The 115,343-nt window shown below is 59.8% G+C and carries 95 protein-coding genes (2 of these 95 cut by a window edge); 27 read left to right on the top strand and 68 right to left on the bottom strand.

The features are described from left to right. Together ACL2XN_RS25915 and ACL2XN_RS25910 are read right to left on the bottom strand one after the other, a co-directional pair. Positions 1-6, bottom strand: the start of a protein-coding gene (locus tag ACL2XN_RS25915) for a DUF202 domain-containing protein (protein WP_413729751.1). The gene continues 318 nt to the left of window position 1, outside the view; the window shows 6 of its 324 coding nt (coding positions 1-6); the start codon lies at positions 4-6; its stop codon lies beyond the left edge, outside the window. Then, the gene (locus tag ACL2XN_RS25910) at positions 3-404 is read right to left on the bottom strand and encodes a YidH family protein (RefSeq protein ID WP_410014255.1); all 402 of its coding nucleotides are present in this window, start codon (positions 402-404) and stop codon (positions 3-5) included. The genes ACL2XN_RS25915 and ACL2XN_RS25910 overlap by 4 nt, the downstream gene beginning before the upstream one ends. A gap of 282 nt (positions 405-686) precedes the next feature. Between ACL2XN_RS25910 and ACL2XN_RS25905 the strand changes: the two genes are divergently transcribed. After that, complete coding sequence (locus tag ACL2XN_RS25905; protein ID WP_410014254.1) at positions 687-1,214, top strand: hypothetical protein; 528 nt, start codon at positions 687-689, stop codon at positions 1,212-1,214. An 88-nt stretch (positions 1,215-1,302) separates the two neighbouring features. Here ACL2XN_RS25905 and ACL2XN_RS25900 read toward each other — a convergent pair whose 3' ends face one another. Continuing rightward, positions 1,303-2,586 (bottom strand): MFS transporter, encoded by a 1,284-nt coding sequence (locus ACL2XN_RS25900; RefSeq protein ID WP_410014253.1) that lies wholly within the window; start codon positions 2,584-2,586, stop codon positions 1,303-1,305. 545 nt (positions 2,587-3,131) lie between these two features. Here ACL2XN_RS25900 and ACL2XN_RS25895 point away from each other — a divergent pair. Together ACL2XN_RS25895 and ACL2XN_RS25890 are read left to right on the top strand one after the other, a co-directional pair. Further along, positions 3,132-3,986 carry an oxidoreductase gene (locus tag ACL2XN_RS25895; RefSeq protein ID WP_413729750.1) on the top strand — a complete coding sequence of 285 codons (855 nt, stop codon included), beginning with the start codon at positions 3,132-3,134 and terminating at the stop codon, positions 3,984-3,986. A 165-nt stretch (positions 3,987-4,151) separates the two neighbouring features. Further along, on the top strand, positions 4,152-5,321 hold the full coding sequence (locus tag ACL2XN_RS25890) for an amidohydrolase (RefSeq protein ID WP_410014251.1): 1,170 nt from the start codon (positions 4,152-4,154) through the stop codon (positions 5,319-5,321). Between the two features lie 1,718 nt (positions 5,322-7,039). Here ACL2XN_RS25890 and cbl read toward each other — a convergent pair. The 4 genes from cbl to ACL2XN_RS25870 all read right to left on the bottom strand — a co-directional run bounded on the left by cbl (position 7,040) and on the right by ACL2XN_RS25870 (position 11,049). Continuing rightward, positions 7,040-7,996, bottom strand: coding sequence for an HTH-type transcriptional regulator Cbl (gene cbl, locus ACL2XN_RS25885; RefSeq protein WP_410014250.1), 957 nt, complete (start codon positions 7,994-7,996; stop codon positions 7,040-7,042). A gap of 268 nt (positions 7,997-8,264) precedes the next feature. Beyond that, entirely contained in the window at positions 8,265-8,975 is a 711-nt protein-coding gene (locus ACL2XN_RS25880) for an aspartate/glutamate racemase family protein (RefSeq protein WP_413729749.1), read from the bottom strand. Further along, positions 8,972-9,982 (bottom strand): D-cysteine desulfhydrase, encoded by a 1,011-nt coding sequence (locus ACL2XN_RS25875; protein WP_413723313.1) that lies wholly within the window; start codon positions 9,980-9,982, stop codon positions 8,972-8,974. The genes ACL2XN_RS25880 and ACL2XN_RS25875 overlap by 4 nt, the downstream gene beginning before the upstream one ends. Before the next feature lie 35 nt (positions 9,983-10,017). Continuing rightward, on the bottom strand, positions 10,018-11,049 hold the full coding sequence (locus ACL2XN_RS25870) for a malate/lactate/ureidoglycolate dehydrogenase (protein WP_413729748.1): 1,032 nt from the start codon (positions 11,047-11,049) through the stop codon (positions 10,018-10,020). 293 nt (positions 11,050-11,342) lie between these two features. On the opposite strand from ACL2XN_RS25870, the gene ACL2XN_RS25865 reads away from it, so the two are divergent. The 4 genes from ACL2XN_RS25865 to ACL2XN_RS25850 all read left to right on the top strand — a co-directional run bounded on the left by ACL2XN_RS25865 (position 11,343) and on the right by ACL2XN_RS25850 (position 15,345). Next, positions 11,343-12,347 (top strand): ABC transporter substrate-binding protein, encoded by a 1,005-nt coding sequence (locus ACL2XN_RS25865; protein ID WP_410014246.1) that lies wholly within the window; start codon positions 11,343-11,345, stop codon positions 12,345-12,347. 32 nt (positions 12,348-12,379) lie between these two features. Further along, complete coding sequence (locus tag ACL2XN_RS25860; protein WP_413723315.1) at positions 12,380-13,234, top strand: ABC transporter ATP-binding protein; 855 nt, start codon at positions 12,380-12,382, stop codon at positions 13,232-13,234. Between the two features lie 40 nt (positions 13,235-13,274). Further along, positions 13,275-14,141, top strand: coding sequence for an ABC transporter permease (locus ACL2XN_RS25855; RefSeq protein WP_410014244.1), 867 nt, complete (start codon positions 13,275-13,277; stop codon positions 14,139-14,141). Between the two features lie 61 nt (positions 14,142-14,202). After that, positions 14,203-15,345 carry an iron-containing alcohol dehydrogenase family protein gene (locus ACL2XN_RS25850; protein WP_410014243.1) on the top strand — a complete coding sequence of 381 codons (1,143 nt, stop codon included), beginning with the start codon at positions 14,203-14,205 and terminating at the stop codon, positions 15,343-15,345. Here the strand turns inward: ACL2XN_RS25850 and ACL2XN_RS25845 are convergent. The 3 genes from ACL2XN_RS25845 to ompC form a co-directional block, all read right to left on the bottom strand. Beyond that, entirely contained in the window at positions 15,327-16,328 is a 1,002-nt protein-coding gene (locus ACL2XN_RS25845) for an ABC transporter substrate-binding protein (RefSeq protein ID WP_410014242.1), read from the bottom strand. The genes ACL2XN_RS25850 and ACL2XN_RS25845 overlap by 19 nt on opposite strands. 451 nt (positions 16,329-16,779) lie before the next feature. Beyond that, complete coding sequence (locus tag ACL2XN_RS25840; RefSeq protein WP_413723317.1) at positions 16,780-17,883, bottom strand: porin; 1,104 nt, start codon at positions 17,881-17,883, stop codon at positions 16,780-16,782. A gap of 467 nt (positions 17,884-18,350) precedes the next feature. Beyond that, positions 18,351-19,487, bottom strand: coding sequence for a porin OmpC (gene ompC, locus ACL2XN_RS25835; protein WP_413729747.1), 1,137 nt, complete (start codon positions 19,485-19,487; stop codon positions 18,351-18,353). Between the two features lie 791 nt (positions 19,488-20,278). Between ompC and ACL2XN_RS25830 the strand changes: the two genes are divergently transcribed. Genes ACL2XN_RS25830 through rcsB form a run of 4 tightly spaced genes read left to right on the top strand, consistent with a single transcriptional unit; the run spans position 20,279 to position 25,255 of the window. Further along, entirely contained in the window at positions 20,279-20,662 is a 384-nt protein-coding gene (locus ACL2XN_RS25830; RefSeq protein WP_413723319.1) for a DUF4186 domain-containing protein, read from the top strand. Positions 20,663-20,710: 48 nt separating this feature from the next. After that, positions 20,711-21,862: an MFS transporter gene (locus ACL2XN_RS25825; RefSeq protein ID WP_413729746.1), complete on the top strand. Its 1,152-nt coding sequence runs from the start codon at positions 20,711-20,713 to the stop codon at positions 21,860-21,862. A gap of 22 nt (positions 21,863-21,884) precedes the next feature. Further along, entirely contained in the window at positions 21,885-24,596 is a 2,712-nt protein-coding gene (rcsD, locus tag ACL2XN_RS25820) for a phosphotransferase RcsD (protein ID WP_413723321.1), read from the top strand. 8 nt (positions 24,597-24,604) lie between these two features. Continuing rightward, positions 24,605-25,255 (top strand): response regulator transcription factor RcsB, encoded by a 651-nt coding sequence (gene rcsB, locus ACL2XN_RS25815; RefSeq protein WP_331121075.1) that lies wholly within the window; start codon positions 24,605-24,607, stop codon positions 25,253-25,255. A gap of 136 nt (positions 25,256-25,391) precedes the next feature. Here the strand turns inward: rcsB and rcsC are convergent, their stop codons facing one another. Both rcsC and gyrA read right to left on the bottom strand, forming a co-directional pair. Next, a complete protein-coding gene (gene rcsC / locus ACL2XN_RS25810; RefSeq protein WP_413729745.1) occupies positions 25,392-28,268 on the bottom strand; it encodes a two-component system sensor histidine kinase RcsC in 2,877 nt (958 codons plus the stop codon). A 147-nt stretch (positions 28,269-28,415) separates the two neighbouring features. Further along, the gene (gyrA, locus tag ACL2XN_RS25805) at positions 28,416-31,097 is read right to left on the bottom strand and encodes a DNA topoisomerase (ATP-hydrolyzing) subunit A (RefSeq protein WP_413727953.1); all 2,682 of its coding nucleotides are present in this window, start codon (positions 31,095-31,097) and stop codon (positions 28,416-28,418) included. A gap of 239 nt (positions 31,098-31,336) precedes the next feature. On the opposite strand from gyrA, the gene ubiG reads away from it, so the two are divergent. From ubiG to ACL2XN_RS25780, 5 genes are all read left to right on the top strand, one after another. Further along, positions 31,337-32,080 carry a bifunctional 2-polyprenyl-6-hydroxyphenol methylase/3-demethylubiquinol 3-O-methyltransferase UbiG gene (gene ubiG / locus ACL2XN_RS25800; protein WP_410016767.1) on the top strand — a complete coding sequence of 248 codons (744 nt, stop codon included), beginning with the start codon at positions 31,337-31,339 and terminating at the stop codon, positions 32,078-32,080. A gap of 315 nt (positions 32,081-32,395) precedes the next feature. After that, complete coding sequence (gene nrdA / locus ACL2XN_RS25795; protein WP_410014235.1) at positions 32,396-34,681, top strand: class 1a ribonucleoside-diphosphate reductase subunit alpha; 2,286 nt, start codon at positions 32,396-32,398, stop codon at positions 34,679-34,681. Between the two features lie 49 nt (positions 34,682-34,730). Next, on the top strand, positions 34,731-35,861 hold the full coding sequence (nrdB, locus tag ACL2XN_RS25790; protein ID WP_413723324.1) for a class Ia ribonucleoside-diphosphate reductase subunit beta: 1,131 nt from the start codon (positions 34,731-34,733) through the stop codon (positions 35,859-35,861). A 12-nt stretch (positions 35,862-35,873) separates the two neighbouring features. After that, positions 35,874-36,134, top strand: a complete 261-nt coding sequence (yfaE, locus tag ACL2XN_RS25785) for a class I ribonucleotide reductase maintenance protein YfaE (protein WP_410016766.1) — start codon at positions 35,874-35,876, stop codon at positions 36,132-36,134. Between the two features lie 131 nt (positions 36,135-36,265). Continuing rightward, the gene (locus ACL2XN_RS25780; RefSeq protein WP_413729744.1) at positions 36,266-37,777 is read left to right on the top strand and encodes an MFS transporter; all 1,512 of its coding nucleotides are present in this window, start codon (positions 36,266-36,268) and stop codon (positions 37,775-37,777) included. A gap of 84 nt (positions 37,778-37,861) precedes the next feature. Here the strand turns inward: ACL2XN_RS25780 and ACL2XN_RS25775 are convergent, their stop codons facing one another. Beyond that, complete coding sequence (locus ACL2XN_RS25775) at positions 37,862-38,998, bottom strand: epoxide hydrolase family protein (protein ID WP_410014232.1); 1,137 nt, start codon at positions 38,996-38,998, stop codon at positions 37,862-37,864. Between the two features lie 179 nt (positions 38,999-39,177). On the opposite strand from ACL2XN_RS25775, the gene ACL2XN_RS25770 reads away from it, so the two are divergent. Then, positions 39,178-40,077 (top strand): LysR family transcriptional regulator, encoded by a 900-nt coding sequence (locus ACL2XN_RS25770; protein WP_413729742.1) that lies wholly within the window; start codon positions 39,178-39,180, stop codon positions 40,075-40,077. 102 nt (positions 40,078-40,179) lie between these two features. Here ACL2XN_RS25770 and ACL2XN_RS25765 read toward each other — a convergent pair whose 3' ends face one another. The 30 genes from ACL2XN_RS25765 to lrhA form a co-directional block, all read right to left on the bottom strand. After that, positions 40,180-41,463 carry a nicotinamide mononucleotide deamidase-related protein YfaY gene (locus ACL2XN_RS25765; RefSeq protein ID WP_413723326.1) on the bottom strand — a complete coding sequence of 428 codons (1,284 nt, stop codon included), beginning with the start codon at positions 41,461-41,463 and terminating at the stop codon, positions 40,180-40,182. A 64-nt stretch (positions 41,464-41,527) separates the two neighbouring features. Further along, the gene (gene menE, locus ACL2XN_RS25760) at positions 41,528-42,925 is read right to left on the bottom strand and encodes an o-succinylbenzoate--CoA ligase (RefSeq protein WP_413729741.1); all 1,398 of its coding nucleotides are present in this window, start codon (positions 42,923-42,925) and stop codon (positions 41,528-41,530) included. A 37-nt stretch (positions 42,926-42,962) separates the two neighbouring features. Further along, positions 42,963-43,982 carry an o-succinylbenzoate synthase gene (gene menC, locus ACL2XN_RS25755; RefSeq protein ID WP_410014228.1) on the bottom strand — a complete coding sequence of 340 codons (1,020 nt, stop codon included), beginning with the start codon at positions 43,980-43,982 and terminating at the stop codon, positions 42,963-42,965. After that, positions 43,982-44,839 (bottom strand): 1,4-dihydroxy-2-naphthoyl-CoA synthase, encoded by an 858-nt coding sequence (gene menB, locus ACL2XN_RS25750; protein WP_413727951.1) that lies wholly within the window; start codon positions 44,837-44,839, stop codon positions 43,982-43,984. Before menB ends, menC begins: the two co-directional genes overlap by 1 nt. A gap of 11 nt (positions 44,840-44,850) precedes the next feature. Further along, positions 44,851-45,792 carry a 2-succinyl-6-hydroxy-2,4-cyclohexadiene-1-carboxylate synthase gene (gene menH, locus ACL2XN_RS25745; protein ID WP_413727949.1) on the bottom strand — a complete coding sequence of 314 codons (942 nt, stop codon included), beginning with the start codon at positions 45,790-45,792 and terminating at the stop codon, positions 44,851-44,853. After that, a complete protein-coding gene (gene menD / locus ACL2XN_RS25740; RefSeq protein ID WP_413727948.1) occupies positions 45,789-47,492 on the bottom strand; it encodes a 2-succinyl-5-enolpyruvyl-6-hydroxy-3-cyclohexene-1-carboxylic-acid synthase in 1,704 nt (567 codons plus the stop codon). Before menD ends, menH begins: the two co-directional genes overlap by 4 nt. Positions 47,493-47,627: 135 nt before the next feature. Beyond that, entirely contained in the window at positions 47,628-48,992 is a 1,365-nt protein-coding gene (menF, locus tag ACL2XN_RS25735) for an isochorismate synthase MenF (RefSeq protein ID WP_410014224.1), read from the bottom strand. A 189-nt stretch (positions 48,993-49,181) separates the two neighbouring features. Further along, positions 49,182-49,502 carry a stress response protein ElaB gene (gene elaB, locus ACL2XN_RS25730; protein ID WP_410014223.1) on the bottom strand — a complete coding sequence of 107 codons (321 nt, stop codon included), beginning with the start codon at positions 49,500-49,502 and terminating at the stop codon, positions 49,182-49,184. Between the two features lie 95 nt (positions 49,503-49,597). Further along, complete coding sequence (locus ACL2XN_RS25725) at positions 49,598-49,936, bottom strand: c-type cytochrome (RefSeq protein WP_410014222.1); 339 nt, start codon at positions 49,934-49,936, stop codon at positions 49,598-49,600. Continuing rightward, positions 49,933-50,436, bottom strand: a complete 504-nt coding sequence (locus tag ACL2XN_RS25720) for a TlpA family protein disulfide reductase (RefSeq protein ID WP_410014221.1) — start codon at positions 50,434-50,436, stop codon at positions 49,933-49,935. Before ACL2XN_RS25720 ends, ACL2XN_RS25725 begins: the two co-directional genes overlap by 4 nt. After that, a complete protein-coding gene (locus tag ACL2XN_RS25715) occupies positions 50,414-51,139 on the bottom strand; it encodes an ABC transporter ATP-binding protein (RefSeq protein WP_413723332.1) in 726 nt (241 codons plus the stop codon). The genes ACL2XN_RS25720 and ACL2XN_RS25715 overlap by 23 nt, the downstream gene beginning before the upstream one ends. Positions 51,140-51,141: 2 nt before the next feature. Further along, the gene (locus ACL2XN_RS25710; RefSeq protein WP_413723473.1) at positions 51,142-52,254 is read right to left on the bottom strand and encodes an ABC transporter permease; all 1,113 of its coding nucleotides are present in this window, start codon (positions 52,252-52,254) and stop codon (positions 51,142-51,144) included. 67 nt (positions 52,255-52,321) lie between these two features. Continuing rightward, positions 52,322-53,611 (bottom strand): ABC transporter permease, encoded by a 1,290-nt coding sequence (locus ACL2XN_RS25705; protein WP_410014219.1) that lies wholly within the window; start codon positions 53,609-53,611, stop codon positions 52,322-52,324. 3 nt (positions 53,612-53,614) lie between these two features. Next, positions 53,615-55,012 carry a Fe-S-containing protein gene (locus tag ACL2XN_RS25700; protein ID WP_413729739.1) on the bottom strand — a complete coding sequence of 466 codons (1,398 nt, stop codon included), beginning with the start codon at positions 55,010-55,012 and terminating at the stop codon, positions 53,615-53,617. Between the two features lie 106 nt (positions 55,013-55,118). Continuing rightward, entirely contained in the window at positions 55,119-55,643 is a 525-nt protein-coding gene (locus ACL2XN_RS25695) for an iron transporter (RefSeq protein ID WP_410014217.1), read from the bottom strand. Positions 55,644-55,685: 42 nt separating this feature from the next. Next, entirely contained in the window at positions 55,686-57,632 is a 1,947-nt protein-coding gene (locus ACL2XN_RS25690) for an FTR1 family iron permease (RefSeq protein ID WP_413729738.1), read from the bottom strand. Between the two features lie 207 nt (positions 57,633-57,839). Further along, on the bottom strand, positions 57,840-59,297 hold the full coding sequence (gene nuoN, locus ACL2XN_RS25685; RefSeq protein ID WP_410014215.1) for an NADH-quinone oxidoreductase subunit NuoN: 1,458 nt from the start codon (positions 59,295-59,297) through the stop codon (positions 57,840-57,842). Between the two features lie 6 nt (positions 59,298-59,303). After that, positions 59,304-60,845, bottom strand: a complete 1,542-nt coding sequence (nuoM, locus tag ACL2XN_RS25680) for an NADH-quinone oxidoreductase subunit M (RefSeq protein WP_410014214.1) — start codon at positions 60,843-60,845, stop codon at positions 59,304-59,306. A gap of 112 nt (positions 60,846-60,957) precedes the next feature. Continuing rightward, entirely contained in the window at positions 60,958-62,802 is a 1,845-nt protein-coding gene (gene nuoL / locus ACL2XN_RS25675) for an NADH-quinone oxidoreductase subunit L (protein ID WP_410014213.1), read from the bottom strand. Then, entirely contained in the window at positions 62,799-63,101 is a 303-nt protein-coding gene (gene nuoK / locus ACL2XN_RS25670) for an NADH-quinone oxidoreductase subunit NuoK (RefSeq protein WP_162367989.1), read from the bottom strand. The genes nuoL and nuoK overlap by 4 nt, the downstream gene beginning before the upstream one ends. Beyond that, positions 63,098-63,658 (bottom strand): NADH-quinone oxidoreductase subunit J, encoded by a 561-nt coding sequence (nuoJ, locus tag ACL2XN_RS25665; protein ID WP_413727944.1) that lies wholly within the window; start codon positions 63,656-63,658, stop codon positions 63,098-63,100. The genes nuoK and nuoJ overlap by 4 nt, the downstream gene beginning before the upstream one ends. Before the next feature lie 10 nt (positions 63,659-63,668). Beyond that, positions 63,669-64,211 (bottom strand): NADH-quinone oxidoreductase subunit NuoI, encoded by a 543-nt coding sequence (nuoI, locus tag ACL2XN_RS25660; protein WP_410014211.1) that lies wholly within the window; start codon positions 64,209-64,211, stop codon positions 63,669-63,671. A 14-nt stretch (positions 64,212-64,225) separates the two neighbouring features. Then, positions 64,226-65,203, bottom strand: coding sequence for an NADH-quinone oxidoreductase subunit NuoH (gene nuoH / locus ACL2XN_RS25655; RefSeq protein ID WP_410014210.1), 978 nt, complete (start codon positions 65,201-65,203; stop codon positions 64,226-64,228). After that, positions 65,200-67,929 carry an NADH-quinone oxidoreductase subunit NuoG gene (gene nuoG, locus ACL2XN_RS25650; protein ID WP_413729737.1) on the bottom strand — a complete coding sequence of 910 codons (2,730 nt, stop codon included), beginning with the start codon at positions 67,927-67,929 and terminating at the stop codon, positions 65,200-65,202. The genes nuoH and nuoG overlap by 4 nt, the downstream gene beginning before the upstream one ends. 109 nt (positions 67,930-68,038) lie before the next feature. Further along, positions 68,039-69,388, bottom strand: coding sequence for an NADH-quinone oxidoreductase subunit NuoF (nuoF, locus tag ACL2XN_RS25645; protein ID WP_410014208.1), 1,350 nt, complete (start codon positions 69,386-69,388; stop codon positions 68,039-68,041). Next, entirely contained in the window at positions 69,385-69,918 is a 534-nt protein-coding gene (nuoE, locus tag ACL2XN_RS25640; RefSeq protein WP_413729735.1) for an NADH-quinone oxidoreductase subunit NuoE, read from the bottom strand. Before nuoE ends, nuoF begins: the two co-directional genes overlap by 4 nt. A gap of 2 nt (positions 69,919-69,920) precedes the next feature. Beyond that, positions 69,921-71,720: an NADH-quinone oxidoreductase subunit C/D gene (gene nuoC, locus ACL2XN_RS25635; RefSeq protein WP_410014206.1), complete on the bottom strand. Its 1,800-nt coding sequence runs from the start codon at positions 71,718-71,720 to the stop codon at positions 69,921-69,923. Positions 71,721-71,811: 91 nt separating this feature from the next. Beyond that, positions 71,812-72,498, bottom strand: a complete 687-nt coding sequence (locus ACL2XN_RS25630; RefSeq protein WP_331121041.1) for an NADH-quinone oxidoreductase subunit B — start codon at positions 72,496-72,498, stop codon at positions 71,812-71,814. Positions 72,499-72,513: 15 nt separating this feature from the next. Beyond that, positions 72,514-72,951 (bottom strand): NADH-quinone oxidoreductase subunit A, encoded by a 438-nt coding sequence (locus ACL2XN_RS25625; protein WP_413729734.1) that lies wholly within the window; start codon positions 72,949-72,951, stop codon positions 72,514-72,516. A 671-nt stretch (positions 72,952-73,622) separates the two neighbouring features. Continuing rightward, the gene (gene lrhA / locus ACL2XN_RS25620) at positions 73,623-74,558 is read right to left on the bottom strand and encodes a transcriptional regulator LrhA (protein WP_413729733.1); all 936 of its coding nucleotides are present in this window, start codon (positions 74,556-74,558) and stop codon (positions 73,623-73,625) included. A 1,033-nt stretch (positions 74,559-75,591) separates the two neighbouring features. Between lrhA and ACL2XN_RS25615 the strand changes: the two genes are divergently transcribed. Further along, entirely contained in the window at positions 75,592-76,806 is a 1,215-nt protein-coding gene (locus ACL2XN_RS25615) for a pyridoxal phosphate-dependent aminotransferase (RefSeq protein WP_410016764.1), read from the top strand. 102 nt (positions 76,807-76,908) lie between these two features. Then, positions 76,909-77,508 carry a 5'-deoxynucleotidase gene (yfbR, locus tag ACL2XN_RS25610; RefSeq protein ID WP_410014204.1) on the top strand — a complete coding sequence of 200 codons (600 nt, stop codon included), beginning with the start codon at positions 76,909-76,911 and terminating at the stop codon, positions 77,506-77,508. Positions 77,509-77,556: 48 nt separating this feature from the next. Here the strand turns inward: yfbR and ACL2XN_RS25605 are convergent, their stop codons facing one another. The 4 genes from ACL2XN_RS25605 to yfbV all read right to left on the bottom strand — a co-directional run bounded on the left by ACL2XN_RS25605 (position 77,557) and on the right by yfbV (position 81,333). After that, complete coding sequence (locus ACL2XN_RS25605; protein ID WP_413727942.1) at positions 77,557-79,431, bottom strand: SLC13 family permease; 1,875 nt, start codon at positions 79,429-79,431, stop codon at positions 77,557-77,559. A 54-nt stretch (positions 79,432-79,485) separates the two neighbouring features. Further along, positions 79,486-80,145 carry a sugar phosphatase gene (locus ACL2XN_RS25600; RefSeq protein WP_413727941.1) on the bottom strand — a complete coding sequence of 220 codons (660 nt, stop codon included), beginning with the start codon at positions 80,143-80,145 and terminating at the stop codon, positions 79,486-79,488. Positions 80,146-80,168: 23 nt separating this feature from the next. Next, entirely contained in the window at positions 80,169-80,663 is a 495-nt protein-coding gene (locus tag ACL2XN_RS25595; protein ID WP_410016763.1) for a YfbU family protein, read from the bottom strand. Positions 80,664-80,877: 214 nt separating this feature from the next. Further along, positions 80,878-81,333 (bottom strand): terminus macrodomain insulation protein YfbV, encoded by a 456-nt coding sequence (gene yfbV / locus ACL2XN_RS25590; protein WP_410014201.1) that lies wholly within the window; start codon positions 81,331-81,333, stop codon positions 80,878-80,880. A gap of 363 nt (positions 81,334-81,696) precedes the next feature. On the opposite strand from yfbV, the gene ackA reads away from it, so the two are divergent. The 3 genes from ackA (at position 81,697) to ACL2XN_RS25575 (ending at position 86,818) form a co-directional block, all read left to right on the top strand. Continuing rightward, on the top strand, positions 81,697-82,899 hold the full coding sequence (gene ackA / locus ACL2XN_RS25585; RefSeq protein WP_410014200.1) for an acetate kinase: 1,203 nt from the start codon (positions 81,697-81,699) through the stop codon (positions 82,897-82,899). Between the two features lie 78 nt (positions 82,900-82,977). Continuing rightward, positions 82,978-85,128 (top strand): phosphate acetyltransferase, encoded by a 2,151-nt coding sequence (gene pta / locus ACL2XN_RS25580; RefSeq protein WP_410014199.1) that lies wholly within the window; start codon positions 82,978-82,980, stop codon positions 85,126-85,128. Between the two features lie 481 nt (positions 85,129-85,609). Continuing rightward, positions 85,610-86,818, top strand: a complete 1,209-nt coding sequence (locus ACL2XN_RS25575) for an IS256 family transposase (protein ID WP_413729587.1) — start codon at positions 85,610-85,612, stop codon at positions 86,816-86,818. A 1,264-nt stretch (positions 86,819-88,082) separates the two neighbouring features. Here the strand turns inward: ACL2XN_RS25575 and yfcD are convergent. Further along, complete coding sequence (gene yfcD / locus ACL2XN_RS25570; protein ID WP_410014198.1) at positions 88,083-88,655, bottom strand: NUDIX hydrolase YfcD; 573 nt, start codon at positions 88,653-88,655, stop codon at positions 88,083-88,085. Positions 88,656-88,746: 91 nt separating this feature from the next. After that, complete coding sequence (yfcE, locus tag ACL2XN_RS25565; RefSeq protein ID WP_410014197.1) at positions 88,747-89,301, bottom strand: phosphodiesterase; 555 nt, start codon at positions 89,299-89,301, stop codon at positions 88,747-88,749. A 155-nt stretch (positions 89,302-89,456) separates the two neighbouring features. Between yfcE and ACL2XN_RS25560 the strand changes: the two genes are divergently transcribed. Continuing rightward, a complete protein-coding gene (locus ACL2XN_RS25560) occupies positions 89,457-90,089 on the top strand; it encodes a glutathione binding-like protein (RefSeq protein ID WP_410014196.1) in 633 nt (210 codons plus the stop codon). A gap of 165 nt (positions 90,090-90,254) precedes the next feature. Continuing rightward, entirely contained in the window at positions 90,255-91,157 is a 903-nt protein-coding gene (locus tag ACL2XN_RS25555; protein ID WP_410014195.1) for a TIGR01777 family oxidoreductase, read from the top strand. Between the two features lie 604 nt (positions 91,158-91,761). Here the strand turns inward: ACL2XN_RS25555 and hisP are convergent. From hisP to pdxB, 14 genes are all read right to left on the bottom strand, one after another. Next, the gene (gene hisP, locus ACL2XN_RS25550) at positions 91,762-92,535 is read right to left on the bottom strand and encodes a histidine ABC transporter ATP-binding protein HisP (RefSeq protein WP_410014194.1); all 774 of its coding nucleotides are present in this window, start codon (positions 92,533-92,535) and stop codon (positions 91,762-91,764) included. Positions 92,536-92,559: 24 nt separating this feature from the next. Next, entirely contained in the window at positions 92,560-93,267 is a 708-nt protein-coding gene (locus tag ACL2XN_RS25545; RefSeq protein ID WP_410014193.1) for an ABC transporter permease, read from the bottom strand. Next, complete coding sequence (locus tag ACL2XN_RS25540; RefSeq protein WP_413723337.1) at positions 93,264-93,950, bottom strand: histidine ABC transporter permease HisQ; 687 nt, start codon at positions 93,948-93,950, stop codon at positions 93,264-93,266. Before ACL2XN_RS25540 ends, ACL2XN_RS25545 begins: the two co-directional genes overlap by 4 nt. A 75-nt stretch (positions 93,951-94,025) precedes the next feature. Then, positions 94,026-94,808, bottom strand: coding sequence for a lysine/arginine/ornithine ABC transporter substrate-binding protein ArgT (gene argT / locus ACL2XN_RS25535; RefSeq protein WP_410014191.1), 783 nt, complete (start codon positions 94,806-94,808; stop codon positions 94,026-94,028). A gap of 357 nt (positions 94,809-95,165) precedes the next feature. Continuing rightward, positions 95,166-95,738 carry a UbiX family flavin prenyltransferase gene (locus ACL2XN_RS25530; protein WP_413723338.1) on the bottom strand — a complete coding sequence of 191 codons (573 nt, stop codon included), beginning with the start codon at positions 95,736-95,738 and terminating at the stop codon, positions 95,166-95,168. Positions 95,739-95,870: 132 nt separating this feature from the next. Next, positions 95,871-97,388, bottom strand: coding sequence for an amidophosphoribosyltransferase (gene purF, locus ACL2XN_RS25525; protein WP_162368015.1), 1,518 nt, complete (start codon positions 97,386-97,388; stop codon positions 95,871-95,873). Positions 97,389-97,409: 21 nt separating this feature from the next. After that, positions 97,410-97,910: a colicin V production protein gene (cvpA, locus tag ACL2XN_RS25520; RefSeq protein ID WP_410014189.1), complete on the bottom strand. Its 501-nt coding sequence runs from the start codon at positions 97,908-97,910 to the stop codon at positions 97,410-97,412. Positions 97,911-98,766: 856 nt separating this feature from the next. Continuing rightward, a complete protein-coding gene (gene dedD / locus ACL2XN_RS25515) occupies positions 98,767-99,600 on the bottom strand; it encodes a cell division protein DedD (protein ID WP_413729732.1) in 834 nt (277 codons plus the stop codon). Next, positions 99,590-100,858, bottom strand: a complete 1,269-nt coding sequence (gene folC, locus ACL2XN_RS25510; RefSeq protein ID WP_410014187.1) for a bifunctional tetrahydrofolate synthase/dihydrofolate synthase — start codon at positions 100,856-100,858, stop codon at positions 99,590-99,592. The genes dedD and folC overlap by 11 nt, the downstream gene beginning before the upstream one ends. A gap of 11 nt (positions 100,859-100,869) precedes the next feature. Further along, entirely contained in the window at positions 100,870-101,790 is a 921-nt protein-coding gene (accD, locus tag ACL2XN_RS25505; protein WP_410014186.1) for an acetyl-CoA carboxylase, carboxyltransferase subunit beta, read from the bottom strand. A 232-nt stretch (positions 101,791-102,022) separates the two neighbouring features. Next, complete coding sequence (locus tag ACL2XN_RS25500; RefSeq protein WP_413729731.1) at positions 102,023-102,676, bottom strand: DedA family protein; 654 nt, start codon at positions 102,674-102,676, stop codon at positions 102,023-102,025. A gap of 40 nt (positions 102,677-102,716) precedes the next feature. Then, positions 102,717-103,538, bottom strand: coding sequence for a tRNA pseudouridine(38-40) synthase TruA (gene truA, locus ACL2XN_RS25495; protein ID WP_410014184.1), 822 nt, complete (start codon positions 103,536-103,538; stop codon positions 102,717-102,719). Further along, on the bottom strand, positions 103,538-104,548 hold the full coding sequence (locus tag ACL2XN_RS25490; RefSeq protein WP_410014183.1) for an aspartate-semialdehyde dehydrogenase: 1,011 nt from the start codon (positions 104,546-104,548) through the stop codon (positions 103,538-103,540). The genes truA and ACL2XN_RS25490 overlap by 1 nt, the downstream gene beginning before the upstream one ends. A 108-nt stretch (positions 104,549-104,656) precedes the next feature. Continuing rightward, positions 104,657-105,793, bottom strand: coding sequence for a 4-phosphoerythronate dehydrogenase PdxB (pdxB, locus tag ACL2XN_RS25485; protein ID WP_410014182.1), 1,137 nt, complete (start codon positions 105,791-105,793; stop codon positions 104,657-104,659). 222 nt (positions 105,794-106,015) lie between these two features. Here pdxB and ACL2XN_RS25480 point away from each other — a divergent pair, with 222 nt between their 5' ends. Together ACL2XN_RS25480 and flk are read left to right on the top strand one after the other, a co-directional pair. Then, positions 106,016-106,918, top strand: a complete 903-nt coding sequence (locus ACL2XN_RS25480; protein WP_410014181.1) for a DMT family transporter — start codon at positions 106,016-106,018, stop codon at positions 106,916-106,918. Positions 106,919-107,048: 130 nt separating this feature from the next. Beyond that, entirely contained in the window at positions 107,049-108,083 is a 1,035-nt protein-coding gene (gene flk, locus ACL2XN_RS25475) for a flagella biosynthesis regulator Flk (RefSeq protein WP_410014180.1), read from the top strand. Positions 108,084-108,217: 134 nt separating this feature from the next. On the opposite strand, the gene fabB is transcribed toward flk, so the two are convergent. Beyond that, on the bottom strand, positions 108,218-109,429 hold the full coding sequence (gene fabB / locus ACL2XN_RS25470) for a beta-ketoacyl-ACP synthase I (RefSeq protein ID WP_410014179.1): 1,212 nt from the start codon (positions 109,427-109,429) through the stop codon (positions 108,218-108,220). 155 nt (positions 109,430-109,584) lie between these two features. Here fabB and mnmC point away from each other — a divergent pair, with 155 nt between their 5' ends. Continuing rightward, positions 109,585-111,603, top strand: a complete 2,019-nt coding sequence (gene mnmC / locus ACL2XN_RS25465) for a bifunctional tRNA (5-methylaminomethyl-2-thiouridine)(34)-methyltransferase MnmD/FAD-dependent 5-carboxymethylaminomethyl-2-thiouridine(34) oxidoreductase MnmC (RefSeq protein WP_413729730.1) — start codon at positions 109,585-109,587, stop codon at positions 111,601-111,603. A gap of 7 nt (positions 111,604-111,610) precedes the next feature. On the opposite strand, the gene ACL2XN_RS25460 is transcribed toward mnmC, so the two are convergent. The 4 genes from ACL2XN_RS25460 to ACL2XN_RS25445 form a co-directional block, all read right to left on the bottom strand. Then, a complete protein-coding gene (locus tag ACL2XN_RS25460; protein ID WP_413731029.1) occupies positions 111,611-113,683 on the bottom strand; it encodes a TonB-dependent copper receptor in 2,073 nt (690 codons plus the stop codon). Positions 113,684-113,989: 306 nt separating this feature from the next. Continuing rightward, positions 113,990-114,286 (bottom strand): YfcL family protein, encoded by a 297-nt coding sequence (locus tag ACL2XN_RS25455; protein ID WP_410014177.1) that lies wholly within the window; start codon positions 114,284-114,286, stop codon positions 113,990-113,992. 9 nt (positions 114,287-114,295) lie between these two features. Further along, positions 114,296-114,871, bottom strand: a complete 576-nt coding sequence (locus tag ACL2XN_RS25450) for an elongation factor P hydroxylase (protein WP_410014176.1) — start codon at positions 114,869-114,871, stop codon at positions 114,296-114,298. A 16-nt stretch (positions 114,872-114,887) separates the two neighbouring features. Continuing rightward, positions 114,888-115,343 carry the 3' portion of a sulfite exporter TauE/SafE family protein gene (locus ACL2XN_RS25445; RefSeq protein WP_413729729.1) on the bottom strand. 342 nt of this gene lie beyond the right edge of the window, so the window shows 456 of its 798 coding nt (coding positions 343-798); the start codon falls outside the window, past its right edge — the gene reads right to left on this strand; it ends in the stop codon at positions 114,888-114,890.

Genomic DNA, 115,343 nt, shown 5'->3' with positions numbered 1-115,343 from the left:
GCTCATGGCATCAGGATTAGCACGGTCAACGCCAGGGCCACGGCCGCCACAAACAGCGCCATCATCAGCAGCAGAGGGGTCTGCGGCAGGGAAGCGCCGGTGCGCATGGCCAGCTCGCTGGCCGCCCAGCGGCGGTACGCCATGATGCCAAGGCTTGCCGCCATGACGGACAGCAGCACCGCCAGGGCCGCGCGCACCTCATGCGTTCCCAGGCCCAGCGCGAATTGATCGATGCCCACCGCGCCCGCCAGAAAAGCCAGCGCCGTGCGAATCCATGCCAGGAAGGTGCGCTCGTTGGCCAGCGAAAAACGGTAGTCCGGCGGTTTACCCTGCTGCCACCAGCGGCCGCCGCCCTGGGAAGGGAGGGTTTGCGAAGGCGCTTGCTTATCGGTTTGATTGTCCATAACGGCCTGTTAACGGCGCGCGGCGCCGACGGTAAAAAAGTGGTGGAATCGCCCGGGAACAAGATAGCCCAAACCGGCCGGAACCTGAAGCGACACTTTATCCGCGCATGGGTTTTTCCCCGGCGTTTTGCCGGTCAATAAGACATTCACCGCCGCCGTCCTTGCGCAAACGGCGTCATTAGGCCGTTATTTAAGTCATGTGTTCCATTATCATCATTTTCATCTTTCCCTTTTTCCGCGGGATTTCCACAGTGTTCCCCCATGACAGGAGTACCATCGGTAATGAATAATGCTTATTTAAACACACGCTATACCCGTTACGATCATTCGCCGGCGTTTTATCAGGGGAATATCGACCGCTCGTCAATCAACGCACGCTACAACTTCGCCCCCCCCTCCATTCCTTATGGTCCTTATGGACGCACGTCCATCAACTCCACCACGTTTCCCCTTCCTGAAACGGTGAGCAACACGCCGCTGGCCCTCTCTTCCCCCGCGCCCGTGAAGAACGGCATCGCCGGGGCCACGCAGACCGGCACCGGCGTGAGCGCGGGCAAAGCGTCCGCCGCCCGGATCGTGCCGGCCGGCAATCCGACGAAAACCTATCCGCGCTATAAAGCGCCGGTCAATACCAGAAATGCGTCCATGTCCGGCCCGGCGTCATTCACTGAGTATGGCCGCGGCCCCGTACGCGGGGCGGTTGCTCCCCTCTCCCCGCATGACGAACCGCCGCCGCCCTACGCAAAAAAACCGCCGCGGGATAATGCCCTGTCAGGCTGCCTGCCCTGGAGACGAAGTGATAAAAAATAGCAACGTCCCGGCCGGACTGCGGCGCGGGACGTCATCTTTCGCTACAGGGACGTAGGTCCGTCCCGGCATAGTGATTGTCGTTATACCGCTAGACCACAGGCGTTGGCTGCAGCGCCGTTTTATCGGGACGCCCTTTTACCACGGTCCAGACGATAATCATCGCCGTAATTTCGAATATCGACAGCATCAGGAACAGCGGCGAGAAGCCGATAATGCCCACCAGCGCGCCGACCACCAGGGTAAACAAGGTCGAACCGCCCCAGCCTATCATGCCGGTCAGGCCGTTGGCGGTGGCGACTTCATTGCGGCCGAAGAGATCCGAGGACAGCGTAATCAGCGCGCCGGAAAGCGTCTGATGGGCAAAACCGCCGAAGCACAGCATGGCGATGGCGAAATACGGGCTGTGATATAAACCGATAAGCCCGGGGCCAATCATGCACAGCGCGCCGACGGTCACCACCAGCTTGCGCGACACGATAAGCGTAACGCCGAAATGTTTCTGGAAAAAGCCCGGCATATAGCCACCGAGGATACAGCCCACATCGGCAAACAGCAGCGGCATCCAGGCAAACATGGCGATATGCTTTAAATCAAAGCCATAGACTTTCCATAAAAATAACGGTACCCAGGCATTAATCGTGCCCCAGGCCGGCTCGGCTAAAAAGCGCGGAATAGCGATACCCCAGAATTGGCTATCCTTGAGTAATTGGCTTACCGGTACTTTTTGTGTATTGCTGCTGTGATGGCGGGATTCCTGTCCAGCATAAATATATTCCCGTTCTTCAGAGGAGATATTTTTATGTTTATCCGGGGTATTATATAATTTGTACCAACCCACCGCCCAGATTAAACTCACCCCGCCGGTTAACAAAAACGCGAAGTTCCAGCTGTGCACCATAATCGCCCAGGCCACCAGCGGCGGCGCCAGTACGCCGCCGACGGCGGCGCCGGCGTTGAACCAGCCCACGGCGACAGGACGTTCCCTGGCCGGAAACCATTCGGACGAGGCTTTGAGGCCCGCCGGGATCACCGCGGCTTCCGCCATGCCCAGCGCGCCGCGCAGGATACCCAGCGCCACCCAGCTGCCGGCGAAGGCGTGGGCCATATTCAGCACCGCCCAGGCAATGGCGAACAGCAGATAGCCCAACTTGGTGCCCAGCAGGTCCAGGATGTAGCCCGCCACGGGTTGCGTCAGGGTGTAGCAACCTTTGAATATGGCGTCGATATAGGAATATTGCTGCACGGTAAAATGCATCTCTTGCATGATGGTCGGCGCCGCCACTGCCAGCGAATTGCGCGCCAGATAGTTAAGCACGGTGGCCAGCATCACCATTCCGATCATATACCAACGTAAGTTTTTTATTATCCTCATCTTTTACCATCCCAGAGAAATGAAGTGAATATTGAGAGCGCAACTTTGATGATCACAAAAAGAAACAAAAATTCATTTAAATTGAAATACCGTTTCTATTTGACGCGGAGTATATTATCGCCTTTTAGCATTTGGCGTGATTAACCTCACAGAAACCTGAGATTAGGTTTTTTTTCAGCACTTTTTTTTAGTTTTAAAAAAATATTTTACCGGGATATGGATAAATTTTATTGGCGGACCGCCGGCGGGAAAACAAGGCTCAATAATGAAACGGCCGATAAATGATAGCTGCATTACATTATTCCGCCATGATTTAGCGGATGTTGCTTTATTGATTAACAGCACCATTACAAACCCGTCATTATCCGATAATGATATGGACTGAATGGTTATTTATGGCGCCGACGCGGCATGGCGGGGCGCCGTTTCCCCCCGGTCAGCATCATCCGTCGGTTGCAACCCGGGCCGGGGTATTACACTATGCTAACCAGCTGCTTTGCCGCCTGTATGTAACGAGGCTCTTATCCTGAACAATCTGGAGAATAATGATGACGCAACACGAAAAACCAGTATGGTTTATTACCGGCTGCTCCACGGGTTTCGGCCGGGAACTGGCCGGCCATACCCTGTCTTTGGGGTATCCGACGGTCGTTACCGCCCGTAATCCGGACCAGGTCAACGATCTGATCGCCGGCCATGAGGATCATGCGCTGGTCTTAACCCTGGACGTCACGCGCCCGGAACAGGTGGACGCCGCCGTGAGCGCCGCGCTGGAAAAGTTCGGCCGTATCGATGTGCTGGTGAACAACGCCGGCATCGGTTATTTCGGTTCGTTCGAAGAGAGTGATATGGACGATGTGCGCCGCATGTTCGATATCAACGTCTGGGGCCTGACCGCCATGACCCGGGCCGTGCTGCCGGCCATGCGCAAGCAGCGCAGCGGCACCGTGGTCAATATCTCCTCCATCGGCGGCATTACCACCTTCCCCTCGCTGAGTTTTTACCACGCCACGAAATTCGCGGTGGAAGCCTTGTCCGAGTCGCTGGCGCAGGAAGTGGAACCCTTGGGCATTAAGGTGTTGATCGTCGAGCCGGGGCCGTTTCGCACCGACTGGGCCGGCCGTTCGGCCAATGAGGCGCCGCAGACCATCGCCGACTATGCCGAAACCGCGCATGCGCGCGCCCGCGTCAGTCGCGATAACAGCGGCAAGCAGCCGGGCGATCCGGTGCGCGCCGTCAAGGCCATTGTCAAGGCGGTGGAAGCCAAGCAGCCGCCGTTGCGTTTACTGCTGGGCAACCCCGCGCTCGAAAACGCCCATAAAAAAATCAAACTCCTGCAGCGGGATTTTGATGGCTGGGCAGACGTCACCCGCGGCGCGGATTTCCCTAAAGACGAGTAACGCCCGGCTCAGCATGCAGAATAAAGGGGGCGGCGGCGGCCCCCTTCCTGCCATCAGACCCGATGGCTATGTAATATAACCGAACAGTATTTACTGCAATTTAACATTAACCGCTAAGATAATTTTTTATCCGATATTCATTATCTCACAAAAGGGTCATACCCTATGTCTGGCAATATTGCTGAAAAATTGATTAGCTGTCGACGCGAACTGCACGCCTATCCCGAATTGTCCAACCAGGAATTCGCCACAACGGAAAGGATCACCCGTTGGCTGACGGAGGCCGGCATCCGGATTTTACCGTTAGCGCTGAAGACCGGCGTGGTGGCCGAAATCGGCAAACAACCCTTTCCCCTGATCGCCCTGCGCGCGGACATCGACGCGCTGCCTATCGATGAAGTTTCCGGCGTGCCGTTCAGTTCGCGCCACGAAGGCGTTATGCACGCCTGCGGCCATGACGTCCATACTTCGGTGATGCTGGGGGCGGCGTTGTTATTAAAAGCGCGCGAAGCCACCCTGCCGGGCACGGTGCGGATATTGTTCCAGCCCGCGGAAGAAAATTTCAACGGCGCCTGCCATTTGATTGACGCCGGCGCGCTGGAGAACGTGTCGGCGGTATTCGGCATGCATAACGCGCCCGAGCTGCCGGTGGGCACCTTTGCCACCCGGCGCGGCGCGTTTTATGCCCATATCGACCGTTTCCAGATTACGGTGACCGGCAAGGGCGCCCATGCGGCCAAACCCGAGCAGGGTATTGATACCATCGTGACCGCCAGCCAGATTGTGAACGCGCTGCAAACCCTGCCGAGCCGGAATTTCAGCTCGCTGGAATCGCTGGTGGTGAGCGTGACGCGTATTCAGGGCGGCAATACCTGGAACGTGCTGCCGCAAACGGTGGAGCTGGAAGGCACAGTGCGTACGCATAATGTGAAGGTGCGTGAGAAAGTGCCGGATATTCTGACCCGGGTGATTGACGGGGTGGCCAGCGCCATGGGCGCGGAGGCGTCGTTGTCGTGGTATCCGGGGCCGCCGGCGGTGGTGAATACGCCTTTCTGGGCGGATTTCAGCCAGCGGGTGGCTGCCGACGCCGGTTATCAGGTCCAGGAAGCGGAGCTGCAAATGGGCGGTGAGGATTTTTCCCTGTATCTGCAGCAGGTGCCGGGGACCTTTGTCAGCATCGGTTCGGCCAGCGAATTCGGTCTGCACCATCCGCGGTTTAATCCCGACGAGCAGGTGATTTATCCGGCGGCGGCCTATTTCGCGCGTTTGGCCGATGAGGCGCTGTCCGCGCTGCTAGTGACGCAAACCAGCGCGCAAGCGGCTTCGGTGGATTAACGCCGGGCTGGCGGCATGTTCCCTCTTTAACACGTCTGCTTTGAACCCGGCGAGGGAGGGCATGCCATGAGGCCCCGGCCGGGTGGGAAAGCCGCGACTGATTTAACCTTATAGATAGACGTGCATTCCCTATAACTTGTCGTGGGTAGATGCGGCGATCGCAGTTCTGGCGCGCTTATGCGGCCGTGGATGGGTTAGGTCGCGGCGGTGAGGTTTATGTTGCCGCGGCGGTGAGGTTTATGTTGCCGCGGCGGTGAGGTTTATGTTGCCGCGGCGGTGAGGTTTATGTTACCTCGGCGGTGAGGTTTATGTTACCTCGGCGGGGGTTTCGCTTGCCGTGCGTTCGGCGGTTATATGGAATGCCGGGCGCCGGCAAGCGACAAAGAGGCCGTACCGCGACGGCCTCCTTGACCTCCGCGCGCCCGGCAGGTCGCGCGTCGCTGCGCGATGCCTTCCGCCGCCTGTGCCCCCGTTATGCACCGGCCCGTTATGCGCTCCCGGCGCAACCGGGCCTTTCGCCGCTCCCGGCGGCTCATGCCGGGGGCATAGGCGCCGTCAGCGCGCTTTATGCCGGTCCACATGTCGCTTTCGCACTGCATATTATGAAGCAACAGCGGCGCTGTTGCTTGGGACAGGGTCTGGCATCGGCATATGAGTGACCGTTAGGGGATACAACGGGTATGGAGTGCGGCTGGCACAGCGAAAAGCAAGTCATACAGGCATACAGGTATGCAGTCACGCAGTAAGGCATACATCATTTAGCGTTAAGTTTTAACAGTAAGCATGACGCTTTTAGCTTTTAGCTTTTAGCTTTTAGCTTTTAGCTTTTAGCTTTTAGCTTTTAGCTTTTAGCTTTTGGCTTTTGGCTTTTGGCTTTTGGCTTTTGGCTTTTGGCTTTTAGCCATCAGACTGCAGACGTTAGCCCAAAATGGATGCTGATATTTTTCCCGGTAAGTACATGCCGCAAGAAACCCAAAAACGCTATTTTACTCACAGGCGATGGTGTTGACCTGGTGCCGGCATAGAGTGCGCCGGCGGCGCGCATCACGGCTGGATGAGCCGCCGGGAGCGGCGAAAGCCCGGATTGCGCCGGGAGCGCATATCGGGCGGTCCAAAAGCCGGGATGGGTGATGTCGGGCACCGCGCAGCGGCGCACGATCTGCCGGACGCGCGGAGGTCAAGGAGGCCGTCGCGGTACGGCCTCTTTGTCGCTTGCCGGCGCCCAGCATTCCATATAACCGCCGAACGCACGGCAAGCGAAACCCTCACCGCGGCAACATAAACCTCGCCACACGCCACAAACGAAGCCTTCGCCGCAGCAGCATAAACCTCGCCACACGCCACAAACGAAGCCTTCGCCGCGGCAACATAAACCTCGCCACACGCCACAAACGAAGCCTTCGCCGCGGCAACATAAACCTCGCCACACGCCCCTTCGCCGCAGTAGCATAAACACGCAAGCGCAACTCGCAAGCGCCCCCCGGCCAAGGCTGGCCGCTGCAGATTTACATTCAGAAAAAAGGTTTATCTCTCTATGTCATTGCGTGCTACACACAGCAGCCAGGTGACAAGATCACCAGATCATTACCGGCCGAAACACTGAACTTGCGCGACGGTGACTCGGGCGGGCGGGAAAACCATGCCCCATTCGCCCCATAGGCACGCACTTCCCTCAACACCTTTGCGCGACGTTGACGGGCCGGGCGGTGCGCCCGGGGTTAGATTTGATAATCCAGCGCGGTCTCGAGAGCGTGAGGCGAAAGCACCTGTTCCTCGATTTCGGTCAGGGACAGCTGGGGGTTGCAAAGCTGGATAAAGCGCCAGGCATATTTGCGCTGCAGTTGGCCGCGTTTTACCCCCAACCATACGGTGCTGGCTTCGAACAGATGCTCGGCGTTGAGGCTGACCAGGCCGGTATCGCGCTCGCGATTGTAGGACATGTCCGCCAGCAGGCCGACGCCGAGTCCCAGCTCGACATAAGTTTTGATAACATCGGAATCCTGGGCGCTGAGCACCACCTCCGGCTTCAGCCCCGCGGCCTGAAAAGCCACGTCCAGCCTGGAGCGGCCGGTGATGCCGCGCCGGTAGGTAACCAGCGGATATTCGCTGAGGGTTTCCAGCGTTATGTCACCCGCCTGCGTCAGCGGGTGGCCTTCCGGTACCAGTACCGTATGGTGCCAGCTGTAATAAGGAAACGCCGCCAGTTGATCTTCGCCCATCAGCTTTTCACTGGCAATGCCCACGTCCGCTTCGCCGGATTGCAGCATGGAAACAATCTCCTCCGGGCTGCCCTGGTTCAGCACCAGGCGCACGCGCGGATACAGCGCGCGAAACTCCTTGATCACCGCCGGCAGGCTGTAGCGCGCCTGGGTATGGGTGGTAACAATGGAAAGTTCGCCTGAATCATTATTGGCAAAAACATCGGCGATGCGCCGAATATTATTGGCGTCGCTTAATATACGTTCCGCCACTACCAGCAGGGCTTTACCCGGTTCCGTCATGCCGATTAAACGTTTACCGCGGCGGATAAAAATTTCCACGCCTAGCTCTTCTTCCAGTTCACGAATATGGCGGCTGACGCCGGACTGGGAGGTAAATAACATACTGGCCACGTCAGTCAGGTTATAATTGCACCGGGCGGATTCCCGAATAATACGTAGTTGCTGAAAGTTCACGCGACGCCCCTCCTTTATCTTTAATATGGCTATATTCATACCGAGTAATAGCTAAAGGGACAAATAAGAAAAAACGGTAACTTATAGTTTTTTATACTAAGGAAAAACGCAGTAACAGATTAACGCGGGAAAATAATAAAAAGACAGGATTAACAGTAGGTTAAATTTTATCTTTTTTGGCCGGACATTATCAGCCGGCGACGGCGCTGCGCATGCGGCGGCTAAAGCAAAAATTTTTCTAAGCTTTTGCCTTTAGCCGCTAAGTCAATCAGACGCCGTCGCGGTACGCCAGCCAATGCCGGACGGCGGCCCGGGCCAGCGCCCGGGTCGGGTCAACGCTTACCGACCGCCAGGGTGAGTCGATGGCCGCAAAGGCCGGCGGCACCTCGGTGCAGGCCAGGATCAGGCGTGCGGCGCCACGCGCCGCCAGCGCCTGCGCAAGACGAGACAATAGCTCGCCGCCGCCGCGCAGATCGCCGCGTTTTACCGCATAGCAGCCGGGCACAAACCATTCCCGCATCTCCTGCGGCAGCGGCGTCAGCGTTTCGCCGCCCAGCGCGGCGATGCGCTGCTGGAACCAGCCGGCGTCCAGCGTGCCCTGCGTGGCGATGAGCCCTATCCGTTCGCCCCGCTCCGGACGCAGGCTGTCCAGCGTGGCGTCGGCAATATGCAGCAGCGGCGCACGGCTGGCCGCCGCCAGCTCGCCATACCAGTGGTGGGCGGTATTGCAGGCGATAAGGATATGGCTGGCGCCGGCGCCGTTGAGCCGGCGCACGCCGTGCAGTAGCTGCGGCAGCGGCGACGGACCGGTGCCGGCCAGCGCCTGCTGCCGGTCGGCGACTTGCGGTACGTTCCAGGCCACCACCGGCGCATGCTGCTGATCGCTGTGCGCGGGGGTTTCCTCGATGATTTTCTGCATCAGGTCGACGGTGGCCAGCGGCCCCATCCCCCCCAGGATCCCCAGCAGGAAACGGCTCATTGCTGCGACTGCTCCAGCAATTGGCGATAGCCGAACAGTCCCGCCGAGCCGCCGGTATGGATAAAGACCACATTCTCACCCGGCTTGAACTGCCCCTGGCGAATCAGGTCGATCAACCCCGCCATACCCTTGCCGGTATAGACCGGGTCGAGCAAGATGCCCTCGAGCTGCGCCAGCAGGCGCAGGGCTTCCAGGGTACCGTCGGTGGGCAGGCCGTACCCTTCCCCCACATAATCGCTGTTGACCTTGATGCGATCGCGGGGCAGTTCGCCGCGCGCGCCAAGCAATTGCCAGGTGCGGGAGGCCAGCGCATAGACATTTTCTTCCTGTTTGGCCTTGGGGGCGCGCACGCTGATGCCCAGCACCGGAATGCCGCTGTTGCTGGCTTCCAGCCCGCTGACCAGGCCCGCCTGGGTGCCGGTGCTGCCGGTGGCGTGGACGATATGATCAATGCGCAGCCGCTGTTGGCTTGACTGGTAAAGCAGTTCCTCGGCGCAGGCCGCATAGCCCAGCGCGCCGATGGGATTGGAGCCGCCGCCCGGGATGACGTACGGCCGGTGGCCCTGGGCGCGCAGGGTGTCGGCTAGCCGTTCCATGGCCGCCTGCATATCGCTGCCGGCCGGCAGATGTTCTACGATGGCGCCGCCAAGCAGGTTATCCAGCAGGATATTGCCGGAGCGTTGGTAATCTTCGCCGAACCGGTCCACCCGCGTTTCCAGCAGAACCTGCGTTTTCAGGCCAAGTTTGGCGGCGCCGGCAATGGTCTGGCGGACATGATTGGATTGGGTCGCCCCCTGGGTTATCACCACGTCGGCCTCCTGGCGTACCGCGTCGGCCAGCAGGAATTCCAGTTTACGCGTTTTGTTGCCGCCGCTCGCCAGGCCGGTGTTATCGTCGCGCTTGATATACAGGGTCGGACCGCCGAGGTAGCGGCTTAAATTGGGCAAGGCTTCCAAGGGAGTGGGGAACTGTCCAAGGGTCAGACGGGGAAAACGGGCCAGATGCATAATGTTTTTCCTGGATTGAGAGCGAGAATGAACAATCAGAGTGTCGCGACGCCGGGGGTTGCCAGCGCCGCCAGTTGCCGCCAGCTGGTCTCATCGATAAATAGGCCCTGGCTGAGGCGTTGTTGATATTTTTCCTGCTCGGCGTCGCCGGGCAATAATAAGGCGTTGTCGTCGCGGGAGCTGCGCACCCAATCGAGCAAGCCGGCGATTTCCCGGCGATAGCTGTCGGCGCCGCCCAGTTTTTCCGGGTCGATAACGATCGACAGCATGCTGTTGAGGATGCGCTGCTTATCCCGGTTGTCATGGCGCTCGGTCATGCCGCCGGTCAGCGCCGCGCCGAGGAGCGAGCAAACCACCGACAGGCCCGACCCTTTATGCTGGCCGAACGGCAGCAGCGCGCCGAAGGGTTCGGTCATCAGCCAGCGCGGGTCGACGGCGGGCTGCCCTTTATCATCGACGATGCATCCCGGCGCCAATGGCTGGCCGGCGTTCCAGGCCAGCCGCGCCTTATTGCCGGCGATAATGCTGGTGGCGAAATCCAGGATCAGCGGATGCCCCCCCGCCACCGGAATGCCGACGCAAAACGGGTTGGTGCCCAGGCGCGGCTGCACCCCCTGCCAGGGCATCACCGGCGAACGGCTGTTGACATTGGCAAAGTGGATGGAGACCAGCCCGGCCTGCGCCGCCTGTTCCGCCCAGGCGCCGATGCGTCCCAGATGGTGGGCGTCGGCCAGGCCGATAACCGCGACACCGTATTCCCCGGCGCGCCGTATGCCGGCATCCATGGCCTGGCGCCCCACCACCTGGCCGAACCCCTGGCCGCCGTTGAAAGACAGCACGGCGCCCGCGTCAAGGGTGACGGTGGCGCGGGCATCGGGATGCAGTCCGCCTTCGGCGATGGCGGCGATATAGCGCGGCAACATGGTCACGCCGTGGGAGTCATGCCCTTTCAGGCAGGCGTCCACCAGATTATCCGCCACCATGGCGGCCACGTCAGGCGCGACCTTGATATCCGTCAGCCGGGCGGCGACATAGTCGCGTAAAAAGGAATGCTGGAAAAGCGGCACGTTATATTCTCCTGGCGTTGCACGGCGCCCTGTTTATTGCCATGAACATCATGCTTAATCGTTGCCGCCACTATATCGCCGAAGAACTTTCCACCCAAAGACAACAATTAACTATCGATAGACGTAAAATGACTTTAGGTTATTATCGTTTATTGCCATTAATGCACTAAGCAAAGTTAAATAACGCATAAACATCTGCTTCTAATTTATTCCAAAAAACGATTTAACAATTATCACCGCATCACTTTATGATGGCAGGAATCATTTTCTTCTCTTATTCTGGGATAACATTAATGAATGTTTTGTTCAAAGGTATCGGCATCATTGCCGCCTGCGGTATTTTCCTGGGCAGCGTCCCGGCGCGGGCGGAAGGCACCATCAGCATCGCGCAGCAGTTCGGCATCGGCTATCTGATCCTTGATGTGGTGCGCGACCAGCAGCTGATTGAAAAGCACGGCAAAGAGCAGGGCCTGGATATCAAAGTGGACTGGCACAGCATTTCCGGCGCCACGGCGATGAACGAAGCGTTGCTGACCGGCGCGCTGGACGTGGCCTCCGCCGGGGTGCCGCCGGCGCTGACCGTTTGGGACCGCACCCGCGGCAAACAGAATGTCAAGGCGGTGGCCGCTCTCGGCTCCATGCCCAATTACCTGCTGAGCAATAATCCGGCGGTGAAAAGCGTCAGCGACCTGAGCGATAAAGACCGGATCGCCGTCCCCGCCGCCGGGGTAGGGTTTCAATCCCGCACCCTGCAAATTGAAACCGCGCGCCTGTTCGGCAACGCGGAATATAAAAAATACGACAGCATTACCCTGAGCCTGCCGCATCCCGACGCGACCAGCGCGCTTATCTCGGGCGGCGCGGAAATTACCGCGCATTTTTCCAGCCCGCCGTTTCAGTACCAGGCGCTGGAACATGCCAATATCCACAAAATACTGAGCTCCTACGATGTGCTGGGCGGCAAAGGCACGTTTAACCTGCTGTACGCCACCGAAAAATTCCATGACGAAAACCCGAAAACCTATAAGGCGTTTTTTGACGCCCTGGCCGAGGCGGAGCAGATCATCAAAGCCGATAAAAACGCGGCGGCCAAGACCTATATTCGCGTAGAGCAATCCCATCTGCCGCTGGAGCTTATCGAGAAAATTGTCAACGATCCGGAAAATGACTTTACCATCGCGCCGCAGAAAACCTTTGTCTACGCGGAAAAACTGCATGAACTCGGCATCCTGAAAAACAGCGCCGGCTCGTGGAAGGATTACTTCTTCCCCGAAGCCTACGCCCTGCCCGGCAGTTGAATCCGGGCTTCCGGTTAAAAGGAAAACGCACCATGACATTACATATCCAGCAGGCTCCGGATAACGCGCCGCTGTTGCGGGTAGGCGCTTTGAACCTGGAATACCGCACGCGCCAGCGCGTGGTGCGGGCCACCCATGATGTCAGTTTTGATGTCTTCCCGGCCGATCGTTTTGTGTTGCTGGGGCCGTCGGGCTGCGGCAAATCGAGCCTGCTGAAAGCCGTGGGGGGTTTTTTGCCCGCGGTCGGCGGCAGCATTCTGCTGGACGGCGAACGCGTCACGCAGCCCGGGCCGGACCGGCTAATGGTGTTTCAGGAGTTCGATCAGCTGCCGCCCTGGAAAACCGTGCTGGAAAACGTCATGTTCCCGCTGCTGGCGAGCGGCAAGGCCCGGCGGCCCGAAGCCCGTGAACGCGCCGGGTATTTTCTCGACAAGGTGGGGCTGACGGCGTTTGCCGATGCTTATCCCCATACCCTGTCGGGCGGCATGAAACAACGGGTCGCCATCGCCCGGGCGCTGGCGATGGAGCCGAAGGTACTGCTGATGGACGAACCTTTCGCCGCCCTCGACGCCCTGACCAGGCGCAAAATGCAGGAGGAATTGCTGGCGCTATGGGAAGAGGTGCGCTTTACCCTGCTGTTCGTTACCCATTCCATTGAGGAAGCGCTGGTGGTCGGCAGCCGCATCCTGCTGCTGTCGCCCCATCCAGGACGGGTGCGCGCGGAGATGAACAGCCATCAGTTCGGCATCAACGACTTCGGCGGCAGCGATTTCCAGCAGGCCGCGCGCCGCATCCACGACCTGTTATTCAGCGATCCGGCGGCGTCCCAGACCGATCGCGCGGTCGCGGACAAACCACGGTTTAAAGTGGTCGGCGGCGCGCGATGATCATTTTTAGCCCTAAGCCATACCGTCAGGAAGCGTTGCCATGACCAAAAATCCTCCGATACGCCCCGAATATCAGCGGGATCTGCCGCCGATAGCCGAACTGAGCCTGGCTACGCCGCTGCCCTGGTCGACACGGCTGTGGAATCTTACCTGGCTGCGCAAAACGGCCATCCTGCTGGTGCTGATAGCGCTGTGGGAAATCGCCGCCCGGTGGCAAAACAACGATCTGCTGCTGCCCGGCTTTATCCAGACCTTTACCGCCTTTACCCAGGATATGGCCAGCGGCGAACTGCCGGCCAAGATCGGCCTGTCGCTGGGCACCCTGATCAAGGGCTACGCCATCGGCACCCTGCTTGCGCTGGCGTTAAGCTCCCTGGCGGTATCGACCCGTCTCGGCCGGGATATATTAAGCACCCTGACCTCGATGTTTAATCCTTTGCCCGCCATCGCGCTGCTGCCGCTGGCGCTGCTGTGGTTCGGCCTGGGGGAAAACAGCCTGATTTTCGTGCTGGTGCATTCAGTGATGTGGCCGATGGCGGTGAATACCTATACCGGTTTCCTCGGGGTCTCCGATACGCTGCGCATGACCGGCCGCAATTACGGACTGCGCGGCCTGCGCTACGTCTGGCATATCCTGATTCCCGCCGCCCTGCCCTCGATTCTGTCCGGCCTGAAAATCGGCTGGGCTTTTGCCTGGCGCACCCTGATTGCCGCCGAGCTGGTGTTCGGCGCGTCGAGCGGCAAGGGCGGGCTGGGCTGGTATATTTTCCAGAACCGCAACGAACTCTTTACCGATCGGGTTTTTGCCGGGCTGATTTCGGTGATCATTATCGGCTTACTGGTGGAAGGCCTGATTTTCACCACCCTCGAGCGCGTCACCGTCAAGCGCTGGGGCATGCAGAAATAGCGCGGGGCATCCGCCCTATAAACCCACGCCGGCCGGGCCGGCTGGCAAGGAGAGACATATCGTGATTGTGGTTAAAGCACCCCAGAATTACCTTAACGAAGCCGGACTGATTAACCGCATCGGCGACTACGTCGCGCCAATAACGCGCGAACGGGTGATGATCATTACCAGCCCGCGCGCCTGGCAGGCAACGCAGCCGGCGCTGGAAGCCAGCTTCAGCGCCCACGGCATCGGTTTCCAGCGCTATTTTTTACAGGGCGAATGTACCCGCGCCACTATCGCCGCCTTCAGCGCCCAGGCGCAGGCGCAGGACATCAGGCTGGTTATCGGCGTCGGCGGCGGTAAAGTGCTGGACACGGCCAAGGGTATCGCCGAATCCTGCGGACAACTGCCGCTTATCACCGTGCCCACCATTGCCGCCACATGCGCCGCCTGGTCGCCGATTTCGGTGCTATACACCGAGGCCGGCGGCCATCTGAACTCCATGCCGTTGCAGCGCACCCCGGAATGGGTGCTGGTGGACAGCGCGATTATCGCCGCCACGCCGGTGCGCTACCTGAAGGCCGGTATTGTGGACGCGCTGGCCAAATGGTATGAGTTCGAGCCTTACCTGCGCCGGGACGACAGCAGCCTGTCGCTGGTGCTCAAGGCGCAGGCGGCAAAACTGGCGCTGGATATATTTGAGCAGTCGGGCGCGCAGGCGCTGGCCGATAATGAGGCCGGCCTGGCCACGCCGGTGCTGGCCCGGGTATTGGACGGGGTGATTGCCCTGGCCGGCATGGCCAACAGCATGCGCGATGAAATTCCCCGTATCGGCGTCGCCCACGCCGTGCACAACAGCATGACCTACCATCCCGATCTGCACGGATTTTTGCATGGCGAACTGGTGGGATTCGGGCTGGTGGTACAGTCCTATCTGGACGACGACCGGCCGGACAGCCTGGCGGCGCAGGCCCATTTATTGCAGTTGCTGACGCTGTTTTCCACGCCGCTCACCCTGCGGCAGCTGGGCATCACCGACGCGATTGACCAGCGCATTAAACAGATTGCGCTGGGGGTGAAAATTTCGGCGGACAACGCCGCGCGGCTGCCCTTTGCGCTGGGGACGGAGCGCATCGAGCGGGCGCTGGCCAAAACCGCCGGCGGGGACGCGCCGCGCGACGGGGTTGCCTCGCCGAAGCCGGCTTATTCCTGCGGCAGGTAGTCGTTGGTATAGTACTGAGCGGCGGGCAGCGTCTGCTTGACAATGCCAAGGCTGGTAACGGCGCCCAGCAGCGCGCTCCAGGCGCTATCGTCCAGCCTGAGCTGGTCCTTGCCCGGTTTGCCCAGTATCGCCATGGTGTCCTGCCACTGCTGTTTCACGAAGGCGGGATCATAGGCTTTACTGTACTGGGCGGCAAAAGCCGCCGTGCCTTCGTCGGGGTGCTCGATGGCATAACGGATGCTTTTGGCGGTGGCACGCATAAAGGCCTTGGCCAGCTGCGGATTTTTATTAAGCCACTGCTGGTTGCCGGCAAACATAAAGATCGGCGTATCGGGCACGCCGTGCGCCGTGGCCGCCAGGTACTCCGGCTTTTTGCCGGTGGTGACGGCTATTTCCGTCCCTTCGGCGTTGGTGATGCCGGTGGTGGCGTCCACCCGGTTTTGCAGCAGCAGCGGCACGGTATCATCCGCGGCGGCAACCATCTGCACGTCGTCAAGCGTCATCCCGGCGCTTTTCAACATCAGCGACAGCTGCGCCTTGGTCCAGGCGTCATTATAGATGCCGATTTTTTTACCCTTCAGTTCAGCGACGGTTACCGGCTTACCCTGCGGCGTAAAAATCCCCCAGTTATTGCCGCTGCCGTAACGGCCGATGGCGATGACCGGGGCGCCTTGCTCCTTGGCGAAAATGATGTCCATCACCGTGGTAAACGCCACGTCGGCACGGCCGGTGCCGAGAAATTTCATGGTATCGGCCACCGTGGGCGGCGCGACGATATTCAGGTCAATCCCCTCTTCCAGATAAAAACCCTTGGCTTTACCCAGCGTCCAGGGGATCCAGAAGCCGTCCGCCACCGGCCATTCCTGGACAAAGGTCACTTTGGCCGGCGCCTGGGCGGCCTGGACGGAAAAAGCGGTGACCGACAGCGCCAGCACGGCGGCCGCGCCTAACGCCGCATGACGAAATAATGCAGATAATGTCATAAATCATTTCCCTTAAGCCATGATGGGCAAGTGATAACCGATCCCCGAGGGGGCAGGCAGGCACGGACAGGTAATGCGGAATCAGCCGCGCCATCTATGTAGAATAGTGGAAGCGAAACAGTATTGTTGTTGTTTTTTCAACTGTTATACAGAATGCTCCGATGGCGGCCCAGGGTAAATTCCCGCAAAATCACTTTTTGTAAGTGTAATAGAGGGCAAAGACAATGCAGAATTTGATTCTCATCGCCGTATTGCTCGGCATTGCGATATTTTCATTGGTTATGGCAGTTAAAGATACGCGGAAGAAATCGCTGATTCGCCAGCGGCACCGTTAGCGCCTGGCCATGGCGGGCCTCAGCGCCCCTGAGTCCGCCCACAGGCGGAACGCGGGCAGGACAGGCAGCCTGCCGTCCTGCCGCCGCTCCGGCGGGCGTTGCCAACCCAGCCTTGCTCAGAACTGATACGTCAGCCCCGCCGCAACGATATTCCCCCGATGAATTTCAGCTTCCTGAGTAAAGGTATTGCCGCCCAGCAGGTTGATTTTATAATCAATATGGGTCGCCAAATTCTTGTTGAAATTATAGGTGGCGCCGATATCGATAAACTTTTGCAGATCCTGGCGCCCGTATTTTTCAATATTGCGCCCCGTGGTCCAGAGATAGGCCAGCGACGGCGTAAGACCGAAATCAAACATATACTGCGCCACCATTTCCAGAGTTTGCGCCTTATGCGCAAAGCCGCTGACTTTTTTATCATCCTTGAATTCGCCGAACCGCACCAGATTATAGCTTTGGGTATACATCACCGCCAGGTAGAGGTTTTTGTCGTCATATTTGAGCGCACCCGAATAGGCGTTAACCCTGCCGTCGCCGCCGCCATAGGCCAGTTTCCTCTGGCCTTCGGTGCGGCTGGCGCTGCTGAACGCGCCGGCGGCGCTTAAACCCCGGCCCAAATCATAACCCAGGGACATGCCATAACCATTGCCGTTGGCCGCGCCGCGGCCGCGGCCCTCGCCTTTCTTTTTGCCGGCGGCGTTGGCGCCCTGGTATTGCAGCGCGACGTCAAGCCCGTCCACCAGGCCGAAGAAGCCCGTATTACGGTAGGTGGCCAGGTTGCTCGCCCGCTGGGCGAGATAACCGTCGGCCTGGAAAAAGCCGCCAAACTCCGGCAGCTTATCGGTGTAGGAAAGTACATCGTACAGGACGCCCCAGTTGCGACCGTAATCGAACGAGCCATAATCGCCGTACTTCAGCCCCACGAAACCCAAACGGGTGGTGCTGTCCCGTGATTCGTCCTTTTCACCCCGGGCCAGTTGCGCCTGGTATTGCCATTCGGCATAACCGGTAAGCAGATCGTTGACCTGGGTTTCACCGCGAAAACCGAAGCGCATATATGATTCATCACTATCGGAACTATTATTTTTAAAATAATGCACTCCAGCCAAAGTACCGTTTAAATGCAGCTTCTGACCGTCCCGATTGTAGATCTCGGCTGCGCCCGCCGCGCCGGTAAAAACTAATGCCGGCATCAGGGCATAATTAAGACGTAGTTTCATTATAATATCCTCGGTGTATAAAATTATTGCAGCACTGCCAGATAAATAATCCTGTTTTCGGCAGGGAAAAATGATCCGCTAAAAAAATGGATTTTGACATGAGCCGCGATAATACCTAATCGAATTTTGCTATTCAACCACAGGAAATGGATATTAAAGCAGCAATATAAATAGAGGATAAATGAGAGTGGGTTTTTATTTATTGGCCAATACGGGATAAATATTTTTAAAATTAATTTTTAATTCGTTAAATATCAAATAGTTAAAATAATATCATATTTTTTGTGTTCGAATCAAACAGCGCGCAAAAAGAAATTAAATTATTTTATTATCGAGCTAATATATTTCTATATCTCTGTTTTTCACATCGCGGCCAATGCGTGTTGTTTATGATTTATTTAACTCAACCGCCGGAATAATGCCCCATAACGGGAAAGGGCGCGCCCGCCCCCTTTCCCGCACGCTGCTTAGAATTGATACACCAGGCCTACCGCCACCACATCGTCGGTATTAATGCCGGCGGCATCGGTAAAGTTATTGTCGTCCATCAAATTGATCTTGTAATCAACATAGGTGGACATATTTTTATTAAAGTAATAACTGGCGCCCAGGTCGACAAACTTCACCAAATCTTCATTTTGATAGGTATTGTTGTCGCCGGCGCGGCCAAGATCCTTGCCCCGGGTCTGGTTATAGCCCACGAACGGCACCAGTCCGAAATCAAACTTATAATCCGCATAGGCTTCGAAGCTTTGCGCTTTGTTGGCGTAGCCGTACACGCTTGAGTCGCTGGAACCGAAAGGCGCCGCGTTATAGGACTGGGTAAACATGACCGCCACGTAAACCTGGTTGGCATCGTATTTTAACCCGCCCGAGTAGCCTTCCGCGCGGTCCCCGCGTCCCATAATGGTATTGTAATTGCGCGCGCCGTTCTGGTCGTCGGTACGTTTCGAGTTAAAAAAGGCCCCCGCCGCGCTGACGCCCATGCCGAGATCGTAGCTTAGGGACATGCCGTAGCCTTCGCCGTTTTGTCCCAATACATCGCGCCCGTTTGCCGATTCTTCCGGGTCGGCATTCTTGCCCTGATACTGCAGGGCGAATTTCAGGCCATCCACCAGGCCAAAGAAGTTGTTATTGCGATAGGTCGCCACGCCGCTGGTGCGCTGGAACATAAATTGATCGGCGCCATAGGTGGAACCGTCAAACTCAGGCTGCAAATCGGTAAAGGCGGCGACATCGTACAGCACGCCGTCATTACGGCCATAGTCAAACGAGCCGTAGTCGCCGAATTTCACCCCGGCGAAACCATAGCGGGTGTGGTCGCCGTCGGTAGAATCGCTGCCTTCGGTATTGTTGGCCTTGATTTCATATTCCCACTGGCCGTAGCCGGTGAGCTGGTCATTGATCTGCGTTTCGCCTTTGAAGCCGATACGGGTGTAGGTTTTGTCGCCGTCGTTGCCGTCATTATCGGAAAAGTAGTGTAAACCATGCAGTGAGCCGTACAGATCCAGTTTATTGCCGTCTTTATTGTAGATTTCTGCCGCGCCGGCCGAACCGGCGGCCAGCAATGCGGGTATGAGCAGGGAGAGAACGTGAAGTTTCATTCTTTTATCCTCAAATATTTATTATCTTTGGCCACCATTGTTTTGGGTGCTTACAGGATTTATTACGCCTCGATAAGCCATTTCATTTTGCGTTAAATGCATTTTTATACTAGCGATAAAATGATACCAAGTGGCTTACAATGTTTCAAAATGCAAGGGTTATATTTAGTCATGTTTCCCGAAGGGAACTTATCCCATTTTCACCCGTCATCCGGCGGCGTTCCCCAGATGAAAATGTCGACAAAACATTTATTTTATCGATTAATATCAATAGGATAAAACCATCAGTCATCAATAGCACTTTCTGGCAAAAAATGAATTTATTTTTAACTAATATTATCTACGCTATCATCATTAATTTTCATTGTTACTCTCATCACTGATGTTTTTTCCCTCGCCGGTTAGAAGACCGGCTTTTTTTTTGGCGTATCGTGAAAATATTAACATTTATTAATAAATGTTAGAAAATAAATCGTTATTGCCGCCCGACATCATTTTTACCTAAAGTTCTTTTTATAAACATCAATTTAATTATCGGGTAATTTATTATTCATCCGCTATAACATGAAAAGGAATATAAAAAAATACGATATTGATCACATTAAAAATCATTTATTTTTACCGCGCCCCCCACCGGCGTACCCTGCCCGGGCACGCGTCCCCGCCGCCTCAGCCGGCCCCGCCTTGCAAGGCGTACTTCGTTATCCGGCGCTGGGCATGCTACACTTTATGCCGTCATTTTCCCGGATACCGGGGATTTACGGCCACACCGCAGGACAGCAAGGGGCACCATGGGACAAGATCAGAATTTCGACATCCTTTGGGAGCGCTTACAGCGCTCCGCTTTCCGGTCAACATTCCGGCTTAATGAAAAAGACCTTACCTACCTGCATAATAAAGGTATGGCGGTGGTGCTTGCCCATGCGCGTGATTTTATCGCCGCCCGGCTGGCGCCGGCGCTCCCGACCAAAGACGGCAAGCAAACGCCCTGGCGTGGCCATCCGGTATTTGTCGCCCAGCACGCCACCGCCACCTGCTGCCGGGGATGCCTGGAAAAATGGCACGGCATCGCGAAAGGACAGGCGCTGAGCGCCGCGCAACAAGACTATATCGTACAGGTGATCGCGCTGTGGCTTGAGCGTCGGGGCGGCGACAGCGGCGGCGGCCGTGCATAACGGCGCCGCTTTACTCTTTGATTCCAGGCAGGATATGCGGAAAGCTTCATGACCACGACTTATAATACGCAGCAGCACATCGGCCTGCCGGTACGTATCGCCACGCGGATCGTTTTTTTTATCGCCGGCTTCGGCATGTCGGCCTGGGCGCCGCTGGTTCCCTTCGCCAAGCTGCGCCTGGATATTGATGACGCCGCCCTCGGCATGCTGCTGCTGTGCCTGGGCATCGGTTCGCTGCTGGCCATGCCGCTGGCGGCGCCGCTGGCCGCCAGGCTCGGCTGCCGGCGGATGATTACCGGCGCCGGCGTATTGCTTTGCCTGACGCTGCCGGCCCTGGCGCTGGCGGCCGCCCCGGTATCCCTTGGCGTCGCCCTGTTGCTGTTCGGCGCGGCGCTCGGCGCCATGGACATCAGCATGAATATCCAGGCGGTGACGGTGGAAAAAGCCAGCGGCCGGGCCATGATGTCGGGATTTCACGGTTTTTTCAGCATCGGCGGCATTGCCGGCGCCGGTCTGGTCAGTATTCTGCTGTGGCTTGGATGTACGCCGTTCTGGTCGATTGCCGTCGCCGACCTGGCGATTGTGGCCTTGCTGCTGTACGCCGCGGGAGACCTGCTGGCGCAACCGCAGGAAAACGATCCCGGCCCGCTGTTCGTACGCCCGCGCGGGAAAGTGCTGTTTATCGGACTGCTCTGTTTTATCCTGTTCCTGGCCGAAGGCGCGATGCTGGACTGGAGCGCCTTGTTCCTGACCGTCGAGCGTGGGCTTGACAGCGCCAGAGGCGGCCTGGGCTATGTCTTGTTCTCCATCGCCATGACCGTTGGGCGCCTGAACGGCGACCGGCTTATCAACGCCATCGGCCGGTTCCGCACCCTGGCGGCCGGCAGCTTGTGCGCCTCCGCCGGGCTGTGGCTGGCCATTTTCATCGATCAGCCGCTGGTGACGCTGTTGGGTTTTATGCTGGTGGGACTGGGCGCCGCCAACCTGGTGCCGCTGCTGTTCAGCGTCGTGGGCACCCAAACGGATATGCCGCCTAATCTTGCTCTGGCGGCCATTTCCGGCGTCGGTTACGCCGGTATCCTGGCCGGCCCGGCGCTGATCGGCTTTATTGCCCATTTGACCAGCCTGTTCACCGCGTTCGGCTGCGTCGCATTGTTACTTCTGGTGGTTACCCTGAGCGCGCGCCGGGTGACCCGATAAAGAAAGCCGGTGATAAAAAAATATGCAAATCAAGAACCTGACCCTGACACCGGCCGCGCTCACCCGCGGCCTGGTGGTGTTTATTTTATTATTGCTGCTGTCGTTATGGCTGTTTGGCCTGCATGCCGTTAATGCCTATATCATTGAAAAAAAGCACAGCATGACCACCATCACCGTGGCGCTGCAAAAACGCATCGATACCTACCGTTTCGTGGCGGATCGCCTCTATGAGCAATCCACCGGTACTGGCCCGGTCGACATGACGCTTGGGAATATTCACGAAACCCGCCTGCGTCCCGATGTGTTCTACATTGAAAAACCCCATCGAAAAACCGACGGACTGATCTTTGGCGCCCATGAAAGCGCCACCCTGGCCACGGCGGTGAAGATGTCGGATTACCTGGACGTGCTGTGGGGCGGCGAGAGCAATAACTACTCTTTATTTTATCTCAACGGCGTCGACAACAGCCTGACGCTGATTTCCACGCAGCCGCTGCGGGATATCGCGCCGCGTTTCGAAGACAGCTTTATCAGCGCCCTGGTAAAATCCCGTCGGGCCGAAATGCTGCAGCAGGCTAATATCCTTGATGAACGCGAAAGTTTTTCGCCGCTGCGCAAATACCGTTTCCAGAACGACTACTACTTTACTCACCGGATCATCATCAACCAGCCGGGGCATCTGGCCACCATCGTCGCCTTCGATCTGCCGGTCAGCGATGTGATCCCGCTGAACATGGCGCGGGCCAATTTCTCCCTGGTCGGCGCCGGCGCGGCCAATGACGACGAGGAAGACGAGCAGGACAACGCGCAGCCGGCAACCAGCGTGATAACCGGGTCGGCGCTCGCCATCACCGCCCGGTTTAGCAATGCGCCGCTGAATCTGGTGTACCGCGTGCCGCTGGGCGGCCTGATCCTTGATCTGCTGCGCAATAATATCTGGCCGGTTGCCATTGAGCTGCTGATGATCGCCCTCTCGTTGCTGGGCGTTTACCTGGTGCGCCAGCATTTCCTGCGCCCGCGCGCGAATATGGCGCACGATTTGAAATCCCACCGTATCCTAAGCGAGGAAGTGATAGCCAATCTGCCCCTGGGGCTGCTGGTGTACGATTTCAGCGATAACACCCTGGTCGCCAGCAATAAGATCGGCGATCATCTGCTGCCCCATCTCAGCCTGCAAAAAATCGCCAACCTGGCCGAAAGCCACCAGGGCATCATCCAGGCGACGGTCAATAACGAAGTGTATGAAATCCGCATGTTCAAAAGCCAGCTTTCCCCGGAGACCTATCTGTTCCAACTGCTGGATCACGATAAAGAAGTGCTGGTGAATAAAAGGCTGCAGCAGGCGCAGCAGGAGCTGGCGAAAAACCACCAGGCGCGGCGCGCCATTCTCACCAACTTCCAGAATGAGTTAAGCCGCCCGCTGATGGTGATAAATGAATTAACCGATGCCCTGGAGCACGCCGCGACCGACGAGGATCGCAAGCGTTGCCTGGCGGGCCTGAAATGCGAGTCCTCGCGCCTGGCCGCGCTGTTTGATAACCTGCGCCTGCTGACGGCGCTGGAAATTAAGGACTGGCAGCCGAATCCGGCGGACTTTTCGCTGGCGGAACTTATCGACGCCCTGTTGGTGGAGCGTTTGCCCGCCGTGGCGCAAAAAGGGCTGACCCTGTATCACCACTACCATTTGCCTTTAAACCAGCGGCACTGGGGCGACGCGCTGGCGGTGAAAAAAATCATTTCGCTGCTGCTGGATTACAGCATTATCAGCACCCAGTACGGCAAAATCGTCTTATCCGTGGATCAGGACCCGTCCCGCCCCGATATTTTGCTGTGCACCATCAGCGATACCGGCAGCGGCATCAGCGCCGAAGAGCTGGCTAACCTGCACCAGCCCTTTGTCAGCCGGGCGCGCGAAGATCATTACCAGCGCGGGTCGGCCCTGACCTGGTTCCTGTGCTCGAAGCTGTGTAAACAGCTGGGCGGCGGCCTGGATATCCATAGCAAGGCCGATATCGGCACCCGCTACCGGGTCAGGCTGCAGCTGCCGCCGGCGGCCGGCGGCGAGGATGCGGATGAACAGGAAAAGATCCTGGAGGATACGCAGGTACTGCTGGATATCGCCAATGAGGAAGTCCGCGCCATCGTCAACGCCATGGTGACCCAGTGGGGGGGGAAATGTCTGTATCCCGATGAGCACCATCTGGTCCAGGAGCATGACCTGCTGCTGACCGACGATAGCAATCGCCTGGAGGATTTCGCCATTTTGCTGCACGGCGGCGAACCGGCGATTACCTCGCTTTCGCCGTACCGTCTGCGGGTTAATTATAATCTGAGCAGTCCGCTGCTGGACGCAATGCTACAATTGATGGAGCTGAGGCTGGCCCAGGCGGATAGCGGCAGGGACATGGATACTACGCCTGGGAACCAGGAGAACGCGGCCCTGGAACAGCTCTTTTCGAGCGGCTATTTTCCGCTATTCGTCGATACAGTACCCGATGACGTCAAGAGGCTGTATACTGAAGCCGAGAGCGGCGACCTGAGCGCTCTGGCCCAGACCGCGCACCGCCTCAAAGGCGTCTTTGCCATGCTGAACCTGGTTCCGGGCAAGGTGTTATGTGAAACCCTGGAACAACATATAAAACAAGCTACTATGCAAAATGATAATACAAAAATCGGCAACGATATCCACCAAATTGATGCTTTTGTTATTAAACTGCTACAGCATGCAAGGTAGTCAACATTATGAATAATCTGAACGTCATCATTGCCGATGACCATCCCATCGTCCTGTTTGGCATTCGCAAATCCCTGGAATCCATCGAGTGGGTTAAAGTTGTCGGTGAATTCGAAGACTCCACCTCGTTAATCAACAGCCTGAGCAAGCTGGACGCCAACGTCCTGGTTACCGATCTCTCGATGCCCGGCGAGAAATACGGCGACGGCATCACCCTTATCAAATATATCAAACGCCACTACCCGCACCTGGCGATTATCGTGCTGACCATGAATAACAACCCGGCCATTTTAAGCGCGGTGCTGGAGCTGGATATCGACGGTATCGTCCTTAAGCAGGGGGCGCCCACCGACCTGCCCAAGGCGTTGGCCTCGCTGCAAAAGGGTAAAAAATATACTCCCGACAGCGTGGCGAAACTGCTTGAGCGCATCAGCGCCGGCGGCTATGGCGATAAGCGCCTTTCCCCAAAAGAGAGTGAAGTGCTGCGGCTGTTCGCCGAGGGATTCCTGGTCACGGAAATCGCCAAAAAGCTCAACCGCAGCATCAAGACCATCAGCAGCCAGAAAAAATCAGCCATGCTGAAGTTGGGCGTGGAAAATGATATCGCCCTGCTTAATTACCTGTCGTCAGTCAGTATGGCGCCGGTGGACAAAGAGTAACGCCCCTCTTGCCGCAACGGGCGGCGTCCTACGCCGCCCGTCCGATATGCCGACGTTCCCCGCGACCTTGTGCTTTTCTCTACCCTCACCGTCCCTCGTGCCATGGCGCCGCCATACGCAGCGCATTCCATTGCCTTTAACCGGCATCGGCGGGAGATTGCTGGCGTTGCCGCCGGGTCTGCTGGCTGAAATGCGCCAGCGCCGGCTGCAATACGCTCAGGGTGACCGGCTTGGACAGGCAGTTGTCCATGCCCGCATCCAGGCAGCGCTGTTTTTCCTCCGCCAGGGCGTTGGCGGTCACGCCAATCACCGGCAGCTGGACGCCCTGCCCGCGTAAGCGCCGGGTCAGCTGGTAGCCGTCCATATTCGGCATATTGACATCGGTAAGGATGATATCCACCGACTGTTTTTGCAGCGTCCCCAGCGCATCCACCCCATCGTTGGCGGTAATCACCTGATAGCCCAGCGATTCAAGCTGATCCGCCAGCAGCCGGCGATTAATGGGGTGATCGTCCACCACCAGGATGCGGATATCGTTATTAAGGTCGCAGGCGTTCTGCATCATGGCCGCCGGCGAGGGCAACGCCGGCACCGTCTTCTGGTCATCGCGGCAGATTTTCAGCAACAGCAGCGGCAGCGCGTCCGCGAAGGCCGAGCTTAGCCACCATTCCCCCGCGGACATTTCCTGCGCGGGGCCGATATGGTTGACCATAAAACGGATCCAGACGCGCGGGCGTTGCGCCGGCGCATCATCGTCATCGGTAATGAACACGGATTCGTTGTCAATGTCCTGCCAGGTATGGCGTTTAACCACCATGCCTTCGGCGCCCAGCAAACGGATCAGGTAAGCCTCCAGCGCCGCATTGCGCACATGCAGCCAGCAGACGCGCCCGTACAGGTCGCTGCTCAGCTCCGGCGGCGCGTAGCTTGCCTGGTAGAGCGGCAGCCGGATGGTAAACTGGCTTCCCAGCCCGGTCTCGGACTCAACGGCGATATCGCCGTCCATCAGATTGACCAGCTTTTCACAGATGGCCAGCCCCAGCCCGGTGCCATGGGACTGCTGCTGCCCGCCGCTGCCCAATTGCACAAAGGGGTCGAACAGCCGCAGCAGCTCGCGCTGCTGGATGCCCACGCCGGTGTCGCGTATCTGGAACAGCAGGTAATCCGCGTCACGATAAACGCGGATCACCAGGCAACCGCTGTGGGTAAATTTAATGGCGTTATTCAGCAGATTGGACAACACCTGCTGCAGGCGCACCGGATCGCCGCGCAGGTTCTGCGGCACGTCGGGATCGATAAAGCAGTACAACCCTAAGCGTTTTTTCACCACCAGCGACAGGTAATTGCCGGCGATATGGCTGACCACTTCCCGCGGGGAAAAACACCGCGGCTCGATTTTCAGCTGTTCGGATTCAATTTTCGAAAAATCGAGGATATCGCTGATGATATTGAGCAATAACGCGGAAGAGTTGTCCATCGCCATCACCAGGCGATCGACGCCGTCCGGCAGCGCCTTGGTCTTGATCAAATCGAGATTGCCGATGATGCCGTACAAGGGGGTGCGCAACTCATGGCTGACCGTGGCCAGGAACATCGACTTCGCCTGGCTGGTCTGTTCCGCCGCCGCCGCCATTTCCTGCAAGGATTCCTCCATTTTTACCCGGGCGCTGATATCCACCAGCACGCAGATGGCGACGTTTTCATTACGATAGCGCGAATGTACGAAGCTGATTTGCAGGTTGTTGTTATTGCTGGTCATGACATCGACAAAATTCACCTGCTGGCCGCAGATGATATGGATGATGCGCTGCCGATCCTCAAACGTCAGCAGGCTGAGATAATTATGCGCCAGCTCATTGCTGATAAGGTTAGCGCCGTCGCTGATGCGCAGGATGCAGATGCCCACCGGCGCGGAGGCGACGATTTTGCGATTAAACTGCTCGTTCTCCTCCAGCTGCAGGGCGTTTTTTTCCGCCGGGGAGAACATCCTGCGCTCAAACAGCCAGGCCAGCATAAACAGCAGGGTGGCCGACAGCACATTCAACAACAAAGCATTAAAAATCAGCGGCTTGAAATTTTCCACCATCGTGGTCAGCGCCAGTGAATACAGGATGCTCAACGACGACGGCGCCAGGTTTCTTTTCATCACCAGGTTTTTATAGCTATCCGTATAACCGTAATAGCTGGCCTGCGCCGGATACTCCGTCAGCGCCGACGCTTTGCGCTCCCCGTCGGCTAGCGACAGCACCGGCATATTGCCCTGATCCAGCAGGGTGATGCCGATAGGCAGGGTACTGGCGGTGGAAAAATCCTCCAGCCGGATGCTCAGTTCTATACCCAGCAACGCCTGCAGTTTGCTGGCGACATAGATGGGCGTCAATACGTACAGCGAGCCGCTGCCGGAGCGCGCGCCGGGCACCACCCAATACAAGTCGTCCTCGCGTCCGTTTTGGCGCGCGTTGCGGTATTTGATTATCTCCTGCTGCAGACTTTTCGGCAGGGAGGCCGCCGTGCCCGCGGTGCCGCGGAAGTTGAAATCCGCCATGCAGAGGCTTTCGCCGCTGATATAAAACACCCGGTTAAGGTCGTAGGCATCGGAAAAACTGTCTTTCCAGTAGCTGAGGAAATAACTCAGGGAATCGACGGCGTTATGGTATTCGGTACCGGTGCCGCTACAGTCGGCAGTGGGATAGAGCGGCGAAATATCGGGGCGGCTGGCCTTGCCGGCAAATACGCCGTTAAGCATATCCAGTCCCGGCAGGCCGGCGTTAAGCCGGTTTTCCGCCACATATTTAATTTCCCGCATAATGGTGGTGGAACGGGTGATATAGGCCTGGGCCTGGCCGTAGCTGGTGTAATACTCCTGGCGCAGATCGGACTCGCGCTGGTGTAATTGGCTGATAATGTAAAAAGCCGACAGCAGCGCGCCCAGCGCCCACAGCAATAGCGCCAGGGTGCGGAACAGATAGCGGGATATTTTTACCGTTGTGCGAAATGATGTGAAGTATTTCAAGAAAGTCACGTTCCGGTAATAGTCTTTAATCGGAGGCCAGCGTATGCGTTACACTACCGGCCCCCTATAAAAAAAGCCAGCGCGGCGGCTGGCTTTCGGGGCGGCCGTGCCGCCCGGCGCTATGCTGACACCGGGCGGCGGCGGCAATCAGGCGTTCGGCTCGTCGTCTCCGTCCGCCGAGTCATCGTCGTCCGCGCCGATATCGTCGCCGGCGTCCTCGCCATCGATATCCTCATCGGCGGCGTCTTCGATTTCGTCGCCATCGGCCAGGCCTTCGACGCTGTCAAGCTCTTCGTCGTCAACCGGCTCGGCCACGCGCTGCAGGCCGACCACATGCTCGTTTTCAGCGGTGCGGATCAGGGTCACGCCCTGGGTATTGCGCCCGACGATGCTGACCTCGGAAACCCGGGTACGCACCAGGGTGCCGGCGTCGGTGATCATCATGATCTGATCGGTATCGGCCACCTGCACCGCGCCGACCACCTCGCCGTTGCGTTCGCTCACCTTAATCGAGATCACGCCGAGGGTGGCGCGGGATTTGGTGGGGTATTCCTCCTGGGCGGTACGTTTACCGTAACCATGCTGGGTAACGGTCAGGATCGGCCCGTCTCCGCGCGGTATGATAAGCGACACCACGCGATCCTTCTCGGCCAGGTTGATGCCGCGCACGCCGGTGGCGGTACGGCCCATGGAGCGCACCTGCCCTTCCGGGAAGCGCACGACCTTACCGTAGGCCGAGAACAGCATGACTTCGTTCTTGCCGTCGGTCAGATCGACGCCGATCAGTTCGTCGCCCTCGTTGAGGTTGACGGCGATGATGCCGGCGCTGCGCGGCCGGCTGAACTCGGTCAGCGCGGTTTTCTTCACGGTGCCGCTGGCGGTCGCCATAAACACATGGCGGCCTTCCTCATATTCCCGCACCGGCAGGATGGCGGTGATGCGTTCATTCGGCTCAAGGGGCAGCAGATTGACGATCGGCCGGCCACGGGCGCCGCGACTGGCTTCCGGCAGTTGATATACTTTCATCCAGTACATACGGCCGCGGCTGGAAAACAGCAGGATGGTGTCATGGGTATTGGCCACCAGCAGCCTGTCGATAAAGTCTTCTTCCTTGATGCGCGCCGCCGATTTGCCCTTGCCGCCGCGCCGTTGGGCTTCGTAATCGGTCAGAGGCTGGTATTTGACATAGCCCTGGTGGGACAAGGTCACTACCACGTCTTCCTCGTTGATCAGATCTTCGATATTGATATCCGAGGTATTGGCGGTGATTTCAGTGCGGCGGGGGTCGTTGTACTGCTCTTTCATCGCGTTCAGTTCTTCGCGAATCACTTCCATCAGCCGATCGGGATTTTCCAGGATAATAATCAGTTCAGCGATTTGATCCAGCAGCTCTTTGTACTCGTCGAGCAGCTTTTCATGCTCCAGTCCGGTCAGTTTCTGCAGGCGCAAATCCAGGATGGCCTGGGCCTGCTGTTCGGTCAGGTAATATTTGCCGTCACGGATGCCGAACTCCGGCTCCAGCCATTCCGGGCGGGCGGCGTCGTCGCCGGCGCGCTCAAGCATGGCCGCCACGGTGCCCAGCTCCCAGGGACGGGCCACCAGCCCGGCCTTGGCTTCCGTCGGATTCTGCGCGTTGCGGATAAGCTCGATGATCGGATCGATATTCGCCAGCGCCACGGCCAGGGCTTCAAGGATATGGGCGCGGTCGCGCGCCTTGCGCAGTTCAAAAATGGTACGGCGGGTGACCACTTCGCGGCGGTGGCGGACAAAGGCGGACAAAATATCCTTCAGCGCCATGATCCTTGGCTGGCCCTGGTGCAGCGCCACCATATTGATGCCGAACGACACCTGCAGCTGCGTCTGGGAGTAGAGGTTGTTCAATACCACCTCGCCCACCGCGTCGCGCTTGATTTCGATCACGATGCGCATGCCGTCTTTATCGGATTCGTCGCGCAGGGCGCTGATGCCCTCGATACGCTTGTCCTTGACCAGTTCGGCAATCTTCTCGATCAGCCGGGCTTTGTTCACCTGGTACGGAATTTCATGCACGATAATGGTTTCGCGGCCGCTTTTGGCATCCGCTTCCACTTCCGCGCGGGCGCGAATGAGGATTTTGCCGCGTCCGGTGCGATAGGCTTCTTCAATGCCGCGCCGGCCGTTGATAATGGCGGCGGTGGGGAAGTCCGGCCCCGGGATATGTTCCATCAGCCCTTCGACGCTGATATTTTCATCATCGATATAGGCCAGGCAGCCGTTGATCACCTCGGTGAGGTTGTGCGGCGGAATATTGGTGGCCATGCCGACCGCGATACCGGAGGAACCGTTGATCAGCAGGTTGGGAACCTTGGTGGGCATGACCTCGGGGATCTGCTCGGTGCCGTCGTAGTTCGGCACGTAGTCCACGGTGTCTTTTTCGAGGTCCGCCAATAACTCATGGGCGATTTTCGACATGCGGATTTCGGTATAACGCATCGCCGCGGCGGAGTCGCCGTCGACGGAACCGAAGTTACCCTGGCCATCCACCAGCATATAACGCAGCGAGAACGGCTGGGCCATACGCACGATGGTGTCGTAGACCGCGGAATCACCATGGGGGTGATATTTACCGATAACGTCCCCGACCACACGGGCCGATTTTTTGTAAGGTTTATTCCAGTCGTTACCTAGCACACTCATCGCGAATAAAACGCGGCGGTGTACCGGCTTCAGTCCATCACGTACATCCGGCAGCGCACGTCCGATAATCACGGACATGGCATAATCCAGATAAGAGCGTTTCATCTCTTCTTCGATGTTGACCGGTGTTATTTCTCTGGCAAGGTCGCTCATGCAGCCGCTATCCCTCTACTAATTGATGCATCTACCCGGATTTGAAGGTGCCAAAGTATACCATACATCGGTGATTCAGGGAAAATAGTCGGCGCCCGGAAGCATCCGCGCCGGTGATTTCCGCCGTTATGCCGCTGGTCAGTTGCGCGGTTAACGGTATACTTGCCGCAGGCGGGAAGATTCTCCCCGGGAAACACCTGTATGAATGCAAACACCAACGCGATAAGGGAGCGTGCGTGATGAATCCGGAAGTCAGCAGCAATAAACAGGACGTCGTGCGCCACGACAATGTCGATCAGCAGGAAATTGCCAAATTTGACGCCGTCGCCTCGCGCTGGTGGGATCTGGAGGGCGAATTCAAGCCGCTGCACCGGATCAATCCGCTGCGCCTGGACTATATCCTGGGCCGCGCCGGGGGCTTGTTCGGTAAAGACGTGCTGGACGTGGGCTGCGGCGGCGGCATCCTGACGGAGAGCATGGCGCGCGAAGGGGCGCGGGCGACCGGCCTTGACATGGGCACCGAGCCGCTGGCGGTGGCGCGCCTTCACGCGCTGGAGACCGGGATAAACATCGACTATATCCAGCAAACGGTGGAAGACCATGCCGCGGCCAATCCCGGACGTTACGACGTGGTCACCTGTATGGAAATGCTGGAGCACGTGCCCGACCCGGCCTCGATCGTGCGCGCCTGCGCCCGGCTGGTGAAACCCGGCGGCGACGTGTTTTTCTCCACCCTGAACCGCAACCCCAAGTCGTGGCTGATGGCCATCGTCGGCGCCGAGTACCTGCTGCGCATCGTGCCGCGCGGCACCCATGACATCAGGAAATTCATCAAGCCGTCCGAGCTGCTGAACTGGCTGGAAAGCACCCCCCTGCGCGAGCGCCATATCATCGGGCTGCATTATAATCCGCTGCGCGATCGTTTTACCCTCGGCGGCAATGTCGACGTTAACTATATGCTGCATACGCGCCACGCGTCTTGACCGACAGGGGTAGCGAAAATCGTTACCCCTAGTTTAATAAAACACCAAATAATCCCTTTTCGAATTTTTTTCGCCGGCCATTGACATGCGCTAAGCGCCGGTGAAATAGCGCTTTAAAGAATCCGTTAACATTTCACCCCCAAGTTATCCACAAAATCGGGCGTTTTAGTCCCTTGCATTGGCTGCGGTTTGTCACTATCTTGTTATCAAATTAACGAAAAAACCCTATATATAGTGTTTTACCGCAACGGGAGACACTATTTTTCTTATGCGCGAGCATAAAGCCCGGGGTCACTCAGACAGGTATTGCGGCTTATGAACCAGAGTCTGCTTGTTACAAAACGCGACGGCAGTAAAGAAAAAATCAACCTCGACAAGATCCACCGCGTGATCGACTGGGCGGCGGAAGGCCTGGAAAACGTCTCGGTTTCCCAGGTCGAGCTCCGCTCCCATATCCAGTTTTACGACGGCATCAAAACCGCCGATATCCATGAAACCATTATCAAGGCGGCGGCGGATCTCATTTCCCGCGATGCCCCGGATTATCAGTACCTGGCCGCCCGTCTGGCGGTATTCCACCTGCGTAAAAAAGCCTACGGCCAGTTTGAGCCGCCGAAGCTGTACGATCACGTCACCCGGCTGGTGGAAATGGGCAAATACGACCGCCATCTGCTGGAAGACTACAGCGCCGAAGAGTTTGCCCTGATGGACGGCTTTATCGACCACTGGCGCGATATGAATTTTTCCTATGCGGCGGTGAAACAGCTGGAAGGCAAATACCTGGTACAAAACCGGGTCAGCGGCCAGATCTACGAAAGCGCGCAGTTCCTGTATATCCTGGTGGCGGCCTGCCTGTTCTCGGGTTATGACCGCGCCACCCGCCTGGACTATGTGAAACGTTTTTACGACGCCATTTCCACCTTTAAGATCTCGCTGCCGACGCCCATCATGTCCGGCGTGCGTACCCCGACCCGCCAGTTCAGCTCCTGCGTGCTGATTGAGTGCGGCGACAGCCTGGATTCCATCAACGCCACCTCCAGCGCCATCGTCAAATATGTCTCGCAGCGCGCCGGCATCGGCATCAACGCGGGCCGCATCCGGGCGCTGGGCAGCCCGATCCGCGGCGGCGAAGCCTTCCATACCGGCTGCGTGCCGTTTTATAAACACTTCCAGACCGCGGTGAAGTCCTGTTCCCAGGGCGGCGTGCGCGGCGGCGCGGCCACCTTGTTTTACCCGATGTGGCATCTTGAGGTGGAAAGCCTGCTGGTATTGAAAAACAACCGCGGGGTGGAAGGCAACCGCGTGCGCCATATGGACTACGGCGTACAGATTAACAAGCTGATGTACCAGCGCCTGGTCAAGGGCGAGGACATCACGTTGTTCAGCCCGTCCGACGTGCCGGGGCTGTATGACGCTTTTTTTGCCGACCAGGAAGAGTTTGAACGGCTGTATACCCGGTATGAGCAGGACGACAGTATCCGCAAGCAGCGCGTCAAGGCGGTGGATCTGTTCTCGTTGATGATGCAGGAACGCGCCTCCACCGGCCGCATCTATATCCAGCACGTGGACCATTGTAATACCCACAGCCCGTTCGACGCGTCCGTGGCGCCGATCCGCCAGTCCAACCTGTGCCTGGAAATCGCCCTGCCGACCAAACCGCTGGAAGACGTTAACGACGAAAGCGGGGAAATCGCGCTGTGCACCCTGTCGGCGTTTAACCTGGGCGCCCTGGACAGCCTGGATGACCTGAAAGAGCTGGCGACGCTTGCGGTGCGCGCGCTCGACGCCCTGCTCGATTACCAGGACTATCCGATCCCGGCCGCGCAGCGCGGCGCCATGGGCCGGCGCACGCTGGGCGTGGGCGTGATCAACTACGCCTATTACCTGGCGAAAAACGGCGTGCGCTATTCCGACGGCAGCGCCAATAACCTGACGCACCGTACGTTCGAAGCCATCCAGTATTACCTGCTGAAGGCATCCAACGAACTGGCGCAGGAGCGCGGCGCCTGTCCGTGGTTTAACGAAACCACCTACGCCCAGGGCATCCTGCCCATAGATACCTATAAAAAGGATCTCGACGCCATTTGCAGCGAGCCGCTGCATTATGACTGGGAAACCCTGCGCGCCGATATTCAGCGGCACGGCCTGCGCAACTCCACCCTCTCGGCGCTGATGCCCTCCGAGACGTCGTCGCAGATTTCCAACGCCACCAACGGCATTGAGCCGCCGCGCGGTTATGTCAGCATCAAGGCCTCCAAGGACGGCATCCTGCGCCAGGTGGTGCCGGAGTCCAACCGGCTGAAGGACGCCTATGAACTGTTATGGGAAATGCCCAACAACGACGGTTACCTGCATCTGGTGGGCGTCATGCAGAAGTTTGTCGACCAGGCGATTTCGGCCAATACCAACTACGATCCGTCCCGTTTCCCGGCGGGTAAAGTGCCGATGAAGCAGTTGCTGAAAGATTTGCTGACCGCGTATAAGTTCGGCGTCAAGACGCTGTATTATCAAAATACCCGCGATGGCGCCGAAGATGCGCAGGAAGATATGCAGGCCGCCGCCGAGACCGACGATTGCGAAAGCGGCGCCTGTAAGATTTAACACCGGCCGCGGGCGGCGCTGGCGCCGTCCGTGGGTAACAGGAGTGACCATGGCCTATACCACATTTTCACAGCATAAAAACAACCAGCTGCTCGAGCCGATGTTCTTCGGCCAGAACGTTAACGTGGCGCGTTACGACCAGCAAAAATACGATATTTTCGAAAAGCTGATTGAAAAACAGCTCTCCTTCTTCTGGCGGCCGGAAGAAGTGGACGTATCGCGCGATCGTATCGATTTCCAGGCGCTGCCGGAGCATGAAAAGCATATTTTCCTCAGCAACCTGAAATACCAGACCCTGCTCGACTCCATCCAGGGACGCAGCCCCAACGTGGCGCTGCTGCCGCTGATCTCCATTCCCGAGCTGGAGACCTGGGTGGAAACCTGGGCCTTTTCGGAAACCATCCATTCCCGGTCCTATACCCATATCATCCGCAATATCGTCAACGATCCGTCGCTGGTGTTCGACGATATCGTCACCAACGAGGAGATCCTCAAGCGGGCCAAGGATATTTCGGGGTACTACGACGATCTGATCGAGCTGACCGGCTATTACCATCTGTTGGGCGTCGGCACCCATCAGGTGAACGGCCGGGAAGTGACGGTGAACCTGCGCGAGCTAAAGAAAAAGCTGTATCTGTGCCTGATGAGCGTCAATGCCCTGGAGGCGGTGCGTTTTTACGTCAGCTTCGCCTGCTCCTTTGCGTTCGCCGAGCGCGAGCTGATGGAAGGCAACGCCAAGATTATCCGCCTGATCGCCCGCGACGAGGCCCTGCACCTGACCGGCACCCAGCATATGCTGAACCTGCTGCGTTCCGGCGAGGATGACCCGGAAATGGCCGAGATCGCCAAAGAATGCCAGCAGGCATGCTACGACCTGTTTGTGCTGGCGGCGGAGCAGGAGAAGGAGTGGGCCAGCTATCTGTTCCGCGACGGCTCGATGATCGGGCTGAACAAGGATATCCTGTGCCAGTATGTGGATTATATTACCAATATCCGCATGCAGGCGGTGGGCCTGGAACTGCCGTTCGCCACCCGCTCCAATCCCATCCCCTGGATCAATACCTGGCTGGTGTCCGATAACGTACAGGTGGCGCCGCAGGAGGTGGAGGTGAGCTCCTATCTTGTCGGCCAGATTGACTCCGAGGTCAACGCCGACGACCTTAGCGACTTTCAGCTGTAAGCCGCCGTGTCCCTGCCCCTGCCTATGATCACGCTGCGTCGCGATGGGACGCGCCTGGCCTGCGAGAGCCGCCACGGCTCGCTGCTGGACGCGCTGGAAGCGCACCAGGTGCCGGTGGAATCCCAGTGCCGCTCGGGTTATTGCGGCGCCTGTCGCCTGCGCCTGGCGCAGGGGCAGGTACAATATCAGCATGCTCCGCTGGCGTTTATCCGGCCCGGCGAGATCCTGCCCTGCTGCTGCCTGCCCGTGGCGGATATCGAACTGGAGCTGTAATGCCGCCGCGGGTTGCACCAGCAGCGTGCAACCTATTATTTTGTATTAAGTTATAACTTTTCGGCCTTTCCCTGGGGCCGGCCGCTGGGTATGCTGCGCCTTACCTTTTCGATTTAATCAATAAGCACGCTATGTCCCTACTCCTGAGTACCGCCCACACCGCGACGCTGGACGCCGATATGACGCCCGAGGGCGATCCGGTATTTATCAAGAGCGCCGCTGATATCTCCCAGCTGGTCAACGCCGGTACGCAAAAACGCAATCATGCCGGCATCATTATCGGCATAGCGCTGGGCGGCGTGTTCCTCGACGCCTACGATCTGGGGGCGCTGGCCTTTGGGGTCAAGGATATTACCCGCGAGTTTAACCTGACGCCGGCCGGCACCGGCATGGTGGCCTCGGCAATCACCTTCGGCGCTATCGTCGGCGCGTTTTTCGGCGGTTACCTGACCGATAAAATCGGCCGCTACCGGGTGTTTATGGCGGATATGTTCTTTTTTGTCATCGCCGCGCTGGCCTGCGCCTTTGCGCCCAACGAGTGGGTGCTGGCCGGGGCGCGGTTTGTGATGGGGCTGGGGGTCGGCATTGATTTGCCGGTGGCCATGGCCTTCCTGGCGGAGTTTTCCCGTTTGCAGGGACGGGGCAACAAGGCGGCCAGCATCGCCATGTGGTGCCCCACCTGGTATGCCGCCATCAGCGTGTCGTACCTGCTGGTGCTGCTGCTATACGGCGTGCTGCCCGCGGGGTATACCGATTGGCTATGGCGCCTGATATTGGGTTTCGGCGCCGTGCCGGCGCTGTTTATCATCGCCATTCGCAGCAAATATATGAGCGAGTCGCCGGTATGGGCGGCCAATCAGGGCGATCTGGCCGGCGCGGCGCGCATCCTCAGGCGCTCCTACGGCATTAACGCCCGGGTGGCGGCGGACGCCGGCAAGGGCCCGGCCGCCGTACCCGCGCGCCGCGCGCGTTTTCGCAATTACGGCGAACTGCTCAAAGGCATTTACCTTAAGCGCACCGTGCTGGCGACCATTATCGCCGTGGCCTCGTCTTTTGCCTATAACGCCGTGGCGTTCGGCCTGCCGGTGATCATCAGCAGTTTCCTGGCGCAGTCCATGCTGACCACGATTCTGGCGTCGCTGGCGCTGAACCTGCTGTTTGCGTTTGTCGGCGGGCTGATAGCGGTGCGCTGGGTGCCGCGTTTCGGCGCCTGGAACATGACGGTGCTGGGGTATGCCTTCCAGCTGGCGGCGCTTATCGGCCTGGCGCTGATCGGCCGGCCGGCCGACGGGCTGCACGCGGGACTGGCTATCGCCATGCTGGCGCTGTTTTTATTCGGTCAGGGCATCGGCCCCGGTTCGCACAGCATGACCTTCGCGTCGTTAAGTTATCCGACCTCGCTGCGCGGCGTTGGGGTAGGATTTAACCAGACGCTGATGCGCGCCAGCTCCACCGTTTCACTGTTCCTGTTTCCGGTCTTGGCGGCATTGCTGAATACCGGCGTGTTCTGGGTGATTGCCATCGCGCCGCTGGCCGGACTGGCGGCGCTGTTGACGATTCGCTGGGAACCGTCGGGTTATGATGTGGATGCGGAGGATTTTGCCGCCCCGCTCCGCCCCGCCGGGGATACTCAGTCGCGTTAAAACAGGGCCGTTGCCGGCGCTGGCATTGAAGCCCTGGGACGTAAAGGCGCTGCGGCACCCCGGAGACGAAGCCGCCGCGCCTTATCAGCGCGCGGCCAACACCGTGGCGATGAACGCGCGCAGGTCCGCCAACATCAGATCCGGCTGTTCCAGCGCGGCGAAATGGCCGCCCCTCTCCATGTCCGTCCAATGCACGATATTGTAGGTCTTTTCGGCAAACGAGCGTGGCGTCGGCAGAAAGACGGGATCGGGAAACGCCGCGACGCCCATCGGCGCCTGGACGCGGGTTCCGGCCGGGAACCGATCCGCGCCTTCCAGGCGCTTGCCATGGTAAATCCACATTGCCGTGACCGCCGCCGGCGTCGCGATATACAGCATGATATTGGTGAGCAACTCCTCTTCCGAGTATGTGCTCCAGATGTCCGGACCGCCGTCGGCCGTCGTCGGCAGATCCGACCATTTACCGAATTTTTCGAGTATCCAGCCGGCCGCGCCGACCGGGCTGTCGGCCAGCGCGACGCCCAGTGTCTGCGGGCGCGTCTCCTGCTCGTGATTATAGCCCGTCTCCCAATCGAGGATCGCGGCGCGGCGGGAGAACAGATCCTTTTCCTCCGGCGTGGTGGGAACGCTATCCCCGGCGAAGATGCTCACCATATTGATATGGAAACCGAGCAGCGCGTCCGGCCGCACGTGAGCCAGCCAGCTGGCGATATGCGCCCCCCAATCGCCCCCTTGGACGAAGTAGCGCGCCTGGCCGAACAAGCGCGTCATCAGCCCGTGCATAAGCTCGGCCGACCGGCGCGGCCCGATAACGCCGGTGATGGGGTTCGAGAAGGCAAAGCCTGGGAGCGAGGGAACGATGACATCGTGCCCATCGGCGGCAAGCGGCGCCAGCAGCCGCTCGAACTCCAGATACGAGCCCGGCCAGCCGTGCAGGAGGAGTACGGGGGGCTTGGACCCGTCTCCCTTCACATGGACGAAATGGATATGCTCGCCTTCGACAACCGTCGTGAAATTGGGGAGCTGGTTGATGCGCCGCTCCACCTCGCGCCACTGATAGCTGTCCCGCCAGTAGGCGACGAGCCGTTTGAGGTCGCCGATGCCGACGCCCGCCGACCAACCGCCCGCATCCGCCAGCAAATGCCAGTCATAACCTTCGACTTTCGCCCTGATCGCGGCGAGCCGCTGGTCAGGAATATGTATCTGGTAAGGTGAAACCATAGTCCTCTCCTCATGGGTGCCGTAGATTGCACAGAGATGGGGATAGCGTTGAGCTTCAACCGCAGCGGCCACGGTTAAAAGGCATTGCACTCCCTTATGCAAAGATAGACTCACGCCATGCGGACGTCTATGCTATGAATTTGCTCAATTCTTTTGCGTAAAACGCACAGGTGGTATTTATGGCCCTGGCCGGCGATCTGGAAATCTTCGTGCTCGTCGCGGAGGAAGGCGGTTTTTCGGCGGCGGGACGCCGGCTGAAGGTGGCGCCGTCTTCAATCGCGCGGGTCATCGACCGCATCGAAGCACGGCTTGGCGTTCGCCTGCTGCTGCGAACCACGCGCTCGCTGATACTCACGCCCGAGGGCATGACTTATCTGGCGTCTGCCCGGCGCATCATCGCGGATCTGAAGGAAACCGAGCAGTCCATTGCGAATCAGAGTTCCCCCAAGGGGCGTCTGCGGATTTGTCTGTCGCTGCAGTATGGAAAAATGTTCGTCGTACCGCTTCTTCGCGCGTTCATGCAGCAATACCCCGGCATCCTGCTGGAAATCATTGCCACCGACGCCGTCGTGGACATCGCCGCGGGCCAGGCGGACGTTGCAGTGCGGCTGGGGCCGCTGCCCGACGGACTGCTTACCGCCCGCCGGCTTGGCGTCACCCATAAGGTCATCGTGGCGTCTCCGGACTATCTCGCACGTCGCGGCACGCCGGCGGTTCCGGAGGATCTCTACCATCACGATTGTATTGGCTTCAACTTCAAACGCGCCGCGCCAACGTGGCCGTTTCGCAAAGACGGCCGCGATTATTCATTGCCGATCACGGGCTGCGTGGAAACGAATAATGGCGATACGGAAGGCCAACTGGCCCTCGAAGGGATCGGGATCGCGCGTGTTTGCGCCGAGACGGTGGCAGACGCCATCCAGGCAGGCAGGCTCGTGCCTATCCTCGACGCGTTCAATCCCGGCGATGGTGAGGAGGTGCATGCGGTATTCGTGGGCGGAGCGCACACACCGGCCAGGGTGCGTTGCTTCGTCGATTACCTCGTTGGGCGGCTGTGCGCATCGCCTGCGCAACCGTGATTACAGCCACGCCTTGACGGGGGAGAGCAGCCGGGGTGTGCCTGGTCCGACGTTAACGCCAGACCGGAGGCCCGCCGTGATGCCGATTACCGCCCGCGGCGCTTACGCCAGGGTTGCGGCGATGCGTATCCAGCCGTGCTCGCCGTAGACCGGCCAGCCGTTCAGCCAACGTCTGAGCATATTCAGCGCCATCAGCGACACCATTTCCTGGCGGGTTTTCAGGCCGTGGCGCTGTATGCTGACGGCGAACACCACCGTTTGGGCGTAATCGCCGTCCGGCGTGTGCAGCGCCAGGCTCAGGCTGTCCTGCGCCATATCGCCGACCACCAGCGCAAGCTGCGTGCCGTGACGCGCCGCCAGCCCTTGCGCCTGCCGGGCCAGCTTTCGCAAAAGCGACTGGGCGTCGTGGGCCGGGGGGGCATCCGCCGCGCTTAGGTGCCCGGAGAAGGTGTCGCCATCGGCAGTACCGGCGATCTCAGGGCCAGGGGCCTCCAGCCATTCGCCGCCCTTGACCGGCATGCCCGCGCTCTGGCATTGCCAGGTCAGCAGTCCGGCGGTAAAACGTTCGCCGATGGCCAGGGTCAGCGGACGCTGATGCAGACGTTGCGCCAGCTGGGTCGGCAGATCGTCGGTACCTTCAAAAATAGCGCTTTCACCGGCCACCGCGCGCACTTTTTGCCAGGCCAGTTCCATGGCGTCGCGCTCATGGGCCGGGCCGGTCAGTTTTAATTCGATAATCGGCATTGAGGATCGGTAGCCCAGCACCACCTCTTCCGGCAGCGTCATGTCGTCAAGCTGGCTCGCCAGCTCGCTTTCCGCACGGCCGAAGGTGGTGAGACGCAGGCACAGCGGCGGATCCGGCAGATCGAAACGTTCGCGCAGGCGCGGCACGATTTGCTGCTCGACCATCACCTTGAACTCCGACGGCACGCCGGGAGTAAAAAACATCAGGCAGCGGTTAAGCTGCAGGGCAAAACCGCAGGCGGTGCCCACCGGATTATCGATCATCTCGGCATTGGCGGGAATTTGCGCCTGCTTGCGGTTGCTCGGCGCCATCACCCGGCCGCGTTCGGCGAAAAAGGCTTCGATTTTCGCCAGCCATTCGGGATGTTCGATCAGTTCCTCGCCGGTGGCGGTGGCGGCGGCCAGCGCGCTGAGATCGTCGCTGGTCGGCCCCAGGCCGCCGTTGACGATCATGATATCGGCGCGCAGGCTGCGCTCGGTCAGCGCCGCCACCAAGGCGGAGAGGTTGTCGCCTACGGTCATGCGCGCGCTCATCGGCAGCCCCTGCTCAAACAAATAGTTCGCCAGCCAGGCCGCATTGGTATCGAGAATCTGTCCATGCAGCACTTCGTCGCCGGTGCACAGCATTTCTACCCTAAGCATGCTTCTCTCCTCTCATCTTTATACCGCCACTTTAGAAAGCCGGACCGACAAACACAACCTTTCTTTAGGGATTTAACGCGAATTGCGCCTGCGCCAGCCGGGTAAGCTGGCTGCGCGGGATTTTTATGCCGCCGGCGTCCAGCTTGTCCGGCAGCACCTGGCGCAGGGCAAGATAGGCGATCGGGCGCTGCCACGGCGCCAGCTGCGGCTCCAGCCAGGCGCGCAGCTCGGGAAAAGGCGCATCGGCCTCCAGCACCGCCACCGGCCGCTGGCCGTACTCCCCGTCGTCCACCGGCACCACAAACGACTGGCGCACGGCGGGATGGGCGGCCAGGATACGTTCGATATCCTCCGGCTGCACCCCTTCGCCGCCGCAAAAAAAGACATTATCCAGCCGGCCGCTGATATGCAGTTCGCCGTCGACAAACCGGCCGCCGTCGCGGGTATGAAACCAGCCGTCGTCATCGGCCAGCTTCAGCAACCGGCCCTGCTGCCAGTAACCCGCGGCCATGCTGCTGCCGCGCAGCCACACTTCACCGTCCACCAGCCGCAGTTCGCGGCCGTCCAGGGGCGAACCGACGCCGCCCGAGGCATCGGCGCGCTTGGCGCAGACGGTGGAGGCAAACTCCGTCAGGCCGTAGCCGCACCAGCAGCGCACGCCGAGCGCTTCCGCCCGGCGGGTCAGCTCAAGGGGGATCATCGCGCCGCCCAGCAGCACATCCTGCAGGCTAAGCCGCGCGGGGTCACCCTGCAGCAGACGCCACAGCTGCGTCGGCACCAGCGAGGCGTGGGTGCATCCGGCCAGCGCCCGTTCCAGCGGCTGGTCCCGGGCCAGCGCCAACGTGGCGCCCACCGCCAGCCAGCGCCAGACGATGCCTTGCCCGGAAACATGGCACAGCGGCAGCGACAACAGCCAGCGATGGCGGTTCTGGAAGGCCATCAGCCGCGTGACGCCCCGGGCGCTGGCCAGATGCGCGGCGTAGGTATGGGCCGCCGCCTTGGGCAGGCCGCTGGAACCGGAAGTCAGCGTCAGGGTCGCCAGCCGGTTAACCTGCCAGGACACCAGCGGCGCGGCGGCGGCGTCGGAGTCGGCGTCGATTATCGTTAACGGCGCGATGGTCCCGGGCCAGGGCAGGCCGCGCGCGCACCAGCCGAAATCCATATTCAGCGTCGGCAGGCGCTGCGCCAGCAGTTCGGCCGGCAACAGGGGATTCAGGGGAAGAACCCGCGCGCCGCATTGCAGCGCGGCCAGATACGCCAGCAGCAGATCCAGGCTGTTTTTACCGCGCAACGCCACTCCGCAGCCCACCGTGACGCCCGCCCGCTGCCACGCGGCGGCCATCTGGTCGACGCGCATCACCAGGTTGCGCCAGCTCCAGTCGGCGTCGTCGGCGCGCAGCGCAATACTGTGCGGCGTCTGCTGCGCCCAATGGTGCCAGGGCCAGGTAGCGAAAGTCATCATGATTGCATCTTCATAGTAAGCCGGTCCGGAGATTGCCTTAAAGGCGGCGGGCCGTCGGCTCCAGTCGTGTTTGAGAGAGTTGCCCGGCGGTGCATAACGGCAGCGGGCTGCCGGACCAGGGACGGATCAGCTGCGAACGCATCAGCGTAAGGGTATCCAGGCCGGGCTGGATACCCGGCGTCAGCCAGGCGGCCAGGCGCGAAAGCTGCGTCAGGCCCAGGCTGGACTCGATGGCCGAACTGATAACCGCCGTCAGTCCCTCCCGGTGCGCCTGGGCAACCAACGCGCGACAGCGCGCCAGGCTGCCGGTGAGCGTGGGTTTGATGACCGCCGCCGCCACGCCCTGCTGGGCGCGGAGTTGAAAATCCGGCTCGCGCAGGCTTTCATCCCAGGCAATGGCGATGCCGGTATCGCGGGCAAAGGCCAGCGATTGCGCCGGCGTGGCGCAGGGTTCTTCCAGAAAATCGATACGCGCGATAAGGGAGGGGTCCAGATAGCGGGCAAAGCCGGCGGCCTTGGCCGGGGTCCAGCTGCGGTTGGCGTCCAGCCGCACATGCAGATCCGGCACCGCTTCCAGCAGCAGGTTGACCATGACGGCGTCGCGGATCGCTTCATACATGCCGACCTTGATCTTGGCAATCTTCCTGCCGGGCAACGCCGCGAGCATCGGTATCAGCCTATCGGGATCGCCGGTGCACAGCGGCACGGTCTGATAAGGCGCCGCGTCGGGCAGTTCACCCGCCAGCTCGGCCAGGGCCATGCTGATGCCGAACGCCACCGACGGCGCCGCGGGGCCGGAAGCCAACGCCAGACCGCCGCCGTCCGCCGCCGCGTCCTCGCCGTCGACCCAGCGCCGCAGCAGCTCCAGCGCCGACGCCTCCGCCTCGATCAGCGTTTCGCGGCTGAAGCCGGGCAGCGGCGCGATTTCCCCCAGGCCATCACGGCCGTCGCACTCCAGCCGCACCACCAGGCCGTCACGGCTTTTCAGGCGCTGGTTGCGCAGCACCACGCCGGCTTCCATCGGCAGGCTGTAGCGGTAGATCGTTGCGCTGCGCATCAGGGGTTCCGCTTGAATTTGCTGAAGTCGGGCTGGCGTTTCTCAACGAACGCATTGCGCCCTTCCTGCCCTTCCTCCGTCATGTAAAACAGCATGGTGGCGTTGCCCGCCAGCTCCTGCAGCCCCGCCTGGCCGTCACAGTCCGCATTCAGCGCGGCCTTCAGGCAGCGCAGCGCCATCGGACTGTTCTGCAGCATTTCCCGGCACCAGCGTACGGTTTCCTTCTCCAGGTCGGCCAGCGGCACAACAGTATTGACCAGCCCCATGTCCAGCGCCTGCCGCGCATCGTACTGCCGGCAAAGGAACCAGATTTCCCGGGCTTTTTTCTGGCCGACGATGCGCGCCATATAGGCCGCGCCCCAGCCGCCGTCGAAGGAGCCGACTTTAGGCCCGGTCTGGCCGAATACCGCATTGTCCGCCGCCAGGGTCAGGTCGCACATCATGTGCAGCACATGGCCGCCGCCGATGGCGAAACCCGCCACCATCGCCACCACCGGTTTCGGGCAGGTGCGGATCTGGCGCTGGAAGTCCAGCACGTTAAGATGATGCACGCCGCTGTCGTCCTTATAACCGCCGTAGTCGCCGCGCACCTTCTGGTCGCCGCCGGAACAGAACGCCTTATCCCCTTCGCCGGTAAGAATAATCACGCCGATGCCTTCGTCGTAACGGGCGTCGGCCATGGCCTGGATCATTTCTTTGACCGTCAGCGGCCGGAACGCATTACGTACCTGGGGCCGGTTGATGGTAATCCGGGCGATGCCGTCGGCGGACTTATGATAGCGGATATCCTCGAAATCGCCGCTGCAATCGCGCCAATCGATAGGGGCGTACCACTGTTCTTCGCTGGGTTTAAGCATAAAACATTCCTTTAATGAAACGGAGCTAGCAGGGTGAGCAGTTGGCCGGCAAAAGCCGGCGGGTTGGCCCGGTGGGCATTGTGGCCGGCGCCGGGCACCGGGACCAGGGGCAATGCCGCCCCACGGGCCAGGGCGGTAAATTTGCCGTCGTGTTCGCCGCACAGGTAACCGAACGGCAGGTCCAGCGCGCGCAACCGCGCCGCCAGATCGGGCTGCCGCGCCAGCGAGGTGGCCAGGAGCATGGCGGCGACAGCCGCGCCGTCATTGGCGGCGCGCAACGCGACCAGCTGCCGGCGCGCGTCGTCGGACAAATCGCCGAACACCGGCTGGCGGTACCAGTCGGCCAGTACCGCGGTTATCGGCTGCCGGCTGAAGCGCCGTGCCCACAGGCCGTCGTGGCGCAGACGGTCCGCGCGCTCCCGCCGGTGCGCCAGGCCGGGATGGGCGCCTTCGACAAACAGTCCGCACAGCCCCTCTTGACCGTTCGCGCCGGCGGCGCCGGGGATATTACCCGCGCCACACCGTCCCCGGCAGGCATGGTAGAGCGCAATGCGCCCGCCCAGGGAATAACCGATAAGAATATAGCGGGTGATGCCCAGCGCGGCCAGCGTATGCGCAAGCCCGGCGGACACCGCGGCAAAGTCCAGCCCGGCCGTCTGTCGCGGGGCGCCGCCATCAGCCGCCTGCTCGCGGTGAAGCGCGCACGCCGGCGCACGGGCAGCGCCCGCATCGGGCCCATGCCCCGGCAGGTTGAGCGTCGCCAGGGACCAGTCGCTGAAATAAGGCAGTACCGGCGACCAGTCGTCGCCGCTGCCCAGCAGGCCGTGCAGCCAGACCAGCCACGGCCGGCCGGGATCGCCCCGGCGCAGGCGGCTTACCGTCCAGCCGGCGCCCTTCCCCGGCCCGACGGGAATGCCGATTGCCGCAGGCGGCAGCGGAGCATGGCGGTTCATGGCCTGGCCATCCCGGCCACCAATTGGCGAAAAACATCCGCGCCCTCCCGGGGCGGCACCGCCAGCTCCAGCAGCGTGGCCGCCCCGCCCCCAGGCCGGCGCCAGGCGCGCTGAACGCAGTCGCGCAGTTCAGCGGCGTTCCCGGGCCGCAGGTAATCCAACCCGAACAGCGCCGCCGCGTGGCGAAACTCCACCTGCTGCGGCATCACGTAAAAACGCTCGCGCACCGCTTCCGGCGTCGGCAATAACGAAAAAATCTGGCCGCCGTTATTATTGATGACCACGATCACCACCGGCGCCGTGGTATGACGAAACAGCGCCAGGGCATTCAGGTCGTAAAGCGCCGATAGATCGCCCACCAGCGCAAGCAGCGGCCGGTCGCTGGCGCGCTGTACGCCGGCGGCGGTGGCCAGCAGGCCGTCGATGCCGCTGGCCCCACGGTTACCATATACCGGGTAACCCGCCGGCAGTTGGGCCAGCGCATCCACCAGCCGTATCGTCAGGCTGTTGCCCAGAAACAGCGCGCCGCCCGCGGGCAGCAGATCGTTAAGATGGCAGGCCAGCTGGGCTTCGCCCAGGCCGTCGGCAAGCGCCGCCCGGATGCGATCCCGCGCCAGCGCGGCGAATCCGGCCAGTTCAGGGGCCCAGGGAGCCTGCGTGCGCGCGGGATGATCGCCAAGCCACGCGCCGATGGGCGCACTGATGCGCCGCCCCCGGTGATGGGCCGGATCGAGGCGGCCCGGCAGCGGGTCGACCAGCCAGTACTCCGCCGGGCGGCACTGCTCCTGCCATTGCAGCAGCCGTTTACCGGTCAGGCTGCCGCCGAACTGGATCACCAACTCAGCCTGATCCAGCACCCGACGCGCCTCGGGATGGGCCAGCCAGAGATCGGCATAAGGCAGCGGCTGGCCGGTCTGCGACAGCACATCGCCAATCAGCGGCCAGCCGAGCGCGGCCGCCCATGCCGCCAGGCGCGCTCCCTGTTCGCAGGGGATGCGCCCGGCAATCACCACCCCTTTACGCGTGCGCCACTGCGCCCAGTCCGGCGCGGCGGCGGGCGCGACGGGCAGCGGAAGCGCCAGCCAGGGGCCGGCGTCCTGCCACCAGTCGCCGAGCGCGCGCGACCAGGCGTCGTCGCCGTTTTCGTCTGGGCCATAGAGCGGTTCAGCGAAAGGGCAGTTAATATGCACCGCGCCCGGCGCCGGGTCCGCCAGCGCCCGATCCAGGGTGGAAACCAGCCAGCGCGCAGGAATATCCGGCGTCGGGCGCGGCAGATCCACGCGCTGGACGGCAAAACCGGCAAACAGTCCCGGCTGGCGGATAGCCTGGTTGGCGCCGCAGTCGATAAGCTCCGGCGGCCGATCGGCGGTCAGCATAATCAGCTTTTCCCCGGTCAGGCTGGCTTCGATCACCGCCGGGTACAGATTGGCCGCCGCGGTGCCGGACGTAACGATCACCGCCACCGGCCCGCGCGCCGCCTTGGCCAGGCCGAGGGCCAGATGCCCCAGCCCGCGCTCGTCGAAATGGGTATGGCACAGGATGGACGGATGTTCCGCCGCCGCCAGGGTCAGGGGGGTGGAGCGTGAGCCGGGCGCGATACAGATATGCCCTACCCCATGGCGGGTGAGGGTTTCCAGCAGCACCCTGGCCCAGCGCCGGTTAAATTGTGAAGACATGTCTGGCAAAACGGATGTAGTCATGGAACCTTCTGTCAGTGCGCGTCTGAACCCATGCGTGATCGGCGGATAACCCCGGCGGCGCGGATGCCGATCAATAACGGCTCCGGCATTATATTTTGTTTCAGCCGCGGGATGTTGATATAGAACCGGATTCCCTTAATTCGGCGCGACGGCTTGGTCGCCGGTAAACAGGGTCCTGAGCCCGGCGGCCTTGTTGTTCACTTCCTGCCATTCCCGATCCGCATCCGATCCCTCGACAATGCCTGCCCCGGCATAAAGCCAGAGCGACTCCCGCTCCATCAGCGCGCAGCGCAGGGTCACGCAAAATTCCGTCTGCGCATCCGAGAGATAGCCGGCCGAGCCCGCATACCATTGCCGGTCGAACGGCTCGTGGCGGGCGATAAAGGCGCGGGCGACGTCGCGCGGCAACCCCGCCACCGCGGCGGTGGGCTGCAGCATGGCCAGACAGCGGACATCATCGCGGCAGTCCAGGCGCGCAGTAATGGCGCGGCGCAAATGCTGCACGGTGCGCAGCCGCACGATCTCCGGCGGCATGACGTCGAGCGTCACCGCCGCCTCCTGCAGCCGCTGGCAAATATCGTCGACCACCAGCAGGTTTTCCCGCTGGTTTTTATCATCGTTCATCAGCCAGCGCGCCAGTTGCCCGGCATTGGCCGTGGGGCTCCGGGTAGCCACCGTGCCGGCCAGCGCCTCGGTATCCAGCATTTCCTGGCGCCGCAGGTAAAGCCGCTCGGGACTGGAGCCCAAAAACGCCCGCTGCGCCGACCAGGCCAGCATATAGTGATAGCAATCGAGATTGACCCGACGGCTGGCCGCCATCAGGGCGTGAGGGTCGAGGTGGCCTTTAAAGCCGAGCCGGGTGCGGCGGGCCAACACCACCTTGGTTAATCCGCCCTGGCCAAAGGCGGCCAGGGCCTGGGAGACCATCATTCGCCAACGGGCGTGTTCCGGCTCGTGCACCTCTTCGCGCAGCTGCGCCGACCAGGGCGCCAGGGGTGCTGCGGGCGCGGCCTGCTGCAGCCAGGCCAGGCACCGCCTGGCGTCGTCGCGCAGGGAAACATCGCTTGCCAGGTTCAGCACCAGCCGGTGTGACGACCCGTCGCGCTCCCAGGTCAGGCGCGGCAAAAACAGGCAGCTTTCCGGCTCGCCGCCGCGGCCGGCGCCGTTGTCATCATCGCCGGCGTCGTTATCGTCTTCACCGCCGAAGGCATTGATGCCCCACAGGCGCAGCGCAGGCCAGGCCGTGCTATGGGCCGCCATAAAGTCCCGCGCCTTGCTCAGGCGATCGAAGATGCGCAGGCCGCCGCCTGCCGCCGCTTCCTGCGCGCCGTCGCGATGCTGCCAGTAGAATTGGGGATACAGCGGGGTGGCATGCAGCCAGTCAAGCATCGGCACATGGCTGCCGGGAGTCCAGGGAAGCGCAATCTGATACAGGCCGGGCCCAGCGGAGATGCCGGCATCAATATGCTGTTGCAGCGCCGAGTTGAGTAACGTCAGCATAGAGACCCCTACCCCAAGACCTAATTAAGAGTATGGATTATACGGTTTACGGAAGCAAAAACGAAAGATTAGCGCCATTAAGTATGATGAATGGCGTAATAAATAGCATGACTTGTTCATTCCCGCCGGCGCGGCGGCGGAAAATACCGGCTGGTGAGCGCGCCAGCCGGATAACTTGGCACAGAAACCTTAGCGACGGGCCAGCAGCAGCCCGAACACCAGGCCGACGGACGCCCCGATACCGACACCGTGCCAGGGATTTTCCTGCACATAGTCATCGGCGCGGTAAACCGCCTGTTTGGCCCGGTAATAGTAATTATCGGACGCATGGCTGATGCGTTTTTTAACTTCTTCCAGCGCCGCTTCGGCACGGGTTTTTAGCTCAACATATTTTTGATCCGCCTTGTCGCCGGAATAGGCCAGCACTTCCTCCAGCGTCTCGGACAGCAACTGCACGTCATCATCAACATGAGTTTCATGCGGTTGGATGGGATCTGTCGGGGTTACCATAATTGTTCTCCGTGTTCTGATGAAAGACCGTCACTCTAACTATAGTCATAAATTGCGCGTCCTGGCGAACAATTACGGGCAGATCATCCTTAAAATCAATTCGCTACCGCCGGCTTCGCGGCCGATGCCTGCGGATCGAGGGAGCGGATATAATCCGCCAGTCCCTGGATATCGCCATCGCTCAGCGCCGCCTTGGCCCGCTGCTCCGCGCCGCTGGTGGCAATCTTGCCGTCCCGGCGGTCGGTGAGCGCGCTTACCAGCTGTTCGCGGCTTAAGGTTATCAGCGGCGGCGCTTTGCCGAACGCCGCCCGGTCGGCCTTGCGGCCATGACAATCGGCGCAGCCCTGGGCATATTTTTGCGCCCCGTCCGCGGCGTCCGCCAGCGCCGTACCGCTGACGCAGAGTAATAACATGCCCAGCATAAGCTTCTTCATGATTTATCCCGTTGTGCATTTTGGAACATCGCGACGAGTGCCGGCTCGCCCTGCAAACCCTGATGCGCCTCCAGCACGGTGCCCCCGGCGCTAAGCAGGTAGGACGTCGGCGTGCCGATCACCTGGTAACGCTCCCTGGTGATGCCCAGCTGATCGCGCACCACCGGATAATGGATCTGCAGCGCGGCCAGGAAAGGCGCGATATCGGTCTGCTGCGGATCGGTGTTCACCGCCACCACCACCAGCCGATCGCCGTAGACGTCGGTGAGCTTTTGCAGCAGTTTCATATCCGCCGCGCAGCCGCCGCAGTCGGAGGACCAAAACGTCAGGTACACCGGCTTGCCGCGCCATTGATCGAGCGCCGCCGGCTGGCCGTTGAGATCGAACGCCGCCAGTTTCGGCGCCGGCGCGCCGATGGCCACCTGCTGCTCTTTGCATCCCGCCAGGGCGGCAAGCAGGGCCAGCGCGCAAAACAACCTAACCACGGGATGCCAGCTCATGATGATTTCGCTCCTCGCCCAGGAATTTACCGTGCTGCAAACGGATGATACGATCGGCGAAACGGCCCAGTTCGGGGTTATGGGTGACCATAACGATGGTGCGGCCCTGGCGATGCAGATCGGTCAGCAGGTCCAGCACCCGTTGTTCATTTTCCTCATCCAGGTTGCCGGTCGGCTCGTCGGCGAAGATCACCGGCGGCTCGTTGACCAGCGCCCGGGCGATACACACGCGCTGCTGCTCCCCGCCGGAAAGCTGGCTGGGCAGATGGCCGACGCGTTCGCCCAGGCCGACCCGGTCGAGCACGGCGCGGGCGGCGCCTTCATCCACCACGCTATGATAATGCTGCGCGAGCATGACGTTTTCCAGCGCGGTCAGGAACGGGATCAGGTGGAATTGCTGGAATACCAGGCCGATTTTGTCGGCGCGGAAATTACGCCGCCCCTCCTCGTCCAGCGCGGCGGCGTCGACGCCGTCCAGCAACACCTGGCCTTCGCTCACGGTATCCAGGCACGTGAGGATATTCATCAGGGTGGTCTTGCCGGAGCCGGAAGCGCCCATAAAGGCCACGAACTCCCCGCGGCGGATGCGGATGTTGATATCATCCAGCGCCGTGACCTTGCCGAAGCGTTTATACAGGCCGCGGGTCTCAATCACATATTCCGCCGCGGGCTGCGGCTGTATCAACCGGATAGGTGATGCCATGGTTATTCTCCTTTCAGGACCAGCGCCGGTTCGACATGCAGCGCACGCCGTACCGGCACGATGGCCGCCACCGCCGCCACCAGCAGGGATAACGCCAGCGTCAGTGGAAAAACAGGGGCGCGCAGGGCAATGGCGGCGTTAAACACCGCATGTCCCAGCACCTGCGCCAGTATAAAGCCGAACACGCTGCCCACCAGCACCGCCGCCAGGGCGATGATGCCGGTTTCCGCCAGCATTTGCCGGCTGATATCCGCGGCGCTGGCGCCCAGCGCCTTTTGCAGGGCAAACTCGCGCGAGCGCTCGCCGACGATGGCCATCAGGGTGGTATTGACGCACAGCGACGACAAAATCAAGATCACCGCCGACACCAGTCCCATCAGCCCTTTGATCTTATCCAGCACCTGGCCTTCGGAGGCGGAAACCTTGAGGATCGGCCGCACGTCCAGGTCGGGATACTGCTGCTGCAAGCGGGCGGCAAAGGCGTCCACCTGACCGATATCGTTATTGACGCTCAGCATGGCGTTACTGATGGCGCCGGGCTGATGCAGCCATTTCTGCGCCAGCTCCAGGTTGACGATCAGCATATTATCGGTGGCGTCCCCGGCTTCGACCACGCCCTTGATAATCAGGCTCTGGCGCTGCTGGCCGTCAACCAGGGTTACCCGATCGCCGACCTTCAGGTGCAGGCGATCGGCCAGTTTCACGCCGATCATCGCATGCCGGTCGTCAAAGCTGACGCCAATCCAGTCGCCCTTGACCTGCCAATAAGGCACCAGCTGTTGCAGCGACTCGAACCAGACGCCCATCACCACCACTTTTTCCAGTTCAGTGCGGGCCATACCGTACAAATACGGGCTGGACGCATTGATAAGCCCCTTGGGCGCCTGATCCAGAATCGGCTGCAGTGTGGCCGCCGGCAGGCTGTTGCCATGGCCGGGACCAAGATAAAAATTGGCGCCGAAGGTGCGCAGCTCCTGGCTCATCTTGGCGTTGATATCAAAATAGACCGAGGCCATGGCGGTCACGATGGCCGCGCCCACCGTCAGGGCGGCGAACACCACCGCCACCCGTTGCAGCCGCAGCCGCAGCGCCCGCACCACCAGCAGCCAGAACATATTGTTCATCAGTCCCGACGGACGTTTGGCGCGCCGTCCGCCCCGGCCCGGCGCCGCGGCCACGACGTTAATTGCCATACAGCACCTCCACCGGATACAGTTTGGCGATGCGCCGGGCCGGGAACCAGGTGCCGATCACGGCAATCAGGATGGCGATCACCAGCACGCTCGGCACCACAATCCAGGCAAAACTGAGCGGCACGCCGAACAGCATCAGGCCGATGGCTTTCGCCAGTCCCCAGCCGGCAACGCAGCCCAGCAATCCGCCCAGGGCGCCGCTCATTACCGCTTCCAGGTAAAACAGCAGCATAATTTGCCACTGGCGGGCGCCGAGGGCCTTCATCAGGCCAATCTCCCGCCCGCGCTCCATAATGGTGCTGGTCATCAGCGAGGCGATGCCCATGGCCGATGCCGCCAGCGCCGCCAGGGTGACCACCGCCAGCAGCAGCTGGATTTTTTCAATCACCACGCCTTCGGATGCCGCCACCTGCCAGATAGGATGCACCACCGATCCGGAAATCGCCTCTTCCAACTGATGGGAAATCGACGACACAAAAGCGGTGCAATACCACAGATCGTATTCTTCCGCCGTCAGTCCGTCGAGATTATCCCTGGCCCGGCGGGAAAGATCGTTTTCCGGCACCGTCAGCGCCGAGACCCGTACCGCCTGCACTTTGCCGGGCAGGCCGAGCAGTTGCTGCACCGTGGCCAGGGGCATCACCAGACGGCCTTCCTCATCGCCGCCGCTGGCGAGCACGCCGCTGATGCGCACGCTGGCCCGGCCGTGCGGTCCGTCCAGCGTTACTACGTCGCCGGGCCGCCAGCCATGGCGCTGCGCCAACTGCTTGCCCGCCAGCGCTTCGGGCGGCTGCTCTCGCGTTACCGGTTCATGGGGATATTGACCGGTAACCCGCCAATAGGGGCTGATAATTTGCTGCCCGGTATGAAAATCCGTTTCATCGGGCACATTCACCGGCTGCGAGAAAAAGGTGCCCAGCACCGGCACCGGCGCGCCGTTGACCAGCACTTCGCCGCCAAGCAGCGGGGCAAAGCCGATGATATTGTTGCGCCAGAAGATATCCTTGATATTGGGCAATTCGGACTCGTCGATCAGATCCTGCCCCGACAGGGGAGCGCCCCGCTCGCCAAACAGCGCGGGCAGCGCCGCCTGGCCCGCCGGTTCAATCAGGATATTGGCGCCATAGGATTTCAGCTCGCGCGCCATCTTGTCGCCGATATCGATGGAGACCGCCAGCAGCGCCGAAATCAACCCGGCGGCCAGGAACACCGTTAATACCGCCAGGGACTTGCGCCGGATATTCCTGCACCAGGACTGCCGTAACATACGCCACAACATAAGCTACTCGCCCTCCGCTTCGTCGCTGCCGGCGGCGGCGGCCGGCACGAACTGCGCCGGCTGCGCGCGGAAACGATTGTAAGTGTCTTCACTGGCAAAAAAGTACATTTTGCCGCCGTAACTGTATTTATGGGAGGCGCTGACATTGGTCAGTTTGCTGCCGTCCACCGGATCGGTCACCTGCAGGGTGAGCACGGTGGTAAAATAATTGACCCCCGCCACCAGCGCCGCTTTGCCGATGGTCAGCTCATGGTCGTCGTTGCGCCAGTTGTCGATGGGTATGGGATTGCAGCCGCCAGCCTTGCCGATGGAGGGGATAAAAATATGCACTCCGCAGGCCACGCACACCACCTGGTTGCCTTCCATCACATACCCCTGGTCGCCGCACAGCAGGCAGGCGTCGAACACCACGCCGAGGCGCAGGCGATCGGGATAACGGTTAATCACCAGGAAACGCACCGCCTTGCCGTCCTCGGCCACCCAAACGAAACGATGCAGCTTGCCGTCGCGCACCTGTTCGAGTGGAATATGCACCTGGCCGTCGGCGGCCAGGGTCACGGGCACCGCTTCCGACAGGCGCGGCGGCTGCGAGGCCACCAAATCCCAATACAGCTGCGCGGCCACCACCACCATCAGCACGGCCAGCAGCGTTGCGGCGGTACGCCGGGCATTGCGATAGCGCGCGATGGCCTTGCGGCGCGCGATAGGCTCCACCTGGTGGCGATATCCGCCGCGCAGGCGCAGCAGCGGCGCAATAAAGCCCGCCAGCAGCGCCGCCATCAGCAAGGCGCTGATATAGTTGAGCCAGGGGTTGCTGTTGGTGACGTTGGACACAAAACTCAGCCGCGGCTTGGTCAGCCCGAGGACGTCCAGTTTCATCAACAGTAGCGTCGCCTGGCCGCACAACGGCAGCAACAACAGCAGCGCCAGCGCCAGCAGCAGCGGCCAGCGCCACGCCGGCAGGCGCTTCACCAGCATCGCCGTCAGCACCGCGCACAGCGCCAGTAACGCGACGGCCAGTACCACCGCGCTCAGATTAAGTAATAAATCGGTGTTGATGACGCCCGTGGGCGTCAACGCGCTTAAATTGGGATCGTTGCTCCAGTGCAGCGCCGCGCCGGCCACCAGCAGGCCTTGCCAGCAGTAGCCCACCCTGGCGGAAACGGAAAATTGGCTGGCCAGGAACACTACCAGCCCCGCCAGTTGCAAGAAAACCAGCGTGAGCTGCACCGATTGGCCGCCGGGCAGGCGCACGCCCGCCAGGGTACCGGCCGCCAGCGCCAGCAGGTTGACCCATACCAGCGCGCGCACCGATGGCGCGGGGCGGTTAGCCCAGTTTAATCCGCATAGCAGTGTCACCGGCAGGAAAGCTTGCAAGGCGGTAACAAAAAAATAATTCATGACGACGACTCAGAACCGGAAACACTTCGTCATGCAGCGCTCCGGCAGGCCGCTGCGACAAGAGCCAATACCGCCACGGCCGCCAGGCAGCCGTGGCGCGGCGGATTTATTTCAGGCCGATATATTTAAAATCGTAGCTGACGTCGAATGGCTTCCACCAGCGGCCCACGCCGGTTTCAGCGTCGGTATGGCGATGAAGGCCGGCTTTTGACGGCGGTTCGATATGGAAGGTCACTTTGTAGTTGCCCACGCCCATCATTTTCACATTCTGGCCGTAATGCGGACCGTCGCTGGCGACCATCGGCATAAAGGTGCCTTCCTGTTTGTCGCCGGAATCGGTGTTGACCAGCGTGTAGCTGATGGTCAGGTACGGCATCCATTCGCCGGCGCCGAAACCGTTTTTGTTTCCTTCCACCGCGTGGATATCGGCTTCTAGATGAACATCGGCCTTGGCTGCGGGTAAACCCATGCCGCGCGGTTCCATATCGATAGGCTGTAAATAGACCGCAGCAATCTGCATTTCATTCATGGTGACGGTTTCACCCGCCGGATGCTCGGCCGCAAACACGGCCGGGGCGCAGGTCATACCGGCAACGGCCATCACGGCCGCCAGGCTGTTATTCATCTTCATCAACTCTCATTCCTCAGTCATCAAAAAAATTGCTTTGTGCGCTCACACAGTTTCTTGTTTTGGTATCAGGGTACCGGAGCGCCGGCGCATCACCCAGAGGGCGACCAGCGCGGCCAGTACTAAAACGACCTGAGGCGCCAGGGTCTCCAGATAGGGATAAATCCCCAGCCAGCTTATTTCAGGTATGCCCTTTAATAACGTGGGTTCGAATAATTTACCTTCAATTAACTCCAGTACCCCTTTGCCGGCAAAAACAAAGGCCATCAAATACATAAATGTACCGGTAAACATAAAGAACGGCTTCAGCGGCAGTTTCACCACCGTATACCGCATCAGCAGGTACGCCATCACCAGGATGACGCAGCCGATCAGGAAACCGCCCAGGATGGCGAATTGCCCGGCCATATTGCCGGCGTCCCCCACCAGGGCGTAATAAAACAGTACCGTCTCCGCGCCTTCTCGGTACACCGCCAGGAAGCTGGTAAACCACAGGCCCGCCAGGGAGCCGGTGGTCAGGGACAGCGTCAGCTTGCCTTCCAGATAGGCCTGCCAGTGCCGGGCCTCCACTTTGGACAGCAGCCAGTAGCTCATAAAGAACAGCGTCACCACGGCGACCATCATGGTGACGCCTTCGAGCAGTTCGCGGTTGGCGCCGGAGTTGGCGAACAGCCATTGGAACAGCGCGGCGGTGACCACGCTCGCCAGCAGGGCAACCCAAACCGATTGCCGGATCAGCGGCAGCTTATCCTGATGCTTATTCTTGACCAGGTAGGCCACGATGGCGGCGACGATCAACAATGCCTCCATGCCTTCGCGCACGATGATAAGCAGGCTGTACACCAGCAATGTCCACTGGCTTTCGCCGCCCTCGCCCAGCATTTCCACCGCTTTGGTGAGATTTTGCGCGAGCGCGTCGGCCTGTTCCTGGATCTGGGCGACCGACTGGCCGGCTTTCATTAGACTGACCAGGCGGGTGAAATAGCCTTCCAGCGTCGATTTAAACGCCGCGTCGCGCGAACCGATTTTGTTCTCCATGCCGGTGGCTTCGAAGCGGTCGAAATACGCGTCCTGTATCGCCATCATGCCGGCTTTGGCCTGTCCGCCGCGATATTGGGCGATGGCGGCGGCTACCGCGGCGTTGATGTCGTCGCCGACCTGCCGCCAGTTGGCGTCGGGCTGGGCGTCGCCGCCCGCCGCGGCGCTGGCCGGGGCGTTGGCTGCGGGCGCGGTCACCGGCTGGTCGGGACGGGTGGTGGGCAGGCCCGGCAGCAGGTCTTCCAGATCCTGCAATAGCTGGGTGACGCCGTAGGACAGGTCATTCATCTGATCGGGTTTTGCGGCCAGGGCGATCAGGGCGATAAATTCCTGGTTGATGGCGGCCGCCTGCTGGGCGGAGCGGTTATTGCGCACCGACATTTCCATTTCCGAATTCTTATAGCCCTGAAAATGCGCCTGCTGCACGCGCTGGCTCGCGGCGGCATATTGTCCCGCCTGGTATTGCGTCAGGGCGTCGGCCAGCAGATCGTCGATGGTTTTAAAGCTTTGCTGCCAGTACAGGGCGATTTGCGTATTGCTATAGGCGTCATGCTGGCCCGCGGCCACCAGCTGATGGCCGCCGGACAATGCCGGCAGCACGCCGGTCAATTCATTTTTCAAGCCGTTGATTTTATCTTGCACTTCCGCCAGCGGCTTGCCCTCGCCGATCAGACGGCGGATCTCGCCGAACTGGCTTTCCATTTGATAGCTTTTCTGCGCGGAAATATTGATGCGGATCGGCCCCTCGAGATTTTCGAATACCTCGAAATAGGCCATTTGCACCTCGCGGCGCGCGGCGTCGTTCTGCTGCTGCTGATACAGCCGCGCGGTGGTGTCCAGCCGTCCCTGGATATCAGTGACCCACGTCTGGTAATCATCGGCCGCCCAGGCGGATGATATGCCCAGGAACAGGACAGCGCTGCAGAGAAGGTATTTTAAAACGGAAGTGAACATCGAGCCAACGCCAAACGTCAATGAGAGTTATTTTCATTATCACCGAATGGCATTAAGAAACAATGACGGGGGTCAATAAAGCATTTTTTAACGAGAACTATTTCGTTTATTCAGTCAGACGCGTTTACGGCCGGGTCGGGCAACGGCCATGGCGACCGCCGCCCCGCGCGGCCCTCCCGCCGCGGTAACCGGGAGGGGAAAAACGTGTTACATCAACGGCTGCGCCAGTCTCACCAGGGAGATCAGCGGCTGCGGGAAGATACCCAGCAGCAACACCAGCACGGAGGAGATCAGCACCACCACCCCGCCGGCGGTGAGCGCCCAGTTGCTCGGCGTATCCCGGCGCAATCTTTCCGGCGGACTGAGATACAGGCTGACCATCACGCGCAGGTAATAGTACAGGCCGATAGCGCTGCCGAGCACCACGGTGCCGGTCAGCCACCACAGGTGCGCGCCGACGCCGGCCGCCATGATATAGAATTTACCGATAAAACCCAGGGTCATCGGGATGCCGGCCAGCGACAGCATCATCACCGTCATTACCGCCGATAAAATCGGTTTGTGCCAGAACAGGCCGCGATAGGAGAACAGCGAGTCGGCATCCGGACCGCTGTAGGGGCTGGACATCAGGCTGACCACGCCGAAGGCGCCCAGACTGCTGAACAGGTAGCCGGCCAGGTAAACGCCCACCGCCTCCATGGCCAGCTGATGGGCCTGTACCGCAATCAGACCCACCGTCAGATAGCCCAGATGGGCAATGGAGGAATACCCCAGCAGGCGCTTGATATTGGTCTGGCCGATGGCCATCAGGTTGCCGAACATAATGGAGCAGAAGGCGATAATGGCCAGCGCCAGGCGCAGCGCGTCGCTATTCACCACCGGCGTATAGAGGAACAGGCGCATCAGCACGGCGAAAATCGCCACCTTGCTGGCGGTGGCCAGGAAGGTGGACACCGGCGCGGGCGCGCCCTGGTACACATCCGGCGTCCACAGGTGGAACGGCACCAGCGACAGCTTGAAGCCCAGGCCGACAATCATCATGCCCAGCCCCGCCAGCAACAGCGGCTGGTGCAGCATGGCGTCGTCCAGACGCTGTCCCAGCGCGCCAAAACCCAGGGCGCCGGTGTCGGCATAGACCAGCGCCATGCCGAACAGCAGGAACGACGAGGCGGCGGCGGACAACAGGGTGTATTTCAGGCTGGCTTCCAGCGAGCGCTTTTGCCGGTAGGCATACCCTATCAGGCCGAACAGCGGCAGGGAAATGAGCTCGATACCCAGGAACATCGAGGCCAGATGATTGGCGCCGGCCAGCAGGATGCCGCCCATGGCGGCAATCAGCACCAGCAGGTAAAACTCATCGCGGTTGCCGGGGTAGCCCGCCAGCCACGGATAGGCGAAGGTGCTGGTGGCCAGGCTCGCCGCCAGGACCAGCGCGGTATAGAACATCGAATAGCCGTCGGCGCGGATAAGCGGCGTCACATCCATCGGGCCGGCCTGGCCGACAAAAAACAGCGACAGTAAAGCCAGGTTCAGACCGATAACGGTCAGGGTGGCATTGACAAAGTGGTTGCGTCGCCACGCAATGCACAGCATCACAACCACCACCGTCAATCCGACGATCAACAGCGGTAACAGTGCGATCAGTTGTTGAGGAGTTATTGTCATGGCGAATTACGGCCTTGTTGTTAGAGTTGAAACAGCTGATCCTGCTGCGTTTAGCGAGAACCAGTGCTGAACGTTGCTCATTGCCGCGTCGGACGTTTGCAGCACCGCCTGCGGGAAGAAGCCCAGCAGCACCAGCAGCACCACCAGCAGCATAATGATCAACAGCTCGCGCATCGTCATGCCCGGCAAGGGTTCCTGCGATTTCGCCGGACCGTAATAAGCGCGCTGCATCATAATCAACGAATACACCGAGGCAAAAACCAGGCCGAAGGTGGAAATAACCGTAATCACCGGCACCACCGGGAAACTGCCGAACAGGATCAGGAACTCGCCGACAAAGTTGCCGGTACCCGGCATCCCAAGCGTCGCCACCGCAAAGAACAGCGACAGCGCGGGAATGAATTTTATCCGTCCCCATAGTCCGCCCATCTGGCGCATATCGCGGGTATGCAGACGTTCATACAGCTGGCCGCAGATAATAAACATCCCGGCGGCGGACAGGCCGTGGGCGATCATCTGCACCACCGCGCCCTGGTAGGCCAGCTGGCTGCCGGTGTAGATGGCAATCAGCACAAACCCCATATGGGAAACGCTGGTATAGGCAATCAGGCGCTTGATATCGGTCTGGGCAAACGCCATCCAGGCGCCGTAGAAAATGCCCACCACGCCCAGCCACATAGCAATGGGCGCGAACTGGTGGGACGCCTCGGGGAACAGCGGCAGGCAAAAGCGCAGCATGCCGTAGGCGGCGGTTTTCAGCAGGATGCCCGCCAAGTCGACTGAACCGGCGGTAGGCGCCTGGCTATGGGCGTCCGGCAGCCAGCCGTGCAGCGGCACCACCGGCATTTTCACCGCGAAGGCGATAAAGAAGCCCAGCATCAGCAGGTACTGCACCAGCGACGACATCGGGGTATGCAGCAGGTCTTCGTAATTGAAGGTCCAGACGTCGGTGGCATGATAATGCACCAGCACCAGCGCCAGGATCGCCACCAGCATCACCAGCCCGCTGGACTGGGTATAGATAAAGAACTTGGTGGCGGCGGTGATGCGCGTCTTGCCGTCGGAGGCCTTATGGCCCCACAGGGCAATCAGGAAGTACATCGGCACCAGCATCATTTCCCAGAAAAAGAAAAACAGGAACATGTCGATGGCCAGGAACACGCCGATGACGCCGCCCAGGATCCACAGCAGATTAAGATGGAAAAAGCCCTGGTAGCGCTGGATTTCACGCCACGAACAGAGAATGGCCAGCACGCCCAGCAGGCCGGTCAGCACCACCATCAGCAGGGACAGACCGTCCAGCGCCAGGCGGAACGAGATACCGAAACGCGGTATCCACGGCAGCACAAACTCGGATTGCCACTGCGGCAGGCCCTGCGCCGAAACCAGTGAATACCCGCCCTGCAGCCACAGCTGCAGGGAGAGCGCCAGAGTCAGCCCCATGGCGATCAAGGCTATCCAGCGCGGCACCTTGGTACCGAAGCGCTCGCATTGCCAACACAGCAGACCGCCAATGAAGGGGAAAAGTATTAGCCAAGGTAGTAGCATGGCGTTGTGCATCCCTAAATTGAAAAAAACCTGAAAACTTACCTACTGGCGGGAGAAGACATGATGCCGGTGTTCTTCCCGCCCCGCGCGTGTCATTTAACGCCGCCGCCGTTTACACGAATATCAACAGCGCCACCACAATCACGGCGCCCAGACTCATGGATGCCGCATACCAGCGCAACTGGCCGTTCTCGCTAAGCGTCAGCCCGTGTCCGGCCCAGCGCGCCAGCACCGCCGGCACGCTCATCAGGCTGTTCAGCGGATCGCTTTGCAGCAGCCGGGCAACGCCCAGGTACGGCCTGACAAACACTTTGTCATACAGCCAGTCGAAGCCCCAGGCGTTAAACCACCAGACGGTGAAGAACCGTCCCGGGGCGCTGGCGGCCACGGCATGCACCAAGCGGCGCTTGCCGAGATACAGCCCGGCGGCGAGCAGAATACCGAGGATCACCACCACGCCGGAGACAATCTCCAGGGTGATCTTGCCCTCTTCACCCAGGTGGCTGTCCGGCAGCACGCCCGCCAAAGGCGGCGTAATCAGCGCGCCGATAAAGGTGGACAGCACCAGCAGCACCAGCAGGGGCAGGTGATGGCTGATGCCTTTGCCGGCATGGGCCTTGATCTGCTCCTTGCCGTGGAACACGATAAAGATCATGCGGAAGGTATAGAGGGAGGTCAGCAGCGCGCCCGCCAGCCCGGCCAGCATCAGGTTGAAATGGCCGTTCGCCAGCGCGCCCCACAGGATTTCGTCTTTACTGTAGAAACCGGCGGTAATCACGGGCAGCGCCGCCAGGGCCGCGCCCCCCACCAGGAAGCAGATATAGACCAGCGGGATGGACTTGCGCAGCCCGCCCATCTTGAAGATATTCTGCTCGTGGTGGCAGGCCAGGATAACCGAACCGGAGGACAGGAACAGCAGCGCCTTGAAGAACGCATGGGTCATCAGGTGGAAAATGGCCGCATCCCAGGCCTGCACGCCCAGCGCCAGGAACATGTAGCCGATCTGGCTCATGGTGGAGTAGGCCAGCACCCGCTTGATATCGGTCTGGACCAGCGCGGCGAAACCGGCCAGCACCAGGGTAACCGCGCCGATGATGCCCACCAGGTGCAAGACCTCGGGCGCCATCAGGAACAGTCCGTGGGTACGGGCGATCAGGTATACGCCGGCCGTGACCATGGTGGCGGCGTGGATCAGCGCCGACACCGGGGTCGGGCCGGCCATGGCGTCCGCCAGCCAGGTTTGCAGCGGCAGCTGCGCCGATTTACCCACCGCGCCGCCAAGCAGCATCAGCGTCGCCCAGGTGATGGCCGTGGAGCCCACCGCCAGATGCTGCGGCGCCAGTACCATCAGCTCGCGGAAATTCAGCGTGCCCAGTTCCGAATACAGGATAAACAGGGCAAACGCCAGCAGCACGTCGCCGACGCGGGTGACGATAAAGGCTTTCATCGCCGCCGCGCCGTTTTTGGATTCTTTATAATAGAAACCAATCAGCAGGTAGCTGCACAGCCCCACCCCTTCCCAGCCGAGATACATCAGCAGCAGGTTATCGGCCAGCACCAGCAATACCATGCTGGCGATAAACAGGTTGGTATAGGCAAAAAAGCGCGAATAGCCCTCTTCGCCGCGCATATACCAGGAGGCGAACAGATGGATCAGGAAACCGACCCCGGTCACCACCGACAGCATGGTCAGCGCCAGGCCGTCCAGCGACAGGGTAAAGGCGATATTAAACTTGCCCACCGTCATCCAGGTCCACAGCGGCTGGTTGAATACCGCCGCCGCGCTTTCCCGCGTGCCGAGAAAATCAACCGCTACCCAGGCCGTGGTCAGCGCGGCCAGGCCGACGGCGCCGACGCCCACCAGGGCCGACAGGTTTTCCGACCAGCGTCCCCGTGAAAACGCCAGCAGCAGATACCCCACCAGGGGAAACAGAATAGTTAAATAGAGTAGGTTCATCCGTGCATCTCGCTGACGTTATCGATATTCAGGGATTGGCGGCGGCGATGCAGCTGCAGCAGCAGCGCCAGGCCGATGCTGGCCTCGGCGGCGCCGAGGCTAATGGCCAGGATATACATGACCTGTCCGTCGGCCTGTCCCCAGTAGCTGCCGGCAACGATAAACGCCAGGGCGGAGGCGTTAATCATGATTTCCAGCCCCAGCAGCATAAACAGCAGGTTGCGGCGGATGAGCATGCCCGTCAAACCCAGTACAAACAGAATGGCGGCCAAAATGAGTCCGTGCGTTAACGGGATCATGCCTGCTCCTCCGGTTTTCTTTTTATGGCATCGGGCAGCTTGGGTCCCTTGGGCAGCGCATCGCCCTCGCGATCTTCACGCCCGAGATGGAACGCCACCACCAGCCCGGCCAGCAGCAGCATGGACGCCAGCTCCACCGCCAGGACGTAAGGTCCGAACAACGCGATGCCCACCGCCTTGGCGCTGATCACCTCACCCGATATGCCGTGATCGGGCACGCCGTAAATGGCCCGGATCAGGATCGCCAGCAACAGCAGCGACAGTATGCCCGGCCCGACCCAGGCGGACGGGGCAAGCCAGCCGCGTTCGCGCCGCTGGTCGGCGGCGCCGAGGTTAAGCATCATCACCACGAACACGAACAGCACCATGATGGCGCCGGCGTAGACGATGATTTCCAGCGCGCCGGCGAAATAGGCCCCGAGCGCAAAGAATACGCAGGCGATAGCCAGCAGCGAGACAATCAGGTAAAGCAATGCGTGCACCGGGTGGGTATGGGTGATAACCCGCAGGGTTGCCAGTATCGCCACCAGGCCTGACAAATAAAAAGCGACTTCCATGCTTAACTCCTTAGGGCAGCAAACCTTTGACGTCAATGGGTTTGGCTTCGTTTTCCGCTTCGCCCTTATCTTTCCCGTCGATCGCCATACCGGCCATGCGGTAAAAATTATATTCCGGATATTTACCCGGCCCCGAAATCAGCAGATTTTCTTTTTCATAAACCAGATCCTGGCGCCGGTACTCACCCATTTCAAAATCCGGGGTCAGTTGGATAGCCGTGGTCGGACACGCCTCTTCGCACAGGCCGCAGAAAATGCAGCGCGAAAAGTTGATGCGGAAAAACTCCGGATACCAGCGTCCGTCCGCGGTCTCGGCTTTCTGCAGGGAAATGCAGGCCACCGGGCACGCCACCGCGCACAGGTTACAGGCCACGCAGCGCTCTTCGCCGTCCGGGTCGCGCGTCAGTACGATGCGGCCGCGAAAACGCGGCGCCGTATTGACCGGCACATCGGGATACATCAGCGTTTCACGCTTGCTGAACGCCTGCATGCCGATCATCCAGATACTGCGTAGCTGGGTGCCGGCACCATACACTAATTCTTTTAACGTCATGGTTTATTCACCCCTCATTGAGCGTTGTACAAAATGACCGCCGCCGTCGCCAGCAGGTTCAGCAGCGTTAACGGCAGGCAGATTGTCCAGCCGAACGACATCACCTGGTCATAGCGCGGACGGGGCAGCGCCGCGCGGATCAGGATGAACATCATCATGAAGAAGGCGGTTTTAATGGCAAACCAGATGAACGGCGGTAAAAACGGCCCCTGCCAGCCGCCGAAAAACAGCGTGACGATCAGGGCCGACACCGTGACGATGCCGATATATTCGCCGACAAAAAACAGGCCGAATTTCATGCCCGAATATTCGATATGGTAGCCGTCGGCCAGTTCCTGTTCCGCTTCCGGCTGGTCGAACGGATGCCGGTGGCAGACCGCGATGCCCGCCAGCACAAAGGTGGCGAAACCGAAGAACTGCGGAATGATATTCCACAGATGGGCCTGGGAGGCGACGATATCGCCGAGACTGAACGAACCGGCGCGCGCCACCACGCCCATCAGGGACAAGCCCAGGAAGACCTCGTAGCTGAGGGTCTGGGCCGAGGCGCGCATGGCGCCGAGCAGCGAGTATTTATTATTGCTCGACCAGCCGGCGAACAGCACCGCGTACACCGCCAGGCCCGCCATCATCAGGAAGAACAGCACGCCGATATTCAGATCCGAGACCACCCAGGTCGGGCTGACCGGGATCACCGTAAAAGACACCAGCAGAGCGGTAAAGGCGATAACCGGCGCCAGGGTGAAGATCATGCGATCGGAAAACGGCGGCACCCAGTCTTCCTTGAAAAACATTTTCAGCATATCCGCCACCAGCTGGAGCGAACCGCCCCAGCCGACCCGGTTGGGTCCGTAGCGGTTCTGGAACAGGCCCAGCAGCCGGCGTTCGGCAAAGCTCATGTAGGCGCCGCAGGTGACCACCACCAGCAGGATCACCACCGCTTTCAGTACCGTCAGAATGATGTCAATCACGTCCGATGTTAACCAACTCATAACGCGGCCTCCCGCAGGTTTTCAACGCGTTGTCCTACCCACACCGGCGGAATGCCGGGCAGGCCCAACGGCAGGCCCACCTGACCGGCCGCCAGGGCGTCGCTAAACCTGACCGGCAGGCGCAGCGACTGCCCGGCGCAGGTGAATTCCAACAGCGTGCCGCTGTTGACGCCCAGCCGCTCGGCGTCCTGGCGGCTTACCGCCACGTAAGGCTGCGGCATGCGCTCCTGAATCACCGCGGCGCGTTGGGAGGTTTCCTCGCTGCCGAACAGATGGTAGTACGGCGCCACGCGCCACTGGCCGTCGACCGGGGCGACAAACGCCGCCGGCACGTCGGTGAACCAGTCCATACGGCCCTCGCCCGCTTCCAGCAGCCGTACGCCGGGATCGCCGTGGCGCAGGTGTCCGCCCACTTCCGCCTGGAATTTATTCCAGGCCTGCGGGGAGTTCCAGCCCGGCGCCCAGGCGAAGGCCACCTGCTTGCTCATGCCCTGGGGGCTGCTGTTGCCTTCCATGGAGAACGCGAACATGGTGTCCTTGTCCTGGGGCTGGCGCGGCTCGTGCACGTCGATGTTGGCGCGCATCGCGGTGCGACCGCTGTAGCGGTGCGGCTCGCGGGCCAGCTTCTGGCCGCTGACGCGGAAACCGGCATCGGGCGCGGCCTCTTTGATCCCGGCCAGCTGCGGCAGCGTCTCGGCGCAGGCGCTGATGATATGATCGAACTGGGTCCAGTCCACGTGGCGATCCAGGTAGGTGGAGTGCAGCGAATGCAGCCAGCGCCAGCTCTCCAGCATAATGGTCTCGGCATCATAGTAGGCCGGGTCGTATACCTGGAAGAAGCGCTGCGCGCGGCCTTCCTGGTTGATAAGCGTACCGTCGCTTTCGGCAAAGCTGGCCGCCGGCAGGATCAGGTTGGCCTTATCCATGATGGCGGTGCGCTGATGATCGAGCACGATAAGATTGACGGTTTTGGCCAGCGCCGCGTCCACCCGCTGGGCCGGCGCGTGGCGGTACAGATCGTTTTCCAGCACGATCGCGCTGTCCGCCGCGCCCTGCTCAAGCTGTTCCAGCGCCTGGTCCAGGGTACCGCCGCCCATCAGCGCCAGTCCCATGCTGTTGGCGCTTGACGCCACGAAGGTTATGCCGACGTCGGCGCCGCGGCCTTTCAGCGCGCGGGCGACGTTAGCGGCGGCGGCAATCACCGCCTCGCTGCCGGCGTTGCTGCCGGAGACGATCAACGGCTTGCGGCTGCCCGCCAGGGCCTGCACGATCACATCGATCCTGGCGCGCAACTCGTCATCCAGACCCGCTACCGCCGGGGCGCTGTCGTCCAGCGCGTGGGCGACGGCAAAGCCCAGGCGCGCCTGATCCTCCACCGGGGCGCAATAGGTCCAGGCGGCGATATCGTCAAGCTTGGTGCGATCGACGCTGGTGACAAACAGCGGATGGCGGGCATGCTGGCCGATGGTCTGGATGGCGGCAATCTGCCAGTCGGCGACTTTTTGCGCCGCGGCCATTTCACGGGTCTTGCCCTTCACCGCCTGGCGTACCGCCAGGGCGATGCGCGCGCCGGTCTGGGTTAAATCCTCGCCCAGCACCAGCACCGCGTCGTAACTTTCTATTTCGCGCAGCGACGGGGTATGCACGCCGCCGTTGCGCAGCACGTCCAGCATCAGGGCCAGCCGCGCCTGCTCGGCGCCGGAGATGCCGGTATAGAAATTGGCGGCGCCCACCAGTTCACGCAGCGCGAAATTGCTTTCCACGCTGGCGCGCGCAGAGCCGATGCCGATCATCTTCTTGGCGTGGCGCAACGCGTCGGCCGCGCCCTGCATCGCCTGTTCGGCGTTCAGGGCGATCCAGTCGTCGCCGCGGCGCTGCAGCGGATGGCGCGGACGATCCTTGAGATTGACGTAACCGTAACCGAAACGGCCGCGATCGCACAGGAAGTAGTGGTTAACGCTGCCGTTAAAGCGGTTTTCAATGCGCCGCAGCTCGCCGTAACGCTCGCCGGGGCTGGTATTGCACCCCACGCTGCACTGTTGGCAAATGCTGGGCGCGAACTGCATATCCCATTTGCGGTTGTAGCGTTCGGAATGGGTTTTATCGGTGAACACCCCGGTCGGGCACACTTCCACCAGGTTGCCGGAGAACTCGCTTTCCAGCGTGCCGTCCTCGGGACGGCCGAAGTAGACGTTATCGTGGGCGCCGTAGACGCCCAGATCGGTGCCGTCGGCATAATCCTTATAGTAGCGGACGCAGCGGTAGCAGGCGATGCAGCGGTTCATCTCGTGGGAGATAAACGGGCCGAGGTTCTGGTTGCGGTGGGTGCGCTTGGTAAACCGGTAACGGCGGAAATTCTGGCCGGTCATGACCGTCATGTCCTGCAGATGGCAGTTGCCGCCCTCCTCGCACACCGGGCAATCGTGGGGGTGGTTGGTCATCAGCCACTCCACCACGCTTTTACGGAACTGTTGCGCCTCTTCATCATCGATGGAGATAAAGGTACCGTCCGACGCCGGCGTCATGCACGACATCACCAGCCGGCCGCGCGTATCCTCGGCGTTTTGATATTGCTTGACCGCGCACTGGCGGCAAGCGCCGACGCTGCCCAGCGCCGGGTGCCAGCAAAAATAAGGAATATCGAGACCCAGGGTAAGACATGCCTGCAACAGGTTGTCCGACCCCTTAACCTCGTATTCTTTGCCGTCTACATGAATGGTAGCCATAGTCAGCATGCTCAAGTGTGGCCCGCAATAGCGCGGGCGTTAATCAAAATGCGTCTCGGGTGCATAACATCCGCCCGGCCTCGTTTGGCCTAAAGGCGCGGATGCAGGGTTACCAACGCGCTTTCAGCAAGTTTGGCTGGATACCGGCAATAGTGCGGGTATTACCGATATGCTGCGTTGCAATTCCCGCTTCAAATTCTTCCCGGAAATATTTTATCGCGCTTTGCAGCGGCTCGACGGCGCCCGGCGCATGGGCGCAGAAGGTTTTGCCCGGGCCGAGGAACCGGCACAGCTGTTCCAGCGTTTCAATATCCCCCGGCTGCCCCTCGCCTTTTTCTATGGCGCGCAGCAGCTTCACGCTCCAGGGCAGGCCGTCGCGGCAGGGTGTGCACCAGCCGCAGGACTCGCGCGAGAAAAACTCTTCCAGGTTGCGCGTCAGGGATACCATATTGATTTCATTATCCACCGCCATGGCCAGCGCCGTGCCCAGGCGGCTGCCCGCCTTGCCGATATTCTCGAAGTCCATCGGCAGGTCGAGGTGATCGCCGGTCAGGAAGTCGGTGCCGGCGCCCCCCGGCTGCCACGCCTTGAGCGTCAGGCCATCGCGCATGCCCCCGGCGTAATCTTCCAGGATCTCGCGCGCGGTGATGCCGAAGGGCAATTCCCACAGGCCGGGATGTTTGACCCGCCCGGAAAACCCCATCAGCTTGGTGCCGGTATCGCTGCTTTTGCCCGCCGTGATGCCTTTGTACCAGTCCACGCCGTTCTCAAGGATGGCCGGCACGTTGCACAGGGTTTCGACGTTATTGACGCAGGTCGGTTTGCCCCAGGCGCCGGCGGTGGCCGGGAACGGCGGTTTGGAGCGCGGGTTGGCGCGGCGGCCTTCCAGGGAATTGATCAGCGCCGTCTCTTCGCCGCAGATATAGCGCCCAGCGCCGGTATGGACGATCAGCTCGAAATCAAAGCCGGTGCCGAGGATATTCTTGCCCAGGTAACCGGCCTCGGTGGCTTCGGCGATGGCGCGCCTGAGGTTCACCGCCGCCTCGATATATTCGCCGCGCAGGAAGATATACCCGCGATAGGCCTTAAGGGCAAAAGCGGCGATCAGCATGCCTTCCACCAGCAAATGGGGCAGTTGCTCCATCAGCAGGCGGTCTTTATAGGTGCCCGGCTCCATCTCATCCGCGTTGCACAGCAGATAGCGGATGTTCATGGCCGGATCCTTGGGCATCAGGCTCCATTTCAGGCCGGTGGAAAACCCCGCCCCGCCCCGCCCTTTCAGGCCGGAGTCCTTGACCAGGGTGACAATGTCGTCCTGGGACATGCCTTTGAGCGCTTTTTCCGCGCCGGCATAGCCGTTCTTGCCGCGATACTCGTCAAGCCATACCGTCTGGCCGTCGTCGCGCAGGCGCCAGGTCAACGGATGCATTTCGGCGGTACGTACAATCTGTTTGATCATCGATACTGCTCCAATAGCGGACCGATACCTTCCGGCGTCAGATGAACGTGGGTGTCGTCATCAATCATCATGCTCGGCCCCTTGTCGCAGTTGCCCAGGCAGCAGGTGGGCAGCAGGGTGAAGCGCCCATCGCCGGTGGTCTGCCCCGGCTTGATATCGAGCGCTTGCTCCAGCGCCGCCTGGATGCCCTGGTAGCCGGTGATATGGCACACCACGCTATCGCAATATTTAATGATATGGCGCCCGACCGGCTGGCGGTAAATCGAACTGTAAAACGTGGCCACGCCTTCCACATCGCTGCCCGGAATGCCCAGCACTTCGGCAATCGCCGCGATGGCGCCGTCCGGCACCCAGCCGCGCTGCTTCTGCACGATTTTCAGCGCTTCGATGGAGGCGGCGCGGGCATCTTCATAATGGTGCTTTTCATGGTCGATGGCCTCTCGCTCCTGGGCCGTGAGCACAAAGGCGGCGGTGTCGTCCTGGCGGCCGGGGGCGGCGTCGCGCCCATGCGTATCTGTATGTTCATGCATAATTAGCGGTCCACATCTGACATAACAAAATCGATACTGCCCAGATAGACGATGAGATCCGATACCAGGCTGCCGCGAATCACCGAGGGAATTTGCTGCAAATGCGGGAAACTCGGGGTGCGGATACGGGTCCGGTAGCTCATGGTGCTGCCATCGCTGGTCAGGTAATAACTGTTGATCCCCTTGGTGGCCTCGATCATCTGGAACGATTCGTTAGCCGGCATCACCGGTCCCCAGGAGACCTGGAGGAAGTGGGTAATCAGGGTCTCGATATGCTGCAACGTCCGCTCTTTCGGCGGCGGCGTGGTCAGCGGATGATCGGCCTTGAACGGGCCTTCCGGCATATTGTTCAGGCATTGTTCAAGGATGCGCAGGCTCTGGCGCATCTCCTCCACCTTCAGCATCACGCGGCTGTAGCAATCGCTGACGCCGTCGCCCACCGGCACCTCGAAATCAAACTTGTCGTAGCCGGAGTACGGACGCCATTTACGCACGTCGAAAGAGATGCCTGTTGCGCGCAGCGCGGCGCCGGTCACGCCCCAATCCAGCGCTTCCTGGGCGCCGTAGGCGGCGACGCCCTCGGCCCGTCCGCGCAGTACGCTGTTGCGCAGCGCCGCCTTGACGTAGGAATCCAGGCGCTTGGGCAGCCAGTTCAGGAAGTCGCGCAGCAGGCCGTCCCAGCCGCGCGGCAGATCGTGCGCCACGCCGCCGATGCGGAACCAGGCCGGATGCATGCGAAAGCCGGTAATGGCCTCCACCACGTCATAAATTTTCTGCCGGTCGGTAAAGGCCAGGAATACCGGCGTCATGCCGCCGACGTCCTGGATATAGGTGCTGATATACAGCAGATGGCTGTTGATGCGAAACAGCTCGGAGAGCATGACCCGGATCACCTCGACCCGTTCGGGCACCACGATGCCGGCGAGTTTTTCCACCGCCAGCACATACGGCATTTCATTGACGCAGCCGCCGAGGTATTCCACCCGGTCGGTATAGGGAATATAGCTGTGCCACGACTGGCGCTCGCCCATCTTTTCAGCGCCGCGGTGGTGATACCCGATATCGGGCACGCAGTCGACGATTTCCTCGCCGTCCAGCTGCAGGATAATGCGGAAAGCCCCGTGCGCCGACGGATGGTTCGGCCCCAGGTTAAGAAACATGAAATCTTCGTTTTCGCGCCCGCGTTTCATGCCCCAGTCTTCCGGCTTGAAGGTCAGCCCTTCCATTTCCAGATCCTCTTTCTGCTTGGTCAGCATATAAGGATCGAATTCGGTGGCGCGCGCCGGATAGTCTTTACGCAACGGATGGCCCTGCCAGCTTTGCGGCATCATGATGCGGGTCAAATGCGGATGGCCGTCAAAGGTCATGCCGAACATTTCCCAGGTTTCGCGCTCATACCAGTTGGCGTTGGGGAAAATTTTGGTCACGGTGGGCAGATGGAAATCGCTCTGCGAGAGCGCCACCTTCAGCATGATATCCCGGTTGCGGTCGATGGATATCAAGTGATAAAACACGGTGAACTCAGCGGCGGGCAGGCCCTGGCGATGGGTGCGCAGGCGTTCGTCCACGCCATGCAGATCGTAGAGCATTACATAGGGCTTAGGCAGTTTTTTTAAAAACGTCAAGACCTCGAGAATCTGCTCGCGTTTGACCCATACCACCGGAATGCCGGTACGGGTGGGCTGGACGGTAAACGCCTCGGCGCCAAAACGGTCACGCAATTCGCCTATTACCGGATCGTCAAGATGATCCCGGGTCTGCCAGGCCGGCTGGGCGAGATGTTGCGTCATCAACTCTGTCATAGTTATTTTCACCAAATTAATGCTGTGCCGGCGTCATGCCACTGTGCGCGTTAAATGATTATGGACGACAACCGCCACATCGCCGCGCGCGTCAAATCTCGTCGGGAGATCGCAGGTTGGTTACCGCGATACGCTCGCCCTGTTTACGCTCGCGCTCCGACTGCATATTGGCGCGATAAACCCCCTGATCGCCCACCACCCAGGAGAGCGGACGCCGTTCCTTGCCGATGGATTCCTTTAACAGCAGCAGCGCCTGGATATAGGCTTCCGGACGTGGCGGGCAGCCGGGAATATAGACATCGACCGGCAAAAATTTGTCCACGCCCTGCACGACGGAATAAATATCGTACATACCGCCGGAATTAGCGCATGCGCCCATGGAAATCACCCATTTCGGCTCGAGCATTTGATCATAAAGACGCTGGATGACCGGGGCCATCTTGGTGAACGGCGTGCCCGCGATCACCATGAAATCCGCCTGGCGCGGTGAGGCGCGAATAACTTCCGACCCGAAACGCGCCACATCGTGCACCGCGGTAAAGGACGTGGTCATTTCGACGTAGCAACAGGACAGGCCGAAGTTATACGGCCACAACGAGTTGCCCCGGCCCCAGTTCACCGCATTATGCAACGCGTTTTCCAGGGTACCCAAAAAAACGCTGCGGTTGACGTGCCCATCCAGGGGATCGGCGACGATATCCTGTTTTTGCAGGGGATAACGGTCATTTTCACCGCCATTCTCACCGTCCGGCTCAACACGGGTGAGGGTGTAATCCATGGTTATGCCTCGCTGTTACTGCTGATGACGTTGGTTTTCGGCGATTGGGCCCGCGCGCTTGAGACGCTGGGAACGCTCGGGCGTCCAGTCCAGCGCGCCGACGCGCACCAGGTACACCAGGCCCGCCAACAACACAATAATAAAAACGGCTGCTTCGAAGAAACCGACCCAGCCGACTTCGCGGATGGATACCGACCAGGCGTATAAATACAGGGCTTCCACGTCAAAAATGACGAAAAACATGGCCACCAGGTAAAATTTAGACGAAAGACGCAGTCTTGCCGTCCCCACCGGGTCGATACCGGACTCGAAGGGCACGTTTTTTGAGCGGGAGTGGGCGCGTCCGCCTAATAAGTAACCGCCCAGCAGCATAAAGCAGCACAGGCCGACGGCACCAACGAGGAATACGGCGAACGCCCAGTAATGGGCGGTAACTTCAGTGGTTATTGACATTTTCTTTGCTCATCAAAAGTGGCATTTTGCAGTCTGCTCTTCGTCAACGGCAGTTCGACTCACCACATCGATTTATGGGAAGGAGTAGGAAAAAACCGCACCGCGCTGTTGCCACCGGCATACACAGCCATTGTGTGGGGTTTTTACTCCTTTACATAACCTTTTGTCAACTTGGACAAAAGAAACTTCATAGTAATTTACACAGTTAATATCTAATTAACATTTGATGCGCACGATTTTAGCTTAATCGAGTCAGTGTTGCGCGCCAGCAACATAGCAATAACATAGAGCGGTTCTATGACACCATGATTGCCCGCAGGTAACTATACCATTTTCAGGCAAAATCACGTTATTCCGCGCAATCGGTAAGGGCAAAATTTGATCCAGGGCACAATTTTGCAACTAATCAGAATAAAAGATGCACATTCTGTGCGCCATTAACCAAAAAACATTATAGAAACAGTGTTTTGATTTAGTTGGCATGAATAAAAAACAACCAGTTCTGGGGTGCGCGCGCTAATGCGCGACGGAGATGACGGACCGGGGATACCAGGCGGGAAGACTGTATTTTAAGACCTGTTGAAATATAAAACTACATTATTACAGCATAAATTATATTTTACGAAAAATTAAGCCCCATTTTCAGGGGCTTAATATCCAATTGATTTTATTTATTCGTCACTGACCGTGAAGCTTTCCCCCTCCCCTTTTACCGGGCGGGCCATGTCTGGTTTATAGGAGTCGTTACCGGTCTGTACCGCGCTGAAGATAGCCATGGCCAGTTCATTCTCGCACTGGGGATGTTTACACAGGACATACTGCGTATCGGGCAGCGTCGGCAATCCTTCGTTTTGCCCCAGCACCCGCAGATCGGAACTCATCATCTCCACCGGCCGGACGGTAATGCCCAATCCCGCTTTTACTGCGGCGCGCACGGCGGCCAGGGTAGAAGCGGTGTAGGCGATGCGCCATGAGATGCCGGCGGCCTGCAGTTGCTCGATGGCCATGGCGCGAAAGGGACTGGGCTCATCGGACACCACCAGCGGAATAACTTCCCCTGGAATAAAGCGGTAATCCGACGAACAGAACCATAACGTCGGCGACGAACGCAGCGTAACGTAAGGATGATTTGGATTAGTCAATGTTGTAATAGCCAGATCCACTTCGCCGTTTGTCAGCATTTCCTGCATCAAAGGGCTGCGTTTGACATTAACGTCAATCGCTAATTTTGGATAGATCCGTGTTACACGACTGAGTAAGTAAGGCAAAATTGAGTCGGCAGTGTCGTCGGAAGCACCGATGGTCAGCACCCCCTGGATATTACTGTACATCAAGGAAGTACATGCCTCGTCGTTATACAGTAAAATTTTCCTGGCATAACCCAGCAATTGTATTCCGTGTTCGGTCAACAGCTTGTTGCGACCGTGACGGGCAAACAACTCTTTGCCGACAAGCTGTTCTAATCGTTGCATTTGCTGGCTGACAGCCGACTGTGTTCGACATACTGATGCTGCAGCGGCCGCAAAGGTGTTGAGATCAGCGACTGCAACAAACGTTCTCAATAAATCAAGATCAAGATTGAGCACTGGACGATTTGCATTGGTCATAATATTGTCTTCACTTTTGTATTCTAATTACACACTACTACCCTGGCGTTTCAAAAAAATCATTTCCAAGCTAAAACTGTTATGAGCATATCCCCTTCATACCATAGCGACGTTACCACGGCCGTTATGTTAACTGGTACATGCTTTAATCTCTGGGGAGTTCGCACTCATCAAACAAAGCTCTAACCGATATAAAAGGTAGCCCCGGTCCTCGAAATCCAGCCCTCGTCCTGGATGAGACACTAAATTTCACAATGATATCATTTGCATAGCGCAGAAAAAAAATCCGTAACGGCTTGAATGACACATCAAAACTTAAATGTAATTTATTAAAACCGGCCTTGGTATTTAAAATAAATGTTGAATATTACCGGTTAAGTCGTATTTTCTTATCCCAACCGTCATAATTAACATAAATTTTTCTTAACTATTGTTTATACGATCAAAATAAATCTCTTTCTAAATGCACACCTGCATAAATGTATACCATAAATAGCTACCATAAACGAAACAACAATAATTTGTAAGCATCAAAATGTGACCTTTATTTTTCTATGGATAAATGTTCACAAACAGATGAAGTGGCAATACTTTACCCCGATAAAAAGTGTGATGCGCGTCAGGCAAAGCGGGTTAATTTTCCCGCCGTGTTTTACCCTTGGGGAAGCGATATAATGGTGTCGGTTGCTGTAACCCTTGTCCTCGTCGACTGACCGCCGCTCACCGCCTTTCATTTAGCAGAGTAACCTTTATCAGGTCCAAGTAGTATAAAAAATACGCAAAAAATCGCAAATTAACTGTTCTTATAGGATTTTAAAGCACTAAAATCTTGACACGATGGTGTTTTAATAGTTTTTTAATCTAAAAAATTAGCGAAGAAAATAAATTTTTAACTGTTTCTTATTTTCCATCTTAACATTCGATGCGCATCCACCCGTTATCCTTCAAAAAATCAGAGCGGAAGAGTACATTATGCAGAACGCGTGATTCCATGGTTGGAATACGTTTACCTGTGAGAAGGCCTAATATCGTGATTTCACCTGTAGAAAAATCCAGCAAACTGGAAAATGTTTGTTATGACATTCGTGGTCCGGTGCTGAAAGAAGCCAAGCGCCTGGAGGAAGAAGGCAATAAAGTCCTCAAATTGAATATCGGCAATCCCGCCCCGTTCGGCTTCGATGCGCCGGAAGAGGTACTGGTGGACGTTATCCGCAATCTGCCGACCTCGCAGGGCTATTGCGATTCCAAAGGCCTTTATTCGGCGCGCAAGGCGATTGTGCAGCACTACCAGGCGCGCAATATGCTCGACCTGACCGTCGAGGACGTTTTTATCGGCAACGGCGTATCGGAGCTTATCCAGCAATCCATGCAGGCGCTGCTCAATACCGGCGACGAAATGCTGATCCCGGCGCCGGATTATCCCCTGTGGACCGCCTCGGTGTCCCTCTCCGGGGGCAATGCCGTGCATTACCTGTGCGATGAAGAGGCCGGCTGGTTTCCGGATCTGGACGATATCCGCCGCAAAATCACCCCGCGTACCCGCGGCCTGGTGATTATCAATCCCAATAATCCGACCGGGGCGGTATACAGTAAGGAAATGTTGCTGGAACTGGTGGAAATTGCCCGCCAGCATAACCTGATCATCTTCTCAGACGAAATCTACGATAAAATCCTTTACGACGCGGCGCAGCACCACTCCATCGCCGCATTGGCGCCGGATCTGCTGACGGTCACCTTCAACGGACTGTCCAAGACCTACCGCGTCGCCGGTTTTCGCCAGGGCTGGATGGTGCTGAACGGGCCGAAAAAACACGCCCGGGGCTATATCGAGGGGCTGGAAATGCTGGCGTCGATGCGCCTTTGCGCCAACGTCCCCATGCAGCACGCCATCCAGACCGCGCTTGGCGGCTACCAGAGCATCAGCGAGTTCATCGCCCCGGGCGGCCGGCTGTATGAACAGCGCAACCGCGCCTGGGCGCTGATCAACGATATTCCCGGCGTGTCATGCGTCAAACCCAGCGGCGCGCTGTATATGTTCCCGCGCATCGACGCCCGGCGCTTCAATATTCTTGATGATCAGAAGCTGGTGCTCGATTTGCTGCTACAGGAAAAAGTGCTGCTGGTCCAGGGCAGCGCCTTCAACTGGCCGTGGCCGGATCACCTGCGCATCGTGACGCTGCCGCATGTCGACATCCTGGAAACCGCCATCGGCAAACTGGGGCGCTTCCTGCAGCATTATCATCAATGACCCACGCCGTTCGGGCCAGCCCGGCACGGAACCGGCGGATTTGCATAATCCGCCGGCTGTGCGCACAATAGATCCCTTATTCACCTGCCGTAAGGGCGCATCATGACCCAAAGCCACTTTTTTGCCCATCTTTCCCGTTTGAAACTGATTAACCGCTGGCCGCTGATGCGCAACGTCCGCACCGAAAACGTCTCCGAGCACAGCCTGCAGGTGGCGTTTGTCGCCCACGCCCTGGCGGTGATCAACAACCGTAAGTTCGGCGGCGCCCTGAACCCGGAGCGCATCGCGCTGCTGGCGATGTACCATGACACCAGCGAAGTATTGACCGGCGATATGCCGACGCCTATCAAATATTTTAACGCGCAGATGGCCCACGAATATAAAAACATCGAGAAGATCGCCCAGCAGAAGCTGATAGACATGTTGCCGGCCGAGCTGCGGGACGACTACCGCGCCCTGCTTGACGACGATTATTACCAGCCAGAAGAAAAAGCGGTGGTGAAACAGGCGGATACCCTGTGTGCCTACCTGAAGTGCCTGGAAGAGATCTCCGCGGGCAATAATGAATTTACCATGGCGATGGCGCGGCTGGAAAAAACCCTGGAGCAGCGGCGCAGCCCGGAGATGGAGTACTTTATCCGGGTGTTTGTGCCCAGCTTCAGCCTGTCCCTGGACGAGATCAGCCAGGACACGCCGCTCTAGCCCCGTACCTCCGTCCGGATACAGTCGTGCCGGGCGCACGCCGTGAGATCAAAACGGGTAAAGTATCGGCACCAGCACCACGCTCACCACCATCACCAGCAGGGTAAACGGCACGCCGATACGGACAAAATCGCCGAACTTATAGCCTCCCGGCCCCAGCACCAGGGTATTGACCGGCGACGAGACCGGGGTCATAAACGCCGAGGACGCGGCGATGGCGATAATCATGGCGAAGGGATAGGGCGACACCGCCATCTCGTTGGCCGCGGCGACCGCGATCGGCGCCATCAGCACCGCGGTGGCGGTATTGGAGATAAACAAGCCGATAACCGCGCAGAGGATAAACAGGCTCAGCAGCATGATATGCGCCCCCGCCCCGCCCGAGATATCCATCAGCAGCCGCACCACCAGGTCCACCCCGCCGGTTTTCTGCAGCGCCAGCGCAAAGGGCATCATGCCGACGATAAGGATAAGGCTCGGCCAGTGGATGGCGCGATAGGCGCTTTCCATATCGATACAGCGGAACTTGCCCATCAGCACGCAGGCGATGAGGGCGGCGATGGGGTTGGGTATCTCCTCCGTCAGCATCATGGCCACCATCAGCGCCAGGCAGAAGAGCGCGTGGGGCGCCTGGCTCACCGCCGGCGCCACGTCGTCCACCTCGGCCGGCAGGTTCAGTACGATAAAATTGTTTTTCTTCAGCTGCAGCTGGCGAATCAGCTTCCAGTCGCCAATCACCAGCAGGATATCCCCAAGCGTCAGCTCCTCGTCAATCAGCTTGCCCGCCATCGCCTCGCCGTTGCGACGGATGCCCACCACGTTAACGCCGTAGCGGCTGCGAAAGCCCACCTGGCGCAGCGTCTTGCCCACCAATTCGGAATCGGGAATCAGGCTCACCTCCGCCATGCCCACATCCCTGGCCTGTTCGGAGAAATATTCGCCGCGCAGCACCATGGGTTCCAGCTGCTGCTCGCTGCAAAACTGTCGCAGATCCACCTCGGAGGCGGACATATCGATTAATAATACATCGCGCTGGCGCAGTTCGGTATTGCCGCCGGCGCTTACCATTACCCGGCGAAATTTGCGCCAGCGCTCGATGCCGACCACGTTGGCGCCGTAGCGATCGCGCAGCCTGAGGTCGTCCAGGCGCTGGCCGATAAGCGGCGAGCCGGGGCGCAGGGCCAGGCGACGCGCGCGGCCGGTCAGCTTATAATCGCGGATCAGATCGCGGAACGTCCGGCGCTGCCACTGCTCCCGCTCATGGCTGGCCTCGCCGCCGCCCAGCCAGTAGCGCGCCACCAGCATATAGCCGACGCCCAGCGCCAGCACCACCACGCCCACCGGCGTAACGGCGAAGAAGCCGAAGCCCTCGGCGCCGTCGCGCACCAATTCGCTGTTGACCACCATATTGGGCGGCGTCGCCACCAGGGACATCATGCCGCTTATCAGGGCGGCAAAGCTCAGCGGCATCATCATGCGGCTGGGGGAGGTTTTCATGCGCTGCGACACGCTCAGCACTACCGGGATGAATATCGCCACCACGCCGGTGGAGCTCATAATGGCGCCCAAGGCGGCGACGGTGATCATCAGCAGGATCAGCATGCGGGTTTCGCTTTTGCCCGCCACCCGCATCAGCCACTCGCCGACCTGGTAGGCGATGCCGGTACGCACCAGGCCCTCGCCGACGACAAACATGGCGGCGATCAGTAAGACGTTGGGATCGCTGAAGCCGGCGGTGGCTTCCGGCAATGATAGGGTGCCGCTCAGGACAAAGGCGATGATCACCAGCAGCGCCACCACATCCATGCGCACTTTGTTGGTGGTAAAGAGAAAGATAGCGATCAACAGCAGGGCCAGCACCCAGATGAGTTCGTTATTCACAACGTTTTCCCGGATTATAAAGCGGTGTCTGCGGCCAATCATGCCATAAAAAAGCCCCGGGATGGCGGGGCTAAATCATTAAACAGTTGATTTCTCTCAAGCTGTGCGCAGGCTGACGCGCGCACCCTGGCCGTCGCGTTCAATCACCAGTTGTTCCAGGGAGGTCAGGAGCAGGCCGATCGCCTCTTTCTGCGGCGTTTCCGGCGGCGGATTGACCGCGATGACCGGACAGCCGGCGGCCAGGCCGGCCTGGATGCCGGCGATGGCATCCTCCACGACGATGCAGTCCACCGGCGCAAACCCCAGTTTTTTCGCGCCCAGCAGATAGGCGTCCGGCTGGGGTTTGCCGCGGGCGACCTGCTCGGCGGTGATAAGCCATGCCGGCTGCGGCAGGCGCCCGGCCCGCAGCCGCGCGGTGGCCACCGGCATCGACCCGGAGGTCACGATGGCCCAGGGAATATCCAGCGCGTTGAGCCGGTTAAGCAAATCCACCGCCCCGGGCAGCGCCGTTACCCCGTCGATGCACTCCGCCTCGAACTTTTCCAACGCGCTGAATTCGGACTGGATGCGTTCTTCGCTTTCCCCCGGCATAAAATGGCGCAACGACGTAATAGCCTGTTTGCCGTGGATAAAGTTCAACACCTCGTCGACGGGAACCCCCCGCCGCCTGGCCCAATTTCCCCAGGCTAATTCCACCACCGGCAATGAATCAATCAAGGTTCCATCAAGGTCAAATAAAAAACCTTTACACAGCACAGGCATATCTCCGGGTTAAGCCGTCAGGCATTGATAATTTGCGTAATTTCCACCGCGCTGAGATGATATTGGCGCGGGCAGGATTGCCAGACGGCCAGCATTCGCAGATATTTATCCCACATCTTGGTCTGGGCGTTGAAACCGTGGGTGCCGGAATCAAAGTGAGTGTAGCGTCCCTCGGTAAAGACCATAAAGCGTACATAGCCCAGGTAACGCGCCTCGGTGGCGGCGTCAAAGCCAAGGAACGCCAGGCGACGCTCGTCGATGTCCTGTTTTTCCTTCAGGTTCGACCAGGAGACCTGCAGCGCGTGGTGCAGTTCCATGATATCGATAATCGTGCGGCAGACGTCTTCGCTCAACTGGCCGAAATCACGGTCCAGCTCGCGCATCTGCAGGCCGTAGCCGCGTTCCACAATGGTTTGCTGACGGCGATAGCGTTCGCCGTTGTCCGGGTCCAGCATGGACATCATCTTATACTGGTTGGACAGAATTAACCGTTGGGCGTTTGTCATCTCCATCATCCACTCCTGATTGTATACCGTGGGGCGCCGAACTGTTCGCGCCAATGGCGAGCGCCGCCCCGTGGGTGCCTCTAGTCGTCTGGCGCTAGCATCGCATAATGCGTACGATGGCGGTACCGGAAGCCGGCGCTTTTTTGATTTAAGACAGCAGGTGGCGAAATATCGCCCGTCCGCTGCCCGGGGCGGCGGCTGGCGGACAGCGACATAACGCTTATAAATCGTCCAGGAAGGCTTTATCCAGCAGCTTAAACGCACGCTTAAGCACGTCGGCCAGCATTTGATAGGTCGGCACGCCTTCCACCGGCGCCAGCGCCTGACCCGCCTCGTTAAGCTGATGGCGTACTTCATGGAACCAGTGCAAAAGCGTGGGGGGCAGCGGCGTCACGGAGCGTTTACCCAGCCACCACAGCCCCTGCATCGGCAGGCTGCAGGCAAAGATGGCGGTGGCCACCGCCGGCCCAAGCTGGCCGCCGAGGGCGATTTGCCAGGTCAGGGTAAAGACCGCCACTGCCGGCATGTAGCGCACGGCAAAGCGGGTGGCCGCGATCATGCGGTTTTCAGGAAAAAGCGGCGCCAGGCGTTTCTCGGTCGGCCAGGTTTTCATATAATCTTGTCCGCGCTGGAAAATTTTGTACCAGCTTACCGAACCGGAAGGAATTGTCGCCATAGCGGGCCTCAACTTTACGAATAAAAATTAAAATTTTTGTGCAAAATCACAATCAAATTGTATAACTTTTAAATATATTTTGTCTTTACTACCGGCAATCGTTATCCTTATTGCCGCCTTATGGCTGGCCCCTACGCACCGTTTGCGCCGCCTGAGCAGCACGATTCCGTGTAATGTCGCTACGATTAACCGCGATAAGTAAACACGTGTTTCAAAAAAATGTTTAACTTCAACAGTTTTCGATTTCATGTCAAATAAAACGCACTTTGGCATGATGTTAATCATAAATCTCAACGGCGTAATGCGCTACGCTTTATAGCTGATTGATGATTTATTAACCATGCACAACAAATAGGTACTTCCATGTCGAGTAAGCTAGTACTGGTTCTTAACTGTGGCAGTTCATCCCTAAAATTTGCCATTATCGATGCTGCCAACGGTGAAGAACATCTCTCCGGCCTCGCAGAATGTTTCAACCTGCCGGAAGCGCGCATCAAATGGAAGATGGACGGCGGCAAGCACGAAGCTGCGTTAGGAAACGGCGCCGCGCACAGCGAAGCGTTGAGCTTTATTGTTAATACAATTCTCGCTCAAAAACCAGAATTATCAGCGCAGCTCACCGCAATCGGCCATCGCGTCGTTAATGTTGGCGAAAAGTATACCGCCTCCGCCCTGCTCTCGGACGATGTGCTGCAAGCCATCAAGGATTCCATCCCGTTTGCGCCGCTGCATAATCCGGCCCATATCATCGGCATCAACGAAGCGCTCAAGGCGTTTCCAAAACTGGCCGACAAAAACGTCGCCGTGTTCGATACCGCCTTCCATCAGACCATGCCGGAAGAGTCGTTCCTGTATGCCCTGCCCTATGCGTTATATGAAGAGCACCGCATCCGCCGCTACGGCGCCCACGGCACCAGCCACTACTTTGTGACCCATGAAGCGGCGCGCATGCTGGATAAACCGGTGGAAGACGTCAACCTGATCACCTGCCACCTGGGCAACGGCGGTTCGGTTACCGCAGTGCGCAACGGCAAGAGCGTTGACACCTCCATGGGCCTGACCCCGCTGGAAGGCCTGGTGATGGGCACCCGCAGCGGCGATCTCGATCCCGCCATTATCTTCTTCCTGCATAATGCCATGGGCATGTCGGTTGAACAAATCGATAAACTGCTGACCAAGGAATCCGGCCTGCTGGGCCTGACCGGCGTCACCAGCGATATGCGCTGGGTTATCGACAATTACGATACGAAACCTGAAGCCAAGCGCGCCATGGATGTCTTCTGCCACCGCCTGGCGAAATATATCGGTTCCTATACCGCCCTGATGGACGGTCGCCTGGACGCGGTGATCTTCACCGGCGGCATCGGCGAAAACGCCGCCAAGGTGCGCGAACTGACCCTGGGCAAACTGGCCCTGCTGGGCTTTGAAATCGACCAGAAGCGCAACGAAGCGGCCCGTTTCGGCAACAGCGGCGTGATCACCACCGACGCCAGCCGTCCGGCGATTGTCATCACCACCAATGAAGAACTGGTCATTGCCCAGGATGCCGCCCGTCTGACGGCGTAACAGTATCTCCGTTCCGCCGGACAAGCGCCGGCGGAATACTTGTTTGACTAACGAGCAACCGTTGAAAGAGGTTTAGCCGTGTCCCGTACAATCATGTTGATCCCAACCGGCACCAGTGTCGGCCTGACAAGCATCAGCCTGGGTGTCATTCGCGCCATGGAGCAGAAAGGCGTGCGCCTGAGCGTGTTCAAGCCGATCGCGCAGCCCCGTGCCGGCGATGACGGTCTTGACGCCACCACCAATATTATCCGCGCCAACTCCACCATTCCATCCGCCGAACCGCTGCGCATGAGCTATGTGGAGTCGCTGCTGGGCTCCAACCAGCAAGACGTGCTGATGGAAGAGATCATCGCCCGTTATCATGACAATACCAAAGACGCGGAAGTGGTATTGGTGGAAGGCCTGGTGCCGACCCGTAAACATCAGTTCGCCAACGCGCTGAACTATGAAATCGCCAAGACGCTGAACGCGGAAATCGTCTTTGTGCTGTCGCTCGGCAACGATTCGCCCGATCAGCTGAAGGAACGCATCGAGCTGGCCCGTTCCAGCTTCGGCGGCAGCAAGAATAAAAGCATCGTCGGCGTTATCGTCAATAAACTGAACGCGCCGGTGGACGAACAGGGCCGCACCCGTCCGGACCTGTCGGAAATCTTTGACGACACGCCCAAGGCCAGCGTCGCCAATATCGATCCGAAGCAGCTGTTTGAAAACAGCCCGCTGCCGGTACTGGGTTGCGTACCCTGGAGCTTTGACCTGATTGCCGTGCGCGCCATCGACATGGCCAGGCATTTGGGCGCCACCATTATTAACGAAGGCGATATCCAGACCCGTCGCGTGCGTTCGGTGACCTTCTGCGCGCGCAGCCTGCCGAACATGCTGGAGCATTTCCGCCCGGGTTCGCTGCTGGTGACTTCCGCCGATCGTCCCGACGTGTTGGTTGCCGCCTGTCTGGCGGCCATGAACGGCGTGGAACTGGGCGCCATCCTGCTGACCGGCGGCTATAAGGTGGATGAACGCATCCAACGCCTGTGCGATCGCGCCTTCCTGACCGGCCTGCCGATGTTCACCGTGCAGACCAATACCTGGCAGACCTCGCTCAGCCTGCAGGGCTTTAGCCTTGAAGTGCCGGCCGACGACCATAGCCGGGTGGAAAAAGTGCAGAACTACGTTGCCGGTCATATCGACAACAACTGGATCGAGTCCCTGACCGCCAGCTCCGAGCGTTCGCGTCGCCTGTCGCCGCCGGCGTTCCGTTATCAGCTGACCGAGCTGGCGCGCCAGGCCGGCAAGCGTATCGTGATGCCCGAAGGTGATGAACCCCGTACCGTGAAAGCGGCGGCTATTTGCGCTGAACGCGGCATCGCGCATTGCGTGCTGTTGGGCAATCCGGACGAAATCCATCGCGTTGCCGCCGTGCAGGGCGTGGAATTGGGTAAAGGCATCGAGATTATCGACCCGGAAGTGGCCCGCGAACGTTACGTGGCCCGTCTGGTGGAGCTGCGCAAGAGCAAAGGCATGACCGAAGTGGTCGCGCGCGAGCAGTTGGAAGATAACGTCGTGCTGGGCACCCTGATGCTGGAACAAGGCGAAGTTGACGGCCTGGTATCCGGCGCGGTTCACACCACCGCCAATACCATCCGCCCGCCGCTGCAGTTGATCAAGACCGCGCCGGGCAGTTCGCTGGTGTCCTCGGTGTTCTTTATGCTGCTGCCGGAACAGGTGCTGGTGTATGGCGACTGCGCCATTAATCCGGACCCGACCGCGGAACAACTGGCCGAAATTGCCATTCAGTCCGCTGATTCCGCCGCGGCCTTCGGCATCGAACCGCGTGTGGCGATGATCTCCTACTCCACCGGCACGTCCGGCGCCGGCAGCGATGTGGAAAAAGTGCGTGAAGCCACCCGTCTGGCGCAGGAAAAACGTCCTGACCTGGTGATTGACGGTCCGTTGCAGTACGACGCCGCCATTATGGCCGATGTGGCGCTGTCCAAAGCGCCGAATTCGCCGGTTGCCGGTAAAGCCACCGTGTTCATCTTCCCGGATTTGAACACCGGCAACACCACGTACAAAGCAGTGCAGCGTTCAGCCGATCTGATCTCCATCGGGCCGATGCTGCAAGGGATGCGCAAGCCGGTTAATGACCTGTCGCGCGGCGCGCTGGTGGACGATATCGTTTATACCATCGCCCTGACCGCCATCCAGTCCAAACAGGCTGAAACGGCTAAATAAGCCCGCTGGCCCTGTCAGCAGTAAGCACAACGCCGGCGCAAGCCGGCGTTTTTATTTGTGCGGGTAGCCTTGATACGCCTTGTCTGGGATGGGTGGTTACGCGCCTACCGCGCCAGGGGACTTCGGTCGGGTGGGAAATCCGTGTCCGGTTCCCCTCCTGTTGGCATGCGCTTCCCTTAACACGCCGGGTGTAGGTTCTGCGATCGCGGTCCCGGGTCCTGGCGGGCTATGGGAGTCCTAGGGTCGGGCCCTCTTGGGCATCCGTGAAGGTCAACGTCGCCACGTCGATGTCGCCGGGGTGGGGGTTGCGCTGGCAGCATGCGGGAGATGTAGGTTGCTGTGGCGGGGGTTGCGCTTGCCGTGCGTTCGGCGGTTATATGGAATGCCGGGTGCCGGCAAGCGACAAAGAGAGCCTGTACATAAGATTGTGTAATCGCCTGATTTTGATATGTTCAATCCATCATTAGAATTAGGTGAATTTATGGACGAAAAATTGCTACAGGCTCTCGCAACTGAGCTGGCTAAAAGTCTCAAAACCTCTGAGGATCTGAGCCAATTTGATCGGTTTTTAAAAAAATTAAGTGTTGAGGCTGCCCTTAAAGCTGAACTGACTCACCATTTGGGGTATGAAAAAAATCAGCTCAAATCGGGTCCCAACGCCCGTAACGGTTATTCCTCTAAAACGGTTACCACAGGTGATGGCCCGCTGGAGCTGAGGACACCTCGTGATCGCGAAGGGACCTTCGAGCCCCAACTAGTGAAGAAAAATCAGACCCGTATTACCGGAATGGATGACCAGATCCTGGCGCTTTATGCCAAAGGCATGACCACCCGTGAGATATCGGCGATGTTTAAGGAAATGTACGATGCGGATGTCTCGCCAGCACTGATATCGAAAGTCACTGAGGCGGTTCTGGAGCAGGTCACTGAATGGCAGAATCGCCCACTCGATACGCTCTATCCCATCATTTACCTGGACTGCATCGTGGTAAAAGTTCGCCACGACGGTCGCGTCATCAATAAATCCGTGTATCTGGCGTTGGGAATTAACATTGAAGGCCAAAAGGAACTGCTGGGCATGTGGATGGCAGAGAACGAAGGCGCGAAGTTCTGGCTAAGCGTGTTGACCGAGCTTAAAAACCGGGGATTACAGGATATTTTTATCGCCTGCGTCGATGGCCTGAAAGGCTTTCCTGACGCTATCAATACGGTCTACCCGAGGACCTGCATTCAGCTTTGTATCGTACACATGGTGCGTAACAGCCTGCGCTTTGTCTCCTGGAAAGACGCCAGAGCCGTCATGCGAGACTTGAAGGCAGTGTACCAGGCACCGACGGAGGAAGCGGGACAGCGGGCGCTGGAGACGTTCGCCAGCGTATGGAACTCCCGTTATCCGCAAGTAAGCCGGAGCTGGCAGGCTAACTGGACTAACCTTGCGACATTCTTCGCCTATCCGGAAGACATTCGCAAAGCGATCTACACCACAAACGCCATCGAGTCGCTAAACAGCGTGATCCGACACGCTATTAAAAAACGCAAGGTATTCCCGTCAGACGAATCGGTAAAAAAAGTGGTGTGGCTGGCCATCCAGGCGGCGTCAAAAAAATGGTCGATGCCGGTGAGGGAGTGGAAGATGGCATTGAATCGTTTTAGTATAGAATTTGGAGATCGTTTAGGTGGTCATTTATAAAAAGGCGTTTACACAGATTCCTAAACAGGCTCGACAAAGAGGCCGTACCGCGACGGCCTCCTTGACCTCCGCGCGCCCGGCAGGTCGCGCGTCGCTGCGCGATGCCTTCCGTCGCCCATGCTCCCGTGATGCACCGGCCCGGTTAGCGCGCTTTATGCCGGGGCATATGTCGCTGTTGGTAATGTATTTTTTTAAGCGATAGCGGCGCTGTTGTGTTGGATAGGGTCTGGCGTCGGGATAGGTTAACCTGCTTGCGGGGAGGTTTATGTTGCCGTGGCGGGGGTTTCGCTTGCCGTGTGTTCGGCGGTTATATGGAATGCCGGGTGCCGGCAAGCGACAAGGAGGCCGTACCGCGACGGCCTCCTTGACCTCCGCGCGCCCGGCAGGTCGCGCGTCGCTGCGCGATGCCTTCCGTCGCCCATGCCCCCGTGATGCACCGGCCCGGTTAGCGCTCCCGGCGCCACCGGGCCTTTCGCCGCTCCCGGCGGCTCATGCCGGGGACACAGGCGCCGTCAGCGCGCTTTATGCCGGTCCACATGTCGCTGTTCGCACGGCATATTATGTAGCAATAGTGGCGCTGTTGTTTTGGATAAGGTCTGGCGTCGGAATGCGGTTGACGGTTCTGGAATACAACGGGTATGGAATGTCTCTGGCACAGCGAAAAGTTGGACATGCAGTCATGCAGTCATGCAATAAGACATTCATCATTCAGTTTTAAGTTTTAACAGTAAGCGGTAAGCCATCAGCCATCAAACTGTAAACTTTAGCGCAAAATGTATAATGATACCTTTCCCGGTAAGCGCATACCGCTATGAACCCCAACGCGCTGTTTTTCTCACAGGCGATGGTGTTGACGTGGTGCCGGCATCGAGTGCGCCGGCGGCGCGCAGCGCGGCTGGATGAGCCGCCGGGAGCGGCGAAAGCCCGGATTGCGCTTGGAGCGCATATCGGGCGGTCCAAAAGCCGGGATGCGGCGTTGCCGGGAACCGCGCAGCGGCGCACGATCTGCCGGACGCGCGGAGGTCAAGGAGGCCGTCGCGGTACGGCCTCCTTGTCGCTTGCCGGCACCCGGCATTCCATATAACCGCCGAACGCACGGCAAGCGAAACCTTCGCCACGGCAACATTAATCTCCCCGCACGGCAAGCAAAACCCCCGCCACGGCAACACAAATCGCCCCGCACGGCAAGCGAGACCCACGCCCGATTCAGCCGCCAAGACAGGTATTACCTTTAACATGCCCAGATTAGCCTTGAGGCAGGCAGTTACTCTTCTGCGGTTTTTTGCTCCGGGGCGGAGGGAGGTAAAGGCTTGCCGTGGCTTTGCTGGTTATTGCGGCTCATCCAAAGCGAAAGCGCCTTGAGGGAGTCCGGGGTGAATTCATCGCAGCGGGCGGTGATTTCCTCCGGGCGCAGCCATTTGACCGCCTCCACTTCTTCAGCCTGTAGGGCAAACGGACCGTGGGTGACGCAGCTGAACAGCGCGCCCCAGACCCGGCAATGGTCGTTTTCAAAGTAGAACAGCCCGTGCTCAGCAAACGGCACGCCGGCGATGCCCAGCTCTTCTTCTGCTTCCCGGCGGGCGGAATCAAGCATATTTTCACCGCTTTGCACCACGCCGCCGGCGGTGGCATCCAGATAACCCGGGTAAAAATCCTTGGTGGCGGTACGGCGCTGCACCAGGATATTGCCCATGCCGTCATGGACCACGATGTAGCTGGCGCGGTGCCTGAGACGTTCTGCGCGCATCTGCTGACGGCTGGCCTGGGCGATGACTTCATTCTCTTCGTTGACGATGTCAACCCATTCCACGCCAGCAGCCTGACTCTGTTCCACCATCTTTCGAATCCCTTGTTAACGAGACGCGGGAGAGCCGCGCACCTTAATTGTAATAAAATAAAAAAATTTGCACGAGTGGATCCGTCATAACTTAGTGGTTAATCGCCACTTGCGCAATAGTCTCGCTCGTTTCCAATGACACAACTCGTAATATTTCCTGTTCCAGGAGGCCGTAGCTGGCGGCGAAGCCGCCTTTGGGGAGACTGACCGAGCCGGGATTGAAACACAGGATATCCTCCCGCCGCTCCGCCTGCGGAATATGAGTATGGCCGTAGACCACCACGTCGCCACGCCGCAGCGGGGGATGGCTGGCGGGATTGAAAAGATGCCCGTGGGTGACGAACAGCCGGGTATGATTCTCCAGCAGGACCTGCTGCCAGGGCGCGGTAATGGGAAACGTTAACAGCATTTGATCCACCTCGCTGTCGCAGTTGCCGCGCACCGCGATGATACGATCGGCATAGCCGTTCAGGAGCTCCGCCACCGCCGCCGGCTGGTATTCCTCCGGCAGGGCGTTGCGCGGGCCGTGATAAAGCAAATCGCCCAGCAGCACCAGCCACTGGGCGCCGCTGGCGTCATAGGCCGCCAGCATACGGCGGGTAGCGGCAAGCGAGCCGTGTATATCGGCGGCAAACATCAGTTTCATGGCAGCATCCTCTGGTTGTTCATCATCTCTCAAGCTTAACAAACTTACCGGCGCCGGTAACGGCGCTATGATGCGGCGGCCGGAACGGGTGGTGATTTCAACGGGCATTTGTTCTAGAGTGTCATCACGCGGCTATACATTCACAAGGAGCTTCTATGATTGACCTCTATTACGCGCCCACGCCCAACGGCCATAAAATAACGATTTTCCTGGAAGAAACCGGCCTGCCTTATCAAATCCATCCGATCAATATCTCCGCCAACCAACAGTTCGCGCCGGAATTTCTCACCATCTCGCCCAACAATAAAATACCGGCGATCGTCGACCAGCAACCCGCCGACGGCGGCGCGCCGTTAAGCCTGTTTGAATCCGGGGCGATTTTGCTTTATCTGGCGGATAAAACCGGCCAGCTTATCAGCAAGGATTTCCGCGAGCGCCAGGCCACGCTGCAATGGCTGTTCTGGCAAATGGCGGGTTTTGGCCCCATGCTGGGCCAGAACCACCATTTCAGCCATTACGCGCCCAAGCCGGTGCCTTACGCCATCGAGCGCTACCAGCTTGAGACCGTGCGCCTGTACGGCGTTTTAAACCGGCAACTGGCCCGCCATGCCTATATGGCCGGCGACAACATCAGCATTGCCGATATCGCCACCTATCCCTGGGTCGTTTCCCACGAGCGTCAGCATATCGATTTAGCGGATTTCCCGGCGGTACGGCGCTGGTTCGACAGCATTCGCTCCCGCCCCGCGGTCGAGCGCGCCTATCAGATACCCGCGCAAAAAGCTTAGCCCACGCGCCGCGCCGTCCAGCCGGCGGCGCGGTTTATTTTACCGGTTTAATTGTCAATTTATTGTCAGTTCAGGGGTTTTGTTCACTCATTTTCCCGCAAAAATGGCCTATGCTTGTAACCAAGCTGTTAATTGACGTGCGCATTGCGGGAAGCGAGGGCAAATATGAAAATTTTGATCACCGGCGGAACCGGGCTTATTGGACGGCACCTGATCGCCAGGCTGCTGACATTGTCGCACCAGATCACGGTACTGACCCGCGATCCCCAGCGTGCCCAGCAAAAACTGGGTACCCACGTGACCACCCTGACCACGCTGGCCTCATGTCCCCACCTGGATGCGTTTGACGCGGTATTCAATCTGGCGGGCGAGCCTATTGCCGATAAGCGCTGGACCGAGGAACAAAAAGATCGTCTTTGCCGCAGCCGCTGGGACGTGACCGAACGCCTGAGCCAGCTGATACGCCAGGGGGACGATCCGCCCCGCGTATTTATTTCCGGATCGGCGACGGGTTTTTACGGCAACCAGGATCAGATCCTGGTCACCGAGGACGAACCGCCGGTCGCCGAATTCACCCACACCTTATGTCAGCGCTGGGAAGAGCTGGCGCTGAGCGCGCAAAGTCCGCGCACGCGCGTCTGCCTGTCGCGCACCGGCGTGGTGCTGGCGGCGGACGGCGGCATACTGGGCAAACTGCTGCCGCTGTTTAAACTGGGGCTGGGCGGACCTATCGGCAACGGTCGCCAGTTCCTGTCCTGGATCCATATCGACGACATGGTGGATGCGCTGATCTTCCTGCTGAACACCGACGGGTTAAGCGGCCCGTTCAACCTGGTGGCGCCCTACCCGGTGCATAATGAACAATTCGCCGCCACCCTGGGCGAGGCGCTGCACCGCCCGGCCTTAATGCGCGCTCCGGCGGCGGCGGTAAAGCTGATGATGGGCGAAGGCGCCACGCTGATGCTGGGCGGCCAGCGGGCGGTCCCCAAACGCCTGGAAGCGGCCGGATTTACCTTTCGCTACATGGAGCTCAGGGACGCGCTGGCCGATATCGTTAAAGACGAATAAATCCCGAGCGCCCCATGGCACGGTATGCCCGCCAACACTTATCTCAAAGCAGACGTGTTCAAGGGAGAGCGTGCCAATGGGGTCGAATCGGGCATGATTTTCCCGCCCGACCGAGGCCCCGTGGCATGGTAGGCCCGCCAACACTTATCTCAAAGCAGACGTGTTCAAGGGAGAGCGTGCCTATGGGGTCGAATCGGGCATGATTTTCCCGCCCGACCGAGGCCCCATGGCATGGTAGGCCCGCCAACACTTATCTCAAAGCAGACGTGTTCAAGGGAGAGCGTGCCTATGGGGTCGAATCGGGCGTGGTGTTCCCGCCCGACCGAGGCCCCATGGCATGGTAGGCCCGCCAACACTTATCTCAAAGCAGTCGTGTTCAAGGGAGAGCGTGCCTATGGGGTCGAATCGGGCATGATTTTACCGCCCGACCGAGGCCCCGTGGCATGGTAGGCCCGCCAACACTTATCTCAAAGCAGACGTGTTCAAGGGAGAGCGTGCCTATGGGGTCGGATCGGGCGTGGTTTTCCCGCCCGACCGAGGCCCCATGGCAGGGTAGGCCCGCCAACACCGCTCTCAAAGCAGTCGTGTTCAAGGAAGAGCGCGCCTATTTGAGAGCGCCGGACAAGAATTGCTGCAACCGGGCGCTCTTCGGGCTCCCGAACACATCGGCCGGTGTCCCCTCTTCCTCGATAACCCCCTGGTGCAAAAATATAACGTGATTGGACACATGCCGGGCAAACTCCATCTCATGGGTCACCACCACCATGGTTTTACCCTCTTCCGCCAGCTTCTGCATAATACGCAGCACCTCGCCCACCAGCTCGGGGTCCAGCGCGGAGGTCGGTTCATCAAACAACAGCACATCCGGTTCCATCGCCAACGCGCGCGCAATGGACACCCGCTGCTGCTGGCCGCCGGACAGATTGATTGGATATTTCGCCTGGGCGCGCGCGTCAATGCCCACCTTATCCAGATACAGCACCGCCCGCTCGCGCGCCTCGCTCTTACTTAATCCCAACACCTGCACCGGCGCTTCCATCACGTTTTCCAGCACCGTCATATGGCTCCACAAATTAAAATGCTGGAATACCATGGTCAGCCGGGTCCGCAGCAGCTGCAGCTGTTTTTTATCGAACACTTTCAACTGCCCGTCCCGATCCCGCACCATATGGATATCGATATTATTGACGCTTATCGACCCCTCGCTCGGTTTTTCCAGGAAGTTGATACAGCGTAAAAACGTACTTTTACCCGACCCCGAGGAGCCGATAATGCTGATAACATCCCCCGCGCGCGCCTCCAGCGAAACCCCTTTCAGGACTTCCTGATCGCCGTAGCGCTTGTGCAGCTCCTTAATCAACAGTTTGGTATCTTGCATAGTCATATCCTGCGCGTAATGGGATTATTGCGGCTTAACGTGGCGCAGCCAGCGTTTTTCCGCCCGGCGAAACAGCCCTATCAGCACAAAAGAGATCATCAGGTAAATCACCGCCGCGATACCGAAGGCGTAAAAAGGCTGGTAGGTCGCCGCGTTGATATCGCGTGCAATCTTCAGCACGTCGGGAACCGTGGCGGTAAAGGCCAGGGCGGTGGAGTGCAGCATCAGGATCACCTCGTTACTGTAGGCCGGGATGGCGGTACGCAGCGCGGAGGGCAGGATGATGCAACGGTACAGCTTAAACCAGGTGAACCCATAGGCCCGCGCCGCCTCGATTTCGCCGTGCGGCACCGCGCGAATGGCGCCCGCGAAGATTTCAGTGGTATAGGCGCAGGTATTCAGCGTCAGCGCCAGTATGGTGCAATTCAGGCCGCTGCGAAAAAAAGCGTTAAGCATATCCGTGCCGCGCACAATCTCCAGACTGTACATGCCGGAATAAAATACCAGCAGTTGCACATACAGCGGCGTACCGCGAAAGATATAGGTAAACAGCCAGACCGGGAAACGCACCCAGGGACGCGGGGACACGCGCGCCACCGCCATAAAAACCGCCAGCACCCCGCCGATAACCACGGAAGAAATCAGCAGCCACAGTGTTACCGCCAGTCCGGTAAAACGATAACCGTCGCTCCATAACAAAGCCGGACCATATTGCCGCAGGATCTCAATCATAACTCGGCCTTCTTAACGCCCATGGAATAACGCCGGGTCAGCCATAACAGCACCCCGTTGGACAAGGTGGTGAAAATCAGGTAGACCACCCCCGCCACGATGGCGAAATAAAAGGGTTGATAAGTACCCTTGCCGGCCAGCTGCGTGGCCTTGACCACATCGTTAAGGCCCAGCAGCGAGACCAGCGCCGTGGCCTTGAGAATAACCTGCCAGTTGTTGCCGATACCGGGCAGCGCGAAACGCATCATGGCCGGAAACATGATGCGGCGGAAAATCTGCGCGCCGGAAAAACCAAAGGCGGTGGCCGCTTCTATCTGGCCGCGCGGCACTGCCATAAACGCGCCGCGAAAGGTTTCGGTAAAATAGGCGCCGTAGATAAAACCAAGGGTAATGATGCCGGCCGCCATGGGGTCGATATCAATCTGGTCCATGCCGATGGCTTCGGTCAGGCTGTTCAGGGCGATTTGCAGGCCGTAGAAAATCAGCAGCATCAGCACCAGATCGGGTACGCCGCGAATGAGCGTGGTATAGCCGTCAAAAATGCCTGCCAGGGTACGGCTGCGGGAAAGTTTTGCGCCGGCGCCGATCAGGCCGATGATTACCGAGAGCACCACCGACGTAAGCGCCAGCTCAAGGGTAACCAGGGCACCGTTAATGATGAGTTGCGAATAACCATAAAGCATCGATCATATCCTGTCCTGGCGGAGGATAACAACTATTCGCCCGCGCAAGGCGCGGGCAAACACAAAATGACAGGATTAACCGCCGTACACGTCAAAATCAAAATACTGCTTGGCAAATTTATCGTAGGTCCCGTCTTTGCGCATCTCGGCAAAGGCTTTGTTCAGCGCGGCCTTCAGATCGGTTTCATCTTTACGCAGGCCCATGCCGGTGCCGACGCCGAAGAATTTATCGTCTTTAACCGCCGGACCGGCGAAGACATAGCCTTTACCGGCAGGCTGTTTCAGGAAACCTTCGCTGGCGGCCACTTCATCCTGGAACGCGGCGTCGACACGGCCGGCGGCCAGATCGGCATAGATCAGATCCTGGTTGGCATAGGCGACGACGTCAATGCCCTTCGGCGCCCAGTTGGCGTTGGCATAGGCTTCCTGGGTGGAGCCTTGCAGCACGCCGACGCGTTTACCCTTCAGGGCATCCAGGGTCGGGGTAATGGTGGTGCCGGCCTTGGCGATCAGGCGGGCATTGGCGGCATACAGCTTATCGGTAAAGTCGATTTCCTGTTCGCGTTTTTCAGTAATGGAGAGCGAAGAGATGATCGCGTCGATTTTTTTCGCTTTCAGCGAGGGGATCAGGGCGTCGAAATCACTTTCCACAAAGGTGCATTTAGCCTGGATGCGTTTGCAAAGCTCTTTGGCGAGATCAATATCAAAACCGACCAGTTCGCCGCTGGCATTTTTCGATTCGAACGGCGCATAGGTGGGATCGGTGCCGATTTTAATATTTTTGGGCACGGCGGCATACGCGCTGCCGGCAGCGGCCAGAGCAAATACCAGAGGAAGGACTTTAACCAGCTTATTCATACATTACCCTCGGAATAATTTTAATTAGGCACACACCGTGATGTTTTCAGCGGAATGAGTTGCACTTTTCGTGCCATTTCAGCGCATGTGGCCAATAGCCCGACCACCTGCGCACAAAACCGGCTGACCTGCTTATTTACTACCCGGGCCGGGGCGAACCCGCGCCGTTTCCAGCCTGAGGGCATAGCGTCAGGGCGCGTGCCGCGGGGCGGCTGCACCATAAAAAAACACAGCCTGATCACTATTGGTGCAATGTTATCAGAACGCGCCATCAGGTTGCGTCGCTATGCTGGAAACAACCTATAAAAATGCCGGCGGCTTCACATCCCGCGAATAAATCCGGCAGGATTTTCACCGTCAGTTAGCGCCCTGCCAGCGCTGGAACAGGTCCTGCGGCAGCGCGATATCGAATTGGTCCAGCACCCGGTTGACGGTCTGGTCGACCACGTCGTGCAGGGTGACGGGACGGTGATAAAACGCCGGCACCGGCGGCATGATGACGGCGCCCATTTCCGCGGCGGCGGTCATCAGCCGCAGATGGCCCACGTGCAGCGGCGTTTCGCGCACGCCCAGCACCAGGGTGCGCCGCTCTTTTAACACCACGTCGGCCGCACGCGTGAGCAGGCCGTCGCTGTAGCTGTTGACGATGGCCGACAGGGTTTTCATTGAACAGGGCAGAATCACCATGCCGGCGGTGTGGAAGGAGCCGGAGCTGATATTGGCGGCAATGTCGCGGCAATCGTGGAACTCATCCGCCAGGGCCTGCAAATCGCGCACGCTGTAATCGGTTTCAAGCGCCAGCGTCTGGCGCGCGGCGTTGCTTAGCACCAGATGGGTTTCAATGCCGTCCAGCGCCTTGAGCACCTGCAGCAGCCTGATGCCATAAATGGCGCCGCTGGCGCCGGTAATACCGACGATCAGTCGTTTCATGTCAGTTCTCCCTGTCGCGGACGCCGGATGGATCGGCGCCGCCCATAATAAAAACACCCGGCGCGTGTTACCGCCCGGGTGCATATATCGTCTACCGGTTAACCGCCGGGGGATCGGTGCGGGTTGCGCCCCTCACCCTTCGTTATACATCTCCAGGTTTTCGACTTCGTTTTGGCGCTGGACGGCTTTGACGTCGTCGTTGCGTAACGATTCAAGATAGTCGAGATAACGCTGGTCGACATCCTTGGTGACGTAAATACCGTTAAATACCGAGGATTCAAATTGTACCACATCCGGGTTATCTTCCCGCACCGCCGCCTCGAGGTCGCCGAGGTCCTGGAAGATCAGCGCGTCCGCGCCAATCAGCGCGCGGATTTCGTCCACTTCGCGGCCGTGGGCAATCAGTTCGGTGGCGCTTGGCATATCAATGCCGTAGACATTGGGGAAACGGATTTCCGGCGCCGCGGAGGCCAGGTAGACATTACGCGCCCCGGCTTCGCGCGCCATTTCCACGATCTGTTCGGACGTGGTGCCGCGCACGATGGAGTCGTCCACCAGCAGTACGTTTTTATCGCGGAACTCGGCGCGGTTGGCGTTGAGTTTGCGGCGTACCGATTGGCGGCGCACCTGCTGGCCGGGCATGATAAAGGTACGGCCCACGTAGCGGTTTTTTACAAAACCCTGGCGGTAAGGCAGGTTGAGGATGCGGGCGATTTCGAGCGCGATATCGCAGGATGTTTCCGGGATGGGGATCACCACGTCGATATCCAGGTCTTCCCATTCACGGGCGATTTTTTCGCCCAGTTTTTGCCCCATGCGCACGCGGGCGCTGTAGACCGAAATTTTATCGATAAAGGAATCCGGGCGGGCAAAATAGACATATTCGAACAGGCACGGATGGCTTTGGGGGTTTTCGGCGCACTGGCGGGTGAACAGTTGGCCCGCTTCAGTGATATACACCGCCTCGCCCGGCGCCACGTCGCGCAGGAACTCAAAGTCCAGCGTATCAAGCGCCACGCTTTCGGAAGCCACCATGTATTCGTTGCGTCCGTCGGCGAGGGTGCGCTTGCCGATAACCAGGGGACGGATGCCGTTCGGATCGCGAAACGCAATCAGGCCATGGCCGATAATCATGCCGACCACGGCATAGGCGCCGCGGATCTGCTGGTGGGTGGCCGCAACCGCCGCGAAGATATCATCGGCTTCCAGCGGGTAGTCCGGGAAGCGGTCCAGTTCGCTGGCCAGGATATTCAGCAAGATTTCCGAATCGGACGTGGTATTGATATGCCGGCGTCCTTTTTCGAATAATTTTTTGCGTAATTCGTGGGCGTTGGTCAGGTTGCCGTTATGCGCCAGGGTGATGCCGAACGGGGAATTGACATAGAAGGGTTGCGCCTCGGAGGCGCTGGAACTGCCGGCGGTGGGGTAACGTACATGGCCGATGCCCATGTTCCCCTGCAAACGCTGCATGTGGCGTGCTTCAAATACATCCTTCACCAGGCCATTGGCTTTGCGCAGGCGAAAGCAATCCAATGCATCAATGGTGACGATGCCTGCGGCATCCTGCCCACGGTGCTGGAGCACCGTTAACGCGTCATAAATCGACTGGTTGACCGGCATAAATCCGGCGATACCGACAATACCGCACATAATGTCATTTCCTCATCAGCGTTACCGAAGCGTGAGATGCTTGGGTAAGAAACTCGACGTGCTTTGCAGATAGTCGAAGAACCATCTGATAATACCGCTGAATTGCGGTATAAGCTGGGACTGCTGCCAGTCCGCGCTCTGGGAGAAGCCGGTGAAGGTATCCAGGAAGAATAGCATGGCCGATACGACCAGTATGCCCCTGAGTGCGCCGAAACAGACGCCCAACACGCGGTCGGTGCCGGATAAACCGGTCCGCTCCACCAGAGAGCCAATCACGTAGTTGACGATTGCCCCGACGATCAGGGTAGCCACAAACAGCAAGGCAATCGCGATACCGTTACGAACCAGCTGATCTTCAAAGCGGGTAAAATAGATAGCAAGATAAACATAATAGTGGCTGGCCACAAAAAACGCACATGCCCATGTCACTAATGATAATGCTTCACGTATAAACCCGCGAATCAGACTTATCAGAGCAGAAAATACGATGATGCCAATAATGACGTAATCAACCCAGATCATGCATGCATCCCTTGGTCATCCGCCCCGAAGCTGGTTCGCGGCGAATTCTATCAGAAAACGAAAACGTTTGCGCAGCGGAATTCCTGCCCAAAGTTAAATAAATAACGGCGATTAAAAAAAGCCAATCGCCGCAGGAAGATAGGCCGGCGACGACACGCTCTCCCTTTAACACGCCTTGTGCAAGGACGGTGCTAGCGGGCCTACCGCGCCATGGGGCGCTCGGTCGGGCGGGAAAACCACGCCCGATTCGACCCCATTGGCACGCTCTCCCTTTAACACGCCTTGTGCAAGGACGGTGCTAGCGGGCCTACCGCGCCATGGGGCGCTCGGTCGGGCGGGAAAACCACGCCCGATTCGACCCCATTGGCACGCTCTCCCTTTAACACGCCTTGTGCAAGGACGGTGCTAGCGGGCCTACCGCGCCATGGGGCGCTCGGTCGGGCGGGAAAACCACGCCCGATTCGACCCCATTGGCACGCTCTCCCTTTAACACGCCCTGTGCAAGGACGGTGCTAGCGGGCTTACCGCGCCATGGGGCGCTCGGTCGGGCGGGAAAACCACGCCCGATTCGACCCCATTGGCACGCTCTTCCTTTAACACGCCTTGTGCAAGGACGGTGCTAGCGGGCCTACCGCGCCATGGGGCGCTCGGTCGGGCGGGAACACCACGCCCGATTCGACCCCATTGGCACGCTCTTCCTTTAACACGCCTTGTGCAAGGACGGTGCTAGCGGGCCTACCGCGCCATGGGGCGCTCGGTCGGGCGGGAACACCACGCCCGATTCGACCCCATTGGCACGCTCTCCCTTTAACGCGCCCTGTGCAAGGACGGTGCGAGCGGGCCTGCCGCATATCTATTACCGGGGCTGGTAAGCCCGCAGCTGGCCGCTCAGGCCGCTGAGCTGGTTCATTTCAGGCAGCGAGCTTTGCAGCTTTTGCTTCGATGCGTCCGGCCCGACGAAAATGCGTGTAATCTGCCCCGCCACCGGCGTCGACGGCACGGTATAGACCCGGTAACCGGACAAGCGCAGCTTGCCGACAATTTCAGTTACCTTGGTCGCGTTTTTCAGCGCCCCGAGTTGCACTACCCAGGCTTGTCCCTGTGGCGCCTGTTCCGGGGTTTCCTTTTCCACAGGCTTAGGCGCGGCGACCGGTTTGGCTTCAGGGGCCGCTTCCGTGCGCGGCGCGACGGGTTTGGCCTCGGCGATTTCCGTGCGGGCCTCGGGTTTCGCGGCCGGCTTGGCCGGTTCCATGCGCGGCGCGGGCGCGGCGACGGGTTTGGCTTGCTCAGGTCGCGCGGTGGGTTTGACCGGCTCCTGGCGGGCGGCGGTGGTGGGTTTGGCCGGTGCGGCTTTTACCGTCTCGCGCGGCGGGGCCTTAGGCGCCGCTTTCACCGGCGGCGCGGCTGGCTGCGGGGCATCCGGCGTGTCGGAGTCGTCCGCATCCGGCGCCTGGCTGGCCTGCTCTACCGCCGCCCCCGCGCCTTCCGGCGGCTGGCTGGGCAGGGCCTGGTTGGCCTGCGGCGAGGCATCCGCCTCGTCGCTGTCGCCGGGTTTAGGCACCAGGGGAATAGCGGCAAACTCGTCCTGGTAGTGCTTTTTTTTGCCATCCAGCAGCCCGGGCAGGACAATAACCCCCAAGGCGACGATGATGATGGTTCCCACCAAGCGGTTTTGAAACTTACTCGCCACGTTCTTTCTCCGGGTCTGTTATCGCAACGATCGGCGCCACGGTATGAAATGAACCAAACACCAGCACGCAGTCATCGGCGTCGGCATCCTGCAACGCCTGTCGCCAGGCCGAGGCCACATCGTCAAATTGCCGGGCATGATCGAGATGGGCCGCCAGCTGCGCCGCGGTGGCGCCGCGCGCGTCAATCAGGGTGGCGCAATACCATTCAGCCACCTGCCCGCGCAGGCAGCCCAGGGTGCCGGCAATATCCTTGTCGGCCAGCATGCCCACCACGGCGCGCACTTTCCCCCGGATTTTCAGGGTTGCCAGCCGTTGCGCCAGATACCCGGCGGCGTGTGGATTATGCGCCACATCCAGGATGCGCAGCGGCCGTTGGCCGACGACCTGGAAACGGCCCGGCAGGGACGCCTCGGCGAGTCCCCGGCGGATGGCCTGGTCGGAGACCGGCAGGGGAAAACGCCGGAGCGCCGCAAGGGCGGTGGCGGCATTTTCCAGCGGAATCAGCGGCAGCGGCAATCCGGTCAGCGCCGACTGCTGGTCGCGCCAGTCCCAGGTATCGCCGTCCCGGCTGAAGCGCCAGTCGCGATCGCGGCAGTACAGCAGCGCGCCCACGGCGAGCGCCGTGCTGTCGATTGAGGCGGGTCGATCCGGTTCGCCGACCACAGCCGGGCGGCCCGCCCGCAGGATACCGGCTTTTTCCCGGCCGATACTCTCGCGATCCGGCCCCAGCAGTTCGGTATGATCAAGGGCGATGCTGGTGATCACCGCCACATCGGCATCAACGATATTGGTGGCATCCAGCCGCCCGCCCAGGCCGACCTCGAGCACCGCCACGTCCAGCCGTGCCTGCTTGAACAGCCAAAAGGCCGCCAGGGTGCCGAACTCGAAATAACTTAGGGAAGTGGCGCCGCGCCCCGCTTCAACCGCCGCCATGGCCGCGCTGTGCTGCGCCTCGGGCAGTTCCCGCCCCTGGATGCGCACCCGTTCGGTATAATGCAGCAGATGGGGAGAGCTGTAGACGCCGACCTTGAATCCCGCGGCCAGCAATACCGCCTCGATCAGCCGGCAGGTGGTGCCTTTGCCATTGGTGCCCGCGACGGTAATAACCCGGGGGGCGGGACGCAGCAGGGCCATATCGGCGGCGACCAGGCCTACCCGATCCAGGCCGAGGTCGATGGTCTTGGCGTGCAGGCGTTCAAGATAATGCAGCCACGCCGCCAGCGGCGAGGTGGCTTGTGGAGCAACAAGGTTTTCCATAGGCCCCGTCCTCAGACTTCGTCCGGACGCTCTTCGTGGATCGTCTCAGGCCTCGCCTCATGGGAATGTTCCGCTTCCGGCTGCGGCCTGCCGGTCATTTTGGCCAGCAGTCCCGCCAGTTTAAGGCGCATCTCCGGCCGGCGGATAATCATATCAATGGCGCCTTTCTCCAGCAGGAATTCGCTGCGCTGGAACCCGGCCGGCAGTTTTTCCCGTACCGTTTGTTCAATGACGCGCGGCCCGGCAAAACCTATCAGCGCCTTGGGTTCGGCGATATTCAAATCGCCGAGCATGGCGAGACTTGCGGATACGCCGCCCATGGTCGGATCGGTAAGCACCGAAATATAAGGCAAACGGCGCGCGCGCAGCTTCGCCAGCGCGGCGCTGGTTTTCGCCATCTGCATCAGCGATATCAGCGCTTCCTGCATACGGGCGCCGCCGCTGGCGGAAAAGCAGACCAGCGGGCATTCGTCTTCCAGCGCCTGCTCGACGGCACGGACGAAACGCGCCCCGACCACCGACGACATAGAGCCGCCGATAAAGGCGAATTCAAAAGACGCCGCGACCACCGGCATAGCGTATAGGGTGCCTTTCATTACCACCAGCGCGTCTTTTTCATCGGTGGCCTTTTGCGCCGCCGCCAGGCGGTCTTTGTATTTTTTCGAGTCCTTGAACTTCAGGATATCCCGGGGTTCCAGCTCGCTGCCCAGCTCCACCTCGCTGCCTTTATCCAAAAAGGCATGCAGGCGGGCGCGGGCGGTCATGCGCATATGATGATCGCATTTGGGGCAGACCTCGAGGTTGCGCTCAAGCTCGGCACGGTAGAGTACCTGCCCGCAGCTATCACACTTGGTCCATACGCCTTCGGGGATATTCGCCCTGCGCGCCGGGGTGATAGTGCTCTTGTTAAGTATTCGTTCAATCCAGCTCATCGATAACCTTTCTGTTTGAACCTGGCAAGCGCCAGTCCGCTATTCATACCTTGGCCGCGGCGCGGCAGGACGTCCGTCGTTGTCTTGCCGCCGCCTTATTCAACGCGCCTGGACGGCGCGATGAAGAGCCTTTGAAAATGTCGCCCATTAAACCATAACCGCCAACGAGTTGGGATAGAAAACTCTGCCCGTCGCTCACAAATCATCCATGGCGCGGACAAATCCCGCGCGTTTATCTGCGGGCGGCGGCGCGCCTGTGGCGCCATACCTCAATCACCCCGGGCAGGATAGACAGCAGAATGATGGCGACAATCAATAATTTCAAGTTTTCCTGCACCACCGGCAGATCGCCGAACAGATAACCGGAATAGGTAAACAGGACTACCCATATGACGCCGCCGGTAATATTGAACAGGGCGAAATGGCGATAGGACATATGTCCCATGCCGGCGACGAAGGGCGCGAACGTCCTGACAATCGGCACAAACCGGGCCAGGATAATGGTTTTACCACCGTGACGCGCGTAGAACTGGTGGGTCTTGTCCAGGTAGCTGCGGCGGAAAATCCTGGAATGGGGATTACTGAACAGTTTTTCACCGAACAGCCGCCCGATGGTGTAGTTGACCGCATCGCCCAATATCGCGGCGGCGGCCATCAGCAGCGCCATCAGATGCACATCCAGGCTGTTGCTCGGCAAAGCCGCCAGCGCGCCCGCGACAAACAGCAGCGAATCGCCGGGCAGGAAGGGCGTCACCACCAGACCGGTTTCACAAAACAGAATGAGAAACAGGATGGCGTAGACCCAGATGCCGTACTGCGCCACCAATTCCGCCAGATGGACGTCAATATGCAGAATAAAATCAATAATAAATCTTATAAATTCCATGTTCAGAATTCCGGAAGCGCAAATGATATGTTCAGTACCGTCAATCCAGCAGGAATAACGGTCCCATGGGAGGATACGGCAAATCGAACTGGCCAGGGTAGTCCACCGCCACCAGATAAAGCCCTTCCGCCCTGGCAGTAGCGGCGGCCAGGGCGCGATCCCGTGCTTCCAGTAATTCGTTCATCCACTCCAGCGGACGGTTGCCGCAGCCTATTTCCATCAGGCTGCCCACGATATTACGCACCATATGATGCAGGAAAGCGTTGGCCTTGATATCCACCACGATATAAGCGCCGTGGCGCGTGACCTGCAGATGTTTTAGATTGCGCCAGGGCGTGCGCGACTGGCACTGCAGGGCGCGGAACGATGTAAAATCATGTTCGCCCAGCAGACATTGCCCCGCCCGCTCCATGATATCCGCATCCAGCTGATGGTAATAATGCGTCACGCCCCGGGATAAAATTGCCGGGCGATAAGGATGATTATAGATAATATAGCGGTAACGACGCGCCGTGGCGCTAAAACGCGCGTGAAATTCGCCCGCGACGGCGCGGACCCAGCGCACCGCCACGTCCGGCGGCAGGTTGGCGTTAACGCCCAGGGTCCAGGCGGAGTCTTCGCGCCGCGCGCCGGTGTCGAAATGCACCACCTGGCCGGTGGCGTGCACGCCCGCGTCGGTACGCCCGGCGCACTGCACCGCGATCGGCTCGTTGGCGACTTTGGATAAGGCCTGCTCCAGGCAAGACTGGACGCTGACGACTTCCGACTGGCGCTGCCAGCCGTAGAAACGGCTGCCGTCATATTCAATGCCCAGCGCTATCCTGGACGTTGCCGGCTGACCGGCGAATACTTCCCGGGACATTAATAAAAGTACTCCGCCACCAGCAGCTCCGCGGTCAGCAACGCCATCAGCGCGCCGCCGAAGCGGACATTATCCGCCACCGACCAGAATTGCAGCAGATCCGGCATGCCGTAATCGTTGCGCAGGCAGCCGATGCTAAGGTGCGCCTGTCCCGAGGCATCCTCCACCTGGGTGGGATACTCCCCTTCCTCGCTGACATTGATGCTTTCGCCCGCCGTTAACGCGTCGCGCGCTTCCTCAGGGCCCATCGGCCGCTGGGTTTCCAGATGCACCATCTGGGCGTGGCCGTAAAATACCGGGGCCTGGACGCTGCTGACCGCAATCGGCAATCCCTCGTCCTGCAGAACCTTGCGCACTTCATCCACCAGGCGCCGCTCAACCTGGACGCTGCCCAGTTCGTCCGCCACCAGAGGCAACATATTAAACGCCAACTGGCGGCTGAAGAAGCCCGGCTCGGTGGGCAGGCCGTTCAGCAGCCTGGCGCTTTGGCCCGCCAACGCGTCCACCGCCGCCTTGCCCTGGCCGGAAGCGGAGAGCAGGTTGACGACATGCAGCCGGGCGATGCCGGCCAGGTCGGTAAGCGGCCTCACCGCCAGCAGCAGTTGGCTGGTCAGGCTGTCGGCGACCGCCACCAGGTTGCGGTTGCGATAATCCGCCAGCACCGCGTCATTGACGCCGGGCACCACCAGCGGCACGTCCGGCTCCAGTGCGAACAGGCCGCTGGAATCGATAACCACGCAGCCCGCGGCGGCGGCGGGTTCAGCATAAAGCGCGCTGGCGCCGCTGCCCGCCACGAAAAAGGCCAGTTGCGCCTGAGTCCAGTCAAACTGCGCGGCGTCGGCGACCAGGATGCTTTTGCCGTCGTAACGCAGGGTTTCACCGGCGCTGCGCTCGCTGGCCAGTAAAAACAGTTCACCTACCGGGAACTGCCGCTCTTGCAGCAATTCCAGCAGCGCCGTACCGACCGCGCCTGTTGCGCCCAAAAGGGCGATATTCCAGCCGTCAGACATAACAACTCTCCAAAGCAATGCATCATCGGGGCGGGGAGGCAGAGCCTGCCCGCGCAATAAGGTTATACCCGCCATACTTCACGTTAGGGTATAGGTACGGTCGGGTGTCTAGCGGGCGCCGGCCAGCAGGGCGTTAAAACCGAGTTCGCGCAGCGTCGCCGCCGCCGCGGCGTCATCGCTTTCAACACACAGCGACGACCATTCGCGTCGGTCATGGTACTGCCTGCGCAGCCGGTCGAATTCTCCCGGCATGGCCGCCACCCGGCGCAGGGACGCATCATCGCGGCGCACATCATACACCAGATGGACCAACTGGCGGAGCATCGCCTCGTCAAGGCCGCCGTGTAACCGTACCCGCTCTACCGACGGCCGGGGCAACAGCTCGCCGAGCGGCGCCCGCAGCGGCGTGCCGAGAAAAGCGCTGTATGCCTCGAAAACCTGGGTGGTGCCGCGCGCCTTGCCTTCGAGCGTATAGCCGGCAATATGCGGCGTGCCGATATCGACACGAGACAGCAGCGATGGCGACAGCGCCGGCTCCGGTTCCCAGACGTCAAGCACGGCGCGCATTTTTTTCCCGTGCTCCAGGGCGGCCAGCAGCGCGGCGTTATCCACCACCGCGCCGCGGCAGGCATTGATTAAAATACGGCCGTCGGGCAGCGCCGCCAGCAGTTCCGCATCCACCTGATGCCAGGTGCGATAAGGCCCGGACATGTTCAGGGGGGTATGGAACGTCAGCACGTCCGCCTCGCGCACCAGGGTTGCCAGCGGATGGAAATCCCCGTCATCGCCCCGATCGGCGCGCGGGGGATCGCACAGCAGGGTGCGGATGCCCAGCGCCTTAAGGCGGCGATCGAGCCGCCCACCCACGTTGCCTGCGCCGATAATGCCGACGGTTTTATCACGCAGGGAAAAGCCGTCGCGCTCCGCCAGCATCAGCAGGGAGGAAAAGACATACTCCACCACCGCGACGGCATTACAACCCGGCGCGGCGGAAAAAGCGATGCCGGCCTGCTCCAGCCAGGCTTCATCCACATGATCGGTGCCCGCGGTCGCCGTGCCGACGAATTTCACGCCGCTGCCGGCCAGGAGCCCGGCGTTAACCTGAGTGACCGAGCGCACCATCAGCGCATCGGCGCCCGCAAGCGCTGCGGCCGACAGCTGGCGTCCGGCAACCGGCACGACCTCGCCCAACCGGCTGAACAATTCGTGGGCATAGGGCATGTTTTCATCGACCAGTATTTTCACATCCGACTCCGGAAGCCAGCGGCCTGCGTGTTAAAAAGGGGGAATATTTTGCCACCGAACGGGGAAAAATCCCAATGCTATCGCGCACGGGATTGGCACAACATATTAATACCGTATTATTATTGCCCGCTTATGTTTAGGATGCCCTAAGAAAATCCCTTTTATCCGCCAGGCTACCCTGAGCACCATATCATGGCGGATTGACGTTAAAAGGACCGTCGCATGACTATTTTTTATCCCCTGCTGGCCGTGCTGATCTGGTCGGTCAACGCCATCGTCAGCAAAATGTCCGCCAGCGCCATCGACCCGGCGGCGATTTCCTTTTACCGTTGGCTGGTGGCCCTGGTGATACTGACGCCCTTTGTCCTGCCCGGCGTGCTGCGCAACCGCCGCGTCGTGCGCGCCCAGGGCTGGCGCCTGCTGGTGCTTGGCCTGCTGGGCATGGTGTTGTACCAAAGCCTGGCTTATTATGCCGCGCACAGCGTGAGCGCACTGTTTATGGGGATACTGAATTCGCTGATTCCGCTGCTGACGGTGCTATTGAGTATCCTGCTGCTGCGCGCCGTGCCGACGCTGGGCGTCTTGCTGGGCACCCTGCTCTCGTTCGGCGGCCTGGTCTGGCTGGTCAGCGCGGGGCATCCGCGGGTGCTGCTGAGCCACGGCATGGGCGGCGGCGAGCTGATGATGATAGGCGCATCCGCGTCCTATGCCCTGTACGGGGTACTGACCCGGCGCTGGACGATACCGCTGCCCAATTGGCAATCGCTTTATATCCAGGTGGCGTTCGGCGTGCTGCTCCTGCTGCCGGGGTTCCTGCTGGCGCCGGACGTTGGCCTGACCGCGCGCAATATTCCGCTGGTGATCTTTGCCGGTATCGCCGCGTCCCTGATCGCGCCTTACCTGTGGATCCAGGGGGTAATGCGGCTGGGTGCCAATACCGCGTCGATATTCATGAACCTGGCGCCGCTGTTTACCGCCGCCATCGCGGTACTTTTTTTACATGAGCGACTGCACAGCTATCACGTCGTCGGCGGTGGGATTACACTGTTGGGAGTTATATTGGCACAACGGCTGCGCATTCCCCTGATACGCAGACCAGGTAAAGAGCAGAAAATGCCTTCCTGACGCGTGCCGCTACCGCAAGCCACGGCGGCTTGTTATCATTCGCCGCATTGTTGATCTGAGCGCACGATGCCATAACGCAGTTGCTATGGCCGGGCTGGACGACAGCGCCCTATGCTAAAGGATGAGTCATATGCAACCTGTAAGTGGCCCCGGTACACCTTTACAGGGCGATCCGCCCCATGGCGCCGCGGGCAGCGCACCTTTAGGGCCGGAGAGTGAAAAGCCGCTGACCACGGCGCAACGCACCGCCCTGGAGCGTCTGATTATCAAGATCATGGCGTTAAGCAACAGCAAGGCCCCGGAGATCTGGGCCGCATTGCGCCATCAATTGAATATCGCCAACGACGGCGAGCTGACGGCGGGCCATTTCCAGCCCGCCGAACAGCTGCTGCAAACCAGGCTGGGCCAGGCACAGCAAACCCACGCCGGGCGCCAGCTTATGCAACAGCTCACCGAACTGCTGCCCCAGGGTAACAACCGCCAGGCGGTCAGTGATTTTATTCGCCGGGAATATGGCCATACCGTGCTAAGCCAGCTTGGCCCCGAGCAGTTGCTGCAGGTGGTGGCGTTACTGCAAAACGGCCAGCTGAATATCCCGCAGCCGCAGCAGTCCGCCATTACCGATCGCACGCTGTTGCCGGCCGAACATCATGCCCTGAACCAGCAGATTACCCGCCTGGCGGCGGTCACCGGCGAATCCCCGGCGGAAATCTGGCAAAGCGTGATGACCATGATGGGCCTGAAAGCGGGCGATCCTATCCCGGCACGTCATTTCCAGCTGCTGATGCAATTTCTGCAGGGACATATGACGCTGTCGCAGCAGGCCTCCCCTACCCTGGCATCGGTGCAGGCCACCCTGAAACAGCCGACCAATAGCGATGAACAGCAGGCGATAGAAGCGTACTGCCAACAGCATTTCAACGCGCTGCCCCAGAGCGTGCTGACGCCGGCGCAGGTGGGCGCGGTAATGCAGTTCCTGTTTATCTATCGCCTTACCCGCACGCAAAGCCAGCATCAAACCCCCGACCCCCGTCTGCTGCAGCCGGCCATGAGCCCGCTTATCGCCACCGAACCGATGACGCCGGCGGCAAAAACCATCCGCTCGCGCTGGATCATGGCGATTGCCGTGGCCGGGGTTCTGTTGCTGATCTGGATCCTGATCTGAGCTGATTGGCCGACAAAAAAACCATCCTGCATGCGGACACGCCGGCAGGATGGTTTTTTAATTACGGTTAGGGAGAGGATATTCCCGCATGCCCGATAGGCGTTGCCTGACGCACGCCCAAGGGCATCGGCCCGTTAGAGATACTTGCGCATGACCAGGGTGGCGTTGGTGCCGCCGAACCCGAAACTGTTGGTCATTACCGTGGTCAGCCGCCGCTCGGTGGGTACGGTGATGACATTCATGCCTTCGGCCTGCGGATCGAGCTCATCGATATTAATGCTCGGCGCGATGAAGTTATGCTCCAGCATCAGCAGGGTATAGATGGTTTCATGCACCCCCGCCGCGCCCAGGGAGTGGCCGGTCATGGCTTTGGTGGAGGAAAACGCCGGCTGCTGGCTGCCGAAGGTTTCACGGATGGCCCACAGTTCCTTGACATCGCCCACCGGCGTGGAGGTGCCGTGTACGTTAAGGTAATCGATCGGGGTATCGACGTCTTTCAGCGCCATCTGCATGCAGCGGATAGCCCCTTCCCCGGAAGGCGCCACCATGTCGGCGCCGTCGGAGTTGGCGCCGTACCCGATAATTTCGCCATAGATATGCGCGCCGCGCGCCAGCGCGTGTTCCAATTCTTCCACCACGACGATACCGCCGCCGCCGGCGATGACGAAACCGTCGCGGTTGACGTCATAGGTACGGGACGCCCTGGCCGGGGTCTCGTTGTAGCGGGTAGACAGCGCGCCCATGGCGTCGAATTCGCAGGCCATTTCCCAGCACAATTCCTCGCCGCCGCCGGCAAACACCACGTCCTGCTTGCCCAGTTGGATCATTTCCACCGCGTTGCCGATACAGTGCGCGGAGGTGGAGCAGGCGGAGCTGATGGAATAGTTGACGCCACGGATTTTAAACGGCGTCGCCAGGCAGGCGGACACGCCGGAAGCCATGGCCTTGGTGACCATATAGGGGCCGACGCCGCGCAGGCCGCGCGCACGCATGCCGTCGGAACCGGCAACCTGGTTGCGCGGCGAGCCGCCGCCGGAACCGACGATGAGGCCGGTGCGATCGTTGGAAACCTGCTCGGGGCTTAGCCCGGAATCCTGGATAGCCTGCTCCATGGAAAGGTAGGCATAAATGGAGGCATCACTCATGAAGCGCGCAATTTTACGATCGATCAGCCCGTTAGTATCAAGTTTAATATCCCCCCACACATGGCTGCGCATACCGGAATCTTTCAATTCCTGGGAAAAAGTGATTCCGGAGCGGCCTTGTTGCAGAGATGCCAGGACTTCTTTCTGGTCATTACCAATACTCGATAAGATCCCCAGGCCGGTAATCACTGCACGTTTCATTTAATACCTCTTGTATTTATATATAAGATTCTGTGACGCACTTTAGCGTACAGTTGTACGCTGAACAAGTCCGATCAGACGAAGTTTGCAAAATTTGCGCCGCAAAGCACACCTCGTTAAAATCTCAACATTTCTTGACAAAAGAGCCTTACGCCGTGAATCGCGCGCCTATCTGCAACGCCATCCTTAATTGGAATGAAGACGGTACACCTGTATCCCGACAGTTTGATGACATCTACTTTTCCAGCCAGGATGGACTGGAAGAAACCCGCTATGTTTTTTTAGCCGGCAACGGACTGCCGGAGCGGTTTGCACAACATACGCGGGCATCGTTGGTGGTGGCGGAAACCGGCTTCGGCACCGGACTTAACTTTCTGGCGCTGTGGCAGGCCTTTGACCAGTTCAGACGGCGGCGGCCCGACGCGCCGCTGCGACGCCTGCACTTTATCAGCTTCGAGCAGTTCCCCCTGAAAATCGAGGATATGGCGCAGGCCCACGCGCGCTGGCCGGAGCTGGCCAGCTATGCCGCCGGGCTGCGCAGCCTTTGGCCGTTGCCGACGCCCGGTTGCCACCGGCTGATCCTGGCGGACGGCGCCGTCACGCTGGATTTATGGTACGGCGAGATCAACGCGTTGCTGCCGCTTCTGGACGACAGCCTGTCCGGCCGGGTGGATGCGTGGTTCCTGGACGGCTTCGCCCCGGCGAAAAACGCCGGCATGTGGAGCGAAGCCTTGTTTCATGCCATGGTGCGATTCGCCGCGCCGCAGGGGACCTTCGCCACCTTTACCGCCGCGGGATTTGTGCGGCGCGGCCTGCGCCAGGCGGGATTTACCGTCCTTAAGCCGCCGGGTTTCGGCCGCAAGCGGGAAATGCTGGCCGGCAGCCTGGCCGCGCCGCTGGCGACAGCGCCGCGCGCGCCCTGGTACGTCCGGCGCCCCGCGCGCGACCCGCTTGAGGTGGCGATTATCGGCGGGGGAATTGCCGGCGCCCTGGCGGCGGAGGCCCTGCAGCGCCGCGGGTCGCGGGTGACTCTTTATTGCGCCGATAGCGGCCCGGCCCAGGGGGCGTCAGGCAATCGCCAGGGCGCCTTATATCCACTGCTGAATAATGAGGATGACGAGCTGGCGCAGTTTTTTGCCATCGCTTTTCCTTTCGCGCACCACTATTACCAGGAGTGCGCACGCCAGGGGGTCATCTTTGAGCACCAGTGGTGCGGCGTCACGCAACTGGCCTATGACGACCGATCCCGGCGCAAGCTGCGGCAAATCCTGGCCACGGACTGGCCCGCGCAGCTCATCAGCGCGGTGGCCTGCGAAGACATGCCCGCGCTGACCGGGCTTGCCACCGGCAGCGGCGGGGTCACCTATCCGCTGGGAGGCTGGCTCAACCCCGCCCAATTCACCGCCGGCATCATCGCGCGCGCGCAGTCCCGCGGCATGGCGGTGCACTACGGCCATGAGGTGCGGGGATTAAACGCCGGCGCGGACGATTGGTTGCTGGATTTCGGCGCGGGGCGCCAGGCCCGCCATGCCACGGTGGTGCTGGCCGCCGGGCACCGCATGCTGCAATGGCCGATTACCGCCCCGCTGCCGTTGACCAGCGTGCGCGGGCAGGTCAGCTATGTTCCCGACCAGCCGGCACTGCGGACCTTGAAGCAGGTGCTGTGTTATGACGGTTACCTGACGCCCGCAAGCCCCGGCTTTCGCACCCACTGCCTGGGCGCCAGCGCCCGGCGCGACGACGAGGACATGACTTACCGCCCCGATGAGCAGCGGGCCAACCGCGACCGGTTAATCGCCTCCCTGCCCGGGCAATCCTGGGCACAGTACGTTGATGTCAGCGCCGGCGAGGCACGCGCCAGCATACGCAGCAGCGCCAGGGATCATCTGCCCATGCTGGGCGGCGTGCCGGATTTTGCCGCCACCCAACGCGCGTATGGCGATCTGCCCGGACGCCTGCTGGCCGGCGAGGCGGTGGCGGACGCGCCGGTGTATGCAAATCTGTTTATGCTGGGCGGCCTGGGGTCGCGCGGTTTATGCACCGCCCCCTTGGCGGCGGAGATCCTGGCCGGCCAGATATTCGGCGAGCCACTGCCGCTGAGCCTGGCGCAGTCGGCGGCATTAAGTCCCAATCGTTTTTGGCTGCGTAAAGTGTTAAAGGGGCGGCCGCTCTGACGCCTGTTCAGAATACCATATTCACCCTGCCCCACAGGGTCCTGCCCGGCTCGGTAATCGGCCTATCGGCCGTGTAGCCGAAGCCGCTGTTGCCCGCCAGGTTGAGGTGCTCGCTGTAGCGCTTGTCGAGGATATTGTCGACGCCGCTGCTGAGCTTGATGCCTTTGGTTAACCTGTAGGCCACATTGGCCGACAGGACGCCGAAGCCGGGGCTGGCGGCAAAATCCTTACCCGCCGCATTGCCCTGGTTGGCGGCGATGCGGCGCTGGGCGCTGACCACGCGCCATAGCGCGGTACTGCTAAAGCGTTGCCGTTCATAGGTCAGGCCGGCACGGGCGTCCAGCGGCGGCATCTGCGGCAACGGACGCCCGTCGCGGGTATTTTTGCCCCACGACCCGGCAAGGCTGGCGTCGGTTTTCCAGTGTTCGGCCAGCCGATACCCCATGCCCAGCTCCGCGCCCATGATATGGGCGCTGATATTGACCGCCTGGCTGCCGTAGGCATTGTTCGGGTCGTATTTGACTAAAATAAAATCATCCACCCGTCCGGCATAACCGGACAGCCACCCGTTAAAACCGCCATTCACGTAGTGCCAGCCGGCATCGATCTGGGTGGTTTTTTCACTTTTCAGCGCGGCAAAGGGATCGGATCCCGGCCGCGGTCCGGCTTTGGGTTTGAATAATTCCCAATAATCCGGAAAACGTTCGGTATAACCTATGCCCGCATACCACAGCAGCGGCGCGCTCAGCTGCTGCTCGTAACGGATAAAGCCCGCGGGCAGGATTGCGGCGCGCGACCGCGACCCCGTATCATCATATTTGTCCGCCAGGCTGCGATCGAGGCGCGCGCCGCCGATAATACGGTTATGCCCGGAGGCATGCCAGGTCAGCTCGCTGAACACGCCGTAATCCTGAAAAAGCGCATCCCGGTCCCAGCCGGTGCTTTTTTTGACGCGATGCGTGTTGGTTTGCATGTCCGCGCCGGACTGCAGCTGGAAATCGGTCCACAGCCAGGTGCCGGCGGCGCGCCCCCCCAGGGTGCGGCGATCCGGGTTACTGCGCCGGGCGGCGTTTGGCGGCCCCTGGCGTGCGCGCATCTTGCAGCAGCCGGCGGCGGCCGGCTGCTGCACGGGAGAGCGCAGGCTGGTGTTGTCCATGACATGATTGGCATAGCTGTAGTAGAGCTGGGCCTCGACCCGGTCCAGCACATCACCGATACCGGTTTTCTCAAAGCGCGCGCCCAGGCTTTCGCGTTTGATTTGCGCGCCGTCCATGCCCCGGCCCGCATAACTGGCCTCGCCGTTGCCGCGGCCCATGGTCAGCTCCATCCGGGTGGCGTCATCCGGCGTCCAGCCCAGCGCCAGATCGCCGTTCCATTTATCCCAGCGCGAGGGCACGCGCCGTCCCGCGCCGTCGCGATAGTCGCCGGCGCGGGACTGGTTGGCGGACAGTTGCATATAGCCCAGCGCATTGCCCACGGCGGCCTGGACAGTTTCATCCCGGCGCCCGTTGGATCCCGCCAGCAGGCCAAGCTGGGTTTTTACGCCGGCCTTATCGAAATGCGGAAAGACGCGTTCGAAACGCAGGGTGCCCGCCGAGGAGCCCGGCCCCCACAGAACGGTTTGCGGGCCTTTGACCAGGGTCAGGACATCATAGCTTTCCGGGGAGATATAGGCGGTCGGCGCATCCATGCGGCTTGGGCAGGTACCGAGGATTTCCGCGCCGTCGGCGAGTATTTTCAGCCTGGATCCGAACATGCCGCGAAAAACCGGATCGCCGTTGGTGCCGCCGTTGCGGATCTGGGCGAAGCCGGGAATGGTTTTAAGGTAACCGGCGCCATCGCTGGCCGGCAACGGCTGGCGCGGCGTCTTGGGGGACGTGACGACGGTCAGCGGGGAATGCAATGGCGCGGTTACCGTTATCACATCGCTGTCGGCGATGACCGGCGGCGCGGCGGCGGACGGCGCGGGCACAGTATGGGCGACGGCGTGGTGGGCCGCCACCAGGGTAAATAACGGTATCAGGCCGGTCAGACGGCGCGGCGGACAGGTGTCTTTAGGGTGTATGGGGTAGCCAGACATCATCGTTCCTTGTGATTGAGTTTCTGCTTCCTGATAAGACGGAGGTAAGGGTGCTACCGGCGCGGACGGCCAGGCCTGTCAATGTCCGGCGGAAGGGGATGGCGCGTTGGCGTGATTCAGGGGGGAACGGGTATGTGCCGGCGGTACGCGCGGCAGGGATACACGGGCGTTCACGCGGCGAGCCGCAGGAAATAACGCCGCAAATGCTACTGTAACAAGGTCTGTAAATTGGCGCCATCAGCCTGAAAAACGTCCATCACGTTAATGCGGGATTGTACGTGATAGGCCAGGATGGCGTGTGATAACTTAAATTTCGTTTATCGTTGGTACGGCTTTGGCCTGTTCATACAGCCGGTGCCACATGCCCAGCACCAGTACCTGATCCGGCGGCGACAGTTCACCATTGCCGATAGCCTTGGCCAGGCAGGCCTGTACCCGATCGTGCAGCGCTTCAAGGGTATGCTCGTTATTTTCCTCCGCTTCGGCGACCGCCAGCGTCAGGTGGCCGCGCAAATAGCCGCCGGCAAATAATTCATCGTCGGTGGCGTGCTCCACCATATCGTCAATTAACGCCAGGATACGCGTTTCAAAAGTTACGATCATCGAATGTCCTCATTCATTATGCAACGTCGGGGCGGCATCTATCGCGACCGGGGAACGGAACTGGCTCCGCGTTAACGGCGGGGTATGGTAAAACGCATGCAACGCCTGGATAAAACAGGCCGCACGGTCAGGAATACCCTGGTCGAGATAGCGGATGACCTGCCCATGCACCAAGCGCTGGAACGCGATACGGTCCGGCTCGCTATCGCCATTGAGATTATCGCAGCTGACATTGAAGGGAAACCCCGCCGCCGCACAAAATAGCCATTCCAGGGCCTGGGGCTTGATTTCCACCTGCTCGAACTGGCGCTGCGTGGTGTCGTCGCGCCCGTCCGGGCAGTACCAATAGCCAAAATCCACCATTAGCCGGCGCCTGGCGCCGGCGATACACCAATGGGAGATTTCATGCATGGCGCTGGCGTAATAGCCATGGGCAAAAACAATGCGGTGAAAAGGCAGATCCCCATCGGCCGGCAGGTAAATGGGTTCGTCATCGCCCCTGATTAGCCGGGTGTTAAGCGTGTCGGCAAAACAGCCGTCGAACAAGGCGATCAGGTGCTGAACATCATGGGTTTCGCTAGACATAATCTCGGTTCGGTTATCACAATGAAGACAGCCAGAGCGCAATCGCCGCGCCATGGCTATCGTACAAAAGTTTCAGGCTCATCAGGAGCGATACCACCACGATGGTCGGGCGTATCAGCCGTTGCCCCTTGGTCAGCACCATGCGGGCGCCCATGCGCGCGCCCAGGATTTGCCCGGCCAGCATGACGACGCCCACGCTCCACACCACCTTGCCGGCAAAGATAAACAGCAGCAGTCCGCCCAGATTGGAGGTGAAGTTAAGCACCTTGGCATGGGCCGTGGATTTCGCCAGGTTAAAGCCGCACAGCGTCACGTAGGCCAGCGCATAAAAAGAGCCGGCGCCGGGGCCGAAAAACCCGTCATAAAAGCCGACGCCACACCCGGCCACCAGCGCAAACGGCCAGGCGGACAGGCGGCGCTTGCGATCGTCCTCGCCGATATGCGGCATCAGCAGAAAATACAAGCCGATGCC

Origin of the sequence: Sodalis sp. RH22 (assembly GCF_047324165.1) — a bacterium.
Lineage (GTDB): Bacteria > Pseudomonadota > Gammaproteobacteria > Enterobacterales > Enterobacteriaceae > Acerihabitans.
Note: the sequence above shows the minus strand (reverse complement) of the source record. Positions and strands in the feature narration are given on the sequence as shown.

Coding starts and splice junctions, on each gene's coding strand:
- ACL2XN_RS25825 (WP_413729746.1), top strand. CDS start 20,711: ATGACCACGACTTATAATACGCAGCAGCACATCGGCCTGCCGGTACGT.
- nuoL (WP_410014213.1), bottom strand. CDS start 62,802: ATGAACCTACTCTATTTAACTATTCTGTTTCCCCTGGTGGGGTATCTG.
- ompC (WP_413729747.1), bottom strand. CDS start 19,487: ATGAAACTTCACGTTCTCTCCCTGCTCATACCCGCATTGCTGGCCGCC.
- ACL2XN_RS25450 (WP_410014176.1), bottom strand. CDS start 114,871: ATGTCTAGCGAAACCCATGATGTTCAGCACCTGATCGCCTTGTTCGAC.
- ACL2XN_RS25720 (WP_410014221.1), bottom strand. CDS start 50,436: ATGAGCTGGCATCCCGTGGTTAGGTTGTTTTGCGCGCTGGCCCTGCTT.
- menF (WP_410014224.1), bottom strand. CDS start 48,992: ATGCTGACGTTACTCAACTCGGCGCTGCAACAGCATATTGATGCCGGC.
- ACL2XN_RS25895 (WP_413729750.1), top strand. CDS start 3,132: ATGATGACGCAACACGAAAAACCAGTATGGTTTATTACCGGCTGCTCC.
- ACL2XN_RS25880 (WP_413729749.1), bottom strand. CDS start 8,975: ATGAGCCGTTTCCTGCTGGGGATCCTGGGGGGGATGGGGCCGCTGGCC.
- yfbV (WP_410014201.1), bottom strand. CDS start 81,333: ATGGCGACAATTCCTTCCGGTTCGGTAAGCTGGTACAAAATTTTCCAG.
- nuoM (WP_410014214.1), bottom strand. CDS start 60,845: ATGCTACTACCTTGGCTAATACTTTTCCCCTTCATTGGCGGTCTGCTG.
- nuoJ (WP_413727944.1), bottom strand. CDS start 63,658: ATGGAAGTCGCTTTTTATTTGTCAGGCCTGGTGGCGATACTGGCAACC.
- hisP (WP_410014194.1), bottom strand. CDS start 92,535: ATGCAAGATACCAAACTGTTGATTAAGGAGCTGCACAAGCGCTACGGC.
- ACL2XN_RS25910 (WP_410014255.1), bottom strand. CDS start 404: ATGGACAATCAAACCGATAAGCAAGCGCCTTCGCAAACCCTCCCTTCC.
- nuoN (WP_410014215.1), bottom strand. CDS start 59,297: ATGACAATAACTCCTCAACAACTGATCGCACTGTTACCGCTGTTGATC.
- ACL2XN_RS25480 (WP_410014181.1), top strand. CDS start 106,016: ATGACTATTTTTTATCCCCTGCTGGCCGTGCTGATCTGGTCGGTCAAC.
- nuoK (WP_162367989.1), bottom strand. CDS start 63,101: ATGATCCCGTTAACGCACGGACTCATTTTGGCCGCCATTCTGTTTGTA.
- ubiG (WP_410016767.1), top strand. CDS start 31,337: ATGAATCCGGAAGTCAGCAGCAATAAACAGGACGTCGTGCGCCACGAC.
- ACL2XN_RS25700 (WP_413729739.1), bottom strand. CDS start 55,012: ATGAATTATTTTTTTGTTACCGCCTTGCAAGCTTTCCTGCCGGTGACA.
- menE (WP_413729741.1), bottom strand. CDS start 42,925: ATGATGACTTTCGCTACCTGGCCCTGGCACCATTGGGCGCAGCAGACG.
- ACL2XN_RS25500 (WP_413729731.1), bottom strand. CDS start 102,676: ATGGAATTTATAAGATTTATTATTGATTTTATTCTGCATATTGACGTC.
- ACL2XN_RS25900 (WP_410014253.1), bottom strand. CDS start 2,586: ATGAGGATAATAAAAAACTTACGTTGGTATATGATCGGAATGGTGATG.
- yfbR (WP_410014204.1), top strand. CDS start 76,909: ATGACCCAAAGCCACTTTTTTGCCCATCTTTCCCGTTTGAAACTGATT.
- ACL2XN_RS25575 (WP_413729587.1), top strand. CDS start 85,610: ATGGACGAAAAATTGCTACAGGCTCTCGCAACTGAGCTGGCTAAAAGT.
- ACL2XN_RS25490 (WP_410014183.1), bottom strand. CDS start 104,548: ATGTCTGACGGCTGGAATATCGCCCTTTTGGGCGCAACAGGCGCGGTC.
- ACL2XN_RS25725 (WP_410014222.1), bottom strand. CDS start 49,936: ATGAAGAAGCTTATGCTGGGCATGTTATTACTCTGCGTCAGCGGTACG.
- menH (WP_413727949.1), bottom strand. CDS start 45,792: ATGAACCGCCATGCTCCGCTGCCGCCTGCGGCAATCGGCATTCCCGTC.
- lrhA (WP_413729733.1), bottom strand. CDS start 74,558: ATGACCAATGCAAATCGTCCAGTGCTCAATCTTGATCTTGATTTATTG.
- ACL2XN_RS25555 (WP_410014195.1), top strand. CDS start 90,255: ATGAAAATTTTGATCACCGGCGGAACCGGGCTTATTGGACGGCACCTG.
- ACL2XN_RS25840 (WP_413723317.1), bottom strand. CDS start 17,883: ATGAAACTACGTCTTAATTATGCCCTGATGCCGGCATTAGTTTTTACC.
- ACL2XN_RS25695 (WP_410014217.1), bottom strand. CDS start 55,643: ATGAAGATGAATAACAGCCTGGCGGCCGTGATGGCCGTTGCCGGTATG.
- ACL2XN_RS25605 (WP_413727942.1), bottom strand. CDS start 79,431: ATGATTGGCCGCAGACACCGCTTTATAATCCGGGAAAACGTTGTGAAT.
- ACL2XN_RS25690 (WP_413729738.1), bottom strand. CDS start 57,632: ATGTTCACTTCCGTTTTAAAATACCTTCTCTGCAGCGCTGTCCTGTTC.
- rcsD (WP_413723321.1), top strand. CDS start 21,885: ATGCAAATCAAGAACCTGACCCTGACACCGGCCGCGCTCACCCGCGGC.
- ACL2XN_RS25775 (WP_410014232.1), bottom strand. CDS start 38,998: ATGGTTTCACCTTACCAGATACATATTCCTGACCAGCGGCTCGCCGCG.
- menC (WP_410014228.1), bottom strand. CDS start 43,982: ATGCGCAGCGCAACGATCTACCGCTACAGCCTGCCGATGGAAGCCGGC.
- ACL2XN_RS25875 (WP_413723313.1), bottom strand. CDS start 9,982: ATGCATCTGGCCCGTTTTCCCCGTCTGACCCTTGGACAGTTCCCCACT.
- elaB (WP_410014223.1), bottom strand. CDS start 49,502: ATGGTAACCCCGACAGATCCCATCCAACCGCATGAAACTCATGTTGAT.
- ACL2XN_RS25845 (WP_410014242.1), bottom strand. CDS start 16,328: ATGACATTATCTGCATTATTTCGTCATGCGGCGTTAGGCGCGGCCGCC.
- ACL2XN_RS25630 (WP_331121041.1), bottom strand. CDS start 72,498: ATGGATTACACCCTCACCCGTGTTGAGCCGGACGGTGAGAATGGCGGT.
- ACL2XN_RS25860 (WP_413723315.1), top strand. CDS start 12,380: ATGACATTACATATCCAGCAGGCTCCGGATAACGCGCCGCTGTTGCGG.
- menB (WP_413727951.1), bottom strand. CDS start 44,839: ATGCTTAAACCCAGCGAAGAACAGTGGTACGCCCCTATCGATTGGCGC.
- yfcE (WP_410014197.1), bottom strand. CDS start 89,301: ATGAAACTGATGTTTGCCGCCGATATACACGGCTCGCTTGCCGCTACC.
- ACL2XN_RS25530 (WP_413723338.1), bottom strand. CDS start 95,738: ATGAAACGACTGATCGTCGGTATTACCGGCGCCAGCGGCGCCATTTAT.
- ACL2XN_RS25705 (WP_410014219.1), bottom strand. CDS start 53,611: ATGTTGTGGCGTATGTTACGGCAGTCCTGGTGCAGGAATATCCGGCGC.
- nuoE (WP_413729735.1), bottom strand. CDS start 69,918: ATGCATGAACATACAGATACGCATGGGCGCGACGCCGCCCCCGGCCGC.
- ACL2XN_RS25830 (WP_413723319.1), top strand. CDS start 20,279: ATGGGACAAGATCAGAATTTCGACATCCTTTGGGAGCGCTTACAGCGC.
- gyrA (WP_413727953.1), bottom strand. CDS start 31,097: ATGAGCGACCTTGCCAGAGAAATAACACCGGTCAACATCGAAGAAGAG.
- fabB (WP_410014179.1), bottom strand. CDS start 109,429: ATGAAACGTGCAGTGATTACCGGCCTGGGGATCTTATCGAGTATTGGT.
- truA (WP_410014184.1), bottom strand. CDS start 103,538: ATGTCCCGGGAAGTATTCGCCGGTCAGCCGGCAACGTCCAGGATAGCG.
- ACL2XN_RS25595 (WP_410016763.1), bottom strand. CDS start 80,663: ATGGAGATGACAAACGCCCAACGGTTAATTCTGTCCAACCAGTATAAG.
- ACL2XN_RS25625 (WP_413729734.1), bottom strand. CDS start 72,951: ATGTCAATAACCACTGAAGTTACCGCCCATTACTGGGCGTTCGCCGTA.
- ackA (WP_410014200.1), top strand. CDS start 81,697: ATGTCGAGTAAGCTAGTACTGGTTCTTAACTGTGGCAGTTCATCCCTA.
- nrdA (WP_410014235.1), top strand. CDS start 32,396: ATGAACCAGAGTCTGCTTGTTACAAAACGCGACGGCAGTAAAGAAAAA.
- ACL2XN_RS25460 (WP_413731029.1), bottom strand. CDS start 113,683: ATGTCTGGCTACCCCATACACCCTAAAGACACCTGTCCGCCGCGCCGT.
- ACL2XN_RS25715 (WP_413723332.1), bottom strand. CDS start 51,139: ATGGCATCACCTATCCGGTTGATACAGCCGCAGCCCGCGGCGGAATAT.
- ACL2XN_RS25455 (WP_410014177.1), bottom strand. CDS start 114,286: ATGATCGTAACTTTTGAAACGCGTATCCTGGCGTTAATTGACGATATG.
- ACL2XN_RS25905 (WP_410014254.1), top strand. CDS start 687: ATGAATAATGCTTATTTAAACACACGCTATACCCGTTACGATCATTCG.
- ACL2XN_RS25540 (WP_413723337.1), bottom strand. CDS start 93,950: ATGCTTTATGGTTATTCGCAACTCATCATTAACGGTGCCCTGGTTACC.
- ACL2XN_RS25780 (WP_413729744.1), top strand. CDS start 36,266: ATGTCCCTACTCCTGAGTACCGCCCACACCGCGACGCTGGACGCCGAT.
- ACL2XN_RS25545 (WP_410014193.1), bottom strand. CDS start 93,267: ATGATTGAGATCCTGCGGCAATATGGTCCGGCTTTGTTATGGAGCGAC.
- ACL2XN_RS25770 (WP_413729742.1), top strand. CDS start 39,178: ATGGCCCTGGCCGGCGATCTGGAAATCTTCGTGCTCGTCGCGGAGGAA.
- nrdB (WP_413723324.1), top strand. CDS start 34,731: ATGGCCTATACCACATTTTCACAGCATAAAAACAACCAGCTGCTCGAG.
- accD (WP_410014186.1), bottom strand. CDS start 101,790: ATGAGCTGGATTGAACGAATACTTAACAAGAGCACTATCACCCCGGCG.
- nuoG (WP_413729737.1), bottom strand. CDS start 67,929: ATGGCTACCATTCATGTAGACGGCAAAGAATACGAGGTTAAGGGGTCG.
- ACL2XN_RS25710 (WP_413723473.1), bottom strand. CDS start 52,254: ATGTTCTGGCTGCTGGTGGTGCGGGCGCTGCGGCTGCGGCTGCAACGG.
- ACL2XN_RS25865 (WP_410014246.1), top strand. CDS start 11,343: ATGAATGTTTTGTTCAAAGGTATCGGCATCATTGCCGCCTGCGGTATT.
- ACL2XN_RS25890 (WP_410014251.1), top strand. CDS start 4,152: ATGTCTGGCAATATTGCTGAAAAATTGATTAGCTGTCGACGCGAACTG.
- ACL2XN_RS25855 (WP_410014244.1), top strand. CDS start 13,275: ATGACCAAAAATCCTCCGATACGCCCCGAATATCAGCGGGATCTGCCG.
- yfcD (WP_410014198.1), bottom strand. CDS start 88,655: ATGGTGGAACAGAGTCAGGCTGCTGGCGTGGAATGGGTTGACATCGTC.
- nuoH (WP_410014210.1), bottom strand. CDS start 65,203: ATGAGTTGGTTAACATCGGACGTGATTGACATCATTCTGACGGTACTG.
- nuoF (WP_410014208.1), bottom strand. CDS start 69,388: ATGATCAAACAGATTGTACGTACCGCCGAAATGCATCCGTTGACCTGG.
- ACL2XN_RS25765 (WP_413723326.1), bottom strand. CDS start 41,463: ATGCTTAGGGTAGAAATGCTGTGCACCGGCGACGAAGTGCTGCATGGA.
- nuoC (WP_410014206.1), bottom strand. CDS start 71,720: ATGACAGAGTTGATGACGCAACATCTCGCCCAGCCGGCCTGGCAGACC.
- purF (WP_162368015.1), bottom strand. CDS start 97,388: ATGTGCGGTATTGTCGGTATCGCCGGATTTATGCCGGTCAACCAGTCG.
- folC (WP_410014187.1), bottom strand. CDS start 100,858: ATGGAAAACCTTGTTGCTCCACAAGCCACCTCGCCGCTGGCGGCGTGG.
- cvpA (WP_410014189.1), bottom strand. CDS start 97,910: ATGATCTGGGTTGATTACGTCATTATTGGCATCATCGTATTTTCTGCT.
- rcsB (WP_331121075.1), top strand. CDS start 24,605: ATGAATAATCTGAACGTCATCATTGCCGATGACCATCCCATCGTCCTG.
- menD (WP_413727948.1), bottom strand. CDS start 47,492: ATGACTACATCCGTTTTGCCAGACATGTCTTCACAATTTAACCGGCGC.
- argT (WP_410014191.1), bottom strand. CDS start 94,808: ATGAATAAGCTGGTTAAAGTCCTTCCTCTGGTATTTGCTCTGGCCGCT.
- ACL2XN_RS25560 (WP_410014196.1), top strand. CDS start 89,457: ATGATTGACCTCTATTACGCGCCCACGCCCAACGGCCATAAAATAACG.
- nuoI (WP_410014211.1), bottom strand. CDS start 64,211: ATGACGTTAAAAGAATTAGTGTATGGTGCCGGCACCCAGCTACGCAGT.
- flk (WP_410014180.1), top strand. CDS start 107,049: ATGCAACCTGTAAGTGGCCCCGGTACACCTTTACAGGGCGATCCGCCC.